General features: G+C 69.6%; 101 protein-coding genes, 1 tRNA gene and 1 pseudogene. 28 read left to right on the top strand and 75 right to left on the bottom strand.

Annotated features, from left to right (window positions below):
- The coding region (locus ACFFGH_RS31800; protein WP_386676464.1) for an HNH endonuclease signature motif containing protein at positions 1 to 283 on the top strand (283 nt) is incomplete at its 5' end.
- Between the two features lie 388 nt (positions 284 to 671).
- On the opposite strand, the gene ACFFGH_RS31795 is transcribed toward ACFFGH_RS31800, so the two are convergent.
- Complete coding sequence (locus ACFFGH_RS31795; protein WP_386676462.1) at positions 672 to 1,718, bottom strand: glycosyltransferase family 4 protein; 1,047 nt, start codon at positions 1,716 to 1,718, stop codon at positions 672 to 674.
- Positions 1,715 to 2,602: an alpha/beta fold hydrolase gene (locus tag ACFFGH_RS31790; protein WP_386676460.1), complete on the bottom strand. Its 888-nt coding sequence runs from the start codon at positions 2,600 to 2,602 to the stop codon at positions 1,715 to 1,717. Before ACFFGH_RS31790 ends, ACFFGH_RS31795 begins: the two co-directional genes overlap by 4 nt.
- Positions 2,603 to 2,697: 95 nt before the next feature.
- Between ACFFGH_RS31790 and treS the strand changes: the two genes are divergently transcribed.
- On the top strand, positions 2,698 to 4,422 hold the full coding sequence (gene treS / locus ACFFGH_RS31785; RefSeq protein ID WP_386676458.1) for a maltose alpha-D-glucosyltransferase: 1,725 nt from the start codon (positions 2,698 to 2,700) through the stop codon (positions 4,420 to 4,422).
- Between the two features lie 67 nt (positions 4,423 to 4,489).
- Positions 4,490 to 5,293, top strand: a complete 804-nt coding sequence (locus tag ACFFGH_RS31780; RefSeq protein WP_386676456.1) for a 3'-5' exonuclease — start codon at positions 4,490 to 4,492, stop codon at positions 5,291 to 5,293.
- A 23-nt stretch (positions 5,294 to 5,316) separates the two neighbouring features.
- On the opposite strand, the gene ACFFGH_RS31775 is transcribed toward ACFFGH_RS31780, so the two are convergent.
- The 3 genes from ACFFGH_RS31775 to glgA all read right to left on the bottom strand — a co-directional run bounded on the left by ACFFGH_RS31775 (position 5,317) and on the right by glgA (position 7,657).
- Positions 5,317 to 5,568, bottom strand: a complete 252-nt coding sequence (locus ACFFGH_RS31775; RefSeq protein ID WP_386676454.1) for a type B 50S ribosomal protein L31 — start codon at positions 5,566 to 5,568, stop codon at positions 5,317 to 5,319.
- A 61-nt stretch (positions 5,569 to 5,629) separates the two neighbouring features.
- Positions 5,630 to 6,454, bottom strand: coding sequence for an ABC transporter ATP-binding protein (locus tag ACFFGH_RS31770; RefSeq protein ID WP_386676451.1), 825 nt, complete (start codon positions 6,452 to 6,454; stop codon positions 5,630 to 5,632).
- 24 nt (positions 6,455 to 6,478) lie between these two features.
- Positions 6,479 to 7,657 (bottom strand): glycogen synthase, encoded by a 1,179-nt coding sequence (gene glgA, locus ACFFGH_RS31765; RefSeq protein WP_446686185.1) that lies wholly within the window; start codon positions 7,655 to 7,657, stop codon positions 6,479 to 6,481.
- A gap of 54 nt (positions 7,658 to 7,711) precedes the next feature.
- Between glgA and glgC the strand changes: the two genes are divergently transcribed.
- Positions 7,712 to 8,950 carry a glucose-1-phosphate adenylyltransferase gene (gene glgC, locus ACFFGH_RS31760; protein WP_386676447.1) on the top strand — a complete coding sequence of 413 codons (1,239 nt, stop codon included), beginning with the start codon at positions 7,712 to 7,714 and terminating at the stop codon, positions 8,948 to 8,950.
- Positions 8,951 to 8,978: 28 nt separating this feature from the next.
- Positions 8,979 to 9,617: a phosphoserine phosphatase SerB gene (gene serB, locus ACFFGH_RS31755; RefSeq protein ID WP_386676445.1), complete on the top strand. Its 639-nt coding sequence runs from the start codon at positions 8,979 to 8,981 to the stop codon at positions 9,615 to 9,617.
- A gap of 86 nt (positions 9,618 to 9,703) precedes the next feature.
- On the opposite strand, the gene fabG is transcribed toward serB, so the two are convergent.
- A complete protein-coding gene (gene fabG, locus ACFFGH_RS31750; protein WP_386676444.1) occupies positions 9,704 to 10,414 on the bottom strand; it encodes a 3-oxoacyl-ACP reductase FabG in 711 nt (236 codons plus the stop codon).
- Positions 10,415 to 10,467: 53 nt separating this feature from the next.
- On the opposite strand from fabG, the gene ACFFGH_RS31745 reads away from it, so the two are divergent.
- Genes ACFFGH_RS31745 through ACFFGH_RS31735 form a run of 3 tightly spaced genes read left to right on the top strand, consistent with a single transcriptional unit; the run spans position 10,468 to position 11,844 of the window.
- Positions 10,468 to 10,740: a DUF3099 domain-containing protein gene (locus ACFFGH_RS31745; protein WP_386676442.1), complete on the top strand. Its 273-nt coding sequence runs from the start codon at positions 10,468 to 10,470 to the stop codon at positions 10,738 to 10,740.
- Between the two features lie 13 nt (positions 10,741 to 10,753).
- Positions 10,754 to 11,005 (top strand): hypothetical protein, encoded by a 252-nt coding sequence (locus ACFFGH_RS31740; protein ID WP_386676440.1) that lies wholly within the window; start codon positions 10,754 to 10,756, stop codon positions 11,003 to 11,005.
- Positions 11,002 to 11,844: an SURF1 family cytochrome oxidase biogenesis protein gene (locus ACFFGH_RS31735; protein ID WP_386676438.1), complete on the top strand. Its 843-nt coding sequence runs from the start codon at positions 11,002 to 11,004 to the stop codon at positions 11,842 to 11,844. The genes ACFFGH_RS31740 and ACFFGH_RS31735 overlap by 4 nt, the downstream gene beginning before the upstream one ends.
- Positions 11,845 to 11,869: 25 nt before the next feature.
- Here ACFFGH_RS31735 and ACFFGH_RS31730 read toward each other — a convergent pair whose 3' ends face one another.
- The gene (locus tag ACFFGH_RS31730; RefSeq protein ID WP_386676436.1) at positions 11,870 to 13,468 is read right to left on the bottom strand and encodes an ABC-F family ATP-binding cassette domain-containing protein; all 1,599 of its coding nucleotides are present in this window, start codon (positions 13,466 to 13,468) and stop codon (positions 11,870 to 11,872) included.
- A 72-nt stretch (positions 13,469 to 13,540) separates the two neighbouring features.
- Between ACFFGH_RS31730 and ACFFGH_RS31725 the strand changes: the two genes are divergently transcribed.
- Both ACFFGH_RS31725 and ACFFGH_RS31720 read left to right on the top strand, forming a co-directional pair.
- Positions 13,541 to 14,143 (top strand): biotin transporter BioY, encoded by a 603-nt coding sequence (locus ACFFGH_RS31725; RefSeq protein WP_386676434.1) that lies wholly within the window; start codon positions 13,541 to 13,543, stop codon positions 14,141 to 14,143.
- Positions 14,144 to 14,185: 42 nt separating this feature from the next.
- A complete protein-coding gene (locus ACFFGH_RS31720; protein ID WP_386676432.1) occupies positions 14,186 to 15,154 on the top strand; it encodes a nucleoside hydrolase in 969 nt (322 codons plus the stop codon).
- A gap of 5 nt (positions 15,155 to 15,159) precedes the next feature.
- On the opposite strand, the gene gdhA is transcribed toward ACFFGH_RS31720, so the two are convergent.
- The 6 genes from gdhA to sufB are packed head-to-tail and all read right to left on the bottom strand — an operon-like array spanning position 15,160 to position 20,729.
- Positions 15,160 to 16,554: an NADP-specific glutamate dehydrogenase gene (gene gdhA / locus ACFFGH_RS31715; protein ID WP_386676430.1), complete on the bottom strand. Its 1,395-nt coding sequence runs from the start codon at positions 16,552 to 16,554 to the stop codon at positions 15,160 to 15,162.
- 56 nt (positions 16,555 to 16,610) lie between these two features.
- Positions 16,611 to 16,940 carry a metal-sulfur cluster assembly factor gene (locus ACFFGH_RS31710; RefSeq protein WP_386676429.1) on the bottom strand — a complete coding sequence of 110 codons (330 nt, stop codon included), beginning with the start codon at positions 16,938 to 16,940 and terminating at the stop codon, positions 16,611 to 16,613.
- A gap of 5 nt (positions 16,941 to 16,945) precedes the next feature.
- The gene (sufC, locus tag ACFFGH_RS31705; RefSeq protein ID WP_386676427.1) at positions 16,946 to 17,710 is read right to left on the bottom strand and encodes a Fe-S cluster assembly ATPase SufC; all 765 of its coding nucleotides are present in this window, start codon (positions 17,708 to 17,710) and stop codon (positions 16,946 to 16,948) included.
- A 21-nt stretch (positions 17,711 to 17,731) separates the two neighbouring features.
- Positions 17,732 to 18,070: a non-heme iron oxygenase ferredoxin subunit gene (locus ACFFGH_RS31700; protein WP_386676425.1), complete on the bottom strand. Its 339-nt coding sequence runs from the start codon at positions 18,068 to 18,070 to the stop codon at positions 17,732 to 17,734.
- Complete coding sequence (sufD, locus tag ACFFGH_RS31695; protein ID WP_386676423.1) at positions 18,070 to 19,260, bottom strand: Fe-S cluster assembly protein SufD; 1,191 nt, start codon at positions 19,258 to 19,260, stop codon at positions 18,070 to 18,072. Before sufD ends, ACFFGH_RS31700 begins: the two co-directional genes overlap by 1 nt.
- Positions 19,261 to 19,310: 50 nt before the next feature.
- Entirely contained in the window at positions 19,311 to 20,729 is a 1,419-nt protein-coding gene (sufB, locus tag ACFFGH_RS31690; RefSeq protein WP_386676421.1) for a Fe-S cluster assembly protein SufB, read from the bottom strand.
- A 231-nt stretch (positions 20,730 to 20,960) separates the two neighbouring features.
- Here sufB and ACFFGH_RS31685 point away from each other — a divergent pair, with 231 nt between their 5' ends.
- Positions 20,961 to 21,878, top strand: coding sequence for a COX15/CtaA family protein (locus ACFFGH_RS31685; protein ID WP_386676419.1), 918 nt, complete (start codon positions 20,961 to 20,963; stop codon positions 21,876 to 21,878).
- A 179-nt stretch (positions 21,879 to 22,057) separates the two neighbouring features.
- Positions 22,058 to 22,954: a putative endonuclease domain-containing protein gene (locus ACFFGH_RS31680; protein ID WP_386676417.1), complete on the top strand. Its 897-nt coding sequence runs from the start codon at positions 22,058 to 22,060 to the stop codon at positions 22,952 to 22,954.
- An 80-nt stretch (positions 22,955 to 23,034) separates the two neighbouring features.
- On the opposite strand, the gene ACFFGH_RS31675 is transcribed toward ACFFGH_RS31680, so the two are convergent.
- Positions 23,035 to 23,955, bottom strand: coding sequence for a heme o synthase (locus ACFFGH_RS31675; RefSeq protein ID WP_386676415.1), 921 nt, complete (start codon positions 23,953 to 23,955; stop codon positions 23,035 to 23,037).
- Positions 23,956 to 23,964: 9 nt separating this feature from the next.
- The gene (locus ACFFGH_RS31670) at positions 23,965 to 24,417 is read right to left on the bottom strand and encodes a hypothetical protein (RefSeq protein ID WP_386676468.1); all 453 of its coding nucleotides are present in this window, start codon (positions 24,415 to 24,417) and stop codon (positions 23,965 to 23,967) included.
- Here ACFFGH_RS31670 and tkt point away from each other — a divergent pair.
- The 6 genes from tkt to pgl are packed head-to-tail and all read left to right on the top strand — an operon-like array spanning position 24,320 to position 32,481.
- On the top strand, positions 24,320 to 26,359 hold the full coding sequence (gene tkt / locus ACFFGH_RS31665) for a transketolase (protein ID WP_386676413.1): 2,040 nt from the start codon (positions 24,320 to 24,322) through the stop codon (positions 26,357 to 26,359). The two genes, ACFFGH_RS31670 and tkt, sit on opposite strands and share 98 nt — an antisense overlap.
- 21 nt (positions 26,360 to 26,380) lie before the next feature.
- Complete coding sequence (tal, locus tag ACFFGH_RS31660; protein WP_386676411.1) at positions 26,381 to 27,535, top strand: transaldolase; 1,155 nt, start codon at positions 26,381 to 26,383, stop codon at positions 27,533 to 27,535.
- Positions 27,536 to 27,537: 2 nt separating this feature from the next.
- Positions 27,538 to 29,130: a phosphoglucose isomerase-related protein gene (locus ACFFGH_RS31655; protein WP_386676466.1), complete on the top strand. Its 1,593-nt coding sequence runs from the start codon at positions 27,538 to 27,540 to the stop codon at positions 29,128 to 29,130.
- 23 nt (positions 29,131 to 29,153) lie between these two features.
- A complete protein-coding gene (gene zwf, locus ACFFGH_RS31650; RefSeq protein ID WP_386676409.1) occupies positions 29,154 to 30,692 on the top strand; it encodes a glucose-6-phosphate dehydrogenase in 1,539 nt (512 codons plus the stop codon).
- Entirely contained in the window at positions 30,689 to 31,681 is a 993-nt protein-coding gene (locus ACFFGH_RS31645; protein ID WP_386676407.1) for a glucose-6-phosphate dehydrogenase assembly protein OpcA, read from the top strand. The genes zwf and ACFFGH_RS31645 overlap by 4 nt, the downstream gene beginning before the upstream one ends.
- Positions 31,678 to 32,481, top strand: coding sequence for a 6-phosphogluconolactonase (gene pgl, locus ACFFGH_RS31640; RefSeq protein WP_386676405.1), 804 nt, complete (start codon positions 31,678 to 31,680; stop codon positions 32,479 to 32,481). Before ACFFGH_RS31645 ends, pgl begins: the two co-directional genes overlap by 4 nt.
- Positions 32,482 to 32,505: 24 nt before the next feature.
- Here pgl and ACFFGH_RS31635 read toward each other — a convergent pair whose 3' ends face one another.
- The 12 genes from ACFFGH_RS31635 to coaE all read right to left on the bottom strand — a co-directional run bounded on the left by ACFFGH_RS31635 (position 32,506) and on the right by coaE (position 46,946).
- Complete coding sequence (locus ACFFGH_RS31635) at positions 32,506 to 32,877, bottom strand: RNA polymerase-binding protein RbpA (protein WP_386676403.1); 372 nt, start codon at positions 32,875 to 32,877, stop codon at positions 32,506 to 32,508.
- A gap of 39 nt (positions 32,878 to 32,916) precedes the next feature.
- Entirely contained in the window at positions 32,917 to 33,168 is a 252-nt protein-coding gene (secG, locus tag ACFFGH_RS31630; RefSeq protein WP_386676401.1) for a preprotein translocase subunit SecG, read from the bottom strand.
- A 130-nt stretch (positions 33,169 to 33,298) separates the two neighbouring features.
- Complete coding sequence (gene tpiA / locus ACFFGH_RS31625) at positions 33,299 to 34,093, bottom strand: triose-phosphate isomerase (protein ID WP_386676399.1); 795 nt, start codon at positions 34,091 to 34,093, stop codon at positions 33,299 to 33,301.
- Positions 34,084 to 35,298 carry a phosphoglycerate kinase gene (locus ACFFGH_RS31620; RefSeq protein WP_386676397.1) on the bottom strand — a complete coding sequence of 405 codons (1,215 nt, stop codon included), beginning with the start codon at positions 35,296 to 35,298 and terminating at the stop codon, positions 34,084 to 34,086. The genes tpiA and ACFFGH_RS31620 overlap by 10 nt, the downstream gene beginning before the upstream one ends.
- Before the next feature lie 13 nt (positions 35,299 to 35,311).
- Complete coding sequence (gene gap, locus ACFFGH_RS31615) at positions 35,312 to 36,316, bottom strand: type I glyceraldehyde-3-phosphate dehydrogenase (protein ID WP_386676395.1); 1,005 nt, start codon at positions 36,314 to 36,316, stop codon at positions 35,312 to 35,314.
- 94 nt (positions 36,317 to 36,410) lie between these two features.
- The gene (locus ACFFGH_RS31610; protein WP_386676393.1) at positions 36,411 to 37,037 is read right to left on the bottom strand and encodes a superoxide dismutase; all 627 of its coding nucleotides are present in this window, start codon (positions 37,035 to 37,037) and stop codon (positions 36,411 to 36,413) included.
- A 136-nt stretch (positions 37,038 to 37,173) separates the two neighbouring features.
- Positions 37,174 to 38,154: a DNA-binding protein WhiA gene (gene whiA / locus ACFFGH_RS31605; RefSeq protein WP_386676391.1), complete on the bottom strand. Its 981-nt coding sequence runs from the start codon at positions 38,152 to 38,154 to the stop codon at positions 37,174 to 37,176.
- A 12-nt stretch (positions 38,155 to 38,166) separates the two neighbouring features.
- Complete coding sequence (gene rapZ / locus ACFFGH_RS31600) at positions 38,167 to 39,042, bottom strand: RNase adapter RapZ (RefSeq protein ID WP_386676389.1); 876 nt, start codon at positions 39,040 to 39,042, stop codon at positions 38,167 to 38,169.
- Positions 39,043 to 39,076: 34 nt separating this feature from the next.
- Positions 39,077 to 41,134: an excinuclease ABC subunit UvrC gene (uvrC, locus tag ACFFGH_RS31595; protein WP_386676387.1), complete on the bottom strand. Its 2,058-nt coding sequence runs from the start codon at positions 41,132 to 41,134 to the stop codon at positions 39,077 to 39,079.
- A gap of 4 nt (positions 41,135 to 41,138) precedes the next feature.
- Complete coding sequence (uvrA, locus tag ACFFGH_RS31590; protein WP_386676385.1) at positions 41,139 to 44,021, bottom strand: excinuclease ABC subunit UvrA; 2,883 nt, start codon at positions 44,019 to 44,021, stop codon at positions 41,139 to 41,141.
- A 163-nt stretch (positions 44,022 to 44,184) separates the two neighbouring features.
- The gene (uvrB, locus tag ACFFGH_RS31585) at positions 44,185 to 46,248 is read right to left on the bottom strand and encodes an excinuclease ABC subunit UvrB (protein WP_386676383.1); all 2,064 of its coding nucleotides are present in this window, start codon (positions 46,246 to 46,248) and stop codon (positions 44,185 to 44,187) included.
- A gap of 98 nt (positions 46,249 to 46,346) precedes the next feature.
- On the bottom strand, positions 46,347 to 46,946 hold the full coding sequence (gene coaE, locus ACFFGH_RS31580; RefSeq protein WP_386676381.1) for a dephospho-CoA kinase: 600 nt from the start codon (positions 46,944 to 46,946) through the stop codon (positions 46,347 to 46,349).
- Positions 46,947 to 47,017: 71 nt separating this feature from the next.
- Between coaE and ACFFGH_RS31575 the strand changes: the two genes are divergently transcribed.
- Positions 47,018 to 47,656, top strand: a complete 639-nt coding sequence (locus ACFFGH_RS31575; RefSeq protein ID WP_386676379.1) for a DUF4126 domain-containing protein — start codon at positions 47,018 to 47,020, stop codon at positions 47,654 to 47,656.
- Here the strand turns inward: ACFFGH_RS31575 and ACFFGH_RS31570 are convergent.
- A complete protein-coding gene (locus ACFFGH_RS31570; RefSeq protein ID WP_386676378.1) occupies positions 47,617 to 49,140 on the bottom strand; it encodes an SDR family NAD(P)-dependent oxidoreductase in 1,524 nt (507 codons plus the stop codon). The genes ACFFGH_RS31575 and ACFFGH_RS31570 overlap by 40 nt on opposite strands.
- Entirely contained in the window at positions 49,140 to 50,405 is a 1,266-nt protein-coding gene (locus tag ACFFGH_RS31565) for a CDP-glycerol glycerophosphotransferase family protein (RefSeq protein WP_386676376.1), read from the bottom strand. Before ACFFGH_RS31565 ends, ACFFGH_RS31570 begins: the two co-directional genes overlap by 1 nt.
- Before the next feature lie 208 nt (positions 50,406 to 50,613).
- Between ACFFGH_RS31565 and ACFFGH_RS31560 the strand changes: the two genes are divergently transcribed.
- The 3 genes from ACFFGH_RS31560 to ACFFGH_RS31550 all read left to right on the top strand — a co-directional run bounded on the left by ACFFGH_RS31560 (position 50,614) and on the right by ACFFGH_RS31550 (position 55,247).
- Entirely contained in the window at positions 50,614 to 51,510 is an 897-nt protein-coding gene (locus ACFFGH_RS31560; RefSeq protein ID WP_386676374.1) for a CatB-related O-acetyltransferase, read from the top strand.
- Positions 51,507 to 53,279 (top strand): CDP-glycerol glycerophosphotransferase family protein, encoded by a 1,773-nt coding sequence (locus ACFFGH_RS31555; protein ID WP_386676372.1) that lies wholly within the window; start codon positions 51,507 to 51,509, stop codon positions 53,277 to 53,279. The genes ACFFGH_RS31560 and ACFFGH_RS31555 overlap by 4 nt, the downstream gene beginning before the upstream one ends.
- A 249-nt stretch (positions 53,280 to 53,528) precedes the next feature.
- Entirely contained in the window at positions 53,529 to 55,247 is a 1,719-nt protein-coding gene (locus ACFFGH_RS31550) for a CDP-glycerol glycerophosphotransferase family protein (protein WP_386676370.1), read from the top strand.
- Positions 55,248 to 55,381: 134 nt separating this feature from the next.
- Here ACFFGH_RS31550 and rpsA read toward each other — a convergent pair whose 3' ends face one another.
- Positions 55,382 to 56,842 carry a 30S ribosomal protein S1 gene (gene rpsA / locus ACFFGH_RS31545; RefSeq protein ID WP_386676368.1) on the bottom strand — a complete coding sequence of 487 codons (1,461 nt, stop codon included), beginning with the start codon at positions 56,840 to 56,842 and terminating at the stop codon, positions 55,382 to 55,384.
- 631 nt (positions 56,843 to 57,473) lie between these two features.
- Between rpsA and acs the strand changes: the two genes are divergently transcribed.
- Positions 57,474 to 59,441 carry an acetate--CoA ligase gene (gene acs, locus ACFFGH_RS31540; protein ID WP_386676367.1) on the top strand — a complete coding sequence of 656 codons (1,968 nt, stop codon included), beginning with the start codon at positions 57,474 to 57,476 and terminating at the stop codon, positions 59,439 to 59,441.
- A gap of 8 nt (positions 59,442 to 59,449) precedes the next feature.
- On the opposite strand, the gene ACFFGH_RS31535 is transcribed toward acs, so the two are convergent.
- The 5 genes from ACFFGH_RS31535 to polA all read right to left on the bottom strand — a co-directional run bounded on the left by ACFFGH_RS31535 (position 59,450) and on the right by polA (position 66,532).
- Entirely contained in the window at positions 59,450 to 61,111 is a 1,662-nt protein-coding gene (locus ACFFGH_RS31535; RefSeq protein ID WP_386676365.1) for a hypothetical protein, read from the bottom strand.
- 149 nt (positions 61,112 to 61,260) lie between these two features.
- The gene (locus ACFFGH_RS31530; RefSeq protein WP_386676363.1) at positions 61,261 to 62,949 is read right to left on the bottom strand and encodes a DUF885 domain-containing protein; all 1,689 of its coding nucleotides are present in this window, start codon (positions 62,947 to 62,949) and stop codon (positions 61,261 to 61,263) included.
- A 50-nt stretch (positions 62,950 to 62,999) separates the two neighbouring features.
- A complete protein-coding gene (locus ACFFGH_RS31525; protein WP_386676361.1) occupies positions 63,000 to 63,269 on the bottom strand; it encodes an HPr family phosphocarrier protein in 270 nt (89 codons plus the stop codon).
- A gap of 112 nt (positions 63,270 to 63,381) precedes the next feature.
- The gene (locus tag ACFFGH_RS31520) at positions 63,382 to 63,837 is read right to left on the bottom strand and encodes a PTS mannitol transporter subunit IIA (RefSeq protein WP_386676359.1); all 456 of its coding nucleotides are present in this window, start codon (positions 63,835 to 63,837) and stop codon (positions 63,382 to 63,384) included.
- A gap of 16 nt (positions 63,838 to 63,853) precedes the next feature.
- Complete coding sequence (gene polA / locus ACFFGH_RS31515) at positions 63,854 to 66,532, bottom strand: DNA polymerase I (RefSeq protein WP_386676357.1); 2,679 nt, start codon at positions 66,530 to 66,532, stop codon at positions 63,854 to 63,856.
- 65 nt (positions 66,533 to 66,597) lie between these two features.
- On the opposite strand from polA, the gene ACFFGH_RS31510 reads away from it, so the two are divergent.
- Positions 66,598 to 67,044 (top strand): PaaI family thioesterase, encoded by a 447-nt coding sequence (locus ACFFGH_RS31510; protein WP_386676355.1) that lies wholly within the window; start codon positions 66,598 to 66,600, stop codon positions 67,042 to 67,044.
- 84 nt (positions 67,045 to 67,128) lie between these two features.
- Here ACFFGH_RS31510 and ACFFGH_RS31505 read toward each other — a convergent pair whose 3' ends face one another.
- Entirely contained in the window at positions 67,129 to 67,734 is a 606-nt protein-coding gene (locus tag ACFFGH_RS31505; protein WP_386676353.1) for an ANTAR domain-containing response regulator, read from the bottom strand.
- A gap of 38 nt (positions 67,735 to 67,772) precedes the next feature.
- On the opposite strand from ACFFGH_RS31505, the gene ACFFGH_RS31500 reads away from it, so the two are divergent.
- Positions 67,773 to 67,858: transfer RNA gene (locus ACFFGH_RS31500), tRNA-Leu, on the top strand.
- A 165-nt stretch (positions 67,859 to 68,023) separates the two neighbouring features.
- On the opposite strand, the gene ACFFGH_RS31495 is transcribed toward ACFFGH_RS31500, so the two are convergent.
- From ACFFGH_RS31495 to ACFFGH_RS31485, 3 genes are all read right to left on the bottom strand, one after another.
- Positions 68,024 to 68,236, bottom strand: a complete 213-nt coding sequence (locus ACFFGH_RS31495; RefSeq protein WP_386676351.1) for a hypothetical protein — start codon at positions 68,234 to 68,236, stop codon at positions 68,024 to 68,026.
- A 270-nt stretch (positions 68,237 to 68,506) separates the two neighbouring features.
- On the bottom strand, positions 68,507 to 69,601 hold the full coding sequence (locus ACFFGH_RS31490) for a hypothetical protein (RefSeq protein WP_386676349.1): 1,095 nt from the start codon (positions 69,599 to 69,601) through the stop codon (positions 68,507 to 68,509).
- 131 nt (positions 69,602 to 69,732) lie between these two features.
- On the bottom strand, positions 69,733 to 71,139 hold the full coding sequence (locus ACFFGH_RS31485) for an MFS transporter (RefSeq protein ID WP_386676347.1): 1,407 nt from the start codon (positions 71,137 to 71,139) through the stop codon (positions 69,733 to 69,735).
- An 89-nt stretch (positions 71,140 to 71,228) separates the two neighbouring features.
- On the opposite strand from ACFFGH_RS31485, the gene ACFFGH_RS31480 reads away from it, so the two are divergent.
- Positions 71,229 to 71,603, top strand: coding sequence for a DUF1304 family protein (locus ACFFGH_RS31480; RefSeq protein ID WP_386676345.1), 375 nt, complete (start codon positions 71,229 to 71,231; stop codon positions 71,601 to 71,603).
- Between the two features lie 4 nt (positions 71,604 to 71,607).
- Here the strand turns inward: ACFFGH_RS31480 and ACFFGH_RS31475 are convergent, their stop codons facing one another.
- Complete coding sequence (locus tag ACFFGH_RS31475) at positions 71,608 to 71,961, bottom strand: hypothetical protein (RefSeq protein ID WP_386676343.1); 354 nt, start codon at positions 71,959 to 71,961, stop codon at positions 71,608 to 71,610.
- 147 nt (positions 71,962 to 72,108) lie between these two features.
- Between ACFFGH_RS31475 and ACFFGH_RS31470 the strand changes: the two genes are divergently transcribed.
- Positions 72,109 to 72,684: an HhH-GPD-type base excision DNA repair protein gene (locus tag ACFFGH_RS31470; RefSeq protein WP_386676341.1), complete on the top strand. Its 576-nt coding sequence runs from the start codon at positions 72,109 to 72,111 to the stop codon at positions 72,682 to 72,684.
- Between the two features lie 16 nt (positions 72,685 to 72,700).
- Here the strand turns inward: ACFFGH_RS31470 and ACFFGH_RS31465 are convergent, their stop codons facing one another.
- Genes ACFFGH_RS31465 through ACFFGH_RS31455 form a run of 3 tightly spaced genes read right to left on the bottom strand, consistent with a single transcriptional unit; the run spans position 72,701 to position 74,354 of the window.
- A complete protein-coding gene (locus ACFFGH_RS31465) occupies positions 72,701 to 73,393 on the bottom strand; it encodes an HAD family hydrolase (RefSeq protein WP_386676339.1) in 693 nt (230 codons plus the stop codon).
- Between the two features lie 34 nt (positions 73,394 to 73,427).
- Positions 73,428 to 73,553, bottom strand: coding sequence for a hypothetical protein (locus ACFFGH_RS31460; protein WP_386676338.1), 126 nt, complete (start codon positions 73,551 to 73,553; stop codon positions 73,428 to 73,430).
- 3 nt (positions 73,554 to 73,556) lie between these two features.
- A complete protein-coding gene (locus ACFFGH_RS31455; RefSeq protein ID WP_386676336.1) occupies positions 73,557 to 74,354 on the bottom strand; it encodes an SDR family oxidoreductase in 798 nt (265 codons plus the stop codon).
- Between the two features lie 89 nt (positions 74,355 to 74,443).
- Between ACFFGH_RS31455 and ACFFGH_RS31450 the strand changes: the two genes are divergently transcribed.
- Positions 74,444 to 76,090, top strand: coding sequence for a RecQ family ATP-dependent DNA helicase (locus ACFFGH_RS31450; protein ID WP_386676334.1), 1,647 nt, complete (start codon positions 74,444 to 74,446; stop codon positions 76,088 to 76,090).
- A gap of 12 nt (positions 76,091 to 76,102) precedes the next feature.
- Here the strand turns inward: ACFFGH_RS31450 and ACFFGH_RS31445 are convergent, their stop codons facing one another.
- The 32 genes and pseudogenes from ACFFGH_RS31445 to ACFFGH_RS31290 all read right to left on the bottom strand — a co-directional run.
- A complete protein-coding gene (locus ACFFGH_RS31445) occupies positions 76,103 to 76,858 on the bottom strand; it encodes a hypothetical protein (protein WP_386676332.1) in 756 nt (251 codons plus the stop codon).
- 111 nt (positions 76,859 to 76,969) lie between these two features.
- Positions 76,970 to 78,424, bottom strand: a complete 1,455-nt coding sequence (gene pyk / locus ACFFGH_RS31440; RefSeq protein ID WP_386676330.1) for a pyruvate kinase — start codon at positions 78,422 to 78,424, stop codon at positions 76,970 to 76,972.
- Positions 78,425 to 78,484: 60 nt separating this feature from the next.
- Positions 78,485 to 79,942 carry a glutamate synthase subunit beta gene (locus ACFFGH_RS31435; RefSeq protein ID WP_386676329.1) on the bottom strand — a complete coding sequence of 486 codons (1,458 nt, stop codon included), beginning with the start codon at positions 79,940 to 79,942 and terminating at the stop codon, positions 78,485 to 78,487.
- Positions 79,935 to 84,515 carry a glutamate synthase large subunit gene (gltB, locus tag ACFFGH_RS31430; RefSeq protein WP_386676327.1) on the bottom strand — a complete coding sequence of 1,527 codons (4,581 nt, stop codon included), beginning with the start codon at positions 84,513 to 84,515 and terminating at the stop codon, positions 79,935 to 79,937. The genes ACFFGH_RS31435 and gltB overlap by 8 nt, the downstream gene beginning before the upstream one ends.
- Positions 84,516 to 84,636: 121 nt before the next feature.
- Positions 84,637 to 85,695: a prolipoprotein diacylglyceryl transferase gene (gene lgt, locus ACFFGH_RS31425; RefSeq protein WP_386676325.1), complete on the bottom strand. Its 1,059-nt coding sequence runs from the start codon at positions 85,693 to 85,695 to the stop codon at positions 84,637 to 84,639.
- A gap of 35 nt (positions 85,696 to 85,730) precedes the next feature.
- Positions 85,731 to 86,516, bottom strand: coding sequence for a tryptophan synthase subunit alpha (gene trpA, locus ACFFGH_RS31420; RefSeq protein ID WP_386676323.1), 786 nt, complete (start codon positions 86,514 to 86,516; stop codon positions 85,731 to 85,733).
- Between the two features lie 95 nt (positions 86,517 to 86,611).
- A pseudogene (trpB, locus tag ACFFGH_RS31415) lies at positions 86,612 to 87,775 on the bottom strand (tryptophan synthase subunit beta); the annotation flags it as partial.
- 2 nt (positions 87,776 to 87,777) lie between these two features.
- Positions 87,778 to 88,551, bottom strand: coding sequence for an indole-3-glycerol phosphate synthase TrpC (gene trpC, locus ACFFGH_RS31410; protein ID WP_386676320.1), 774 nt, complete (start codon positions 88,549 to 88,551; stop codon positions 87,778 to 87,780).
- Between the two features lie 6 nt (positions 88,552 to 88,557).
- Positions 88,558 to 88,785 (bottom strand): DUF6704 family protein, encoded by a 228-nt coding sequence (locus tag ACFFGH_RS31405; RefSeq protein WP_386676318.1) that lies wholly within the window; start codon positions 88,783 to 88,785, stop codon positions 88,558 to 88,560.
- Between the two features lie 113 nt (positions 88,786 to 88,898).
- Positions 88,899 to 89,531 (bottom strand): Trp biosynthesis-associated membrane protein, encoded by a 633-nt coding sequence (locus ACFFGH_RS31400; protein WP_386676316.1) that lies wholly within the window; start codon positions 89,529 to 89,531, stop codon positions 88,899 to 88,901.
- A 45-nt stretch (positions 89,532 to 89,576) separates the two neighbouring features.
- Positions 89,577 to 91,100 carry an anthranilate synthase component I gene (locus ACFFGH_RS31395; RefSeq protein ID WP_386676314.1) on the bottom strand — a complete coding sequence of 508 codons (1,524 nt, stop codon included), beginning with the start codon at positions 91,098 to 91,100 and terminating at the stop codon, positions 89,577 to 89,579.
- Complete coding sequence (gene hisI, locus ACFFGH_RS31390; RefSeq protein WP_386676312.1) at positions 91,097 to 91,489, bottom strand: phosphoribosyl-AMP cyclohydrolase; 393 nt, start codon at positions 91,487 to 91,489, stop codon at positions 91,097 to 91,099. Before hisI ends, ACFFGH_RS31395 begins: the two co-directional genes overlap by 4 nt.
- The gene (gene hisF / locus ACFFGH_RS31385) at positions 91,486 to 92,247 is read right to left on the bottom strand and encodes an imidazole glycerol phosphate synthase subunit HisF (protein ID WP_386676310.1); all 762 of its coding nucleotides are present in this window, start codon (positions 92,245 to 92,247) and stop codon (positions 91,486 to 91,488) included. Before hisF ends, hisI begins: the two co-directional genes overlap by 4 nt.
- On the bottom strand, positions 92,247 to 93,086 hold the full coding sequence (hisG, locus tag ACFFGH_RS31380; RefSeq protein WP_386676308.1) for an ATP phosphoribosyltransferase: 840 nt from the start codon (positions 93,084 to 93,086) through the stop codon (positions 92,247 to 92,249). The genes hisF and hisG overlap by 1 nt, the downstream gene beginning before the upstream one ends.
- A gap of 43 nt (positions 93,087 to 93,129) precedes the next feature.
- Positions 93,130 to 93,393: a phosphoribosyl-ATP diphosphatase gene (locus tag ACFFGH_RS31375; protein ID WP_386676306.1), complete on the bottom strand. Its 264-nt coding sequence runs from the start codon at positions 93,391 to 93,393 to the stop codon at positions 93,130 to 93,132.
- Positions 93,394 to 93,434: 41 nt separating this feature from the next.
- Positions 93,435 to 93,809, bottom strand: coding sequence for an FKBP-type peptidyl-prolyl cis-trans isomerase (locus ACFFGH_RS31370; protein ID WP_386676304.1), 375 nt, complete (start codon positions 93,807 to 93,809; stop codon positions 93,435 to 93,437).
- Positions 93,810 to 93,854: 45 nt separating this feature from the next.
- Positions 93,855 to 94,517 carry a ribulose-phosphate 3-epimerase gene (gene rpe, locus ACFFGH_RS31365; RefSeq protein ID WP_386676302.1) on the bottom strand — a complete coding sequence of 221 codons (663 nt, stop codon included), beginning with the start codon at positions 94,515 to 94,517 and terminating at the stop codon, positions 93,855 to 93,857.
- A complete protein-coding gene (locus ACFFGH_RS31360) occupies positions 94,514 to 95,971 on the bottom strand; it encodes an RsmB/NOP family class I SAM-dependent RNA methyltransferase (protein WP_386676301.1) in 1,458 nt (485 codons plus the stop codon). The genes rpe and ACFFGH_RS31360 overlap by 4 nt, the downstream gene beginning before the upstream one ends.
- On the bottom strand, positions 95,968 to 96,891 hold the full coding sequence (fmt, locus tag ACFFGH_RS31355) for a methionyl-tRNA formyltransferase (RefSeq protein ID WP_386676300.1): 924 nt from the start codon (positions 96,889 to 96,891) through the stop codon (positions 95,968 to 95,970). Before fmt ends, ACFFGH_RS31360 begins: the two co-directional genes overlap by 4 nt.
- Positions 96,892 to 96,909: 18 nt before the next feature.
- The gene (locus ACFFGH_RS31350; protein ID WP_386676298.1) at positions 96,910 to 98,880 is read right to left on the bottom strand and encodes a primosomal protein N' family DNA-binding protein; all 1,971 of its coding nucleotides are present in this window, start codon (positions 98,878 to 98,880) and stop codon (positions 96,910 to 96,912) included.
- Positions 98,881 to 98,882: 2 nt separating this feature from the next.
- Positions 98,883 to 100,094, bottom strand: a complete 1,212-nt coding sequence (gene metK / locus ACFFGH_RS31345) for a methionine adenosyltransferase (RefSeq protein ID WP_386676296.1) — start codon at positions 100,092 to 100,094, stop codon at positions 98,883 to 98,885.
- A 49-nt stretch (positions 100,095 to 100,143) separates the two neighbouring features.
- A complete protein-coding gene (gene coaBC / locus ACFFGH_RS31340) occupies positions 100,144 to 101,346 on the bottom strand; it encodes a bifunctional phosphopantothenoylcysteine decarboxylase/phosphopantothenate--cysteine ligase CoaBC (protein WP_386676293.1) in 1,203 nt (400 codons plus the stop codon).
- A 44-nt stretch (positions 101,347 to 101,390) separates the two neighbouring features.
- Complete coding sequence (gene rpoZ, locus ACFFGH_RS31335) at positions 101,391 to 101,648, bottom strand: DNA-directed RNA polymerase subunit omega (RefSeq protein WP_386676291.1); 258 nt, start codon at positions 101,646 to 101,648, stop codon at positions 101,391 to 101,393.
- A gap of 73 nt (positions 101,649 to 101,721) precedes the next feature.
- Positions 101,722 to 102,624, bottom strand: a complete 903-nt coding sequence (gene gmk / locus ACFFGH_RS31330) for a guanylate kinase (protein WP_386676289.1) — start codon at positions 102,622 to 102,624, stop codon at positions 101,722 to 101,724.
- Positions 102,612 to 103,457: an orotidine-5'-phosphate decarboxylase gene (gene pyrF, locus ACFFGH_RS31325; protein ID WP_386676287.1), complete on the bottom strand. Its 846-nt coding sequence runs from the start codon at positions 103,455 to 103,457 to the stop codon at positions 102,612 to 102,614. Before pyrF ends, gmk begins: the two co-directional genes overlap by 13 nt.
- On the bottom strand, positions 103,454 to 106,753 hold the full coding sequence (gene carB, locus ACFFGH_RS31320; protein WP_386676285.1) for a carbamoyl-phosphate synthase large subunit: 3,300 nt from the start codon (positions 106,751 to 106,753) through the stop codon (positions 103,454 to 103,456). Before carB ends, pyrF begins: the two co-directional genes overlap by 4 nt.
- On the bottom strand, positions 106,753 to 107,994 hold the full coding sequence (carA, locus tag ACFFGH_RS31315) for a glutamine-hydrolyzing carbamoyl-phosphate synthase small subunit (RefSeq protein ID WP_386676283.1): 1,242 nt from the start codon (positions 107,992 to 107,994) through the stop codon (positions 106,753 to 106,755). The genes carB and carA overlap by 1 nt, the downstream gene beginning before the upstream one ends.
- Positions 107,991 to 108,491 (bottom strand): PH-like domain-containing protein, encoded by a 501-nt coding sequence (locus tag ACFFGH_RS31310; protein ID WP_386676281.1) that lies wholly within the window; start codon positions 108,489 to 108,491, stop codon positions 107,991 to 107,993. The genes carA and ACFFGH_RS31310 overlap by 4 nt, the downstream gene beginning before the upstream one ends.
- Positions 108,484 to 109,791: a dihydroorotase gene (locus ACFFGH_RS31305; protein WP_386676279.1), complete on the bottom strand. Its 1,308-nt coding sequence runs from the start codon at positions 109,789 to 109,791 to the stop codon at positions 108,484 to 108,486. The genes ACFFGH_RS31310 and ACFFGH_RS31305 overlap by 8 nt, the downstream gene beginning before the upstream one ends.
- Entirely contained in the window at positions 109,788 to 110,744 is a 957-nt protein-coding gene (locus tag ACFFGH_RS31300) for an aspartate carbamoyltransferase catalytic subunit (protein WP_386676277.1), read from the bottom strand. The genes ACFFGH_RS31305 and ACFFGH_RS31300 overlap by 4 nt, the downstream gene beginning before the upstream one ends.
- Positions 110,741 to 111,295 carry a bifunctional pyr operon transcriptional regulator/uracil phosphoribosyltransferase PyrR gene (gene pyrR, locus ACFFGH_RS31295; RefSeq protein WP_386676275.1) on the bottom strand — a complete coding sequence of 185 codons (555 nt, stop codon included), beginning with the start codon at positions 111,293 to 111,295 and terminating at the stop codon, positions 110,741 to 110,743. The genes ACFFGH_RS31300 and pyrR overlap by 4 nt, the downstream gene beginning before the upstream one ends.
- Positions 111,296 to 111,398: 103 nt before the next feature.
- The coding region (locus ACFFGH_RS31290) for an HNH endonuclease signature motif containing protein (protein WP_386676273.1) at positions 111,399 to 111,681 on the bottom strand (283 nt) is incomplete at its 5' end.

Here is a 111,681-nt window from a genome sequence, read left to right as displayed (position 1 = left end):
CGGCTGCCGGTTCCCCGGCTGTGACCGGCCACCGTCCTGGTGCGAAGCCCACCACCTCAACGAATGGGCCCGCGACGGCGGCCGAACCGATGTCGCCGACGGAATCCTGCTCTGCCGACACCACCACCTGCTCATCCACAACAACGCCTGGCGCATCAAACGCGACCGGGCGAACTACTTCCTTATCCCACCGAGGGAACGCGACCCGCGCCAGACCCCGATCCCGATGCCGTCGAAGAGCTCCGCCCTCGCCGACCTGCAACGACGACGACGAGCCGGCTGAGGTCGTCGGCCCGTTCGAAAGCGCCTCCGAGAAAATCACCCCCCAACTGGTGGTTTGCTCTGTCGGTTGTCCTCCGTAATGTGGACACCAGTCCACCGAAAGGCGGACTTGGGACCCCCACTCCCAGCTTGCCCACCTTGCGGCGGGCCCACCCCCCGGGCCCGCCGTGCAGGCGCCTCCGCATCGGAACATGCCACCCGTAGCGTCCCGATGCGACAGCGCACCAGGTCGATCACCCAGTCGGCCCACCAGTGGGCATCACAGCGACCCCCCAAAGGACCTGCGATGTCGAAAACCCCCACCGACCTGCTCCTCTGGTGCGTGCTCGGAGCCGCCTCCGTACTCACCGTCGCCGGCTCGGTCGCCGGCATCACCGGCTGACCCGGGCTCAGACCCTCAGCAGCAGCTGCAGCAGGATATCGGCCGACTTGCCCCAGTCGAACTTCTCGGCCTGCGCGCGGGCGAGGCGTGAATGCTCCTCCCAGTTCCGCTCCAGCTCCAGCACCGCATCCGCTGCCGCCCGGCTGTCGCCGACTGGGAAGTACGCCGCCCCGGCTCCCCCGATCTCGCGGAAGATCGGGATGTCGCTGACGGCGACGGGCGTGCCGAAGCCCATCGCCTCGACGAGCGGAATGCCGAAGCCCTCATCCCTCGACGCCGACATGAGCGCGGTCGCCTCTGCCAGCACGGCGGCGTACTCCTCGTCGGTGGCGCCATCATGGAACACCAGGGTGTCCGGTGGCGCCAGCCCGAGCAGTCGCTCGCGGTCCTCCGGTCTCGCCTTGCTCATCAGGTGCAGCCGCGCCCCCGGCAGGTGGTGCAGCGCCTTCGCCAGCGTGTCCACGTCCTTGTACGGCATGAACGAGCCCATATAGACGAGCTCCCGCCGCTCGGGCTTCGAGCGTGTCGTGTTCGGCGGCAGGGTGCTGGCATTCGGCACGACCACCACCTGACGCTTCGTGAGCCTGTGCTTCGACACCAGCTGCCGGGTCGTCTCCGACACCGTCACGACGGCATCCGCGCGGTCGAGCGTCATCCGCAGCGGCCACCACCAGAGGTGGTAGGCGCGCCACGCCAGCCGAAGCACGTTCGGGAGGTTCCGTGGCGGCGTTCGATTGCTGTAGTAGATGAGATCGTGCACCGTGGAGACGAAGCGGTAGGTGCGCCCGGCGTCCCCCATGGTCTGCATCGGCGTGTAGACGACATCAGGCTTGAGCTTGTTCACCTGCCGCGCGACCCACGGCTCACGGGCGCTCGTCGGTGCAGAGATCTTGTGCCACGGCAGGTCGGGCAGCAGATTCAGCTGCCGCTCATCCGAGATGAGCATCTCGACCGGGTGCCGCTCCGAAAGTGCGCGCACCAGCTCGGAGCTGAAGCGGCTGATGCCGTCATGCCGGTCGGTGCGCGTGTACCGGCAGTCGAAAAGGATTCTCACGACGCCAGGAACCCGCGAATCGCCTCGGCCGCCTCGGCGGGCTTCTCGTAGTGGATCAGGTGCCCCACATCGGGGAGCACCACCAGCCTCGCGTCCGCGAACCGGGCGGCGAGGCGATGCTGCGCCGCCACATCCGTGATGTCATCCCGATCGGCGGCCACCAGCAGCGTCGGCACGCGGATGTCGGCGGCGAAGTGACTGACATCCGAGCCGACGGATGCGCGGAACGCCTCCAGCACGGTTCGGCGGTCGGCGAAGCCGCTGAAGTACCGGTCGTGCTCTGCGTGGATCCAGCGGCGCAGCGACGCATCCCGGGTCTTCGCCATCGCGACGCTCATCCCGCGCACGATGAGCCGGTTCCGCAGCAGGCCGAACCCCAGCCGCTCGGGCAGCACCGCGCCGAGCCGGTAATAGAGCACCGCCATCCGGGTCAGCACCCCACGAGGACCCGCCAGTGCGGGCGCCGCGATCGGGTTCACGAGCACGAGCTTCGACGCGGGCAGCCCGTCGGCCATCGCCGCCGATGCGACGATGGAGCCGAACGAGTGGCCGAGCAGCACGAAATCGCTGCCGAGCCCCAGCCGGTCGACGAGGGCTGCCAGCCAGGCGCGGTAGCCGGGGATGTCGTGGGCGCCCTCCCCCAGCGGCGTAGACTCGCCGAACCCTGGCAGGTCCGGCGAGATGATCCGGATGTCCGGCAGCTGCGCGACGATCGGCTCCAGACCGTGGTGATCGCCCCGGAATCCGTGCACCGCCAGGATCGTCGTCGTGGCGTCCACCGGGCCGTAGACCCAGTACCGCGTGGTGCCGCCGAGCAGACCCAGTTCGCGCCGCTCGCGGGGCACGCTGTCGAGCAGGCTGGCATACGGAGAGCGATTCGGCATCCCCTCGATTCTAGGCTTCACCGTGTTTTCAGCATTGCTTCCCCAGGCTCACAGTTTTAGCCAAGCTCAAGCTCCCCGACCCTAGACTTCCGAGGGTGACTTTCACCGCGCCCATCACCCTTCCCGGTCTGACGAATGATCCGCAGTGGTATCGACGCAGTGTCTTCTATGAGGTGATGATCCGGTGCTTCGTCGACAGCAACGGCGACGGCACCGGCGACCTCTCGGGACTCATCTCGAAGCTCGATTACCTGCAATGGCTTGGCATCGACGCCATCTGGCTGCCGCCGTTCTACGCGTCTCCGCTGCGTGACGGTGGCTACGACGTCTCCGACTTCACGGCGATCCTGCCCGAGTTCGGAACGCTCGAGGAGTTCCGGGAGCTCGTCACCAAGGCCCATGAGCGCAACATGCGCATCATCATGGACTTCCCGCTGAACCACACCTCGGATCAGCACGAGTGGTTCCAGCAGTCCCGCTCGGATCCCGAGGGTCCGTACGGCGACTACTACGTGTGGAGCGACACGGACGAGAAGTACGAGAACATCCGGATCATCTTCATCGACACCGAGGACTCCAACTGGGCGTTCGACTCCGAGCGGCGGCAGTTCTTCTTCCACCGCTTCTTCGCCCACCAGCCGGATCTCAACTTCGACAACCCGGCGGTGCACGAGGAGATCCACAACATCGTGCGCCACTGGTTCGACATGGGCGTCGACGGGCTCCGGCTGGACGCCATCCCGTACCTGTACGAGTCGGACGAGGGCAACGGCGAGGGTGAGCCCCCGACGCACGACTTCATCAAGCGTCTCCGCGACATGGTGGACCGCGACTACCCCGGCCGCATCCTCGTCGCCGAGGCCAACCAGTGGCCGCGTGAGGTTGCCGCGTTCTTCGGCACCGACGAGGAGCCGGAGTGCCACATGGCGTTCGACTTCCCCGTCATGCCGCGCATCTTCTACTCGCTCCGGTCCCAGCGCGCCGACGAGCTGGTGCGCATCCTGTCCGAGACGACGGATGTGCCGGCGGGTGCCGCGTGGGGTGTGTTCCTGCGCAACCACGACGAGCTGACGCTCGAGATGGTGAGCGAGGAGTACCGGCAGGCGATGTACGGCTGGTACGCGTACGACCCACGGATGCGGTCGAACATCGGTATCCGGCGCCGGCTCGCCCCACTGCTCGACAATTCCCGGGCCGAGCTCGAGCTGGCGCACGCGCTGCTGTTCGCGCTGCCGGGAAGTCCGTTCCTCTATTACGGCGATGAGATCGGGATGGGCGACAACATCTGGTTGCCCGACCGAGACTCCTCCCGCACGCCGATGCAGTGGACGCCGGACCGGAACGCCGGGTTCTCCACCGCCGACCCCGGCAAGCTGTACCTGCCGGTCGTGCAGTCGCTCGTGTACCACTACAACCAGATCAACGTCGAGTCGCAGCTGGCGCAGTCCCGGTCGCTGCTGCACTGGATCCGGAACGTCATCCATGTGCGGAAGGCGCACCCCACCTTCGGGCTCGGGACGCTTCGGGTGCTGCGCACCAACCACGACTCGGTGCTCGCCTTCGTGCGCGAGTACGAGGGCACCGGCGGCCAGATCGGCGACCCGCCCGAGACGATCCTCTGTGTCTTCAGCTTCGCCCATAACCCGGTGTCGGTGAAGATCGAAGCCACCGAGTTCGCCGGATCGCGCCTCTACGACCTGTTCGGGGGCGGCGAGTTCCCATCCATCGACGAGGACGGCACCGTGCACCTCACGCTCGCGACCCAGTCGTTCTACTGGCTGCACGTCGGCGAGCCGCGGTATCCCCTCGGCCGGATGTAGGCGCCCGTTCGGTCGTTCCGGGGCGAGTCGCCGAGGCGGTGTCTCACCCCGACCCTAGGCTCGCCGCATGGCGCGCCGGTGGTACGAGGAACTCGCGGTTTTCGATCTTGAGACGACGGGGGTTGACGTCGAGTCCTGCCGTATCGTTTCGGCTCACGTGGGCATCCTCGACGCGGCCGGCGAGCTGAAGGAGCAGTGGGACTGGCTTGCGGACCCCGGTGTGGAGATCCCCGACGGCGCCGCCGCCGTGCACGGCATCACCACCGAGCGGGCGCGTGCGGAGGGTCGCCCCGCTGCCGAGGTCGTGGGCGAGATCGTCGCCACGCTCGACGCCATCCTGTTCAGCGGGATGCCGCTCGTCGTCTACAACGCGCCCTACGATCTGACGCTGCTCGACCGCGAGGCGCTGCGACACGGCGTGCTGCCCGTGCACGACCCGAGCCCCGTCATCGACCCGCTGGTGATCGACAAGGCGCTCGACAAGTACCGCCGCGGGAAGCGGACACTGACCGTCGCGTCGGAGGTCTACGGCGTCGAGCTGACCGACGCGCACACCGCGGGCGCCGACGCGGTCGCCGCCGGACGGGTGGCGCAGGCCATCGCTCGCGCCTACGAGGGCACCCTCGCCGTGAACGTGCACGAGCTCCACGCGCTGCAGATCGGCTGGAGCTCCGCCCAGGCGGCGAGCTTCGAGGAGTACATGCGGCGCACCGTCGACCCGGCGTTCACCGCCGTCGGCGAGTGGCCGATGCGCGCGCTCCCGGTTCTTCCGAAGACGCGGAAAGGGCGACCCGCCGAAGCGGATCGCCCAGTTCGCGCGAAGGCGGCGAAGCCGGTGCTCGAGGTCGAGGCGGCCGGCGTCGGCGTCTGAACGAATTCAGCGACCGGAGTCGGTTACGCGCCGAAGCCCTTGAAGCGCTGGTTGAACTTCTCGACGCGGCCGGCGCTGTCGAGGATGCGCTGCTTGCCCGTGTAGAACGGGTGCGACTCGGAGGAGATCTCGACATCGATCACCGGGTAGGTGTTGCCGTCCTCCCACTCGATGGTCTTGTCGCTCGACACGGTCGACCGGGTGAGGAACGTCGCGCCCGAGGCGAGGTCACGGAAGACCACCGGTGCGTAGGCGGGGTGGATGTCAGTCTTCATGGTTCTGGTCCTAGAGATTCCGAGGAGAAGTTTTCGGGAGAACGCCCGACTTCCTAGGCTATCACGCTGATCGGCGACCCGGCGTGCGCTCCACCCCACCCGGGTACGCAGCCCGCGCCGTGTAGCGCCCGTCATCGGCCGTGACGATCAGCTCCAGCCCGAAGGCCTCCCCCAGGCTTTCGGCGGTCAGCACCTCGGCGATGGGCCCGGCCGCGGTGACCTTGCCGTTCCGCAGCAGCAGCAGGTGCGTGAACCCCTGCGGGATCTCCTCGACGTGGTGGGTCACCATGATCATCGCCGGCGCCTCGGGTGCGCTGGCATAGCCGCCGAGCAGGTCGAGCAGCTCCTCACGCGCACCGAGGTCGAGGCTTCCGGCCGGCTCGTCCAGCAGCAGCAGCTCCGGGTCGGTCATCACGGCACGCGCGATCTGCACGCGCTTCTGCTCGCCGTCGCTGAGGTTGCCGAACTTGCGCTCCTCCAGGTGGCCGAGCTTCCACTCGTGCAGCACCCGCTGCGCGCGACGCACATCGAGCGTCTCGTACTCCTCGTTCCAGCGTCCGGTCACCGAGTACGCCGCCGTGAGCACCGAGTCGAGCACCGTCTCCTGCGGCGGGATGCGGCGGGCGAGCGCCGTCGACGCGAACCCGATCCGCGGGCGCAGCTCGAACACATCCGTGCGGCCGAGCGTCGAATCGAGCAGCTCGGCGGTGCCCGACGATGGGTGCATGTTGGCGGAGAGGATCTGCAGCAGCGTGGTCTTGCCTGCACCGTTCGGTCCGAGGATCACCCACCGTTCGTCGCTGGCGACCGTCCACGAGATCGAGTCGAGGATGACGTTGCCGCTCCGGACGACGGAGACATCTGTGAGTCTGAGAACCTCGGCCATGATCTCAAAGCCTATTGCAACGCGCTAGGCCATCACGGAGCGGTAAATGGCCACCGTGCGCTCGGCTATCCTCCCCCACCCGAAGTCCGCCTCCGCCCGTTGGCGCCCGGCCTCGCCCATCCGTTTCGCGGCCACCGGGTCGCTGACCACCTCCGTGAGCGCGGCCGCGAGGTCGGCGACGAAGCGCTCCGGGTCGACTGGGGTTCCAGTGCCGTCCTCGAGCTGCTCGATGGGCACCAGGCGGCCGGTCACACCGTCGTCGACCACCTCCGGGATGCCGCCGGTGGCCGTGCCGACGACCGGTGCGGCGCAGGCCATCGCCTCGAGGTTGACGATGCCGAGCGGCTCGTACACGGACGGGCAGACGAACGTGGTGGCGGAGCTGAGCAGCGCGGCGAGCTCCGGCTGGGAGAGCAGCCGGTCGATCCAGACGACGCCGTTGCGCTCCTGCTGCAGCTGCCGGACGCCCGCCTCGACCTCGGCGAGAATCTCGGGCGTGTCGGGGGCGCCGGCGCAGAGCACCAGCTGCACGTCCTGCGGGAGGCGCGCGGCCGCCTGCAGCAGATACGGCAGACCCTTCTGCCGCGTGATCCGGCCGACGAAGACGACGGACGGGCGGTCCGGGTCGACGCCGAGCGCCCGAACCTCGTCCGGCTTGTCCACGGGCCGCCAGCGGTCCAGGTCGATGCCGTTGTGCACGACGTGCACCTTGGATTCGTCGAGCGCCGGGTAGGAGCGGAGGATGTCCCGGCGCATGCCGTCGCTCACCGCGATGACGGCGTTCGCAGAATGGAACGCGGTGCTCTCGATCCAGCTGGAGATGCGGTATCCGCCGCCCAGCTGCTCCGCCTTCCACGGCCGGAGCGGCTCGAGACTGTGTGCGGTGACGACGTGCGGCACGTCGTGCAGCAGCGCGGCGAGATGCCCGGCCATGTTCGCGTACCAGGTGTGGGAATGCACGACGTCCGCCCCGCCAACATCCTGTGAGATCTGCAGGTCGACGCTCATGGTCGCGAGCGAGGGATTCGCCCCGCTCAGCTGCGCCGGCACGAGGTAGCTGGTGACGCCGGGCTCGTCCCGCGGGGTGCCGAAACAGCGCACCCGCACGTCGATGTCGTAGCGCAAAGCCCGCACCAGTTCGGCCACGTGGACGCCGGCGCCCCCGTACACCTCCGGCGGGTATTCACGGCTGAGAATATCCACTCGCATAAATGCTGACGCTAGTACAGCCAGTTGCCAGCCCCCTACTGTTGTGCCATGTCATCGAAGAAGATATTCGGCATTGTTCTGGCTGGTGGCGAAGGAAAACGCCTCATGCCGCTCACCGCCGACCGGGCAAAACCAGCCGTCCCGTTCGGCGGGGGCTACCGGCTCATCGACTTCGCGCTGTCGAATCTCATCAACTCGGGGCTCCGGCAGGTGGTCGTGCTGACCCAGTACAAGTCGCACAGCCTCGACCGCCACGTGTCGCAGACCTGGCGCCTCTCCGGCATCCTCGGCTCCTATGTCGCGTCGGTGCCCGCGCAGCAGCGTCTGGGCAAGCGGTGGTTCTCCGGATCCGCCGACGCCATCATGCAGAGCCTCAACCTGCTGCGTGACGAGCAGCCGGACATCGTCGTGGTGGTCGGCGCCGACCACGTCTACCGCATGGACTTCGGGCAGATGATCGACGCCCACATCGCCTCCGGCGCCGGGGCGACGGTCGCCGCGATCCGCCAGCCGATCTCGACCTCCGACCAGTTCGGCGTCATCGAGGTGTCCGACGACGACCCGACGCGGATCAAGGCGTTCCTCGAGAAGCCGAAGAACCCGCCCGGTCTCGCAGACGCACCCGACGAGATCCTCGCCTCGATGGGCAACTACGTCTTCGACGCCGACAAGCTCATCGAGGGGGTGCTGCGCGACGGTCAGAACCCGGACTCCGACCACGACATGGGCGGCGACCTCATTCCCGACTTCGTCTCCCGCGGCGACGCCGCCGTCTACGACTTCAAGAACAACGAGGTGCCGGGGTCCACCGACCGCGACCGCTATTACTGGCGGGACGTCGGGACGATCGAGTCGTTCTTCGATGCCCACCAGGACCTCATCTCCACGCTGCCCGTGTTCAACCTCTACAACCGCAAGTGGCCGATCTTCAGCCAGCAGCTGAACTCCCCGCCGGCGAAGTTCGTGCGCGACAGCGAGGGCAGGCTCGGGGAAGTCGTCGACTCGATCGTCTCGCTCGGCTGCGTCGTCTCCGGATCGAGCGTCGTCCGCAGTGTCGTCGGCCCGTGGAGCACCATCACCGGTGGTGCGAAGGTGACCGACACGGTGGCGTTCGAGCGGGTGCGGATCGGGGCGGGCGCCGTGGTGGCGAAGGCTATCCTGGACAAGGACATCGTCATCTGCCCCGGCGCAACCGTGGGCGTCGACCCAGAGCTCGACCGGAGCCGCGGGTTCACGGTCACCGATTCCGGCATCACGATCGTCGGAAAAGGCACTACCGTCAACTGAGCCGAGCGCGAAAGGAACGCCCACCCGAATGGCCCGGTTCCTCGTGGTGCTCGACGTGGACTCGACGCTCATCGAGGACGAGGTGATCGAGCTCCTCGCGGCCGAGGCGGGGTCGCACGACGAGGTGGCGGAGATCACCCGGCAGGCGATGAACGGCATGCTGGACTTCAGTGAGAGCCTGCGCGCCCGGGTGGCGACCCTCGAAGGGCTGCCCGTGTCGGTGCTGGAGACGGTGGGCGAGCGGATCCGGATCACGGACGGCGTGCCAGGGCTCGTCGCGGGCGTTCACGAGGCCGACGGCGCGATCGGTGTGGTCTCCGGCGGGTTCCATGAGCTGCTCGACCCGCTCGCGGAGCGGCTCGGGCTCGACTACTGGCGCGCCAACCGGCTCGGGGTCCGCGACGGCACCCTGGACGGAACCTGCTCCGGCACGATCGTGGACGCCGGAACCAAGGCGGACACCCTGCGGGCGTGGGCGGCGGATGCCGGGATCGGCCTGTCCCGCTGCGTCGCGGTCGGCGACGGCGCGAACGACATGCCGATGATGGAGATCGCCGGACTGTCGGTCGCGTTCGACGCCAAGGCGCCGGTGCGGGACCACGCGGACGTGATCATGGACGTGCGCGACCTCACGCAGGTGCTGCCCCTGCTGGGTCTCCCCCGCTGACGGTCCCTCTCCCGCGAGGTCCCGTTTCGGGCGACTGCGCCCGTTGCGCCGGACGCATCAGTCCGGAACGGGAACTGCGCCGGCGGTCAGTGCCCCATCCCGAGGCCGCCGTCGACGGGAAGGACCGCGCCCGAGATGTAGCCGGCGTCGTCCCCCGCGAGCCAGACGATCACCTTCGCGACCTCGGCTGCGGATGCGAAGCGTCCGGCCGGGATGCTCTTCTTGTACTCGGCCTGCTGCGCTTCCGGAAGCTCCGCCGTCATGTCGGTCTCGATGAAGCCAGGCGCGACCACGTTCGCCGTGATGCCGCGGCCGCCGAGCTCGCGGGTCACCGATCGGGCGAGCCCGACGAGTCCGCTCTTCGATGCGGCGTAGTTGACCTGGCCGGCGCCGCCGAACAGACCTACCACGCTCGAGACCAGGATGATCCGGCCGAACTTCGCCTTCAGCATCCCCTTCGACGCGCGCTTCACCACGCGGAATGCGCCACCCAGGTTCGTGTCGACCACCTGTGTGAAGTCCTCGTCGCTCATCCGCATCAGGAGCATGTCGCGGGTGATGCCGGCATTCGCGACCACCACCTCGACGGGGCCGAGCTCCCGCTCCACCTGCGCGAACGCGGCATCGAGGGCGGCCGCGTCGGTGACATCCGCCCGGACGGTGAGGCTGCCCCGCGGGCCGTCACCGGAGCGGGCGGTGACCGCGACCCGGTGTCCGGCGGCGAGGAACTCCTCCGCGATCGCGAAGCCGATGCCCCGGTTGCCGCCAGTGATGAGAACGGTGCGCGAAGTGGTCACGGCTCCCCAGCCTAATGTCACCGCCGCGGCGTAGGCTTGACGCGAGCATCCCAATGAAACCGCAGGCGATCACCTCTCTCGCTCCTTCACCGGAGGAGGACCGCCGCGCCCGGATGGTGAAGTACTCCATCGCGATGGGCATCCGGCTGGTGTGCATCTTCGCCTGCTTCTTCACCCCCGGCTGGTGGCTGCTGATCCCGGCCGCGGGCGCGATCTTCCTCCCGTACGTCGCCGTGGTGTTCGCCAACGTGAGCATGAAGTCGAAGGACGCCGCCGTGCTCCGCCCGGGCGGGCTGCTCCCCGTCCCGCGGAATCGGGAGAAGTGAAGGGAGTGCACGGATGATGGGCTGGGGCGGCGCGCCCGCGAACCCGAAGTGCTCCCGCGCCGGGTGCACCGCCGACGCGAAGTGGCACGTCAATTGGCGGAACCCGCGCATCCACGATGCCGACCGGGTGAAGATCTGGCTGGCGTGCGATGAGCACCGCGACTACCTCTACGACTACCTCGCCGGGCGGAGCTTCCCGGTCACGATCACGCCGCTCGGCATCTCGGTGGAGTCGCTCCCGCTCGAGTCCGAGGACGCGCAGTGACGGGCTGGCGGTTCGCGCTCTCCCGCCGCTGGTTCGGATACCTCGCCCTCACCGTCGTCTTCGCGGTCGCCTGCGTGCTGCTGAGCCAGTGGCAGTGGGCGCGGAACGCGGAGCGGGCGGACGCGATCGAGCGGGTGGAGCAGAACTACGACCGCAGCCCGGAGGCGCTCCCGGATGTACTCGAGTCGCCGGAGGCGTTCGAGCCCGACGACGAATGGACGCCCGTCCGGATGGCCGGCACCTACCTCGTGGACGAGCAGCTGCTGGTGCGGAACCGCCCGCTGAACGGCGCGCCGGGGTTCGAGGTGCTCACCCCGCTGCTGCTGGAGGACGGCTCGGTCTTCGTCGTCGATCGCGGCTGGCTGCCGACCGGGTCGGATTCGGACCTGCCGGACGAGGTCCCGGAGCCGCCCGTCGGCACCGTCACGGTCGTCGCGCACCTGAAGCCGGGTGAGCCGCCAATCCCCGGCCGATCGGCGCCCGAGGGGCAGATCGCCACCGTGCACCTGCAGGACATCGCCGAGCGGCTCGACCGGACGGTGTACACGGGGGCGTACGGGCTGCTGCAGTCGGAGGACCCGGCACCCGCCGTCGCGCCACGGGCGACGGAGCGTCCGGAGGCCGACCCGGGGCCGCACCTCTCGTACGCGCTGCAATGGGTGCTCTTCGGGCTGCTCGCATTCGTCGCGCTCGTCTGGGCGGTGCGCCAGGAGTACCGGGTCCGGAACGCGGACGCGCCAGAAGAGCGCAAGCGCGCGGAGCAGCGTGCGCAGCGGAACGCCGCCCGTCGCTCCGACGACCAGGAAGAGGACGCGATCCTCGACCTCACCTCGAGGTGACGGTCTTCGGCGAAGGTGACGGGAGCTACGCCAGGGCGATGAGGTCGGCGTAGTCCTTGTTCCAGTGGTCCTCGACCCCGTCCGGGAGGATGAGCACCCGCTCCGGGTTGAGAGCCTCGACGGCGCCCTCGTCGTGACTGACCAGCACCACCGCGCCGCTGTATGCGGCGAGGGCGCCGAGGATCTCCTCGCGGCTGGCCGGGTCGAGGTTGTTCGTCGGCTCGTCGAGCAGCAGCACGTTCGCCGCGGAGACGACCAGCATCGCGAGCGCCAGACGGGTCTTCTCGCCGCCGGAGAGCACACCGGCCGGCTTGTACGCGTCGTCTCCGACGAACAGGAACGAGCCGAGCACCCGGCGCGCCTCGGTCTCGGTGATGTTCGGTGAGGCGGACACCATGTTCTCGAGCACCGTGCGCTTCACGTCGAGCGTCTCATGCTCCTGCGCGTAGTAGCCGATGCGGAGGCCGTGGCCCGGCTCGATCCGCCCCGTGTCCGGCTGGTCGACGCCCGCCAGCATCCGCAGCAGCGTCGTCTTGCCGGCGCCGTTCAGCCCGAGCACGACCACTTTGGAGCCGCGGTCGATCGCGAGGTCCACCGCGGTGAAGATCTCCAGCGACCCGTAGCTCTTGCTGAGGTTCGACGCCATGAGCGGCGTCCGGCCGCAGGGCGCCGGCTCCGGGAAGCGCAGCTTCGCCACCCGGTCAGCCTGCCGCACCTCTTCGAGCCCCGACAGCATCCGCTCCGCCCGCGCCACCATCTGGTGCGCGGCGGCCGCCTTCGACGCCTTCGCGCCGAAGCGCGCCGCCTGCAGCTGCAAGGCGCCGGCCTTCTTCTCGACGTTGGCGCGCTCCTTCTTGCGGCGCTCCTCGTCGGCCTCACGCTGGCGGAGGTACAGCTTCCAGCCCATGTTGTAGACGTCGAGCACCTGCCGGTTGGCGTCGAGGTAGAACACCTTGTTCACGGTCTCCCCGACCAGCTCCACGTCGTGGCTGATCACGATGAAGCCGCCGGAGAAGTTCTTCAGGAACTCGCGCAGCCACACCACCGAGTCCGCGTCGAGGTGGTTCGTCGGCTCGTCGAGGATGAGGGTGTCGGCGTCGGAGAACAGGATGCGGGCCAGCTCGATGCGGCGCCGCTGACCGCCGGAGAGGGTCTTCAACGGCTGGTCGAGGATGCGGTCCGGCAGGCTCAGGTTGCTCGCGATCGACGCCGCCTCCGCCTCCGCCGCGTAGCCGCCGAGCGCCAGGAAGCGGTCGTTGAGCTTGCCGTACTGCTTCATCGCGGCCGAGCTGACCGCCTCGTCGGGAGAGGCCATGTCGAGGGAGGCCTGATGCATCCCGAGCACCAGCTTGCCGAGGCCCCGGGCATCGAGGATGCGGGTGCGAGCCAGCTCCTCCGGGTCGCCGCTGCGGGGATCCTGCGGCAGGTAGCCGATCTCACCGGACCGATCGATGCGGCCACCCGACGGCTGCAGCTCGCCCGCCAGGGTCTTCGTCAGCGTCGTCTTTCCGGCGCCGTTCCGGCCGACGAGACCGATCTTGTCGCCCCGGTCGACGCGGAAGTTGACGCCCTCCATCAGGAGCCGGGCACCGACCCGGATCTCGAGATCGTGCACGTTCAGCACAGGCGTCGTCCAATTCTTCCGTCGTCTCTCGACAACGAGGGGGTGGGGGATCAGCCAGATAGTCTACTTGCCATGTCGAACCCCTCCCTCGCGCTCCGCCGCCCAACGCTCGTCGATCGTGTTCTCTCCCGGGGGCTCGCGACCGACATCGCGCTCGTCACGGCGGGAGCCGCGCTGACGGCGGGAGCCGCCCAGCTGGCCGTGCCGCTGTGGCCGGTGCCGATCACGGGGCAGACGCTCGCGGTGCTGGTGGTGGGCGGCGCGCTCGGCGCGGTGCGCGGCGCGCTGTCGATGGTGCTCTACGCGGTGGTCGGGCTCGCCGGCCTGCCGGTCTTCAGCGACGGCGCATCCGGGATCAGCGTGATCGCCGGCCCGACCGGCGGATACATCGTCGGCTTCATCTTCGCGGCGGCGCTCACCGGGTGGCTGGCCGAGCGCAAGTGGGATCGCAAGCTCCTGCGCGGTGCGCTCGCGTTCGCCGCAGGCACGGTCGTGACCTTCGCGTTCGGCCTGCCGTGGCTGTCGTTCGCGCTGCAGGCGAATCTGCAGCAGACGCTGGAGTGGGGCCTTTACCCGTTCATTCTCGGCGGGATCGTGAAGGCGCTGCTCGCCGCCGGCATTCTGCGCGGCGCCTGGGGCGTCGTCTCCTGGGCGGACTCCCGCAAACAGGGCTGACGCTCCCTCCCGTTCCGCCGGACTGCAGGACGAAGGAGAACCATGGGCGACGTCACGCCGACCCGCATCATCCTCGACACCGACCTCGCCATGGGCGTGCCCGGCTCGGACATCGACGATGGGTTCGCGCTGGCGCTGGCTCTCGCCGAGCCGGCGATCCAGCTCGAGCTGGTCACGACGGTGAACGGCAACGCCGACGTCGAGAGCGGGTCGCTGCTGAGCGGTGAGCTGCTCGAACGACTGGGCTTCCCCGACGTGCCGGTCGTGCAGGGCGCCGCCGCCCCACTCGTCTTCCCGGACAAGCGACGCGGCGCACCCGACCACATCCGCGAGCGGTTCGGGCATCGGCTCCCCCGTCCCGGCTACGCTGCCGCCGAGCTCGCCGCCCGTGCCGCCGCGGAGCCCGGCGAGGTCACGATCGTCGCCATCGGGCCGCTCACGAACCTCGCGGCCGCGCTCAGCCTGGACCCCGACTTCGCGACCAACGTCCGCGAGATCGTCGTCATGGGCGGCATCTATCTCGGGCACACCAACCGGGCCGGGATGCCGGGCGAGTTCAACTTCTGGGTCGACCCGGAGGCCGCCGACGCCGTGTTGCGGTCGGGCGCCCGGATCCGGCTCGTCGGTCTCGATGTGACCCTGCAGGTGCAGCTCACCCGGCGGGACGCGGAGGAGCTGCGGGCGGGCGAGAGCACGTTCGGTTCGTTCGCCGGCGAGTACACACTCGGCTGGATCGAGCACCTCGCGCGGACCAACCCCGGCGACCCGCAGGCGGCGGAATCCTGTGCCATGCACGACCCGCTGGCCGTCGCGGCCGTCGTGCGCCCCGAGCTGCTCACCTGGCGAGACGCGCACGTCGCCGTGGTGACAGGTCCCGGCATCGCCCGTGGTGTCGCCGTCGCCGACTTCCTCGTCACCGACACGGCTCCGAGCCCGAACGTGAGCGTCGCGGTGGACGTCGACGTCGATGCCTTCCGCTCCTACTTCCTGGCGCGCATCTCCTCGATCTGACGCTGCTAGATCACGCCGAGGGCGAGCATCGCGTTCGCAACGCGGGTGAAGCCGTCGATGTTGGCGCCCAGCACGTAGTTGCCGGGCGCGCCGTACTCCTCCGCGGTGGTGGCGCAGTCCTCGTGGATGCCGACCATGATCTCCTGCAGCCGCGCCTCGGTGTGCTCGAACGACCAGGAGTCCCGGGACGCGTTCTGCTGCATCTCCAGGGCGCTGGTCGCGACGCCGCCGGCGTTCGCCGCCTTGCCCGGTCCGAAGAGCACGCCGGCTTCGCTGAAGAGCCGCGCCGCCTCCGGCGTGGACGGCATGTTGGCGCCCTCGGCGACGGCCAGGAGGCCGTTCTCGGTCAGCACCTTGGCATCCGCCTCGTTCAGCTCGTTCTGCGTCGCGCACGGGAGCGCCACGTCCACGCGCGTCGTCGAAGTCAGGCTCCAGATGGTTGCGCCGGTGCGGTAGTCGGATGCGTTCCCCCGCGCCTCCGCATACGCCGACAGCCGACCGCGGCGCACCTCCTTGACCTCCTGCAGCAGGTCGAGGTCGATGCCGCCGTCGTCGAACACCACCCCGGACGAGTCGGAGCAGGCGACCACGGTGCCGCCGAGCTGATGCACCTTCTGGATGGCGTAGATCGCGACGTTCCCCGATCCGGACACCAGCACGCGCTTGCCCTCGAACGACTCGCCCCGGGTCTTCAGCATCTCGTCGGCGAAGTAGACCGCGCCATAGCCGGTCGCCTCGGGACGAACGAGCGAGCCACCCCAGCCGACGCCCTTGCCGGTGATGACGCCCGACTCGTAGCGATTGGTGATGCGCTTGTACTGGCCGAAGAGGTAGCCGATCTCACGGCCGCCGACCCCGATGTCGCCGGCCGGCACATCGGTGTGCTCGCCGAGGTGCCGGTACAGCTCCGTCATGAACGACTGACAGAACCGCATGACCTCGCCGGTGGACTTCCCCTTGGGATCGAAGTCGCTGCCGCCCTTCCCGCCGCCGATGGGCATTCCGGTGAGCGCGTTCTTGAACACCTGCTCGAAGCCGAGGAACTTGATCGTGCCGAGGTACACCGAGGGGTGGAACCGCAGGCCGCCCTTGTACGGGCCGAGCGCCGAGTTGAACTCGACCCGGAAGCCGCGGTTGATCTGCACGCGGCCCTGGTCGTCGGTCCACGGGACCCGGAAGATGATCTGCCGCTCGGGCTCGCACATCCGCTCCAGGATCGACGCCTCGGCGTACTCGGGGTGCCGGCTGAGCACCGGCCCGAGCGATTCGAACACCTCCCGGGCGGCCTGGTGGAATTCCGCCTCACCGGGGTTGCGGCGAAGGACCAGGTCGAAGACAGGCTGGATGCGGGCGTCGAGTTGCGACATTGCGGGTGCGGCTTTCTGGGTCAGCGCATGCATGCGAGCGAACCGGACCGCGAGTCGCGGCCGGGTGGATGGATCTGGCCGAGCGCTCGCTAGATCGCGAAGCCGAGGGCGCGCATCATCTCGCGCCCGTCATCCGTGATCCGCTCGGGACCCCATGGCGGCATCCACACCCAGTTGATGCGGAACCGCTCCACGACTCCGTCGAGCGACTGTGCCACCTGCTCCTCGATCACGTCGGTGAGCGGGCAGCCGGCCGAGGTCAGGGTCATGCTGAGGATGAGCGCATCGTTCTCCTCGTCCCAGGTGAGGTCGTAGACGAGGCCCAGATCGACGATGTTGACCCCGAGCTCGGGGTCCATGACGTCTTTCAGCGCTTCCTCGACCTGGTCGAAGAGCTGCGGTTCGAGAGCGACCGGCATGAGAGTCAGCCTACGCTCGTCCCGTTGAGATAGCGATCGTAGCCCTCTTCCTCGAGCCGCTCGGCGAGCTCGGGGCCGCCCTCCTCCGCGATCCGGCCGTCGACGAAGACGTGCACGAAGTCGGGGTGGATGTAGCGGAGGATGCGGGTGTAGTGGGTGATCAGCAGGATGCCGAGGCCGGTGCTGGCCTTCGCGCGGTTCACGCCCTCCGAGACCACCTTCAGCGCGTCGACGTCGAGGCCGGAGTCGGTCTCGTCGAGCACGGCGAACTTCGGCTTCAGCAGCTCGAGCTGCATGATCTCGTGGCGCTTCTTCTCTCCGCCCGAGAAGCCCTCGTTGACGTTGCGCTCCGCGAACGTCGGGTCCATCCGGAGGTCGGTCATGTGGGTGCGGAGGTCCTTGATCCAGCTGCGGATCGGCGGCGCCTCCCCGTCGATGGCGGTCTTCGCGGTCCGCAGGAAGTTCGACACCGTGACGCCGGGGATCTCGACCGGGTACTGCATGGCGAGGAACATCCCGGCGCGGGCGCGCTCGTCGACGCTCATCGCCAGCACGTCCTCACCGTCGAGGGTGATGGTGCCGCCGTCGACCTGGTAGCGCGGGTGACCGGCGATCGTGTAGGCGAGGGTGGACTTGCCGGAGCCGTTCGGGCCCATGACGGCGTGGATCTCGCCCTCGTTGATGGTGAGATCGACGCCCTTCAGGATGGGCTTCGGGCCGGAGTCGGTGGCGATGCTGACCTGCAGATCGCGGATTTCAAGTACGGACATGGGATTCCTCGTGAGGTCGGGTCAGCGTCCCGCGCCGCTGGGCACGGTGACGCTCGGGTCGATGAGCACGTCGTCGCCGTCGAGGGTGACGACGTAGACGGGGACGGGTTCGTACGCGGGCAGGGTGAGCGGCTTGCCGGTGGTGAGTGAGAACTTGGAGCCGTGGGCCCAGCATTCGAGGGTGTCATCCTCGACGAATCCCTCGCTCAGGGAGATGTCGCCGTGGGTGCAGGTGTCGCCGATGGCGTGCACCGTCCCGGCGGAGTCGAGCACGACCGCGATCGGCACACCGTCCACCTCGACGCGCTTCGCGGTGTCCGGCGCGAGCTCGGAGAGGGAGCAGACCTTCGTGGCCGGCACTACTTCGTCCCCACTGCTTCGAGCTCCGCCTCGATGGCCACCTCGAGCCGGGCCTCGAGCTCGGGCTGGCCGATCTTCTGCACGATCTCGGCGAGGAAGCCGAGCACCACCAGCCGACGGGCCTCCGCCTCCGGGATGCCGCGGGAGGCCAGGTAGAACAGCTGCTCGTCGTCGAACCGCCCGGTGGCGCTGGCGTGACCGGCACCGGCGATGTCGCCGGTCTCGATCTCCAGGTTCGGGATGGAGTCGGCTCGGGTGCCGTCGCTGAGCACCAGGTTGCGGTTCTGCTCGTAGCTGTCGGTGCCGGGGGCGGTGCGGCCGATCAGCACGTCGCCGACCCAGACGGTGCGGGCGCCATCACCGTTCAGTGCGCCCTTGTACGCCACGCGGCTGCGGGTGTGCGGCGCATCGTGGTGGACGTACACGCGCTGCTCGAGGTGCTGCTTCGCGTCGGCGAAGTACACGCCGAAGAGCTCCCCGTCCGCGCCCTCTTCCGCGAGGTGCGCGGAGGGGTTCACGCGGACCACCTTGCCGCCGAGGCTGACGACGATGTGCTTGAGGTATGCGCCGTGGCCGACCCGTGCGAAGTGGCTGGCGAGGTGCAGTGCGTCGTCGTCCCACTCCTGCACAGACACCACGGTGAGGCGGGCGCCGTCCTCGACGACGATCTCGACGTTCTCGGTGAGGTGTGCTGTGCCGGTGCTCTGCAGGATGACGAGGCCGTCGGTGTTGGGCTTCGCGGTGATCACGGTGTGCGCGGCACGAGGGCTGTCGCCCAGCGCCGCGCGCGTGATCGTGAGCGGCTGGGTCGATTCGGCTTCGATCGTGACGGCGAGGGCCTTCTCGAAGCTCGACCAGGCGTTCGCGGCGGCGCGCTCCTCACTGGTTCCGGCGCGCCCGATGCGCTCGTCATCCCGGCCGATCCACTCGACGGTGACGCCCGGCTGCTGCACGGTGGAGACCTCGTACGGCGAGCCGTCGAGCAGCCCGTCGATCAGCGCGGTCAGCAGCGGGACCGGGGTGAGCTTCCACTCCGCCTCCCGGCCGGTGACGGGCGGGAAGTCGGCGTGGTTCTTCGACGCGAACCGCTCGGCGCGGGACTGCACCGGAACGGCGCCATGGCTGTGCTTCGTCAACCCGTGCTGCGCCGGGTCGACGGTCGTGGCGGTCGTCGCTGTGTCGGTCGGCATTGCGGCGACTCGTCCTTTCATCGTTCGGGCGGGCGTCGTTTGGCCCCGGCTCAACCGACGCTGCCTTCCATGCTCATCTCGATGAGCTTGTTCAGCTCGAGCGCGTACTCCATCGGCAGCTCTCGGGCGATCGGCTCGATGAAGCCGCGGACGATCATGGCCATCGCCTCGTCCTCGGGGAGCCCGCGGGACTGCAGGTAGAACAGCTGCTCCTCGCTCACCCGCGAGACGGTCGCCTCGTGGCCGAGCTGCACGTCGTCCACCCGGATGTCGATGGCCGGGTAGGTGTCGGAGCGCGAGATGGTGTCGACGAGCAGCGCGTCGCATCGGACCGTGTTGGCGGAGTGATGCGCCTTCTCGTCGACCCGGACCTCACCGCGGTAGCCGGCACGGCCCCCGCCGCGGGCGATCGACTTGGAGACGATCGACGACGTCGTGTACGGCGCCATGTGGATCATCTTCGCGCCGGCGTCCTGGTGCTGGCCTGGGCCGGCGAACGCGACGGAGAGGGTCTCGCCCTTGGCGTGCTCCCCCATCAGGAAGATCGACGGGTACTTCATCGTCACCTTGGAGCCGATGTTGCCGTCGATCCACTCCATCGTCGCGCCCTCGGCGGCCGTGGCACGCTTCGTGACGAGGTTGTAGACGTTGTTCGACCAGTTCTGGATGGTCGTGTAGCGCACGCGCGCGTTCTTCTTCACGATGATCTCGACGACCGCGGAGTGCAGCGAGTCGGACTTGTAGATCGGCGCGGTGCAGCCCTCGATGTAGTGGACGTAGCTGCCCTCGTCCGCGATGATGAGCGTCCGCTCGAACTGGCCCATGTTCTCGGTGTTGATGCGGAAGTAGGCCTGCAGCGGGATCTCGACGTGCACGCCCGGCGGCACGTAGACGAAGGAGCCGCCGGACCAGACGGCCGTGTTCAGCGCGGCGAACTTGTTGTCGCCGGACGGGATGACAGTGCCGAAGTACTCCTTGAAGAACTCGGGGTGCTCCTTCAGGGCCGTGTCGGTGTCCATGAAGATGACGCCCTGGTCCTCCAGCTCCTTCTGGATCTGGTGGTACACGACCTCGGACTCGTACTGCGCGGCGACGCCGGAGACCAGGCGCTGCTTCTCCGCCTCCGGGATTCCGAGACGGTCGTAGGTGTTGCGGATGTCCTCAGGCAGGTCCTCCCAGCTCTGGGCCTGCTGCTCCGTCGAGCGGACGAAATACTTGATGTTGTCGAAGTCGATGCCCGACAGGTCGGCGCCCCACTGCGGCATGGGCTTCATCTCGAAGAGCTTGAGCGCCTTGAGGCGGTTCTTCAGCATCCACTCCGGCTCATTCTTGAGGCGGGAGATGTCGGTGACCACGTCGGGCCCGATGCCACGCCGAGCGGACGCACCAGCGGTGTCGGAATCGGCCCAGCCGAATTCATACTGTCCGAGGTTGGCGAGTTCGGGGCGGTCGATCAGGACGTCTGACATGAATACCTCTTTCCTACCGAGAACAACCGATCTGGCTGGCGCGGCATTCCACGAACAGCCTCGTCAGCCGGGAAATGGTGTCAATGCGTGCTGTCCGGTACGCCTGCCTAGACTGAAACAGGACGCCGTGAAAGAACATCTCGGGCGGCGTCATCGACATCCCGGCTGCGTGTCCGTGAACCGGACGATTCTACAGGGCTTCGCCGGGAACGGAATGAGAGGGCAGCAACCGTGACCGAAGCGGCCACCCGCAGCGCGAGTGGGGTCGAGCGATTCCGCGCCTGGCTTCCCCGCACGGTGGACCGCCGGGTGCGGCTGCTGGCCTGGCTGTCGCTGGCATCCCAAGTGCTCATCGTCGCGACTGGCGGCGCGGTGCGGCTGACCGGATCGGGGCTCGGCTGCCCGACCTGGCCCTTGTGCACCGCTGAGTCGATCGTCGCGACGCCCGAGATGGGCATCCACGGGGTGATCGAGTTCGGGAACCGCCTGCTGACGTTCGTGCTGATCGTGATCGCGGCGGCGATGTTCCTGGCCGTCTCGCAGTTCCGTCGGGAGCGCCCCGAGCTCTTCCGGTTGTCACTGGCGCTCGGCTTCGGCATCATCCTGCAGGCTGTCGTGGGTGGGTTCACGGTGTGGCTGAACCTGCATCCGGGTGCCGTCGGGGTGCACTTCATGATCTCGGTCGTGCTGGTGGCGCTCGCGACGGTGCTGGTCTACCGGGCGACGTACGGACCGCGCGGTGCGCGGAACGCACCGAATGGGCTGGTGATCGCCACGCATCTGCTCACCGGCGTGGCGGCCGTGGCGATCTACATGGGGGTGCTCACCACCGGTGCGGGACCGCATGCGGGCGATGAGCTCAGCGCCCGCAACGGCCTGGATCCGGCGATCATGCAGCACCTGCACGCGTGGCCGGGCTACGCGATGCTGGCGCTCGCGGTGCTCGTCGCGGTGTGGGCGCGGCTCGCCGAGCGTGACCGCACCTTCCGCTTCTCCGGGTGGCTGATCGTCGCGATGCTGGCGCAGATCGCGGTCGGCATCACCCAGTCCCGCACGGGCCTCCCCGAGCTTCTGGTCGGCGTCCACATGGTCCTCGCCTGCGTCCTCGCCTCCCTTACCGCAGCCGTAGTCCTCTCCCTCCGCCGCTAACCGCTCCCCCGACCCCGCCGTTTGCGGACTTCGGTGCGTGTCCGGGCTCCGGCACCCACCGAAGTCCGCAAGTGTGGGCCTGGGGATAACCACGCGGCTTGTGGATTCCGGGCACAAGGTCCCACGGGTGCCGAGAATGCCGGAATGAGGCCAGTTGACTGCCGGCGCTGCGGAGTCGCATGACGCGCCGCGCGCCACTTCCCGAGGGCATCGAGCCCGAACGTTTCCTCGCCCGCGACGCGCGCGCCGCCGGGTCGACGTCCGATCGCCTACGCGCGGCGGATCTCTCGCGCCCGTTCTGGGGTGTCCGCACGGCCCGGCCTGCCGAAAGCACGGCCGACCGATGTCGTGCGCTTGCCCTTCGGCTACCGGCCGAGGGGTGTTTCTCCCACTCCACCGCCGCGATCCTCTTCGGCGCACCTCTTCCGTCCCGGCTGGAGGGGGCACCCGGTCTGCACGTCACCGTTCCGCGGGGCCAGCGCGCGATGGACGCCGCTGGGGTGGTGGGCCACCAATTGACGCTGAGCGACTCGGATGTCGGCACGGTGTTGGGGCTCCCCGTCACGAAGCCCGCGAGGACTTGGTGTGATCTGGCATCGTTGCTGTCCCTCGCCGAGCTCGTTGCCGTTGGGGATCACCTGCTCGGCCGCGGCGCGCCGTTGGTGAGCCGGCACGAACTCGCGGCGGCGTCCGTTCGGTATGCGAGTAGCCGGGGTGCGCGCACGCGGCGTGCGGCACTGCCGCTCTTGAGCGCCCGAGCCGAATCGCCGGCGGAGTCCCGGCTGCGGGTCCTCCTCGTCACGGCCGGGTACGCCGATCTGGTGGTGAACGAACCGGTGTACGACAAGGCTGGGCGGTTCCTGGCCCGACCGGACCTCCGTTTCCGGCACGTCCCGGTGATTCTCGAGTACGAGGGCGACCACCACCGATCCGACAAGGCGCAGTGGCGCAAGGACATCGCGCGTGTCGAGCGCCTTCAGTCTCATGGCTGGCACGTGGTGCGCGTCACAGCAGATGACCTTGCGAATCCTTCAGCGCTGCTCCGACGCCTGCGCTCGTTGCTCAGCCAGCTGTAGCCCTCTCAGTTGCGGGCTTCGGTGGGTGTTCGGTGCTGAGGACCCACCGAAGTGCGCAAGTGGCGACTCCGGGGGTGGGGTTAGAAGGGGAGGAGGGGGTCGATGCCGACGGCGACGAAGAGGAGGGTGAGGTAGGTGATGCTGGCGTGGAAGACGCGCATCGGCTTCGGGTCTCTGGCGCGGATCGCCTCCGAGTACAGGCGGTGGCTCTCGTAGACGAACCACGTGCCGGTGATCACCGCCACCAGCGAGTAGACGACGCCCATGCCGGCCACCGGGATGAGCAGCAGCGAGCATGCGACCGTCGCCCACGCGTACAGGACCACCTGCAGTCCCACCAGTGAGCGCCCGCGCACCACCGCGAGCATCGGCACGCTGGCCGCCTCGTAGTCGTCGCGGTACTTCATCGACAGCGGCCAGTAGTGCGGCGGCGTCCACAGGAAGACCACGGCGAAGAGGATCCAGGCGGGCCAGTCGAGCGAACCGGTGACTGCCGCCCAGCCGATGATCACCGGGAAGCACCCGGCGATCCCGCCCCAGATGATGTTCTGCTCGGTCCGGCGCTTCAGCACGAGGGTGTAGATCAGCACGTAGAACGCGATCGCGCCGGCGGAGAGGGCGGCGGCCAGCCAGTTCACGAACACGGCGAACCACACCGTCGACCCGACCGCGGTGATCCAGGAGAACGCGAGCGCCTCCCCCGGGCTCAGCTCACCGGTGACGAGCGGCCGGCGCTTCGTCCGGTGCATCACCATGTCGATGTCGCGGTCGAGATACATGTTGAACGCCGCCGCGCTGCCCGCGCTCATCGCCCCACCGACCAGCGTCGCCAGCACGAGCCACACGTCCGGGATCCCGTTCGCCGCGAGGACCATGACCGGCAGCGTCGTCACGAGCAGCAGCTCCATGACCCGCGGCTTCGTCAGGGCGACGTAGGCCTTGACCTTCCGCAAGAGCCCTGCCGGCGCGGGGCGTACGCGGGAAGTGGCAAGAACGTCCATTGCTCCTCTTCACGTCCCGATTGCTCCGGCCAGTCTAGCGACCGGCGACACGCCGCTCCGGCCCAGGGCCGCAGAGTCGTCCCGGACGCCGTTCGGCGGGCTCGAAGCGAACTGTAACCTCCCGGTAATCCGGGAGGTGCACTCCCTATACTTGACCCTGGCTTGCCAGCCGATGAGCGATGCCAGACCGCGGATGCCCGTGGCCGCATCGCTGCCGGCCGGACCGACGACGATCGCGGTGAGCCCGTCCATGCGGGCGCCTTCGTGATCGATCGGCATCCGCTTCTCGCGAAGAAGGGTCAGCAACTCAGTGGCAGCTCTGCAATGGGATTCCGTCGACAGCAAGGCGGTCGACACGGCGAGAATGCTCGCCGCCGACGCCGTCGAGAAGGTCGGGAACGGGCATCCCGGAACCGCGATGAGCCTCGCGCCCGCCGCGTACCTGCTCTTCCAGAAGGTCATGAAGCGCGATCCCAAGGACCAGGACTGGCTCGGCCGCGACCGCTTCATCCTCTCCGCGGGCCACAGCTCGCTGACGCAGTACGTGCAGCTCTACCTCGGCGGCTACGGCCTTGAGCTCGACGACCTGAAGGCGCTGCGCACCTGGGGCTCGAAGACCCCGGGTCACCCCGAGTATCACCACACCGACGGGGTCGAGATCACCACCGGCCCGCTCGGCCAGGGCCTCGCCTCCGCGGTCGGCTTCGCCTACGCGGCCCGCTACGAGCGTGGCCTGCTCGACCCCGAGGCTCCGGAGGGCACCAGCCCCTTCGATCACCACATCTTCGTGATCGCCAGCGACGGCGACATCCAGGAGGGTGTCACCAGCGAGGCCGGCTCCCTTGCCGGTCATCAGCAGCTCGGCAACCTGGTCGTGATCTACGACGCCAACCAGATCTCCATCGAGGACGACACGGACATCGCCTTCACCGAGGATGTCGCGAAGCGCTACGAGGCGTACGGCTGGCACGTGCAGACGGTCGACTGGAAGAAGACCGGAGAGTACGTCGAGGACGTCCAGGAGCTGCACGCCGCGATCGAGGCTGCGAAGGCGGAGACCGGCAAGCCGTCGATCATCGTGCTGAAGACGATCATCGGCTGGCCCGCGCCGAACAAGCAGAACACCGGCAAGGCCCACGGATCCGCCCTCGGCGCCGAGGAGATCGCCGCCACCAAGGAGATCCTCGGGATGGACCCCGAGAAGACCTTCGAGGTCAGCGACGAGGTGCTCGAACGCACCCGCGGCGCCGTCGAGCGCGGCGCCGAGCAGCGGGCTCAGTGGCAGAAGGAATTCGACGCCTGGGCGGCCGCCAACCCGGAGCGCAAGGCGTTCCTCGACCGGCTCCTGACCGGCGAGCTTCCGGATGGCGTCGACGAGGCACTGCCGGTCTTCGAGCCGGGCAAGGACATAGCCACCCGTGCGGCGTCCGGCAAGGTGCTCAACGCGCTGGCCGGGGTCATCCCGGAGCTGTGGGGCGGATCCGCCGACCTCGCCGAGTCGAACAACACCACCATCGAGTCGGCGGCCTCGTTCGTGCCGAGTGAGCACTCCACCGCGCATTGGACCGGCAACCCGAACGGCCGCGTGCTGCACTTCGGCATCCGCGAGCACGCGATGGCGGCGATCCTCAACGGCATCGTGCTGCACGGCCGCACCCGGGCGTTCGGCGGCACGTTCCTCATCTTCAGCGACTACATGCGCCCGGCGGTGCGTCTGGCCGCGCTGATGAAGGCGCCGTCGATCTTCGTCTGGACCCACGACTCGGTCGCTCTCGGCGAGGACGGCCCGACGCACCAGCCGGTCGAGCACCTCACCGCGCTCCGCGCGATCCCGGGCCTCGACGTGGTTCGCCCCGGCGACGCCAACGAGGTCGCCTGGGCGTGGAAGACGATGCTCGAGCGCCGGGTGGGGCCCGCCGGAATCGCGCTCACCCGTCAGCCCATCCCGGTGTTCCAGCGCGGGGACGGCGACGCGGAGGGCGACACGTTCGCTTCGGCGAAGAACGTCGCGAAGGGCGCCTACGTCCTCGCAGAGGCGCCCGGCGGCACCCCCGACGTGATCCTTCTCGCGGCGGGATCGGAGCTGCAGATGGCGGTGGAGGCCCGTGAGGTGCTGCGCGGCGAGGGCATTTCCGCCCGCGTCGTCTCGGTGCCGTGCCAGGAGTGGTTCGAGGAGCAGACGCCTGAGTACCGAGAGTCGGTGCTCCCGGCGGCGGTGAAGGCGCGCGTATCCGTCGAGGCCGGCCTCGCGCTCACCTGGAAGCCCTACGTCGGCGACGCGGGCCGCAGCGTCTCGATCGAGCACTTCGGCGCGTCCGCCGACTACAAGACCCTGTTCCGTGAATTCGGAATGACCACCGATGCGGTCGTCTCGGCCGCGAAGGAGACGCTGTCCTCCAAGTAGGCGGCGGAAGGAAGCACGATTATGACTGACATCAAGCAGACCACCTCCCCCACGGCGAAGCTCTCCGAGCTCGGCGTCTCGATCTGGCTCGACGACCTGTCCCGCGAGCTGCTCCGCTCCGGCGGCCTGCAGCGCCTCGTCGAGGAGCGGAACGTCGTCGGCGTGACCACCAACCCGACGATCTTCGCGTCCGCGCTCGCCAAGGGCGAGTCGTACGACGCCCAGGTCGCGGAGCTCGCGAAGTCCGGCAAGAGCGTCACGGAGGCCGTGTTCGAGATCACCACCGCCGACGTCGCCGAGGCCGCGGACATCCTCCGCCCGATCTACGACCGCACGAACGGCTTCGACGGCCGCGTGTCGATCGAGGTCGAGCCGAACCTCGCCAACGACGCCTCGGGCACCGTGGCCGAGGCCAAGCAGCTGTGGGAGAAGATCAGCCGCCCGAACGTGATGATCAAGATCCCGGCCACCGTCGAGGGCCTCGAGGCCATCACGGAGGCGATCGCCGCCGGCATCAGTGTGAACGTGACGCTGATCTTCAGCCTCGAGCGGCACCGCGAGGTCATCAACGCCTACCTGGCCGGTCTCGAACGGGCGCGGGAGGCAGGCATCGACCTGTCGACGATCCACTCCGTCGCGTCGTTCTTCGTGTCGCGTGTCGACACCGAGATCGACAAACGCCTCACCGCGATCGGCACCGACGAGGCGCTGGCGCTGAAGAGCAAGGCGGGCGTCGCCAACGCCCAGCTGGCGTACCAGGTGTTCCGGGAGGCGTTCGCCACCGAGCGAGCGCTCGATCTTCTGGAGAGCGGCGCCAACGTGCAGCGCCCGCTCTGGGCGTCCACCGGTGTCAAGGACCCGAGCCTGCCTGACACCTTGTACGTCACCGAGCTGACCGTCGCGCAGGTCGTCAACACGATGCCCGGCAAGACGCTCGAGGCCACCTTCGACCATGGCGTCATCGAGGGAGACCAGGTCACCGGTTCCTACGACGAGGCCAATCGCATCCTGGATGCGATCGGCGCGCTCGGGATCTCCTACGAGGAGGTGACGGCACAGCTGGAGCGCGAAGGCGTCGAGAAGTTCGTCGTCTCCTGGAACGAGCTGCTCGACACCGTCACCGCCGCGCTCGAGGCCGCTGAGCCCGGGACCGCACAGGACCAGGCGCAGCAGTGAACATGCGGATCAACGTCTCCGGTGCCGCGGCGGATGCCGTGGCCCGGGTCGTCCCGCAACTCGTCAACGACCTCGTCGCGAGCCGCATCACCGCCCAGGACCCCACCCTGTGGGGCCCCGAGGCGGAGGAGGAGGCGTCGAAGCGGCTCGGCTGGGTCGAGGCCGCTGTCGTCTCCCAGCCGCTCGTCCGCGAGATCCTCGCGCTTCGGGACGAGCTGTCGCGCAAGGGCGTCGACCACATCCTGCTCGGCGGGATGGGCGGCTCGTCCCTCGCCCCGGAGGTCATCACGCGCACCTTCGGCGTGGAGCTGACCGTGCTCGACTCCACGGAGCCCGGCCAGGTGCTCAGCGCACTGAACGACCGGCTGGAGTCCTCGGCGCTCGTCATCTCCTCGAAGTCCGGTTCGACGGTGGAGACCGACAGCCAGAAGCGCGCCTTCGAGCAGGCGTACCGGGATGCCGGCATCGACCCGCTGGAGCGGATCATCGTCGTCACCGACCCGGGCAGCCCGCTGGACTCGGCGGCCCGGGCGGACGGCTACCGCGTCTTCAACGCCGACCCGAATGTCGGCGGCCGCTACTCGGCGCTCACCGCCTTCGGTCTTGTGCCCTCCGGGCTCGCCGGCGTCGACATCCAGGAGCTGCTGCACGAGGCAGAGGCGATCGCCCTCGAGCTCGCACAGGACTCCCCCGACAACCCTGGTCTGATCCTCGGCGCGGCGATGGCCGGCACCGAGCCGCTCAAGGACAAGCTCGGCATCGTCGCCGACGGCACCCACATCGTCGGCTTCGCCGACTGGGCCGAGCAGCTCATCGCCGAGTCGACCGGCAAGAACGGCAAGGGCATCCTGCCCGTCGTGCTCGAACCCGACTCCCCCGAGCTGTCGATCGGCGTGCCGGACCTGCAGATCGTCCGGCTCGTCGGCACCTGGGACGACACCCGCGACGTCGCCGATGGCGAGCTGGAGGTCACCGGCTCCCTCGGCGCACAGCTGATGGTGTGGGAGTACGCCACGGCAGTCGCCGGGGTCCTCCTCGGCGTGAACCCGTTCGACCAGCCCGATGTCGAGGCGGCGAAGATCGCCGCAAGAGGGCTGCTCGACGCCCGCCCGGAGCCGACCGCCCCCGCCTTCACCGAGCAGGGCATCGAGGTGCGCGGCACCATCGACGTCGTCTCCGGCGCGACCACGCTGAAGGATGCGCTGAACGCGCTCCTGGCCGAGGTGGGCACCGACGGCTACGTGTCGGTCCAGGCCTACCTCGACCGCATCGCGAACCCAGGCCTCCTCGAGCTGCGTGACCTGATCGCCGAGAAGACGGGACGTCCGGTGACGTTCGGCTGGGGACCGCGCTTCCTGCATTCCACGGGCCAGTACCACAAGGGCGGTCCCGCCACCGGTGTGTTCCTGCAGCTCCTCGGCTCGCCGCAGCGGGATCTCGAGATCCCCGGAAGGCCTTTCACCTTCGGGCAGCTCATCACGGCGCAGGCCGCCGGCGACGCGAGCGTGCTCGCCGAGCACGGCCGTCCGGTGCTGGCGCTGACCCTGACCGACCCGCGGTCGGCGCTGGACGCGCTCCGCGGGGTCCTGAGATAGCCGGAAGACGCCAGTAGAGATTCATGCCTGTAGAGATTTCCGCGGACTTCAACCCACTCCGGCTGCCGAGCGATCGGCGGCTGAATCGCATCGCCGGTCCCAGCGGCCTCATCATCTTCGGCGTGACGGGCGACCTGTCGCGCAAGAAGCTGATGCCCGCCGTCTACGACCTCGCGAACCGCGGGCTCCTGCCGCCCGGGTTCGCCCTGGTCGGCTTCGCCCGTCGTGAATGGGAGAACCAGGACTTCGAGAAGGTCGTCTACGACGCGGTGAAGCAGTACGCCCGCACTCCGTTCGTCGAGGATGTCTGGACCCAGCTGGCACAGGGCATCCGGTTCGTCCAGGGCGAGTTCGACGACGATGCGTCGTTCGACCGGCTCGGCGCGACGATCGCCGAGCTCGACGACCACCGCGGCACGATGGGCAACCACGCGTTCTACCTGTCGATCCCGCCGAAGGCGTTCCCGCTGGTCACCGAGCAGCTGAAGCGCTCAGGCCTCGCCGACCCCAAGCCCGGACAGTGGCGCCGCGTCGTCATCGAGAAGCCGTTCGGGAGCGACCTGAAGACGGCTCGCGAGCTGAACGAGGTCGTCGAGTCGGTGTTCCCGGCTGACTCCGTGTTCCGGATCGACCACTACCTCGGCAAGGAGACGGTTCAGAACATCCTGGCCCTCCGCTTCGCGAACATGCTGTTCGAGCCGATCTGGAACGCCAACTACGTCGACCACGTGCAGATCACGATGGCCGAGGACATCGGCGTCGGCGGGCGGGCCGGCTACTACGATGGCATCGGCGCGGCGCGCGACGTCATCCAGAACCACCTGCTGCAGCTCCTGGCGCTCACCGCGATGGAGGAGCCGGTCTCCTTCGACGCCGCCGACCTCCGCGCCGAGAAGGAGAAGGTGCTCTCCGCTGTCCGGCTCCCGAAGGACCTCTCCACCGCCACGGCCCGCGGGCAGTACTCCGGCGGCTGGCAGGGCGGCGAGCACGTCCCGGGCTTCCTGGAGGAAGAGGGGATGAACCCGAACTCCACCACGGAGACGTATGCCGCGATGCGGCTCGACATCGGCACCCGGCGCTGGGCGGGCGTGCCGTTCTACCTGCGGGCCGGCAAACGCCTCGGCCGCCGTGTCACCGAAATCGCGGTCGTGTTCAAACGCGCCCCGCAGTACCTCTTCGCCGAGAGCCAGACGTCTGCGCTCGGGCAGAACGCGCTCGTCATCCGCGTGCAGCCGGATGAGGGGGTCACCATCCGGTTCGGCTCGAAGGTGCCCGGCGTCGGCATGCAGGTGCGGGACGTCACGATGGATTTCGGCTACGGCCACGCCTTCACCGAGGCGAGCCCGGAAGCGTACGAGCGGCTCATCCTCGACGTGCTGCTCGGCGACCCGCCGCTCTTCCCCCGCCACCAGGAGGTGGAGCTGAGCTGGAAGATCCTCGACCCGATCGAGGAGTTCTGGACGACGCAGGGGCAGCCAGATCAGTACCGTCCCGGAACATGGGGACCGAAGTCCGCGGACGATCTGCTCGCCCGCGACGGCAGGATGTGGAGGCGGCCATGATCGTCGATCTTCCGGACACGACGACAGCGAAGATCTCCAAGGCGCTGGTCAAGATCCGCGAGGAGGGCGGCGCGGTCGCGCTCGGCCGCGTGCTGACCCTCGTCATCGCCACCCGCCTCGGTGAGGAGGAGGAGGCCATCGACGCTGCCAACGCCGCCTCCCGCGAGCACCCCATGCGCATCATCGTGGTCTCAACCGAGGCGCCGGAGCAGCGCGAGCAGGACGAGGCGCGCCTCGACGCGGAGATCCGCGTCGGGGGCGACGCCGGGGCCAGCGAGGTCATCGTGCTCCGCGCCTACGGCGCGACGGCCACCGAGGAGGAGGGGCTCGTCACCGGGCTGCTGCTGCCTGATGCGCCGGTCGTCGTGTGGTGGCCGCACGAGGCGCCCGAGGTGGTGTCGGAGAGCCCGCTCGGCCGGCTCGCGCAGCGCCGCATCACGGACGCGGCCGCCTGCTCCGACCCCATGCGGGAGCTCCGCCGCCGGCACGAGAGCCACCGCCCCGGGGACACCGACTTCGCCTGGACACGGCTGACCCTGTGGCGGGCGCAGCTCGCCGCGGTGCTCGATCAGCCGCCGTACGAGCCGGTGACCGACGTGCTGGTGCACGGTGCCGCCGACTCCCCATCCACTGCCCTGCTCGCCGCGTGGCTGCAGCTGCAGCTCCAGGTCCCGGTGTCCCTGCTGGTCAGCTCGCCCAGCCGTGGCGCGACCGGCATCCACGGTGTGACGCTCACCCGTCCGAGCGGCGACATCGAGCTGAAGCGCGAGCTGCCGAGCATCGCTACGCTGGTGCAGCCGAACCAGCCAGTGCATGACATCGCACTCCCCCGGCGTGGCCTCTCCGAGTGTCTCACCGAGGAGCTGCGGCGCCTGGACCCGGACGACCTGTTCGCACAGGTCATCGGGGAGGGCTTCGGCCAGCTGGCCGAGGCAGTCCGCGAGGGTCCTGTGATCCGCGAGAAGAAGAGCGAGGCGGCAGCCAAGTGACGAGTGAACGCCGGGTGCTGGTGCACCCAGACGGCGAATCCCTGGCCGGCACGGTCGCCGCCCGGGTGATCACCAAGCTGATCGATGTCATCGAGCAGGAGGGCGACGCCAGCCTGCAGCTCACCGGCGGCACCATGGCGATGACGGTGCTGGACGCCATCCGGCGCTCGCCCGCGCGCGACAGCGTCGACTGGTCCGCGGTGAGCTTCTGGTGGACCGACGAGCGCTGGGTGCCCTCCGACTCCGAGGAACGGAACGAGCGTCAGGCGCGCGAGGCGCTGCTCGACCACATCAGAATCGACGAGGAGAAGGTGCACCCCTTCCCCGCGTCGGATCAGGCGAAGGACATCGAGGCGGCCGCCGAGGCCTACGCGGCTGAGCTCGCCGCACACACGCCTGGCAACGCGATCGCACCACGGTTCGACATCACGTTCCTCGGCGTCGGCTCCGACGGGCATGTTGCGGGGCTGTTCCCGAACACCACGGGCATCCGGGAGAAGTCGCGCCGGGTGATCGCGGTGCAGAACGCCCCGAAGCCCCCGCCCGACCGGCTGAGTGTCACCCTTCCGGTGCTCAACTCGTCGCAGCGTATCTTCATCGTGCTGGGAGGGCCGGACAAGGCTTCCGTGCTCGGTCTGGCCCTTGCCGGCGCGAGCGTCGAGGAGGTGCCCCTCTCCGGAGTGCTCGGCGTGCGACGTACGGTGCTCTTCGTGGATGCGGCAGCCGCGGCGGAGGTTCCGGAGAACCTCATCGCGCCGCAGAGCTACTGGACCTCGGCCGACTCGGTCGACGCCCACTGAGCGGAAACCGGGACCGAGCCGTCCTCAGTTGTTGGCGGATGCCGCCGTGCCGCGGCGGGTGCGCAGCGCCTGGAGGGCCTCCTCGAGGAGCTGTGCCGCTTCCTCTTCGCTGCGGCGCTCCTTCACGTACGCGAGGTGCGTCTTGTACGGCTCGAGCTTCGGCACCGCGGGCGGGTTCTCGCGGTCGCGTCCGGCAGGCAGGCCGCTCGACGGAGAGTCGATGATGTCGGGGATCTCCTCCGCCGGCAGGTTGGCGGCGAAGTAGCGCACGGTCTCGTTGCCCAGCTCGTCCCAGTAGGAGACGGCGATCCGCTCGGCATGGTAGCCGCGGTCCTGCTCCCCCATCGGGCCGGAGCCCACTCGCGAACCTCGGATCGCGCTTCCGCCTGACGCCATGGTCGTTCCCGTCTTCCTTGTCGGTGCCGGAGCGTGAGCTCAGACGCCGCCGTCGAACTTCGTGATCAGTCCAAGAACCACGATGCAGCTCACCCAGACCAGTCCGAGGATCACCGTGATGCGGTTCAGGTTGCGCTCCGCGACACCGGACGCACCGAGGTTGGAGGTGACGCCGCCGCCGAACATGTCGGACAGGCCGCCGCCCCGGCCGCGATGCAGCAGGATCAGCAGGGTGAGCAACAGGCTCGTGACGCCGAGGAGAACCTGCAGCACGACCTCGAGAATGTCCACGGAACAACCTTTCGAAACGGTCTTGGACCGAATTCACAGTATACGGGAGGGTCCGTCGTTCAGGGACCCCCGGGTGCTGGCGTGGCGCCGAGCACGCGGACGCCGCGCCGGAGGCGCCGCGTGAACGAGCTCAGACGCCCACGTGCTTCTGGTACCGGACGATGGCGGAAAACTCCTGGATGTCGAGACTCGCTCCTCCGACGAGCGCGCCGTCCACGTTCGGCTGCCGCATGAACCCCGCGATGTTGCCGGACTTCACCGACCCGCCGTAGAGGATGCGGGTGGCCGCGGCAGTCTCGTCGCCGAGCAGCTCGGCGAGCACGCCACGCAGCGCGGCGGCGACCTGCTCCGCCTGGTCCGGGGTGGCCGCCTGGCCGGAGCCGATCGCCCACACCGGCTCGTAGGCGACGACCAGCTCGGTGCCCTTCGGCACGGAGGCGAGGGCTGCGCGGAGCTGCGCCACCGGCACGGCGCTCGGTCCGTGCTGCTCGAGGTCCTCCGCCGTCTCGCCGACGCAGAGGATCGGGACGACGCCGTGCCGGACCGCCGCGGCGACCTTCCCGGCGAGCTGCTCATCCGTCTCGCCGTGCAGTGTGCGCCGCTCCGAGTGGCCGACGATCACGTACCGGCAGTCGAGCGCCTTCAGGAAGGCGCCGGAGATCTCGCCGGTGTACGCGCCGGAGTCGTGCTCGGACACGTCCTGCCCGCCGTAGGCGAGCGGCAGCTTGTCCGCCGCGACCAGCGTCTGCACGCTGCGCAGGTCGGTGAAGGGCGGGAAGACCGCGACCTCAACGGCGCCGAAGTCGTGGTTCGCGTCGGACAGCGTCCACGCGAGCTTCTGCACGAACGCGATCGACTGCAGGTGGTCGAGGTTCATCTTCCAGTTGCCCGCCAGGAGCGGCGTGCGGACGGTGTTCACTGCCATCCGAGGACTTCCAATCCGGGGAGCCGTTTGCCTTCCAGGAACTCCAGGCTGGCCCCGCCGCCGGTGGAGATATGGCCGAACTGGTCGTCCGAGAAGCCGACCTGCCGCACAGCCGCCGCGGAGTCTCCCCCGCCGACCACCGCGAGGCCGTCGACCCGGGTGAGCGCCTCCGCCACCGCGCGCGTGCCGGCCGCGAAGGCGTCGAACTCGAACACGCCCATGGGGCCGTTCCAGAACACCGTTCTGGCGCCGCGGATCACCTCGGCGAAGCGTGCCGCGGTCTCCGGCCCGATGTCGAGCCCGATGCCGTCGGCACCGAAGGAGCTGCTCTCGATCGCGTCTGCCGGCACGGTCTCGTGCGCCGCGTCGGCGGCGAACCGCTCCGCGACCACGACGTCGGTCGGCAGCACGATCTCGACGCCCAGCTCCTCGGCACGCGCGAGGTAGCCGCGCACGGTGTCGAGCTGGTCCTCCTCGAGCAGGCTCTTGCCCACCTTGCCGCCCCGTGCGGCCAGGAAGGTGAAGAGCATCCCGCCGCCGATGAGCAGCGAGTCGACGCGCGGGAGGAGGTGGTCGATCACGCCGAGCTTGTCGCTGACCTTCGACCCGCCGAGGACCACCGTGTACGGCTTCTCGGGCGACTCGGTGAGCCGGTCGAGCACGTCGAGCTCCTTGGCGATGAGGGAGCCCGCTGCGCTCGGCAGGACCTCGGCGAGCTCGTAGACGCTCGCGTGCTTTCGGTGCACGACCCCGAACCCGTCCGAGACGAAGGCGTCGCCGAACCGGGCGAGCCGTTCCGCGAACCCGCGCCGCTGCCCCGCCTCCTTGCTCGTCTCCTCGGGAGCGAACCGGAGGTTCTCGAGCAGCGCCACGCCGCCGTCCGGCAGCGACGAGACGACGCGCTCGGCGTCGTCCCCGACGGTGTCAGAAGCGAACGCCACCGGCCGGCCGAGCAGCTCACCGAGCCGTTCGGCGACCGGCGCGAGGCTGTACTTCGCCTCCGGTGCGCCGTCGGGCCGGCCGAGGTGGGAGATCGCGACGACCTTCGCCCCGGCGTCCAGCAGCTCGGTGAGCGTTGGCACCGATGCGCGGATGCGTCCGTCATCGGTGATGCGGCCCTCGTTCAGCGGCACGTTGAGGTCGCACCGCACGAGGACCGTCTTCGCAGACAGGTCCCCGAGCGCCGCGACGGTGCGCAGAGTCACGCTCGGCCGCCGATCAGAGACGTTCGGCGACGTACTCGGTGAGGTCGACGAGGCGGTTCGAGTAGCCCCACTCGTTGTCGTACCAAGCGTAGAGCTTCACCTGGTCGCCGATCACCTTGGTCAGCGGCGCGTCGTAGATCGCCGAGGCCGGGTCGGTGACGATGTCGCTCGACACGATCGGGTCGTCGGAGTACCGCAGGATTCCCTTGAGCGGACCGTCCGCCGCGGCGCGGTAGGCCTCGTTGATCTCATCGATCGAGACCTCGCGCGACGCGGTCACCGTGAGGTCGGTGATCGAACCGGTCGGCACCGGCACGCGCAGCGAGTAGCCGTCCAGCTTGCCCTTCAGCTCCGGCAGCACCAGGCCGATCGCCTTCGCGGCGCCGGTGGAGGTGGGCACGATGTTGATGGCAGCCGCGCGGGCACGGCGCAGGTCCTTGTGCGGGCCGTCCTGAAGGTTCTGGTCGGCGGTGTAGGCGTGGATGGTCGTCATCAGACCACGCTCGATGCCGAATGCGTCGTGGAAGACCTTGGCGAGCGGCGCGAGGCTGTTCGTCGTGCAGGAGGCGTTCGAGATGATGTGGTGGCTGGCCGGGTCATACGTCTCGTGGTTGACGCCCATGACGAACGTCGCGTCGTCACCCTTGGCGGGAGCGGAGATGATGACCTTCTTGGCGCCGGCCTCGATGTGCTTGCGAGCGTCCGCGGCGTCGGTGAACCGACCCGTCGACTCGATGACGATGTCGACCCCGAGGTCTCCCCAGCCGAGCTGCGCGGGATCGCGCTGTTCCAGCACGGTGATCGGCTTGCCGTCCACGATGATCTGGTCGCCCTGCAGCTCCACGGTCGCGTCGAGGCGGCCGGTGATCGAGTCGTACTTCAGCAGGTTCGCGAGAGCCGCGTTGTCGGTGAGGTCGTTGACCGCCACGATGTCGAGGTCGCTGCCCTTGGCGAGGGCGGCGCGGAAGTAGTTGCGACCGATACGGCCGAAGCCGTTGATGCCGATCTTGACGCTCAAGAAATCTCCTGATGTGTTCATGCGCCGGAAGGCGCGTTGTTGGGGTTGAGGGCTCGGGGGCCGAGAGAAGGGCCGCGCGCCGGTGCCGGTCCGGCTACGACAGTAGCAGGAGGCCCGAGGTGCTCTGCCGGGCGGCCTCGAAGCGCTGGGCGGCGTTCTCCCAGTTCACGATGTTCCACCACGCCTTCACGTAGTCGGCCTTCACGTTGAAGTAGTCGAGGTAGAAAGCGTGCTCCCACATGTCGAGCTGCAGCACCGGGATGGTGCCCAGCACCGTGTTGCCCTGCTGGTCGAAGAGCTGATGGATGAGGAGCTTCGAGCCGAGCGGGTCCCAGCCGAGCACAGCCCATCCGGAGCCCTGCAGCCCGGTCGCGGCGGCGGTGAACTGCGCCCGGAACCCGTCGAACGAGCCGAAGAACTCGTCCACGGCCGCTGCCAGCTCGCCGGTCGGCTTGTCGCCGCCATCCGGGGACATGTTGGTCCAGAACACGGAGTGGTTCACGTGACCGCCGAGGTTGAACGCGAGGTTCTTCTCGAGCTGGTTGATGTAGGTCAGGTCGCCGCTGGTGCGCGCCTCGGCCAGCTTCTCCAGGGCGGTGTTCGCGCCGGACACATACGTGGCGTGGTGCTTGTCGTGGTGCAGTTCCATGATGCGGGCGCTGATGTGCGGCTCGAGCGCCGCGTAGTCGTAGGGAAGCTCCGGGAGCGTGTACTCAGCCATGAAACAACCTCTCGTCGGTGGGTCTGGATGGATCGGCTCGGATGGATCGGCTCCGGGGCGTGCCGGAGCTGTCCGGTGCGGCGCTTCCCAGTCTAGTGAGCGTTCGCGGAGCCCACAGGGGTCGCTCCCGCCTCGCTCAGACCTCTTCCAGGTCTGCCGGGAGGTTGGCATCGGTGCCGGGAAGGCCGAGGTCCTGCGCCTTCTTGTCGGCCATCGCGAGCAGCCGGCGGATGCGCCCCGCAACGGCGTCCTTCGTCATCGGAGGGTCGGCGCGGTGACCGAGCTCGTCGAGGCTCGCGTCTCGGTGCGCGAGGCGGAGGGCGCCGGCATACTGCAGGTGGTCTGGCACGTCCGGCCCGAGGATCTCCAAGGCTCGCTCCACCCGCGCGCACGCGGCCACGGCGGCCTGCGCCGAGCGGCGGAGGTTGGCGTCGTCGAAGTTGACCAGACGATTCGCGGTGGCACGCACCTCGCGGCGCTGGCGCAGCTCCTCCCAGGCGAGCCGGCTCTTCGCGGCGCCCATGCGTCCGAGCATCTCGCCGATCGCCTCGCCGTCGCGGATGACGACGCGATGCACGCCGCGCACCTCGCGGGCTTTCGCGGCGATCCCGAGCCGGCCGGCGGCGCCGACGAGCGCCATCGCCGTCTCGTTGCCGGGGCAGCTCACCTCGAGCGCGGCCGAGCGGCCGGGATCGGTGAGCGAGCCCTGTGCGAGGAAGGCGCCGCGCCAGATGCCGGCGACCTCCTCGCGGGACCCCGTCGTCAGCCGGTTCGGCAGCCCGCGGATGGGTCGCCGGCGCGCGTCGAGCAGGCCGGTCTGCCGGGCGAGGGTCTCTCCCCCGTCGACTACGCGCACCAGGTACTGGCTGCTGCGTCGGACGCCGGAGGCGGGGATGACGGCGACGTCGCTGCGGACGCCGTAGAGCTCCGCGAGGTCTTTTCGGACCCGGCGCGCGAGATCCGGGGTATCGACCTCGGCCTCCACGGCGATCCGGTTCGAGATCAGGTGCAGGCCGCCCGCGAACCGCAGGATCGTCGCCAGCTCGGCTGCCCGGACGGTGGTCTTGCTGACCTCGACCCTGGTCAGCTCGTCTTTCACGTCAGCGGTGAGAGCCACGAATAGTCCTTATCATTCTCGGCCGAGATCCCGGTGGCGAACGTTCACGGCCACGCCGGGCAGACCCTTGAGAAGGGTGGCGAACTCCTCGGCGATGGCCACGGACCGGTGCTTGCCCCCGGTGCACCCTATTGCGATCGTAGCGTGTCTCTTGTTCTCACGCTGATAGCCGGCGAGCACCGGGGCCAACGCAGCGGCGTACCGCTCGAGGAATTCGCGGGCGCCGTCCTGCTCGAAGACGTAGTCCCGCACCTGCGCGTCCTGCCCGGTGTGGGGCCGGAGCTCCGGCACCCAGAACGGGTTCGGAAGGAAGCGGGCGTCCGCCACCAGGTCGGCGTCCGCGGGGATCCCGTACTTGTAGCCGAAGCTGAGCACCGTGACCTTGACACCCGGCTCGTCGGACTCCGCGAAGCGCTCACCGATGCTCGTGGCGAGCTGGTGAATGTTCAGCTCAGAGGTGTCGATGATGATGTCGCTGCGCTCCCGCAGCGCGCTCATCCGGGTCCGCTCCGCCGCGATCCCGTCGAGCAGGGTGCCGTTGCCCTGCAGCGGGTGCGGCCGGCGCACCTGCTCGAAGCGACGTACGAGCACCGCGTCGGTCGCATCGAGGAACAGCACCCGCACCGACGTGTTCGTGGTGTGCCGCAGCGCCTCGATGGCATCTTGCGCGTCGGCGAACAGCCGGCCGCCGCGCACATCCACCACCGCCGCAACGCGGGGCAGCGATTCGCCGGCGTGGGATGCCAGATCGACGAGCGGACGCAGCATCTGCGGGGGCAGGTTGTCGACGACGTACCAGCCGAGATCCTCGAGCGCATTGCCGACGGTGGACCTTCCGGCTCCGGACATCCCGGTGACGATCACCAGCTCCTGCTGAGCGTCACTCATGTCTGTTCGGTCTCCCCTGTTCGACCGGTCCAGCCTAATCGTTGCTCGCGGCGGTGCGGAGCCGCTCCGCGATGGTGGAGGCGAGCGTTGGCCCGATGCCACGGACCTCGGCGATAGCGGCGGGTTCCGCCTCACGGAGCCGGGCGACCGAGCCGAAGTGCTTGAGCAGCTCCTTCACCCGCGACGGCCCGAGACCCGGGATGTCGCTGAGCACCGTCGAGATGTCGCGCTTGCGCTTCTGCCGTTGGAAGGTGATGGCGAAGCGGTGCGCCTCGTCGCGGAGCCGCTGGATCAGGAACAGCGCGTCGCTGTTGCGGGGCAGGATGACCGGGAAGGATGCCCCTGGCAGCCAGATCTCCTCGAGACGCTTCGCGATGCCGGCGATCGAGATGCCGGTCACGCCGCTCTCGGCGAGAGCGCGGGCGGCCGCCTCCACCTGCGGCTGGCCCCCGTCGACGAGGAGCAGGTTCGGCGGGTAGGAGAACTTGCCGGGGCGGCGGGTCTCGACGAGGTCTTCTTCGGTCCCTGAGCGTGTCGAAGGGCCCGAAGAAGACTCCGGGATGGTCCCTTCGACAGGCTCAGGGACCGAGGTGGTCCCTTCGACGAGCTCAGGGACCGAGGCGGTCCCCTCGACGAGCTCAGGGACCGATGCGCCACCCTTCAGGTACGCGAGGCGGCGCGTGAGCACCTGGTGGAGCGACTCGGTGTCATCCGTGGACTCCGGGATCGCGAACCGGCGGTACTGGTCCTTGCGCGGCAGGCCGTCTTCGAAGACCACCATCGACGCCACGATGTTCGTGCCGGAGAGGTGGGACACGTCGAAGCACTCGATCCGCAGCGGGGCCTCCGGCAGGTCCAGTGCCTCCTGGATGTCGGCGAGGGCCTGGGACCTCGCCACGAAGTCGCCGCTGCGCCGGGTCTTGTAGAGGATGAGCTCCTTCTGGGCGTTGGTCTCCACCGTGCGCGCCAGCGCGGCCTTCTCACCCCGCAGCGGCACCTTCAGAGAGACGCGCACGCCGCTGCGCTGCTCGCTCAGCCAGCGCTCCAGCTCCGCCGCGTCGTCGGGCAGCGCCGGCACCAGGATCTCCCGGGGCGGGGTGTCCTCGTCGTAGGCGTTCTGCACCACCGTCTCGACGAGCTCCCCGAGCTCCACGTCGAGCTCCTTGTCGACCACCCAGGCGCGCACACCGCGGATCCGGCCGCCGCGCACGATGAACTGCTGCACCGCGGCGGCCAGCTCGTCGTGCGCGATCCCGAAGACGTCGGCGTCGACCTTGTCGCGCAGCACGACGGCGCTCTTCTCGAGCACGTTCTCGAGCGCCGCGATCTGGTCCCGGTATCGGGCCGCCGACTCGTAGTCGAAGACGGCGGCGGAATCCCGCATCTCCCGCTCCAGGCGGCGCAGGTAGCGGGAGTCGTTGCCCGCCATGAACGAGACGAAGTCGTCGGCGATCGCGCGGTGGCCCTCCGGATCGATCCGCTTCACGCATGGGGCAGCGCACTTGCCGATGTCGCCCAGCAGGCAGGGGCGTCCCGTCTGCTCTGCGCGCCTGTAGGTCGCTTCGCTGCAGCTGCGCATCGGGAAGACCTTGAGCATCTGGTCGACGGTCTCCCGGATGGCCCAGACCTTCGTGTACGGACCGAAGTACTTCGCGCCCTTCAGGTGCCGGTTCCGCGTGACCAGCACCCGCGGGATCTCCTCCCCCAGGGTCACCGCGAGGTACGGGTACGACTTGTCGTCCCGGAACTTCACGTTGAACGGCGGGTTGAACTCCTTGATCCAGGTGTACTCCAGCTGGAGCGCCTCGAACTCGCTGCCGACGACCGTCCACTCGACGCCCGCGGCGCTCAGGACCATCCGTCTGGTCCGCTCGTGCAGGGTGTGCAGCGGAGCGAAGTAGTTGCTGAGCCGGGCGCGCAGGTTGTTGGCCTTGCCGACGTACAGCACCCGCTTGTTCTCGTCGCGGAAGCGGTACACCCCCGGCTCGGTCGGGATCTCCCCGGCCTTCGGCCGATAGTCCACGGTCTGCCCGTGTCGCCTCGGCCCGGAGGAGCGCTGCGGCAGCTGCGGTCCCGACGGATCTCGTGCCATCGGACTATCTTCCGCGAGCGGCGGGCGCTGCCAGGATCTCGCGAAGGAACTGCCCGGTGTGGCTGTCCTCGTTCTTGGCGACCTTCTCCGGCGTGCCGGTCGCGATGACCTGCCCACCGCCGGCGCCGCCCTCCGGGCCCATGTCGATGATCCAGTCCGCGGACTTGATCACGTCGAGGTTGTGCTCGATCACGATCGCCGTGTTGCCCTTGTCGACGAGCCCCTGCAGCACCATGAGGAGCTTCCGGACGTCTTCGAAGTGCAGCCCAGTCGTGGGCTCGTCGAGCACGTAGACACTGCGGCCGTTCGAGCGGCGCTGCAGCTCGGTGGCGAGCTTCACCCGCTGCGCCTCACCGCCGGACAGGGTGGTGGCGCTCTGCCCGAGCCGCACGTAGCCGAGGCCGACGTCGACAAGGGTCTTCAGGTATCGGTGGATCGCGGTGATCGGCTCGAAGAAGTCCGCCGCCTCGCTGATCGGCATGTCGAGGACCTCGGCGATGTTCTTGCCCTTGTAGTGCACGGCGAGGGTGTCGCGGTTGTAGCGGGCACCCTGGCAGACCTCGCACGTGACATAGACGTCGGGCAGGAAGTTCATCTCGATCTTGATGGTGCCGTCGCCCGAGCAGTTCTCGCAGCGGCCGCCCTTCACGTTGAAGCTGAAGCGGCCCGGCAGGTAGCCGCGGGACTTCGCCTCCATCGTCTCCGAGAAGAGGGTGCGGATCCGGTCGAAGACGCCGGTGTAGGTCGCCGGGTTCGACCTCGGGGTGCGGCCGATCGGTGCCTGGTCGACGTGCACCACCTTGTCGAGGCCCTCGAGGCCGGTGACGCGCCGGTGCTTGCCCGGCACCTGGCGTGCGCCGTTCAACCGGTTGGCGAGCACCTTGTACAGGATGTCGTTGACGAGCGACGACTTGCCCGAGCCGCTGACACCGGTGACTGCGACGAGTGCGCCGAGCGGGAAGCTCACCGTGACGTCCTGCAGGTTGTTGGCCCGCGCACCCTCGACGGTGATGTTCCGCTTCGTGTCGATTTTCCGGCGCTTCTTCGGCGTGGTGATGGCCTTTCGGCCGGCGAGGTAATCCCCGGTCATCGAGTGCGCGTTGACGAGCAGGCTCTCGTAGTCGCCGGAGTGGATGACCTCTCCCCCGTGCTCGCCGGCACCCGGTCCGATGTCGACGATCCAGTCGGCGGTGCGGATCGTGTCCTCGTCGTGCTCGACGACGATCAGCGTGTTGCCGAGGTTTTTCAGCTTGACCAGCGTCTCGATGAGGCGGCGGTTGTCGCGCTGGTGCAGGCCGATGCTCGGCTCATCGAGCACGTAGAGCACCCCGGTGAGGCCGGATCCGATCTGCGTCGCGAGGCGGATTCGCTGCGCCTCGCCACCGGACAGCGTCGCCGCGGCGCGGGCCATGCTGAGGTAGCCGAGCCCGACCTCGATGAGGAACTCGAGCCGCAGCCGGATCTCGCGCAGCACCTGCGCGGCGATCCGCGCCTCCCGCTCGTTCAGCTGCAGCAGGTCCATGAACTCGTAGGCGTCCAGCAGGCTCAGCTCGGCGACATCCGAGATGGAGTGGTCGTGCACCAGCACGGCCAGCACCTCGGGCTTCAGACGCTTGCCCTGGCAGACGGGGCATGGGATCTCACGCAGGTACTCGCCGTACCGCTGCTGCGACCAGTCGCTCTCGGCCTCGTGGTACTTCCGCTCGATGTAGGGCATGACACCCTCGAAGCCGGTGGTGTACTTCATCTCACGACCGAAGCGGTTCTTCCACTTCACCTGCACCTCGAAGTCGTTGCCCTCGAGGATGGCGGTGCGCACCTCGTCGGAGAGCTTCTTCCACGGCGTGTCGAGCGAGAACTTCAGGTCGCGGGCGAGGCCCTCGAGCATCCGCTGGAAGTAGTTGTACAGGCCCTTGCCCTGCTGGTTCCAGGGCAGGATGACGCCCTCGTTGAGCGTGAGCTCAGGGTCCCCGACCAGCAGCTCGGCATCGACCGCCATCTTGGTGCCGAGGCCGGAGCACTCCGGGCACGCCCCGAAGGGGGCGTTGAACGAGAAGGTGCGCGGCTCCACCTCGGTGAGCTGTACTGGGTGCCCGTTCGGGCAGGACAGCTTCTCGCTGAAGTTGCGGTAGGCGGCCGGTCCCGTCTCGTCGACGAAGTTGATCGTGACGAGACCGTCGGTCAGGCGCAGCGCCGTCTCGAGCGAGTCGGTGAGCCGGGTGAGGATGTCATCGTTCGCCACGAGGCGGTCGACGACGACGGAGATGTCGTGCTTGATCTGCTTCTTCAGCTTCGGCGGCTCGCTCAGCTGGATCTGGTCGCCGTCGACGATCGCGCGGGAGTAGCCTCCGGCGGCGAGCTCGGCGAAGAGGTCGACGAACTCCCCCTTCTTCTGGCTGACCACGGGGCTGAGGATCTGGTACCGCGTGCCGGATTCCAGCGTCATCAGCTGGTCGGCGATCTGCTGCACCGTCTGCTTCGAGATCCGCTCACCGCAGACCGGGCAGTGCGGCACACCGATGCGGGCCCAGAGCAGGCGCATGTAGTCGTAGATCTCGGTGATCGTGCCGACCGTCGACCGCGGGTTGCGGTTGGTGGATTTCTGGTCGATGGAGACCGCGGGGCTCAAGCCCTCGATGAAGTCGACGTCGGGGCGGTCGACCTGGCCGAGGAACTGGCGGGCGTATGCGGAGAGTGATTCGACGTAGCGGCGCTGCCCCTCCGCGAAGATGGTGTCGAAGGCAAGGGACGACTTTCCGGACCCCGACAGTCCGGTGAAGACGACGAGCGAATCACGGGGAATCTCGAGGTCGACGTCCTTGAGGTTGTGGACCCGGGCCCCTCGGACGCTGAGCTTCTGGGATCCCTCTACAGACAAAATCGACACTCCATCCATTCTATGGATGCCACTGACACCGCCTCCTGCGTGTTCGCCCTCAGCGCCACCGGCGCGGGCGGGAGAACTGTTCCCGATCCGGCTCGATGTTGCCGCCGCGGCAGACACATCGAGCCGGAACGGGAACAATCACCGGCGCCGTCGGACGACTCCGTCAGCGGACGTGGCCGACGGACTCCATCTGCCGCAGCTCCTTCTTGAGCTCCGAGAGCTCGTCGCGCAGGCGTGCGGCCAGCTCGAACTTCAGCTCGGCGGCGGCCTGCAGCATCTGGTCGTTCAGGTCGGCGATCATCGACTCGAGCTCGGTGGCGCCGGCCGCTGCGATGCCCTTCCGGCCGCCCGGCGTCGGCGACTTCTTCCTGCCGTCCCGGTTCTTCAGCAGCGCCGCGGTGTCGGCCTCCTCGCGGGCGAGCACGTCGGTGATGTCGGCGATCTTCTTGCGCAGCGGCTGCGGGTCGATTCCGCGCTCGAGGTTGTAGGCGACCTGCTTCTCGCGCCGGCGCGTCGTCTCCTCGATCGCCTGCTTCATCGAGTCGGTGAGCACGTCGGCGTACATGTGCACCTCACCGGAGACGTTCCGGGCGGCGCGGCCGATCGTCTGGATGAGCGAGGTGGACGACCGGAGGAACCCTTCCTTGTCGGCGTCCAGGATGGCGACAAGCGAAACCTCCGGCAGGTCGAGGCCCTCACGCAGCAGGTTGATGCCGACGAGCACGTCGAAGACCCCGGCCCGCAGCTCGGTGAGGAGCTCCACCCGGCGCAGGGTGTCGACGTCGGAATGGAGGTATCGCACCCGGACGCCGGCCTCACCGAGGAAGTCGGTGAGCTCCTCCGCCATCTTCTTGGTCAGCGTGGTGACCAGCACCCGCTCGTCGCGCTCCACCCGCTTGCGGATCTCCTCGAGCAGGTCGTCGATCTGCCCCTTGGTCTGCTTCACGACGATCTGCGGGTCGACGAGGCCGGTGGGGCGGATGATCTGCTCCACCACGCTGTCCGTGATGCCGAGCTCGTACTTGCCAGGGGTGGCGGAGAGGTACACCTTCTGGCCGACGCGGTCGAGGAACTCGTCCCACTTCAGCGGACGGTTGTCGAGGGCGCTCGGAAGTCTGAACCCATGCTCCACCAGGGTGCGCTTGCGCGACGCGTCGCCCTCGTACATGGCGCCGATCTGCGGCACGGTGACGTGCGACTCGTCGATGACGACCAGGAAGTCGTCCGGGAAGTAGTCGAGCAGGCAGTTCGGCGGCGCACCCGGCGCGCGGCCGTCGATGTGCCGGGAGTAATTCTCGATGCCGTTGCAGAAGCCGATCTGCTCCATCATCTCGAGATCGAACGTGGTGCGCATGCGGAGCCGCTGCGCTTCGAGCAGCTTGCCCTGCCGCTCGAGCTCCTCCAGCCGCTCCTTCAGCTCGATCTTGATGGTCGCGATCGCGCGCTTCATCGTCTCCGGGCCCGCCGCATAGTGGGTGGCCGGGAAGACCGAGACGGCGTCCATCTTCGACAGGACGTTGCCGGTCAGCGGGTGCAGGGTGTAGAGCGCTTCGATCTCGTCACCGAACATCTCGATGCGGATGGCGTGCTCTTCGTACACCGGGATGATCTCGATGGTGTCGCCGCGGACACGGAACTTTCCGCGGGAGAAGTCGAGGTCGTTGCGCTGGTACTGCATGCCGACGAATCGGCGGATGAGCTGGTCGCGCGGGATGCGGTCGCCGACCTGCAGGGCGACCATCGCCTCCAGGTACTCCTCCGCCGCGCCCAGGCCGTAGATGCAGGACACCGTGGAGACCACGACGACGTCGCGGCGGCTGAGCAGCGAGTTGGTGGTGGAGTGCCGCAGCCGCTCCACCTCGGCGTTGATGGAGCTGTCCTTCTCGATGAACGTGTCCGTCTGCGGCACGTACGCCTCGGGCTGGTAGTAGTCGTAATACGAGACGAAGTACTCGACCGCGTTATGGGGCAGCAGGTCGCGGAACTCGGTTGCGAGCTGCGCGGCGAGGGTTTTGTTGTGCGCCAGCACGAGGGTCGGTCGCTGGACCTGCTCGATCAGCCATGCCGTGGTCGCGGACTTTCCGGTGCCGGTCGCTCCGAGGAGCACCACGTCGGTCTCACCGGCGTTGATACGGCCGGCGAGCTCCGCGATCGCGGTGGGCTGGTCGCCGCTCGGCATGTACTCGCTCACGACCTCGAAGGGGCGCACAGAGCGTGTCGGCTGCATGCTTCAAGCTTAGGCAGGACCCCTGACACCGGGCCGGGCTGTTTGCTGCGGGCGGAACCCCGCCCTTCGACGGGCTCAGGGACCACCTATCGACGGGCTCAGGATTCCCGGAGCCGATCCCAGAGCTCGTCGACCTGTCGGAGGGTCTCGCCGAGGGTCCCGTTCGCGTCGATCACATCGTCGGCGATCGCGAGCCGTTCCGCGTCGCTCGCCTGCGCGTCGATCCGTCGACGCGCCTCCTCGGGGCTCATGCCCCGCAGCTCGATGAGCCGCCGGATCCGCACCTCACGATCGGCGTGCACGACGATGATGCGGGAGAACTCGTCTCGTCGCGTCCCCTCGGCGAGCAGCGGGACGTCGTACACGACGATCGCCTCAGGGTCGGCGGCGCCCACTTCGGCGAAGAGCTCCCGGGATCGCCGCCAGACGGCCGGGTGGGTGATGCGGTTGAGGTCGCCGCGCGCGTCGGCGTCGGAGAAGACGATGGCGCCGAGCGCGGCGCGGTCGAGCGACCCGTCGGGTGCGATCACGCCGTCGCCGAACCGGCTCCGGATGGCGTCGAGCCCCGGTGTGCCGGGCTCCACCACCTCGCGGGCGATCGCGTCGGCGTCGACGTGCACCGCGCCGAGCTCGGCGAGCCTGCGGCCCACGACGGACTTGCCGGCAGCGATTCCGCCGGTGAGTCCGAGTATCCGCACTCCCCCACCCTATGGCCGCCGCCCGGACGCGCCCGAGCCCGGAGCGATACCATGCGAAGAGGAGGTGTCGGATGCTGGAGTTCCTCGCCGGGACCGGTCTCGCCGCCGCGGCCGGCCTGAACGCGTATGTGCCGCTGCTCGCCCTCGGCCTCGGCGGCCGGTTCCTCGACTTCGTGCAGCTGCCCGGTGGCTGGACATGGCTCGAGAACGAGTGGGTGCTCGGCATCCTGGGAGTGCTGCTCGTGATCGAGTTCGTGGCGGACAAGATCCCGGCGGTCGACACCGTGAACGACTGGATCCAGACTCTCGTCCGGCCGGCATCCGGCGGCATCGTCTTCGGTGGCGGAGCGCTCACCGAGACGGCGGCGGTGTCCGACCCGGCCGCCTTCTTCGAATCGAACGCCTGGGTGCCGGTGGTCACCGGCATCCTCATCGCGCTCGGCGTGCACGTGGTCAAGGCGATGCTGCGTCCGGTGCTGAACGCCGCCACCTTCGGCATGGCGGCGCCGGTGATGAGCTTCGCTGAGGACTTCAGCGCCGTGGGGCTCAGCCTGCTGGCTCTGCTGGTGCCGATCCTGGTCGTGCTGGCACTCGCCGGTCTCGTCGTCGGCGTGGTGCTGCTGTTCCGCCGCGCCCGCCGGCGCAAGCGCGCCGGCGCCGGCGTCGAGTCCTACGCCTCGGCGGGCTCCAGCCGCACGTCGAACACCTGACCGGTCGCATCCGACGCGATCACGTCGAGCGACGCCTCGGCGACCGCCTCCGCGGAGAGCAGGGTCGTCGCCTCCTCGTCGCCGAACGCCTGGGTGCGCATCGGCGTCGCGGTCCGCTCCGGGTTGATCACGTTGACCTTGATGCGTTCGTCGGTCCACTCCTCCGCGAGCGCCTGGGTGAGGTTCACCACCGCGGCCTTCGCGGACGAGTACACCGCGTAGCTCTTGCGGCCACGGGTGTACGACGACGACGTGAAGTACAGCAGGTGACCGCCGGTGGCGGCGAGGTGCGGGTACGACGCCTTCGCGATGTGGATCGGGCCGACGTAGTTGACGTCGATCGACTCGCGGATCTCGTCGTCATCGGTCTCGCTGAGCGGGCCCATCTTGAGCACCCCGGCCGTGACGATCACCGCGTCGATTCGGCCGTGCGCGCTGGCGGCCGCCTCGATCGCGGCGCGAACCTTCTCGGCGTCGCGGATGTCGAGGCCGGTGCTCGACCGCGAGTGCTCGACCACGTGGGCGCCGTGCTCGGCGGCGAGGCGGCAGATCTCGCCACCGATGCCGTACGAGCCTCCGAAGACGACGAACACCTTGCCGCGCAGGGCGTCCTCGCGGGACGCCGCGGTGCCGTATGTCGGGGTGCCGGCTGACCGGAGCTGGAACAGCCGGTCGGCGATGTAGAGATCGACCGGGTACGTCACCTTGATGTTGTGCTCGGCTCCGGTGACCGTCTTGATCGGCACCTCGGGCATGTAGTGCAGCACGACACCGCAGTCGTCGGTCGCCCTGAAGCTGTAGTCACGCGCGGCGCGCCCGTAGGCCTCACGGAGCACGCCGAGCCGGAATGCCTGCGGGGTCTGTCCGCGGCGGAAGCGGCTCCGGTCCGGGATGGCGGTGATGATGTCGTGGTCATCGACCTCGACCAGCGTGTCCGCGGAGGGGATGACGACGTCGACGGCCGCGTAGCTGTCGAGTGCCGTGACGCAGTCCGCGATGATCTGCGGGTCGAGCAGGGGACGGACGGCGTCGTGCATGATCAGCTTCGCATCGTCCGAGCCGATCGCCTCAATCGCGAGCCGGGTGGTCTCGTTGCGGGTCTCCCCGCCGGCGAGCACGGCTCCCACCTTCGGGTAGCGGTCGCCGAGCAGGTCGCGGATGCGCGATTCCCACCCCGGCGTGATCATGACGATGATCTCGTCGATCTCCGGTGCCTGCTCGAACACGGTGACCGTGTGCTCGAGGATCGTCTTGCCGGCGACCTTCACCAGCTGCTTCGGCACCTTCAGCCCCACCCGGGTGCCGACGCCGCCGGCGAGAATGACGCCGAAGGTGCGGGCGACCCGCGGTCCCTGCTGCCGAAGGCTGCGGCGGCTGGGGTCGGTCCGCCGCGCGATGATCGGGATGGACCCGGTGACCGGGTCCGGATCCCCGAACGTGTGCGACGGTCCGAAGCCGTCCATGGTTGCGTCGTCAGATGCCATCAGACCGCTCCACCTCCCATTTCAAGCAGCCTCATCCGGGCCGTGTCCCGGATGCCGATCAGTTCGGTGCACGCCGTGATGAACTTCCCCGCCGGATCCTCTGAGCCGGTCTCGGCGAAGTAGTAGTCGGCGAGCCGGCCGCGCGATTCCGCCGCGGTGTCGTGCTCGTGCTCCCGCCAGAGCAGGTCGGCGGCATCCTGTGACTGTTCGGCGGTGAGCCGCGGGACCGCGGCGAGCAGCCCGGAGTCTGCGGGTGCCGCATGCGGCGACGCCGGAATCGTGACGACGATCGGGCGCCCGGTGGTGAGCCATGCAGTGGCGACCGCAGACACGTCGCAGACGAGCAGATCCGCCGCGGCGAAACTGGTCTCGAGCGGCTCGTCATCCGCACGGACGGTCCGGTGACCGGCCGACGGGCTCGTGCGCAGCGCCTCCCGGATGGCGGCGGCGATCTCTTTGTCGGCGCGGGAGTAGAGCCCGCTGGTCACACCGGACAGCGGGTGCGGGCGGAACACCACGCGGAAGCGAGGGTCGGCGAGGAGGCTGCGCACCATCGCGGGCCCATGCGACACGAGAGAGCTGTACGCGACGGACGGCTGCGCGCCCTCCCACGTCGGGGCGTAGAGCACGGTGCAGCGCTCGTCTGCGGCGTCCCGCCGGTCGTCGTAGGCCGCTCGCTGCGGGTGCCCGATGACGATGCAGCGCTCCGCGACGTCGTAGTGGATGAGCCGCGCAGCGATCCGGTCGACCGCCGCCTGCCCGGGCACCATCGCGTAGTCGTACGCCTTGAGCTGGTTCGACGCCGACACGCCCTTGTCGCTGTCGCCGTGCCCGAGGTACACGTGGATGAGCGAGGTGAACCGCAGACACTCGAAGTTCCGCGGTGTGTGGCTGACGTAGAGGGCCAGCTTCACGTCGCTTCGCTGCAGCAGGTCGTCGAGTCGGCCGTACCGCGCGATGGTGACCACGCGGATCTCGGTCCGCCGGCGCAACTCCGCGGCGACGCGGGAGTCCTGACAGACGATGACCACCGGGTGTCGATGATGAAGCAACCGGAGGGGGCCGAGCCAGGGAAGCACCTGGTAGAGCGAATCGGGCGCCCCCGGGAAGTAGACCATCACGGACTCGTCGAAGGACTTCCCCGCCAGCGCATCATCGTCCCCGTGCCGGTTGACGACCGTGCGCGGGAAGATCGGCGACCGGCGCACCACGGAAAGCACCCACCGAAGGATGTGCCGCCGCGCGACCACGAGTGAGAGAGACACTGGGGTCGTTCCTTTCGTGATCCTGGCTGCGTGGGGGCGGTGAACCGTTCGATCCTAGCCGTCGCCGAACCCGCGATCAGGCGAGACACAGCGACGCCCTCGATGCCGCCGGTCGATGCTCAGCAGGCCCGCCGGACAACTGTCCTAGTCTTGTCCGGTGGCAATCGGAGACTCGTTGGAACGGCTGCGCGCTCGGGCGCGGCGACTGGTGGAAACGAGACCGGAACGCTCCGGGGCACCCCCATCGGCCGCCCCTCAGCCGGCGCCCCCGGCGTGGTCGCAGCTGAAGAGATCGGGTCTGCGAATCGAGTCCGGCATCCGCTTCTTCGTCAAGAAGGCGGTCCTCGAATTCGAGCCCCCGGCGCAGCTGAGCAACGCTGATCTGCACCTGTACCGGGGTTTCCAGCTCGGTCGCTATTCGTTCATCCGGTCGGGAACCATCCGGCATCTGGCACGGATCGGCCGCTACACCAGCGTCGGCCCGCGGGTGATGATCGGCGAGGGTGAACACCCGATCCACTGGCTCTCGACCTCGCCGGCGCAATATCTGGCCAAACAGTTCGAGTTCTATCCTCCCGAGGCCGCGGACGCGGCACAGCGAGTGATCCCACGCGACGAGACCAACACGGACGACTCCTCCCGCGGGCTCGTGGAGATCGGGAACGACGTCTGGATCGGCGCGAACGTGATGATCCGCCGCGGGATCAGAATCGGCGACGGTGCGGTCGTCGCATCCGGCGCCTTCGTGAATCGCGACGTCGCGCCGTACTCCATCGTGGGCGGCCTGCCGGCACGCCCGATCAAGAACCGCTTCGACGATGCGACGATCGAGCGCCTGCTCCGCGTGAGGTGGTGGGAGTTCGACATCGCCGACCTCGCCGGCGTCGACTTCCCCAACATCGGTGCCGCCCTCGACGAGATCGAGCGACGGGAGGCCGCGGGTGAAGCGGTCCGCGTGCCGATCGCCTTCAGCCAGGTGACGCTGAGCAAGTCGGGGTTCACCAATCTCCGCGTGCATCAGGCGCACCGTGACGCCGCTGAGCGCAGACTCGCCAAGAGCACCAGCCCGAAGAACACCAAGCAGTCAGGAACCACGACCGGATGAGCACCGGAGACACCGAGTCCCTCCTGGAGAAGGCCGACGAGGCGCCGAGCACGGATGCTGAGACGGACTCCGAGCAGGAAACCGGTGCTCCCTCACCGGTCGACCGGAGCACCTTCCGCAACCGCTTCCGGCTGGCCGATGGTCGTGGGCTGCTCACGAACGTGCTCGCGATCGGGACTGTGGCGCTCGCACTGTCGGGCGCGCCGTTCGCGCTGGTGGCGCTGACGGGAGCCGTCGTGCTGGGGCTCTCGGTCCGGCCGCGTGGCCGTGTCGTTGCCAGATCGATTCCGACCGGCGGCGATGTGACGGCACGGACGCTTCTCGCGCTGATGCTGCCGCTGCTCGGTGGGCTGAACGGTGCAGCCGAGGCGCCCCTCATTCTCGCCAGCGCACTGCTGGCCGTCGCGACCGTCGGCGAGCTGACGGTCGCGAGGGTGCTTCGCGCGGCCATCCCGTACGCCGTGAACGTCCCCGGCCTGATGGTGCGGAATGCGCCACGGATTCAGCGAGGCTGGCTCTTCGTGGCGAATGCCGTCAGCCTCGTCGCGCTCGCGGCGCTCAGCCTCATCGCGGACAACTGGCTGCTGGTTGCGGTGCCGCTTCCGTCGCTCCTGCTGATGGTGCTCATGCTGGCCGACGGCGTGCTGCGGATCCGGGGTCGACGGGTGGCGGAACGCCGGCTCACGCCGCTGCTCGAGGCCTACGGCCCCGTCTTCGCCTTCCATTGGGATGCACCGCGTGAGGAGTCCTTCCAGCTGTCCATGTGGCTTCCCTACCTGGAACGACTCGGGGTGCCGTTCATGGTGATCGTCCGGAACCCGAAGACGTTCGACTTCGCCAGTCAGGAGACGACAAGGCCGGTGCTGCTCCGCCGCGAGCTCGCCGATCTCGATGCGGTCGTGGTGCCGTCGCTCAAGACGGCGTTCTATGTGAACAACAACACCCGGAATCAGCATTTCGTGCGGTACACGCAGCTCAAGCACATCCACCTCAACCATGGCGAGAGCGACAAGGCGCCGAGCTACAGTCCGCTGTTCCGGCTCTTCGACAAGAACTTCGTCGCCGGTCAGGCAGCCATCGACCGGTTCGCCGCGAACGGCGTCTGGCTGCACCCCGACGCGTTCTCCATCGTCGGCCGTCCGCAGGTGGAGACCATCGAGGTCGAGACGCAGCCGATCTCGGAGGCTGCTGTGAAGACGGTGATCTACGCGCCGACGTGGTCCGGCTTCTTCGCCGACTCCAGGTATTCCTCGCTGCTGGTCGGGTACGGCATCGTCCAGGCGCTTCTGGAACGTGGATGCGTGGTCATGTTCCGCCCCCACCCGTACACCGAGAAGAGCGCCGCGATGGCACGGGAGGCTCACCGGATCCGCACGCTGTTGCAGCAGGACCGGACGCGGACCGGACGGCCGCACATCACCGGCACGGCGGACCTGCCCGGCGCGACCATCGCGGACTGGTTCAATGCGGCCTCAGCGCTGATCTCCGACGTCTCCAGCGTGGTGCCCGACTTCCTGTACTCCGAGAAGCCGTACGCGATGACAGCCATGGCAGGCCCCGTGGACACGTTCGCCGAGCGGTTCCCGATCAGCCGCGGCGCGTACGTGATCCGGCCAGACCTGCGGAACCTCGAAGAGACGCTGGACCGGTTGCTCGACTCGGATCCGATCCGGGAGCAGCGCCGGGCACTGAAGAAGTATTACCTCGGCGACTTCCCGCATGAGGGATACGCGGACGCCTTCCTCGACGAGGCGCGCAAGTACCTCTGAGGTCGAGCGGGCGGCCGCCCACCGCGTGGGGGCGCCGCGAGGCGGGCATCCTTCCCTTCCGTCGGCGTATATCCTGAGAACGGCTCCCTGGCCGGCCGAGCGGGATGGACACCCTCCTGCCCTTCGGTCCGCCGGGGAGGGGGTTCGCGCGACACGGTCGCCATGGTGATGGAATGGGCATTTGGGGATGGTGGCTCTCGTCGACGACCGTTGGTCCGGCACCGTGTTGGCGTCGAAGCGATCCACCCGATGACCCAGGTGCTGGAGGCAGTGCGTCGGCCCGATACGGCGTCCCGCGGCGCCGTGCGGGACTCATTCCGCAAGAGCTTCAGGTCGGCGGGCGGGCGCGGACTGATCGTCAACGCGCTCGGGGTGCTGACACTCTTCCTCGCCATCGCCCGGTCACCGTTCCCCGTCGTTCTCGCGGTCGGTGTGCTGACCCTGTGCCTGAGTGTGCGGACCTTCGCCCGCCTGCGGCCTCGATCCGCTGTGCTGGGCACCTATGTGCTGGCGCGCACCCTGCTCGTGTTCGCCGTCGCCGCGCTACCGACGCCGGAGGAGCCGTATCCGTGGTGGCTCGGGGTCGCGTGTGCCGTGCTCGCGCTGACCACCATCGGTGAGATCACGGTCATCCGTGTCCTTCGGGCCGCGACGCCGCGTGCGAACAACATCCCCGGGGTCGAGATGCCGCGCCCGACCGCGCTTCGCCGCGGCTGGCTCTCCGTGTGCAACGTGCTCACACTCGCGGCGCTGCCTCTTGTCGGGTTCGCCGTGCCGAGCTGGGGTGTGGTCTGGGTCGCGGCCCCGTCCGTGGTCGTCGCGACGGTGCTGCTCCTTGACGCGACGAAGCGCATCCGTGCCCGCCGTTCCGGGGAGCAACGGCTGGTGGCGAGCCTCGCCGCGTATGCGCCGGTCTTCGCCGTGCACTGGGACGCCCCCCGTGAGGAGTCGTTCCAGCTCTCGATGTGGCTGCCGTATCTCGAGCGGCTCGGTGTCCCGTTTCTGATCATCGTCCGGAACCCTGCAACGTTCGCGTTCGCCAGCAGGCATACCGACAAGCCCGTGGTGCTGTGCCGGCAGCTGTCGGAGCTGGACCCCCTGGTGGTTCCGTCGCTCAAGACGGCGTTCTACGTCAACAACAACTCGCGCAATCAGCATTTCGTGCGGTACACGCATCTGACGCATATCCACCTCAACCATGGGGAGAGCGACAAGGCGCCGAGCTACAGCCCGCTGTTCCGGCTCTTCGACAAGAACTTCGTTGCGGGGCAGGCGGCCATCGACCGGTTCTCGGCCAACGGGGTCTGGATGCGTCCGGAGGCGTTCGCGATCGTCGGGCGCCCACAGGTTGAGTCGATCGAGGTGGAGTCGGCCTTCATCGGAAGCAAGCGTGCGAAGACGGTCATGTACGCCCCCACATGGTCGGGCCTGTACGCAGATTCGCGGTACTCATCCCTGCTCATCGGCGTGCCCATCGTGCAGGCGCTCGTCGAGCGCGGCTGCACGGTGCTGTTCCGGCCGCATCCCTACACGCGCCGCAATCACGAGCTCGCGCGCGAGGCGGCTCGGATCAAGGCTCTGCTGGAGCAGGACCGGGCACGGTCGGGGCGCAGACACGTCACCGGCCGGCACGAGAAGCCGGAGCCGATCGCCGATTGGTTCAACGAGTCGGACGCGCTGATCGCCGACGTGTCCAGCGTCGTTCCCGACTTCCTCTACTCGGAGAAGCCGTTCGCGCTCACCGCGATGCTGGGTCCGCTGGAGTCGTTCGCGAGCAGCTTCCCGATCAGCAGGGGCTCATACCTGATCCATCCCGACCTCGGCAACCTGCAGGATGCGCTGGAGGCACTGCTCGAGACGGACCCGGGTCGCGAGGGGCGCAAGGCCCTCAAGAAGTATTACCTCGGCGACTTCCCGCACGAAGGCTACGCGGACGTGTTCCTGGCCGAGGCTCGCAAGTACCTCTGAGCCGATCGGCTTGGTGCGGGGGCACTGCGGGATTCCGGGATCGGCGGGGCATGGCGCGATCGCCTCCCCGTCAGTCGCCGGAACGACGAACGGCCGGCCACCCCGGAGGGTGACCGGCCGTTCGGCTTGCGATGTTAGGAGTTGCTCGAGAGACGCTCACGCAGCGCGGCGAGTGACTCGTCGTCCGCAAGCGTTCCGGTGCTCGACGACTCGGTGGAGAACGTCGAGCCGGTGTCGGCACCTCCGGTCGCGGCGGCCTCGTCGTTCGCGGCGAGGATCTGCTTCTTGTGCGACTCCCAGCGAGTCTGGGCAGCGGCGTACTCCTGCTCCCACTTCTCGCGCTGGGCCTCGAAGCCTTCCTTCCACTCGTTCGTCTCGGGGTCGAAGCCCTCCGGGAACTTGTAGTTGCCCTGCTCGTCGTACTCCGTGACCATGCCGTACAGCGCGGCGAGGCCGGAGTCGAACTCCTCGTTGTGCGGGTCGATGCCCTCGTTGGCCTGCTTCAGGCTCAGCGAGATGCGGCGACGCTCGAGGTCGATGTCGATGACCTTGACGAACACCTCGTCACCGACCGACACGACCTGCTCGGCGAGCTCGACGTGCTTGCTCGACAGCTCCGAGATGTGCACGAGGCCCTCGATACCGTCCGCGACGCGCACGAACGCACCGAACGGAACGAGCTTGGTGACCTTCCCCGGTGCGATCTGGCCGATCGCGTGGGTGCGGGCGAACAGCTGCCACGGGTCCTCCTGCGTCGCCTTCAGCGACAGGGAGACACGCTCGCGGTCGAGGTCCACCTCGAGGATCTCGACGGTGACCTCCTGGCCGACCTCGACGACCTCGCTGGCGTGCTCGATGTGCTTCCAACTGAGCTCCGAGACGTGGACGAGGCCGTCGACGCCGCCGAGGTCCACGAACGCACCGAAGTTGACGATCGAGGAGACGACGCCCTTGCGGACCTGCCCCTTCTGGAGGTTGTTGAGGAACGTGGTGCGGCTCTCGCTCTGCGTCTGCTCGAGCAGGGCGCGGCGGGAAAGCACGACGTTGTTGCGGTTCTTGTCGAGCTCGAGGATCTTCGCCTCGATCTCCTGACCCAGGTACGGCGTGAGGTCACGGACGCGGCGCAGCTCGATGAGCGACGCCGGCAGGAAGCCGCGGAGCCCGATGTCGACGATGAGGCCGCCCTTGACGACCTCGATCACGGTGCCGGTGACAACACCATCCGACTCCTTGATCTTCTCGACGTCGCCCCACGCGCGCTCGTACTGCGCACGCTTCTTCGACAGGATGAGGCGGCCCTCTTTGTCCTCCTTCTGGAGAACGAGCGCCTCGACGCTGTCACCGACGTTGACGACCTCACTCGGGTCCACGTCGTGCTTGATGGAAAGCTCACGGGAGGGGATCACACCCTCGGTCTTGTAACCGACGTCGAGGAGGACCTCGTCCCGGTCGATCTTGACGACGGTTCCTTCGATCAGGTCACCGTCGTTGAAGAACTTCAGCGTCTTCTCGACCGCGGCAAGAAAGTCGTCAGCAGATCCGATGTCGTTGATGGCGACCTGCTTGGCTGCCTTTTCGGTCGTTGCGATTGTCATGTAGTTAGTGCTCCGTAATGGACATGGGTCAGGCCACGATTCGACATGGTGCTTGGTGTGGTCGCCGTGGCAGGCGGATAGAGATCGCAGAAATAGCGACCATTCAGTCTAGCCCCTCCCCCAAAGACGCGCCAAGCCGGGCGGATCAGCGGGAGCCGTTCGAATCGCACTGCGGGCGATCGTGCTCTCCTCAGCTTCCGCGCCGACTCGTCAAGCTGGGCATCGATGCTTGCCGACAGCCGTCCGGCATCGCGGATGGAAGCTCCCGAATCCTCCTGGCCTCTTCTTTGCTGAAGTCCCCAGCGCGTAGCGCGTCCATCGTGGCGCTCAACTCTGTCGTCAGCGCTTCGGCCAGGGCAAGTTCCGCCTCCGCCTCGCGCTCCTCGCTGCGGAGGAGCGCCGCAACCATCGGAAGCAACGATCGGCGAGCCGGTTCATTCTTCCCATACCCGGATTCGATCACCAGCCGTCGACATTCCAGCGACACGAAGCGCACTTTTGGCGCGGTCATCCATAGTCAGCGACAGAAATGCTCAGCAACCTCCCAGGACGAGACGCAACGGATGCCGCCCGTGACACACGCCGCAACACGATTGTGCCGTTCGCTGCGTCCACGACTGGGATGGATGCGATGACGATCGAGAACCTGCAGCGCGAGACCCGTGTGTTTCCTCCGGCGCCGGCCTTTGCGGCGGCCGCCAACGTCGACGCAGCCGAGGAGGCACGGCTGCGCAGCCTCTCCCCCGACGAGTTCTGGGCCGAGCAGTCGCGGCGTCTGGACTGGACGACCGACTGGCACACCGTATCGAGCTGGACTCCCCCGTCCCCCGACCGGGACGTGATCCCTGCCGCCGAGTGGTTCCGCGGCGGCGAGCTCAACGTGGCGGTGAACTGCGTCGACCGGCACGTGGCGGCCGGACGCGGGGACAAGGTGGCGCTGCACTTCGAAGGCGAGCCGGGCGACCGCCGCTCTCTCACGTACGCGCAGCTGCAGGCGGAGGTCAGCCGCGCTGCGAACGCGCTCACGGACCTCGGCATCGGCCCCGGCGACACCGTCGTCGTCTACCTGCCGGTGCTGTTGGAGACGGTGATCGCGACGCTCGCCATCGCCCGGATCGGTGCGGTGCACTCCCTGGTGTTCGGCGGGTTCTCGAGCGAGGCGCTGCGCTTCCGGCTCGCCGACACCCGCGCCAGGGCGGTGGTGACCTCGGACGGTCAGTTCCGCCGTGGGGCGGCGGTTGCGGTGAAGGCGAACGTCGACGCGGCGGTGGAGGGCCTCGACCACGTGGAGACGGTGCTCGTCGTCCGCCGCACCGGTGAGCGCACGCCGGACATCCCGTGGACCGCGGGCCGGGATGTGTGGTGGCACGAGACGGTCGATGTGGCGTCGCCGGTGCATGAGCCGGAGTCCTTCCCGTCCGAGCATCCGCTGTTCGTCATCTACACGTCCGGCACCACCGGCAGACCGAAGGGGCTCCTGCACACCTCCGGCGGCTACCTGACGCACGCCTCCTGGTCGCACTGGGCGGCGTTCGATGCGAAGGACGACGACGTCTACTGGTGCACCGCGGACCTCGCCTGGGTGACCGCGCACACCTATGTGATCTACGGACCGCTCTCGAACGGCGCCACCCAGGTGCTGTACGAGGGGACGCCGAACTCGCCGCACGCGGCGCGGCACTTCGAGGTGCTCGAGCGGTACGGGGTCACCGTCTATTACACGGCGCCGACGCTCATCCGGACGTTCATGACGTGGTTCCCGGAGGGCGTTCCCGACCGGTACGACCTGTCGGCGATCCGGCTGCTGGGCACCGTCGGCGAGGCGATCAACCCGGAGGCCTGGGTGTGGTTCCACAGGCGGATCGGCGGATCCCGGGCACCGATCGTGGACACCTGGTGGCAGTCGGAGACCGGCGCCGCCGTGGTTGCACCGCTGCCCGGGTCCACGCCGTTGAAGCCGGGATCCGCGACCCGGCCGCTCCCGGGATTCGACGTCCGGATCGTCGACGACGAGGGCGCCGAGGCGGGACGGGGGCAGGGCGGGTATCTGGTGCTGGCGGCGCCGTGGCCCGGCATGGCGCGGACCGTGTGGAAGGACCCGGAGCGATACCGCACGTCCTATTGGGACCGCTTCGCGTCGCGCGGGTTCTACTTCGCGGGCGACGGCGCCGCGTACGACGAGGACGGGTACATCTGGCTGCTCGGCCGCGTCGACGACGTCGTGAACGTCTCCGGCCACCGGCTCTCCACCATCGAGATCGAGTCCGCCCTGGTCGCGCACCGCGGCGTCGGGGAGGCCGCAGTCGTCGGTGTGAGCGACCCGACCACCGGGTCCGCGGTGTGCGCCTTCGTCGTGCCCAGCGCCCCGGCCGAGCACGGGCTCGGTGACGAGCTGCGCCGGCACGTCGCCGCGCGGATCGGCCCGATCGCCAAGCCGCGTGACGTGCATGTCGTGCCGGACCTGCCGAAGACGCGGTCGGGAAAGATCCTCCGCCGGCTGCTGGTCGACCTCAGCGAGGGCCGGCCCGCCGGCGACACCACCTCGCTGCAAGACGAGAGCGTGCTGCCGGCCATCGAGACGATCGTCCGGTCGGGCTAGCCCCAGCCTTACGAGCCACCCGGAATACCGATGTCAGCCCACTGCAGGTTGTGATCGGATCCCTGGAAGGCCGTGTCGAAGTTCCCCGCCGATGTCAGAACCAGTTGGTTCGCGTACCGGGCTGCGCCGGGTGCGTTCTTCGTCATGATGTAGTCGACACGTCCAGCGACATGGAGCGCCCGGTACGGGGTGTACGGGAAGCCCGGTTTCGAGAGGTTGTCGACCTGATTCGTCGTGTTGACCGTGCTGTACTGCGTACCGGACCGCTTGACCGCGGACGCCGCGTCGTACCAGCCGGCGAGCCGAAGAGCGTTGTCCGGCCCGGTCGCCGACTTCAGGACGCTGTTGTTCAGGTCAGCGAGGATGACAATGGGTCGGCCGCCGGCGAGGTTCGTCAAATGGCTGCTGATCGCCTTGATCTCCCGCACCCTGAGCTCGGAGAGATCTCGCCCGTCGTCCGTCGGCAGGTGCACGGATGCCGCGTAGAACACGGCTCCGGTGGCCTTGACCCGGAACTTCGCCCACGACCAGAGGCGGTCGAGCAGTCCGGACGGCCAGCTGATGCCCATGCTGCGGGGTGAGACGAAGCCGCCAGAGAGACGCTCCAACTCCGCCGTCTTGTAATACAGCTGAGCGCCGGCGGTCGTGTTCATCTCCCGCGGCGTCTGGACCGGCTCGTTGGCGATGGCGAATCCGCTCGGCGCAAGAAGGTCACGGAGGTCCTCCCACTGCAGCTTCCCGTTGCCGAGTCCGGCGTCGGACGCCGGAATCTCCTGCGCGCCGACGAGGGCAGCGCCCGAGGCCAGGATGCCGTTGCGCACCTTGTAGCGACGCTCTTTCCAGGTATAGCCGCCCAGCGAGGCGGACGATGTGACGCTCTTGACGTTCCACGTCGCGACACGCAGCGCGTCGCTCACCGGTGCGATGGCGCTCGCCCAGGTGTACGAGCCGGCACGTGTGAGCCGGTACGCCTTCGCGGGGTCGCTTGCGGTCGGCATCGATGTGCTCGCGCTGAGGGAGTTGTACGTGGCGACCTTGACGTGGATGGGGTTGCCCGATCCGGTTCCCATCTCGTCCCGGTACTGCGCCGGCACGGTGAGCACGATGCTCGTCACCGTCGCGGGGTACCACGCCGAGCGGAACAGGTGCTTCGTCACGATGCTGTTGGACCCGGCCAGCACACCAACCTTGGTCGCGCGTCCCTGCCCAGCCCAGCTGACCTTCACCTTGTCCTTGCCCGCCGGCGCCACCGTGACCGTGAGCTCACGCGGGTAACCGGTGTCCGGGATCGCCTTCTTCACCACGCTCACCGAGCTGGTCGATCCGGCGCCCGCTACGGCCCTCACTCTGACGAAGTAGGCGACGTCGTTCTGCACGCCGGTGAGCACCTTGACGCCCTTCGTCGCGCTGACGCTGACCTTCTTGGCGCTCCGGAACGTGGAGCTGGTGCTGTACTCGACGGTGTAGCTCACAGCGCCGGGAATCTTCGACCACGCGACCGTGATGGACCCGGCGCCACCGGCGGCACGGATCGCTGGTGCAGGGAGCGCGGCCGCCGGTGCGAGTGCGATCACGCCCGACGATGCCTGCGCCGGCACGGCAGAGGCCGGCACCAGACCCACGGACAGCATCGCGCTGAGTCCGAATGCGACGAGCGCCTTGCGCTTCATGCGTTCCCCCCGAAACCACGTTCGGGGCCGAGCGTATCGGCGTGTCGTCGCGACTGACAAAGGTTCGGCTCACCCCAGTTCGGGTGAGCCGCCCGGTTTCGCACCGGAGGCCATCACGCGATCGGGGTCCCTGCGCACCCCGAGCCGCTCTACCGGCGGAGCGCCTCGCGGAGCGTGTCGAGGCCGACCCCGCCCAGGTCGAGGGCCTTCCTGTGGAACTCCTTCGCGGAGTACGCGTCGCCCTGACGCTCTCGGTACTCGTCGCGGAGCTGCTCCCAGATCCGCTGACCGACCTTGTACGACGGCGCCTGTCCCGGCCAGCCGAAGTAGCGGTTGACCTCGAATCGCACGAACGGCTCGTTCATGTTGACGTTCTTCTTCATGAACTCGAACGCGTAGTCGAAGTCCCACTTGCCGTTCCCGTCGAGGCGCGGCTTGCCGAGGTGGACTCCGATGTCGAGCACCACGCGGGCGGCGCGCATCCGCTGACCGTCGAGCATGCCGAGTCGGTCGCCCGGGTCGTCGAGGTAGCCCAGCTCCTCCATCAGCCGCTCGGCGTACAGCGCCCAGCCCTCGGCGTGACCGCTGGTGCCGGCGAGCTGGCGGCGCCAGGTGTTCAGGGTCGCGCGGTTGTAGACGGCCTGGCCGAGCTGCAGGTGGTGACCCGGTACTCCCTCGTGGTAGACCGTGGTGGTCTCCCGCCACGTGCCGAACTCGGTCACTCCCTCGGGCACGGACCACCACATCCGGCCGGCCCGCGAGAAGTCGTCGCTGGGGCTGGTGTAGTAGATGCCGCCCTCCTGGGTCGGAGCGATGCGGCACTCGAGCTTCTTCACCGGGTCGGGGATGTCGAAGTGCGAGCGGGAGAGCTCCTCGACCGCGCGGTCGCTGAGCTGCTGCATCCACTGCTGCAGGGCGTCGGTGCCCTTCAGGATGCGCTTCGGATCGGCGTCGAGCACGGCGATCGCTTCCTCGACCGTTGCGCCCGGCTTGATCTCGTTGGCGATGCGGTTCTGCTCCTCGACCATGCGGCTGAGCTCTTCGATGCCCCACTCGTAGGTCTCGTCGAGGTCGATCTTCGCGCCGAGGAACCGGCGCGACTGCAGCTCGTACAGCTCCCGGCCGAACGCGTCCTCCTGGCGGGCGGCCGGCTCCAGCTCGTCGCGGAAGAATCCCGCCAGTCTGCCGTACGCGGCAGCGGCCGTCTCCGCGCCGGAGGCGAGGTCCGCCTTCAGCGACTCCGGCAGGTCTCCCCCGCCCTCTGGGGCGGCGTCGCCCGTGAAGGTGAAGAAGAAACCGTCGTCGGCGGCGTGCCGGCCGAGCTGCTCGAGCACCTCCCGCACCTGCCGTTTCGCGGGCACGTCGCCGTCGCGAATCCCGAGCCGCAGCGTCTCGATGTACCCCTCGACGGCCCCGGGGAGGTTGCCGAGCTTCTCCGCGATCGTCGACCAGTCGGCTTCGGTGGCGGTCGGCATCAGGTCGTAGACGTTCCGCAGTTCCTGCGCGGGCGATGCGATCACGTTGACGTCGCGCTTCCACAGCCCGGCGTCGGATGCTTCGAGCCAGAGCGTCAGGTCGCTGGTCAGGTCGGTCTTGGTGACCCAGTCCACGTCGTCGACCGGAGTCGCCGCCTGGAGCGCGTCGACCACCTTGCGTGCCTCCGTGACGTAGCGCTCATGGCCGGCGGGCGACGTGTCCGCGTACTCGCCGTGCCGGCCGGGCAGCCCGATCCAGATGGCGACGTCCGGGTCGAGCTCCGCGAGCGTGGTCACCCACTCCTCGGCGATGCGGTCGATCTCGGTGGGCTGACGAACGGCTTCGTTTGAGGTATCGCTCACCCTCCGACGCTATCGCACCTCCCCCGGAAGCCTTCCTGGGAGGCACGGGGTCACTCCTTGTCGAGATCGCGGCTGAGGACCTCGGCGAGGGTGTCAAGAGCCTCGTCGGCACCGTCCCCGTCCGCCTCCAGTGTCACCTCTTCGCCCGAGCCGATCCCCAGTGAGAGCACCCCGAGGATGCTCGCCGCGTTCACGGTCTTGCCGGCGGCGGAAGTCAGCTTCACCGGCACACCGACCTTCGACGCGGCTTGGGCGAACAGGGATGCCGGCCGGGCATGCAGACCGACGCGCGATCCGACGGTGACGGTTCGTTCTGGCAACTCGGCTCCTCGGTCGGAGGGAACGGTGCGGGCGGATGGTGGAGCGGCGCCCGCGTTTCGTCCAACCTAGGGCGTCCGGGCCGGTCTGCGCTCGCCGGGACCCGCACCGCGGTCACGAGTCGGGGTCGGATCCCAGCGCCTCGTACACCGCAGCGGGCGTGACGGCCGACCGGATGACCTCCGCCTTGCCCGGTTCGAGCAGCACGGCGGCGAGCCGCGACAGCAGCCCGATGTGACCGCGACCGAGCGCCGCGAGTCCGATCACCACGACCACCCGGTTCCCGTCCCAGTCCACTCCGTCGGGGAAGCGGAGGACCACGATGGCGTCGCGCTGAACGGCATCCGCCTCCGCGAGGGTCGCGTGCGGGAACGCGACCGACTCGCCGACGTAGGTCGAGACGGACCGCTCACGCTCGAGCATGGCGTCGACGTAGGTGGGGTCGACCGCGCCCGCCTCGACGAGCGCCTCTCCGGCCTGCCGGATGGCGTCGTCGCGATCCGACGCCCTGCAGTCGAGCCGGATCGAGCCTTCGGCGAGCAGCTCCGGCAACGGCTTCCTTCTCGGCACGTCGTCCTCCTCGTGATCAGTGCGCGGCGGCGTCCCAGTTCGGGCCCGTGCCGACCTGCACATCGAGCGGCACGCGCAGGTCCGCGGCGCCGCGCATCCGGGTCGTCACCACCTCCGTCATGGCATCCAGTTCGCCCGGCGCCACCTCGAACACCAGCTCATCGTGCACCTGCAGCAGCATCCGGGACCGAAGGTCGCGCGCCTCGAGCTCCCGCGCGATCCCGAGCATCGCGAGCTTCATGATGTCGGCGGCCGAACCCTGGATCGGCGCGTTGAGGGCGGCACGCTCGGCGTTCTCGCGCAGCACCCGGTTGTTCGAGTTGAGGTCACCGAACGGGCGCCGCCTGCCGAAGATCGTCTCGGTGTAGCCGTCGATGCGCGCCTGCTCCACGACGTTCCTCAGGTAGTCGCGCACCGCGCCGAATCGGGCGAAGTAGTCCGCCATCAGTTGCTTCGCCTCGCTCGTCTCGATCCGCAGCTGCTTCGAGAGACCGAACGCGCTGAGGCCGTACGCCAGGCCGTACGACATGGCCTTGACCTTGGTGCGCATGAACGGGGTGACCTCCGCAGGCTCCACCTGGAAGACCCGGGAGCCGACGAACCGGTGCAGATCCTCCCCCGCGTTGAACGCGGAGATGAGCCCCTCGTCACCCGAGAGGTGCGCCATGATGCGCATCTCGATCTGCGAGTAGTCGGCGGTGAGCAGCGTCTCGAAGCCTGCACCGTGCTCGAACGCGGCGCGGATCTCCCGCCCGGACTCCGTCTTGATGGGGATGTTCTGCAGGTTCGGGTCGTTCGACGAGATGCGGCCGGTGCTCGTCCCGGTCTGGTCGTAGGTCGTGTGGATCCGGCCGTCGGCGCCGAGCTCCCGCTCGAGCGTCTCCACCATCTGCTTCAGCTTCGTGGCGTCACGGTGCTGGAGCAGCAGGGTGAGGAACGGGTGCGGCTCCGGGAGCTGGTCCTGCAGGTCGGCGAGCGACGCGGCGTCGGTGGAGAAACCGGTCTTGGTGGAGCGGGTCTTCGGCATGCCGAGCTCCTCGAACAGCACCTGCTGCAGCTGCTTCGGGGAACCGAGGTTGACCTCGTGGCCGATCTCGGCGAACGCCCGCCGCGCCAGCTCTGCCGCGGTGTCGGTCAGCTCGGCGTTGAGCCGCGCGAGCAGCTCGCGGTTCACCGTCACGCCGTCGAGCTCCATCCGCGCCAGCACCGGCACCAGGGGGAGCTCCAGCTCGGTGTGCACCCGCCGCGTGCTGTCGCTCATCCGCTCCTCGAGCGCCCGGGCGAGGCGCACGACGAACCAGGCCTCCGTGGCCGGGCTGATCGCCTCCGTCGCGGGGACGAGCTGGTTCGGGTCCGCTTCAGGCAGCGTCTCACCGAGCGCGTCGTACACCTGCGAGGCGAGGTCGCCGGGCTTCGACCCCGGCCGCAGCAGCCAGCTCGCGATGGAGGAGTCGAACGCGATGCCGCCGATGCGCAGGCCCGCCTGGGCGAGCAGCTTGAACTCGCGCTTCGACGCGTGCAGCAGTTTCGGGGCATCGCTCGCGAGCCACGCCTCGAACGTCGCGTAGTCCTGCCGGCCGGAAGCCCACGGCACGTAGGCCGAATCCGTCTCGGTGGCGAGCCCGAATCCGGTGATGTCGCCGTATGCGGTCTCCAGGCGGAGGCCGAGCGGCGTGGTGCCGCCGGCCGTTGCCGTCTCGATCCACTGCGCCAGCTCCTCATCGACGAGGCGGTGGACCGGTGGTTCCGTTCTCGCGCGGCTGGGCGCCGGGACAGACTCCTGCGGCGCGGACTCCCCGGACTCCTCTGCGGCGATCTTCGTCAGGCGCTCGAGCAGCGTGCGGAACTGCAGCCGGTCGAAGATCTCCCGCACCGCCGCCATGTCGATCGGGCGGCGCTCGAGATCCGCCGGCCCCACTGGCAGCTCCACGTCGCGGACCAGCCGATTCAGCTTCCGGTTGCGGATCGCATTGTCCTTCTGCTCGCGCAGCTTCTGCCCCACGACGCCCTTGATCTCTTCGGCGTGCTCGAGGATGCCGTCGAGGCTCCCGTATTGGAGCACCCACTTCACCGCGGTCTTTTCCCCCACCTTGTCGATGCCGGTGAGATTGTCGCTCGTCTCGCCGACCAGGGCAGCGATGTCCGGGTACTGGTGCGGCTCGATCCCGTACCGTTCGAGCACCGCCTGGCGGTCGTAGCGCTTCAGCTCCGAGACGCCTCGTGCGTTCGGGTAGAGCAGGGTGACCCGATCGTCGACGAGCTGGATCGTGTCGCGGTCGCCTGAGACCAGCAGCACGTCGAAGCCGTCGGCCTTGCCGCGCTCGGCGAGGGTGGCGAGCACGTCGTCCGCCTCGTAGTCCTCCTTGCTGATGGTGATGATGTTCATCGCCTTCAGCGCCTCCTGCAGCAGCGGAACCTGCCCCTTGAACTCCTGCGGCGTCTCGTCGCGGGTGCCCTTGTACTCCTCGTACTCCCGGTTGCGGAACGAGAAGCGGGAGATGTCGAATGCGACCGCGAGGTGGGTCGGCTTCTCCTTCTGCAGCAGCAGGATCAGCATCGCGAGGAAGCCATGGATGGCGTTGGTGTGCTGGCCGTCACGGGTTGTGAAGCTGTCGACGGGAAGGGCGTAGAACGCCCGGAATGCGAGGGAATGACCGTCGATGACCATGAGGGTAGGCTTTGCGGAATCCGGCACGGAGCAAGCCTAGCCGCGGCTCCCGACACCATTTTCCGGCCCAGGCGGGGCACCGAAGGAGAGGCATGACTGCGTTCCCCAAGCTTCCCGAGAGTCTCGATCCGGAGCTTTACGGGCGCATCGTCGAGACGCGCGGCGGGGCGCTCGCACAGAAGATGGGCATCGAGTTCCTCGAGCTCTCAGCGGAGCGGTCCGTGGCCCGGATGCCGGTGGAGGGCAACACCCAGGTGATCGGGCTGCTGCACGGCGGCGCCCACGTCGTGCTGGCCGAATCGCTCGGCTCCGTGTCGTCCGCGATCCATGCCGGCCCGGGGCGGTACGCGGTGGGCATCGAGATCAACGCGACCCACAGCCGGTCGATCACCGAAGGCTGGGTCACCGCCACCTGCACCGCCCTCGTGTTGGGGCGAACACTCGCGACGCACGAGATCGTCATGCGGGACGAGCAGGGCCGGCGGCTGTCCACCGTGCGCATGACGAACATGCTGCGGGACGCCGACACCCGCGCCTGACCGATCCCGCTCCGGACTACTCGCCGTTGTTCCGGACGCACTCGGCCGGAACGGCGACTCCCGGGGTCGGGTGCCGGGCGCGAGCTACTTCTTGCTGCCGAGCTGCTCGATGATCGCCTGGGCGACGTCGTGCATGGTGAGGCGGCGGTCCATGGATGCCTTCTGAATCCAGCGGAACGCCTCCGGCTCGGTGAGGCCCATCTTCTCGTTGAGCAGGCCCTTGGCCCGGTCAACGAGCTTGCGGGTCTCGAAGCGCTCCACCATGTCAGCGACCTCGGACTCGAGGGCGATGATCTGCTGGTAGCGGCTGAGCGCGATCTCAATGGCGGGCAGCAGGTCGTTCGGCGTGAACGGCTTCACGACGTACGCAAGCGCGCCCGCCTCGCTGGCCCGCTCCACGAGCTCCTTCTGGCTGAATGCGGTGAGCAGCACCACCGGGGCGATCCGGTTCTTCGAAAGCCGCTCGGCCGCGGAGATGCCGTCGAGCTGCGGCATCTTGACGTCCATGATCACCAGATCCGGACGAAGCTCGGTCGCGAGCTGGACGGCCGTCTCGCCGTCACCCGCTTCGCCGACGACCTCGAATCCGTTGTCTCGCAGCGTCTCCACGATGTCGAGGCGGATGAGCGACTCGTCCTCCGCGACGACGACGCGACGCAGGGGGGCAGCAGTGGCGTCCGAATCAGTCACGGACTGAGCCTACGGTATTGTTTCCAGCGCGACGGTGCGCCGGATTGGCGGAATGGCAGACGCGGGGCACTCAAAATGCTTTGCCCGAAAGGGCGTGTGGGTTCAAGTCCCACATCCGGCACCAACCCGTCGCGCTTGCGCGGCGGGATGGTGCCGGCGTGGGCGCGAAACGCACCGGGTCCTCGGCGCCGGTTCCGACGCGTCGCGCAGCGACGTGGCGGCCGTGCGAGGGGGCGGGTTCAAGTCCCACATCCGGCACCAGCGCACTGCGAGGCGGCGAATCCTGGCGTCAGAGCCTGCCCGCGGCGTTCTCGTCACTGAGCAGGGACACCACATAACCCGGTGCGCCGTAATGCTTGTCCCGCCCCTGGTTCGGCTTGTACTGCTTGATGCAGACCCACTCGTCACCGTTGCGGTCCGCGGGCGTGATGTAGTCCTCGGCGTCGGCGGGCCGGCACGTCCGCGCCCCCGAGGAAGCGTCAGTCGACCAGATGCACCGCATCGGTGATCTCGACGAGCGTGTGCCCGGCACCACAGCCGGTCGTGGGCTCGGCTGCCGCGGCGGACTGGGCGCCCGCCAGCGTGAGACCGAGGAGTGCAACCGATGTTCCGATGGAACCAGCTCGGCGACGCCGTCGTCGAGAGCAGGCTCCCGACCGGTGCCCGCATGATCCGGACGGGCGAGCCATCACCCGGCGTGCGATGCGGGCTCCGCCTCGGCGTCCGAAGTCTCGACCGGTGCTGAGCCGCGGTAAGCATACGGATCCTCGGCTCAATTCGCCGGCATGTGCGGACCGCACGGCAAGGCGAATCGCAGGCACGCGCCGTACGCACTCGGCGCTGTGGTCTCCCGCCGCGGAAGTCGTGGATCGCACGGCCCTCGGATCGGACGGGTCACATCGCACGTGATGGTGTGGCACCGGCCGGTGACCGCATGGCACGCGGCGAGCGTCAACTCCGCCGCGCCGCTCCAGCCGAAGTCGCGGCCGTGCGCCGGTGCGATGGCGACCGCATCCCCGGTTGTGGTCTCGATCACCACCGAGCGCTCGCCCCCATACCAATACCGGCCGTCCGGGCTCAGTGCGCTTCCGAAGTCCGGCACGATCTCGTAGTAGATGCGTGCGTACGAGAGCTGCCGCCCGTCGGCGTCTTCGAATGCGATGCCGCCGGATGTGTACACGGCCCAGACGCCCGCGCTCACGTCGTTCAGGAAGGCGGGTCGGCGCGGGTCCTGCTGAGGTTCTTCGCCGGCTGCCCACCGCCACACCCAGATGTCCTCACTGGGCACGCCGATGACGCCGTCGGCGGTGTCGGATGTCGCGTAGTAGAGCGCCTCATCGTCCAAAGAAGCGAGGACGACGGGCCGTTCAAGCGGTATCCCGAGCGGTGCGCGAGCGAGCAGGTTCCCACTGTGCGCCTCGACCACGACGAGATCGCCGCGTCGCCCCTCCGCGGTCTCCACCCACGCCACCACATCGTGGTCCGGATTCCCGATGATGTCGCGGTGCGGGCGCCACGGCAGGTGCTCCGCGTCCACGCCTCCCGGGTGGGCGTCGCGCCACGGGCGCTCGCTCAGCGTCCTGGTCTTCCGTTCCCGGCTCCGCCAGACGATTTCGGAGGTCTCCGGATCCACGTACACGATGCCGGTCTTCACGATGGTGAACACCTCGATCGGTGTACGGTCCGGCTCGGACACCGGCGCCAGGACCGGTGCATTCGCCACCATCGCGCCGGCGATCAGCACGGCCGTGGCGATTGCGGCGACCAGGGCGGACGGCGCCGGTGCCTTTCCCGCACGTCGGCTCGCCGCCCGTCCTGTCCGATCACCGGATCGCCCCTCGAGCCTCCGCGCGCGCGTGCTCAGCACTTCGTCTCGTCGGCGCTCGCGCCCGCCGGTGGGCCGTTTCGTCCAGTCGCAGGAACCGTACTCGGATGCACGCGGCGGTGCCAGGGTCGATGGTCCCCGGAGCGAAGCTCGATCGCTTCGGTGAGTGCGGCTCACCGCGCCCGTGACGCCGCCCCCACCTCGTCCCCCGGCTCGTCGACCGCCACCGACTCCGCCTGCCCCCGGAACCGCTCCGACAGCATCCGGTACGACCGGGTCGCGAACGCCAGGATGGCGAGCAGCACCAGCGTGAGCCCCGCGAAGAAGAACACCAGGGCGATGCCGCGGGCCTCACCCTCGCCGAGCAGCCAGCCCCACGTCGCCTGCCCGTTCCGGGACTCCATGAACGGGATGATGAGGAACTCCGCGATCGGCGCGACGAGGAAGGCCGTGATCGGTGCCGCAGCCGACTCGAACGCCTGGGCGAAGCCGAACACCCGACCCTGCCGCCGGAACGGCACGACCCTCTGGATGATGGTCTGCTCCGACGCCTCGACGGCGGGGAAGATCGCCATGTAGAGCCAGATGCCGCCGGCGTAGAGCCACCACCAGTCGCGGATGGTGAAGAACGCCCCCAGGAGGCCCATCACCGCGACGGCGAGCAGCATCGTGCGGATGGGATTCCGGCCGAGGCCGAACTTCGCGATCGCGAGTCCACCGAGGATGTAGCCCGTCGAGGCGACCCCGAACACGACGCCCCACAGCTCAACGGGGAACAGCTCCAGTCCGTACGGATCCATGAGCGCGATGTAGACGCCGCCGATGAGGTTGTTGAGGGTCGTGAAGAGGATCAGGGCGAAGAGCCCCTGCGCCGCCCGGATGGCCGTGATGCTGCCCCGCAGGTCGATCGCCGGCGGCTTCCCGCCGTCGCCCTGCGGCTTCTCCTCCGGGATGCGCAAGAACATCAGGTGCGCCAGTGCGACCGCGGTGAGGACGATCGCGATCAGCAGCGTCCAGCCCATCCCGAGCAGCCCGATCGCGAGGCCGGAGAAAACGCTCGTGACGATGAAGGCAAGCCCCTGCACGGTGCCCACCATCCCGTTCGCGTTGGCGTGCCGTTCCTGGGGCACCAGCAGGGTGACGGTGGTCGAGAGCGCGATGTTCCGCATGTTCTCGATGACCGAGCCGAACAGGATGATGCCTGCGAACAGCCAGAACCAGGGCCCGCCGAGGTCGACGAGGGTGGATTCCGGGTGGAGCAGGTACAGCACGCCGGCCACTACGAACGCGGCGAGCGTCACGACGCTCGCGAACATCATCACGTGATGTTTCCGGTGCCGGTCGACGATCGTTCCGAACAGGATCGAGAAGAACGCGATGAACAGCATGTACGCGCCGCCGATGATGCCGGTGGCGAGCACGGAGCGGGTCTCCAGGTAGACCCAGAACGTCAGACCGAACCAGAGGAAGCTCGTCGTGACATTGGCGATCATGGTGTTGACGAGCACCTGCGCGAAGGTCCGCATTCCACCGACCGGAGGCACGCGCTGCGGTGAAACCGACGAGGACGGCTCTGACATGGCACCGAGCGTAGGGGGCACGGACGACGCTGTCACCGCCTCAACGCGACCCGTGCATCCGGAGCCCGGACGGGGATAGGCTCCCGCGCATGAACGCGCTGGCGCAGGTGCTCACGATCGTCGAGGCCGTGCTCCTGATCGGTGTCGGCTCCGTCGAGGCATTCGGCGCCCACACGCGTTTGTTCCAGCGGCTGTTCGGGGTGCGTGCGGAGCACCTGTCCGCGCTGCGCGTCTGGCTCGTCAACCAGGGGTTCTACAACATCGTGTTCGGACTGGGATTCGTCGCCGGCCTGGTGATCGCCGGCACCGGCGATCCCGCCGCCGGCCGGGCCGTCATCGTCGTGCTGGCGCTCGGGCAGGCCGTGCTGGGCGTCGTCCTCTGGGTCACTGAGCCCCAACTCTGGCGGGGCGCCGCGGTGCAGACGGTGCTGCCGCTGGCCGTGGCCGGGGCGGCGATGCTCTAGGCGCTCAGATGCGGCCTCTCGCGGTGTTGTCGCTGATGAGCGTGATCACGTAATCCTCCGCGCCGGCCTTCTTGTCCTGGCCCTGATTCGGCTTGTACTGCTTGATGCACACCCACCCGTCGGCGTTCCGGTCGACCACAGCGGCGATGTCCTCCGCTGCTCCGGCAGGTGGCACGTCCACCCCGTCCACGAATCGCCAGTCGACGGCCTGCACGGCGCCGCCGATCGTGGTGAGACTGAACGACGCCCCGCAGCCGGCCACCGGGTGGGACGTCGCCGAGGCCGGCTGCGCGACGGCGAGACCGAGGACGACGACCGCAGCGGAGGTGCCGACGGCACCGATCACGCTTCTTCGCATGATGTACTTCCTTTCGATTTGCGGACGGTGTGCACGGTCCGCGGGAACAATGTGCCCGGAGCGTAGTCCTCGTGCGCGGGGCACGGACAGTGCCGGAGTACCCGAGGGGGGCATGTTGCCAGGCGCGTGGCCTGGCACGATGGAGCCATGGCACCGGAACTGCACATCACCGACGACCCGACCGCCGACGAGCTGCTCTCGAACGACCCGCTCGCGCTCCTGATCGGCATGCTCCTCGACCAGCAGGTGGCGATGGAGACCGCGTTCGCCGGTCCGTCGAAGATCCGAGAGCGGCTCGGGGCGTTCGACGCGGCGACGATCGCCGAGCAGGACACCGAGACCTTCGCCGCGCTCTGCCGCATGGCCCCGGCCGTCCACCGCTTCCCGGACTCCATGGCCGCGCGCGTGCAGGCGCTCTGCGCGACGGTGCGCGACGAGTGGGACAACGACGCGTCGGCGATCTGGCGCCGCGGCACCCCGGATGGCCCCGAGGTCCTGAAGCGCCTCAAGAGACTGCCGGGCTTCGGCGACCAGAAAGCACGCATCTTCCTCGCACTGCTGGGCAAGCAGTACGGCTTCGACGGCGCTGGCTGGCGGGAGGCGGCCGGTGACTACGGCGCGGAGGGCAGCTACAAGTCGGTCGCCGACATCGTGAACCCGGAGTCGCTCACCAAGGTGCGCGAGTACAAGCGGGCCGCGAAGGCGGCGGCCAAGAAGAGCTGATCCTCAGGCGCCGGTTTCAACGCCGCGTGGGGAGCGCCAGCAGGCGGCCGAGGACGGTGTCCGGACCCCCGTCGAGGAGCGCGCGGGGATCGTCGTGCACCTCGATCGCGCCGGCGCCGGTGAGCTCCTCCTCGGCGACGCCGCCGCTGCGGACGCCGATGGTCGCGACGCCTGCACGCTTCGCCGCGATCACGTCCCACACCGTGTCTCCGATCATCACAGCACGATCCGGTGCGGCACCGGCCTTCGCGAGGGCGGCCTCGATGATGCCCGGCTCGGGCTTCGCGGTGTCCACGTCGCCGGACGAGGTGGTGGCCACCTCTTCCTTCGACAGGCCGAGCACCTCGAGCAGGATCTCCAGCTCGTCCTCGGGTGCGGAGGTCGCGAGCACCACCGCGACATCTCGCGCGAGGAGCGACCGCACCAGGTCCGCGGCGCCGGCGAAGGGCCGGAGGCGTCGGGCATCCGCCTTGTAGTACTCGCCGTGCAGCTCCTTCGCGGACTCCGCGACGCCGTCCGGGTCCTCACCGAGCAGCGTCTCCAGCAGCTTCTTCGAGTCCATGCCGATGGACCGGTGGATGCGCCAGATGTCCACCGGGTGCCCGGCCCCGGCGAATGCGCGGTCCCAGGTGTCGACGTGGAGGTAATTGGAGTCCACCAGCGTGCCGTCGATGTCGAACAGCACCGCCTCGGTCGTCCGCTCTCCCATGCTCACTGCTCCCCTGAGTATCCGTGGGCCTCGGCTATTCGCCCTCGGCCTGCGATGGGTGCCCCTCCAGGGGCTTCGTGGCGGGACCACGATCCTGGTCGTCCGCGTCCAGGTCCTGCTCCTGACCCTCCGGCTTCGAGGTGTTCTGTGAATCCGACATGCTTCAGCCCTTCCTCCACTCGTTGTTCTCCAGGTTGGAGCCGCCCTGCGGTCCCATCTGCAGCATTCCGCCGTCGACCACCCAGGAGGCGCCGGTGACGTAGCTGGCGGCCGGTGAGGCCAGGAACGCGATGACCGATGCGATCTCCCACGCGCTCCCGGGCCGGCCGAGCGGGATGCCCGGGCGGTCCTCCGTGCGAGGGTCGACGTCCTCCTGCCCGGTCATCGGCGTGGAGATCTCGCCGGGTGCCACGGTGTTCGCGGTGATCCCGTGCTCGCCGAGCTCCAGCGCGAAGGTCTTCATCAGTCCGCCGAGGCCGTGCTTCGCCGCGTCGTACGGCCCCGACCCGACTCGCGGCTGGTGCTCGTGGACGCTGCTCACGGCGATGAGCCTGCCGCCGTTCCCGGCGGCGACCATCCGGCGGGCTGCGCGCTGCATGCACACGAACGCCCCATCGAGGTCCGTCGCCATGGTGTGCCGCCACTCATCGAGGGAGACATCCACCAGGGGCGTGCTGCCGCCGGTCCCGGCGTTGTTGACGAACACGTCGATGCCGCCGAGCTCCTCGCACATGCGGTCGATGACGTCGCCGCATTCCGCGAGGTCCGAGACGTCGAGCCGCGACACGACGGCGTTGCGGCCCTCCGCCCGGACCTCCTCGGCCGTGGCCTGCGCCCCCTGCTCGTCTTCGTGCCAGGTGACGCCGACGTCCATCCCCGCCCGCGCGAGCGCGACGGCGGTGGCCTTGCCGATCCCGGAGTCGGAGCCGGTGACGATCGCGTAACGGGGGAAGAAGTCCATGACACGATGCTCCCCGCCGGCTGCCCGATCGCCCACACCTGGGCGCCGTTTCTCAGAAACCGTGCAGAGAGGTCCAATTGACTGCTCACGTGACATCCAGCGGGGAACGCGTTCGTGACCGGATCGAGCGCATGGCGCTGGAGCGCTTCGGCTACGAGCGGCTGCGGCCGGTGCAGCTGGCCGCGATCGAGGCGCTGCTCTCCGGCCGGGACGTGCTCGCGGTGCTGCCGACGGGCAGCGGCAAGTCCGCGATCTATCAGATCGCCGCGGCGCTGCTCGATGGCGTGACCGTGGTGATCTCTCCGCTCATCGCACTGCAGCGTGACCAGCTGGAGGGGCTGGCGGATGCCCCCGACGCCCCCACCGCGGTGGCGGTGAACTCGTCGCAGACCGACACCGAGAACGAGGCGGCCTGGCAGGCGCTGGAGGGAGGCGAGGCGACGTACGTGCTGCTCGCGCCGGAGCAGCTCGGCAAGGAGGACGTCGTCGGGCGGCTCCGCCGCGTCTCAGTCGCGCTGGTCGCCGTCGACGAAGCGCACTGCGTGAGTGCCTGGGGCCACGACTTCCGGCCCGACTACCTCCAGATCGGCGCCGCGATCACCCGCCTCGGCGAGCCGACCACCGTCGCCCTGACGGCGACGGGTTCACCACCGGTGCGGGAGGAGATCACCGAGCGGCTCCGCATGAGCGACCCGTATCTCGCTTCCGGCGGCTTCGACCGCCCGAACATCGCCCTCGCGGTGACCCGGCACACGGAGGAGCACGCGAAACGGCAGGCCGTCGTCGACGAGGTGGCTGGGCTCCCCCGCCCCGGACTCGTCTACACGGCCACCCGCGCCGGGACCGAGCGGTACGCGGAGGCGCTGGCGGAGCTCGGGATGCGCGCCGCGGCGTACCACGCTGGCATGAGGAACGGGGACCGTGAGCTGGTGCACGACCGGTTCCGGGACGATGAGCTCGACGTGGTCGTCGCCACCACCGCCTTCGGGATGGGCATCGACAAGCCGAACGTCCGGTTCGTCGTGCACGCCGACATCCCAGACTCCGTCGACAGCTACTCCCAGGAGATCGGGCGCGCAGGGCGTGACGGCGCGGCGGCCCAGGCGGTGCTGCATTATCGCGAGCAGGACCTCGGCCTCCGCCGGTTCTTCGCGGCACGCAGACCCGATTCGGCGGCCCTCGAGCGCGTGTTCGGGGCGCTGCTCGACGCCGACGGCGCGCTCCCCGTCTCCAGGCTGGCGGAGCGGCTCGACACCACCGCCAGACGGCTCGGCGGACTGCTCAACGCACTGGAGGCCGCCGGCGCGCTGACTCGGAAGGCCGGCAAGATCCGCGCTGACCGCAAGCTCGATCCGCGGGAGGCGGCCGCGCGCGCGGTCGAGCACGCCGAGGACCGGGAGCGGATCGACGAGTCGCGGATCGCGATGATGCGTGCCTACGCCGAGGCGGACACCTGCCGACGTCAGGTGCTGCTCGCGTACTTCGGCGAGGAGTACGAGGGCCGGTGCGAGAACTGCGACTGGTGTGCGGACCATCCCGGCGAGGCGGCCGAGCCGTCGGTCGCCGACGCCGATGCGCCGTTCCCGCCCGCATCCTCCGTCACGCATGCCGAGTGGGGCGCCGGCACCGTGATGAGCGCCGAGGACGACCGCATCACCGTGTTCTTCGAGGAGCAAGGGTACAAAGTGCTGTCGCTCGCGGCCATCGAGGAGCACGACCTGCTCAGCAGGGCGTGAGCACCCTGCTGGTCACGGGCCGAAGTTCAACGCCGGCGCGGTGAATGAGACACCCCAGTCCGGCCCGGTCGCCGTGACGAACACGGCGAACGAGGTCTCCTTCGGGCCGTCGTACCCCTCGACCCACTCGCCGATGCGCGGGATCCCGGAGGCATCCCATTCCTTCTCGGTGAGCTCGATCGGCACGCTCCCGAGGCGCAGGTCGATGCGCTCCGGAAAACCGGTCGGCGTGCTCCGCCATGACAGCTCCGGGTAGGACTCCTCGAGCTCGAGGGCGCTGTCCCCGGCCTTGATCCCGTCGATCGTGGTGATCTCCAGCCGGTGGACGACCGCCTGATCGACGTGCACCGCCCAGTCCGGTGAGAAGGTGCCGACCTCCCCGTCCCAGTCCAGGATCCGGGCGCCGTCCCACGCGTACTCGGTGAGCGGCGGAGTGTGGCCGACGGCCTCGCGATCCGCGATGGCGGGTGGCGCCCCGAACGCCTCGGTGAGCTCCTCGACGACCGCCTGAGCCGGCTCCCAGTACGAGAACCCGTCGCCCGTCGTCCCGTCGGACATCACCGTGCTCAGCGCGGACGCGGTGACGTCGGCACCCGTGACGGTCGGCTCCTCGGGAGCCGGAGCGGGAGGCGTCGGCGTCTCCGGCGCGGCAGACGGACTCGCCGCCCGGGTGGGCTCCGACGGAGCCGAGGACGGCCCGGCGGCGCAGCCCGCGCAGAGGAGCAGGGTAACGAGCGCCGCAGGCGCGCCGGGCAGGAGTCGGTTCACGCTGCCGAGGGTATCGCCCGCCGACCCGCGGACTCCTTCCGCGACTGGACGGCGTGTCGGGTGAGAAGTCCGCGAGCCCTTCGACGTGCTCCGGGCGAGTCGGGGAAGGGGTCAGATGTTGCCGGCGTCCGCCCATGCCGGGGCGGCGGCGTTCAGCGCATCGCCGACCACGTGGACGCGAAGGTCGTTGGTGGAGCCCGGGATGCCGGGAGGGGATCCGGAGATCACCACGACCTTGTCGCCGACCTCGGCGAGGTTCCTGCCGAGCAGGACCTCGTCCACCTGGTGGTACATCGCGTCGGTGTGCGTCACCCGGTCGACGAGATAGGCCTCGATGCCCCAGGTGAGCGCCATGCGGCGCCGGGTGGCCTCGTTGGGCGTGAACGCGCGCATCGGGATGCGGAAGCGGAGCCGGGACATCCGGCGCGCCGAGTCGCCCGACTCGGTGAACACGCACACGTACTTCGCCTGCACGAAGTCGGCGACCTCCGCGGCGGCGAGCGTGATAGCGCCGCCCTGGGTGCGCGGCTTCGTGCCGAGGGGCGGAACCCGCTCGAGGCCGTGCTCCTCGGTGGAGTCGATGATGCGCGCCATGGTCTGCACGGTGATGACCGGGAACTCGCCGACGCTCGTCTCGCCGGAGAGCATCACCGCGTCGGTGCCGTCGAGCACCGCGTTGGCGCAGTCGGAGGCCTCTGCTCGGGTGGGGCGGGGGCTCGTGATCATGGACTCGAGCACCTGCGTCGCGACGATGACGGGCTTCGCCATGCGGCGCGCGAGCTCGACGGCGCGCTTCTGCACGATCGGGACGGCCTCGAGCGGCAGCTCCACGCCCAGGTCGCCGCGCGCGACCATGATGCCGTCGAAGGCCTCGATGATCGCCTCCAGGTTGTCCACGGCCTGCGGCTTCTCGATCTTGGCGATGACGGGGATCTTCCGCCCCTCCTCCTCCATGATCTCGTGCACGCGGACGATGTCGTCGGGGCTGCGGACGAACGAGAGGGCGATGTAGTCCGCCCCGAGCTGCAGGCCCCAGCGGAGGTCCGCTTCGTCCTTGTCCGACAGCGCCGGCACGTTCACGGCGACTCCCGGCAGGTTGATGCCCTTGTTGTTGGAGACGGGCCCTGGAACGACGACCTCGGTGGTCACCACGGTGCCGTCGGTCTCGAGCACCCGAAGCGTGACCTTGCCGTCGTCGATGAGAAGCGGATCGCCGGGGGCGACGTCCTGCGGCAGTCCCTTGAAGGTCGTCGAGGAGAGCTCCTTCGTGCCGACGACATCCTCGATGGTGATCTTGAAGATGTCGCCCTGCGCGAGGTCGTACGGTCCGTCCTCGAACTTGCCGAGACGGATCTTCGGCCCCTGCAGGTCCACCAGCACGGCGACCGCGCGTCCGGAGTCGGCCTCGGCCTGCCGCACGTTCGCGTAGACCGCCTCGTGCACGTCATAGCTGCCGTGGCTGAGGTTCATTCTCGCGACGTCGACTCCGGAGTCGATGATGGCGCGGATGTTCTCGTAGCTCGCGGTTGCCGGCCCGAGGGTCGCGACGATTTTCGCTCGTCTCATGACTTCCTTACACAGGTGGTGGACATACGGATGGGGAGAGAGAAGTCGGGGCCGGGAACGTCAGACCGTGAGGGCATGGTCCGTCGGCCGGACGGGGAACGGCAGCTGGGTGTCGCCCTCGAGGTAGCGGTCGACCGCCGAGGCCGCGGCGCGCCCCTCCGCGATCGCCCAGACGATGAGCGACTGCCCGCGGCCGGCGTCGCCGGCGACGAAGACGCCCGCCTCGCTGGTCTCGTACGTCCCGCCGCGCTGGAAGTTGCCCCGGCCGTCGAACGGCAGACGCAGCTGGTCCTCGACCGTCGTGCGCTCAGGTCCCGTGAATCCGAGGGCGAGCAGCACCAGGTCGGCCGGGATCTCGCGCTCCGTGCCGGCCTTCGGCACGCGCCGTCCGTCTCGGTATTCGGTCTCGGCGACCCGCAGGGCGCGCACTTCGCCCGCGCCGTTCGCGAGGAACTCCACGGTGGAGGCGAGGTACATCCGCTCGCCGCCCTCTTCGTGGGCGGTCTGCACCTCGAACAGATTCGGCATGGTCGGCCACGGCTGGTCCGGAGTCCGCTCGGACGGCGGCTGCTTGCCGATCGCGAGGTTCGTCACGGACAGCGCCTTCTGGCGGTGGGCGGTGCCGATGCAGTCCGCGCCGGTGTCGCCGCCGCCGAGGACGACGACGTGCTTGCCCTCCGCCGTGATCTGGTCGGTCACGCTGTCGCCGGCGCCCACCTTGTTCTGCTGCACCAGGTAGTCCATCGCGAAGTGGATGCCGAGCAGGTCGCGCCCGGGGATCGCGAGGTCGCGGGGCACGGTCGCGCCGGTGGCGATGATCACGGCGTCGTAGCGAGCCTTCAGGTCACTCCAGCTGATGTCGACGCCGATCTCGACGCCGGCACGGAACCGGGTGCCCTCGGCCTGCATCTGCGACAGGCGCAGGTCGACGTGCCGCTTCTCCATCTTGAAGTCCGGGATGCCGTAGCGCAGCAGACCGCCGATGCGGTCCTCGCGCTCGTACACGGCCACCGTGTGGCCGGCGCGGGTCAGCTGCTGCGCGGCGGCGAGACCGGCGGGTCCGGAGCCGACGACGGCGACCGTCTTGCCCGTCAGCCGCTCCGGCGGGTGCGGGGTGACGTAGCCGTTGGCGAACGCCTGCTCGGCGATGGCGGCCTCGACCTGCTTGATGGTCACCGGCGGCTGGTTGATCCCCAGCACGCAGGATGCCTCGCACGGGGCCGGGCACAGCTTGCCGGTGAACTCCGGGAAGTTGTTGGTGGCGTGCAGCCGGTCGCTGGCGGCGCGGCCCTCGCCGCGCCAGGTGAGGTCATTCCACTCGGGGATGAGGTTGCCGAGCGGGCAGCCCTGGTGGCAGAACGGGATGCCGCAGTCCATGCAGCGCCCGGCCTGACGGCGGAGCTGTTCGCCGTCCTGCTGCTCGTAGACCTCTTTCCAGTCCATGAGGCGCAGGGCGACGGGGCGCCGCTTCGGCAGCTCGCGCTGCTTCACCTTCAGGAAGCCCTTGGGGTCAGCCACCGGTCACCTCCAGGATCCGGGTCCACACCACGTCGCTGTCGGGGTCGAGCCCCTCCTCGACGGCGTTCTGCCGCGTCGCGAGCACGGCCGCGTAGTCGCGCGGCAGCACCTTGACGAAGCGCTCGGCCGCCTCCTCCAGGTTCTCCAGCATCGCGGCGGCGACCGGGGAGCCGGTCTCGTCGCGGTGCTCGCGCAGCAGGTCGGCGAGGATCTCGAGATCCGCGCTGCCGAGGGGCAGCAGCTCGAGCTCGCCGCTGTCGAGCGACTCCTGGTTCACCCGCTCGTGCTTCAGGTCGTACACGTATGCGGTGCCGCCCGACATCCCGGCGCCGAGGTTCCGTCCGGTGGAGCCCAGGATGACGGCGAGGCCACCAGTCATGTACTCCAGGGCGTGGTCGCCGACACCCTCCACAACGGCCGTGGCGCCGGAGTTCCGCACCAGGAACCGCTCCCCCACGATGCCGCGCAGGAACAGGCTGCCCTGGGTCGCGCCGTAGCCGATCACGTTGCCCGCGATGACGTTCTCCTCCGCGGCGAACGCGCTGCCGGCCGGTGGACGCACGATGATGCGGCCGCCGGAGAGGCCCTTGCCGACGTAGTCGTTGGCGTCGCCGAACAGGCGCAGCGTGATGCCGCCGGGCACGAACGCCCCGAAGGACTGCCCGGCTGTGCCGTTCAGCGTGATGTCGATCGTGCCGTCGGGCAGTCCGTGCTCGCCGTAGCGGAGGGTGACCTCGTGGCCGAGCATCGTGCCGACCGCGCGCTCGGTGTTCCGGATGCCGGCCTCGATGCGCACCGGGGTGCCGTGGGTCAACGCGTCGGCGCTCTGCCGGATCAGCAGCCGCCGGTCCAGGTGCTCGTCGAGCTCGTGGTCCTGCTCGCGCCCGTTGATGCGCGGCTCGTCCTCACGGAACTCCGGTCCGATGAGGATCGGGGCGAGGTCGAGCCCGTCGGCCTTCCAGTGCTCGATGGCACGGTCCACGTCGAGGAGCTCGCTGTGGCCGATCAGTTCGTCGAGGCTCCGGAAGCCGAGCTGCGAGAGGTACTCTCGAACCTCCTGCGCCAGGAACTCGAAGAAGTTGACCACGAACTCCGGCTTGCCGGTGAAGCGCTTCCGCAGCTCCGGGTTCTGGGTGGCGACGCCGACGGGGCAGGTGTCGAGGTGGCAGACCCGCATCATGATGCAGCCCTCCACCACGAGCGGTGCGGTGGCGAAGCCGTACTCCTCGGCGCCGAGCAGCGCCGCGATGATGACGTCGCGGCCCGTCTTCATCTGGCCGTCGACCTGCACGACCACGCGGTCGCGCATCCCGTTGATCCTCAGCGTCTGCTGCGTCTCGGCGAGCCCCAGCTCCCACGGGGTGCCCGCGTGCTTGAGCGAGTTCAGCGGGCTGGCGCCCGTGCCGCCGTCGTGCCCGGAGACGAGGATCACATCGGCCTTGGCCTTCGCGACGCCCGCGGCGACCGCACCGATGCCCGACTGGCTGACGAGCTTCACGTGCACCCGAGCGTCGGCGTTCGCCCGCTTCAGGTCGAAGATGAGCTGCTTCAGATCCTCGATCGAGTAGATGTCGTGGTGCGGCGGCGGCGAGATGAGTCCGACGCCGGCGGTCGCGTGCCGGGTGCGGGCCACCCACGGGTACACCTTCGTCGGGGGCAGCTGGCCGCCCTCGCCGGGCTTCGCGCCCTGCGCCATCTTGATCTGGATGTCGGTCGCGTGCGTCAGGTACATGCTGGTGACGCCGAAGCGGCCCGAGGCGACCTGCTTGATGGCGCTGCGCCGCTCCGGATCGAGCAGGCGGTCCACGTCCTCGCCGCCTTCCCCGGTGTTGGAGCGTCCGCCGAGGCGGTTCATGGCGATCGCGAGCGTCTCGTGCGCCTCCTGGCTGATGGAGCCGTAGCTCATCGCACCGGTGTTGAAGCGCTGAACGATGGATTCGATCGGCTCCACCTCGTCGAGCGGCACCTCCGGGCGGACACCGGTGCGCAGCTTGAACAGCCCGCGGAGGGTGCGCAGCGTCTCCGTCTGCTCGTCGACGAGCCGCGTGTAGTCGCGGTAGATGTCGTACCGGCGCGCCCGTGTGGAGTGCTGCAGCCGGAACACGGTGTCGGGGTTGAACATGTGCGGCGGCCCGTCGCGCCGCCACTGGTACTCGCCACCGACGGCGAGCCGCTCGTGGGCGACGATGGCGCCGTCCTCGGGATAGGCGCCCGCGTGCCGGGCGGCGTTCTCCGCCGCGATGACCTCGAGGCCCACGCCGCCGAGCAGGCTCGCGGTTCCGGTGAAGTACTGGTCGACGAACTCCTGGGCGAGGCCGACCGCCTCGAAGCACTGCGCGCCGGCGTAGGAGCTCACGACCGAGATCCCCATCTTGGACATGATCTTGAGCACGCCCTTGCCGAGCGCCTTGATCAGGTTCTTGACGGCCTGCTCCGGGGTGAGCCCGGTGATCATTCCGCTGCGCACCAGGTCCTCGGCCGTCTCCATGGCGAGGTAGGGGTTGATCGCGGATGCGCCGTAGCCGACGAGGAGCGCGACGTGGTGCACCTCGCGCACGTCGCCGGCCTCGACGATCAGGCCCACCTTCATCCGGTTCTCGCGGCGGATGAGGTGGTGATGCACGGTGGCGAGCATCAGCAGCGATGGGACCGGCGCGAGGTCCCGGTTCGAGTCGCGGTCCGAGAGCACGATGAACTGTGCGCCGTGCTCGATGGCCTCGTCGACCTCGTCGCACATGGCGTCGAGCCGGCGGTGCATCGCCTCCGGACCGTCGTCGACCCGGTAGAGGCCCTTGATGGTGGTGGTGAGGCGGCTGCCGGGGCGCGGGTCCATGTGTTGGATCTTCGCGAGCTCGTCGTTGTCGATCACCGGGAAGTCGAGCACCACCTGCTTCGCGTGCTCCGGCGTCGCGTCGAGCAGATTCCGCTCCGGGCCGAGCCCGAGCTTCATGCTGGTGACGACGGCCTCGCGGATGGAGTCCAGCGGCGGGTTGGTGACCTGCGCGAAGGCCTGCGTGAAGTAGTCGAAGAGCAGACGGGGACGGTCGGAGAGCACCGCGATGGGGGTGTCGGATCCCATGGCGCCGAGCGGCTCGGCACCGGTCTGAGCCATCGGGGTGATGAGGATCTTCAGCTCCTCCTCCGTGTAGCCGAAGGTGCGCTGGCGCCTGGTCACGGACGCCGGGGTGTGCACGATGTGCTCCCGGTCGGGAAGCTGCTTCAGGTTGATGCGGCCCTCGTCGAGCCATTCCCCCCACGGCTTCGCCGCGGCGACGGTGGCCTTGACTTCTTCGTCCTCGATGATCCGGCCGGCTTCGGTGTCGACGAGGAACATCCGCCCCGGCTGAAGCCGGCCCTTCCGGACCACCTTCGCCGGGTCGACATCCAGCACGCCGATCTCGCTGGCCAGCACGACCAGGCCGTCGTCGGTGACGACGAAACGACCGGGGCGGAGGCCATTGCGGTCGAGGGTCGCGCCGACGAGGGCGCCGTCCGTGAATACGAGCGCGGCGGGCCCGTCCCACGGCTCGAGCAGCATCGAGTGGAACTCGTAGAACGCGCGTCGCTGCGGGTCCATGTCGAGCTGGTTCTCCCAGGCCTCCGGAACCATCATCAGGATGGCGTGCGGCAGGCTCCGGCCGGAGAGGGTGAGGAGCTCGACCACCTCGTCGAACGACGCGGAGTCGCTCGCCCCCGGGGTGACGATCGGGAACAGCGGCCGCAGGTCGCCGAGCAGCTCCGACTCGAGCTGGCTCTGCCGGGCGCGCATCCAGTTGCGGTTGCCCTGCACCGTGTTGATCTCGCCGTTGTGCGCCATCATCCGGAACGGCTGCGCCAGCGGCCAGGACGGGAACGTGTTGGTGGAGTAGCGCGAGTGCACCAGGGCGAGCCGGGTGGTGAACCGCTCGTCGGAGAGGTCGGGGTAGAAGGGCTCCAGCTGCAGTGTGGTGACCATGCCCTTGTAGACGAGGGTCCGCGACGACAGCGACGGGAAGTAGGCGTTCAGCTCGCGCTCGGTGCGCTTCCGCACGCGGAAGGTGATGCGGTCGAGCGCGATGCCGGCGAGGGGTGCGCCGTCGGCGCCGGTGCGGGTCGTGTCGAGGAAGAGCTGCTCGAAGACCGGCATCGCACCGCGCGACAGGCTGCCCAGGTGCTCGGGGTCCACCGGCACATCGCGCCAGCCCAGCACCCGGAGGCCCTCCTCCTCGGCGATGCGGGCGATGCCGCGCTTCAGCTCCTCGCGCGTGTCGTCGTCCACCGGCAGGAACGCCATGCCGACCGCGTAGCGGCCCGCCTCAGGCAGCTCGAACGGCACGACCGCTCGCAGGAAGTCGTCCGGGATCTGGGTGATGATCCCCGCGCCGTCGCCGGTGCCGGCGTCGCTGCCCACCGCGCCGCGGTGCTCGAGGTTCCGGAGGGCGCTCAGGGCGACGTCGATGATGTCGTGGCCGGCAGTGCCGCGCAGGGTGGCCACCATCGCGAGACCGCACGCGTCGCGCTCGTTGCGCGGGTCGTACAGACCGGTCGCCTCGGGGACCGAGCTGAAGTTCGAAAAGGGTGACGTGAGAGCCATGAATACCGTCCTCACCAGAACGCTAGTACGGCAGAGGACGTCACTGGCCCGCCGGGGGTTGAGCAGCTGTTCCGCGGGCAGGGGTGGCAGGAAACCGCGGGGGGTGCTGGGGGTGTGGAATCTAGGATTTCGCCTTCGCGCCGCTTGTGGCGGGCGCTGTGCTGGCCGGCACCGAGGGCGCCTCGACTTCGGAGTCGTCCACGTCCGGATAGGTGTCCTCGGATTCTACTGCACGGGGATCGACCCACTCGCGGCCCGGCACGTAGACGCTCGGCTCCCGGCCGGGGTGACGCCGTCCCTGGACCACGACGATGGCGATGCCCACCAGCACGGCCAGCACGGCACCCCAGACGTTGCTGCGGATGCCGAGGAACAGCTCACTCGGATCGACGCGGATCGACTCGAAGAAGATGCGGCCGATGCCGTACCAGATGAGGTACAGGCCGAACACGCGTCCCCACTGGAAGGGCTTCCGGCCGGCGACCGCGAACGGCACCGTGACGCGGTCGAAGAACGTGCGGCGGCCGAGGGTCAGCTCCCGGGCCACCACGAGGATGACGGCGACCCCGATCAGGTTCCAGATCATCTCGTAGAGGAACGTCGGGTGGAACAGGGTCCCCTCCGGCAGCCCCGCGGGGAACGCCGGGTTGTCCGATTCGATCTCGAGACCCCACGGCAGATCCGTCGGCAGCCCGTACAGCTCGTGGTTGAACCAGTTCCCGAGGCGGCCGATCGCCTGGGCGACGAGCATGCCGGGCGCCAGCGCATCGGCGAAGCTCCAGAAGCGGATCCCGGTCAGCCTGCAGCCGATCCAGGCGCCGAGCGCGCCGCCGAGCAGCGAGCCGAAGATGGCGATGCCGCCCTCCCAGATGAACAGCACACTCCACGGGTTCTGCCCGTTGAAGTAGTCGTCCGGGTGCGTGAGCACGTGCCAGGCGCGTGCGCCGAGGATGCCGAAGATGATGGCGAAGAATGCGATGTCGATCACGACACCCGGCTGCGCGCCGCGGCGGGTGAGGCGGCGGTGGGTGATGTACGCGGCGGCGAGCATCCCGAGGCCCAGGCAGACGGCATAGGCGCGGATGCCGAGGTCAAGGCCGATGTCCCAGCCGAACACGTCGAGCAGCCACTGGCGCACGCTGAAGACCTGCCACTCCGGCGGAGGGCTGGGGATACTCAAGGGCGAAACAACGCTCAAGGCCGAAAACACGCTTGCTACCCTACTGCCGTTCCGCGGGTGAGTTCCGCCGCGACCCGGGCGGCCCCGGGCACCCCGTCCTCCTCGAGCGCCCGCACCAGGGCCGAGCCGATGATCGCGCCGTCGGCGTACTCCAGCACCTCGCGGACCTGGTCCGCGGTGGAGATGCCGAGCCCGACGCAGGCGCTGGTGGCACCGACGGCACGCAGCCGCTCGACGAGCCCGCGGGCAGCCGAGTCGACGTCGCTGCGGGCGCCGGTGATCCCCATGGTGGAGACGGCGTAGACGAATCCCCGGCTGACCTCGACCGCCTGCCTCAGGCGCGCCTCGGTCGAGGATGGCGCCGCGAGGAACACCCGGTCGAGTCCGATTCGCTCGGATGCGGCGATCCAGGCGCCCCCCTCGTCGGGGATGAGGTCGGGCGTGATCAGCCCCGCTCCCCCGGCCGCCGAGAGCTCGTCGGCGAACCGGTCGACGCCGAACTGGAGCACCGGATTCCAGTAGGTCATCAGCAGCACCGGCGCGTCCACCCGGTCGGTGATCGCGGCCACCGCGTCGAACACCTGGCGCAGCTTGAACCCGTTCGCCAGCGCCGTCTGCGTGGCGCGCTGGATGACCGCGCCGTCCATGACCGGGTCGGAGTACGGCACGCCGAGCTCGAGCACGTCGATGCCGTTCTCCACCAGCGCCACGGCCGCGTCGATGCTGGTGCCGAGGTCCGGGAAGCCGACCGGGAGGTATCCGACGACCGCGCCGGCGGCGTCCCTGTTGCGCTCGGCGATGCGCTCCGCGACCCGGCTCACAGGTCCGGTCCCGGTGCGTTGTCGCCCCGAGCGCCCTCCGGCGACCCGTCGGCGTGCAGCGCCTCGGTGTCGAGCACGTCGAAGTAGCGGCCCGCGGTCTCCATGTCCTTGTCGCCCCGGCCGCTCAGGTTCACCAGCAGGATCGAGTCGGGGCCGAGCTCCCGGCCGAGTTTCAGCGTGCCCGCGAGGGCGTGGGCCGACTCGATCGCCGGGATGATGCCCTCGGTGCGCGCCAGGAGCCGCAGCGCCTGCATGGCCTCGTCGTCGGTGATCGGGAGGTAGTGCGCGCGGCCCAGATCGGCGAGCCAGGCGTGCTCGGGGCCGACACCGGGGTAGTCGAGGCCGGCGGAGATGGAGTGCGAGTCGATGGTCTGGCCGTCGTCGTCCTGCAGCATGTAGCTGCGGGCGCCGTGCAGCACCCCGGGCCGGCCACGGGTGATCGTCGCCGCGTGCCGTTCGGTGAGGTGCCCCTCGCCCGCCGCCTCGTAGCCGTAGAGCGCGACGCCGGGGTCGTCGAGGAACGCGTGGAAGATGCCCATGGCGTTGCTGCCGCCGCCGACGCAGGCGGTCACCGCGTCCGGCAGCCGGCCGGTGAGCTCGAGCACCTGAGCGCGGGCCTCCTCGCCGATGACCTTGTGGAAGTCGCGGACCATCACCGGGAACGGATGCGGGCCCGCGACGGTGCCGAGCAGGTAATGGGTGGTGCCGACGTTCGCCACCCAGTCGCGGAGGGCCTCGTTGATCGCGTCCTTGAGGGTGCGCGATCCCGCCGTGACCGGCCGGACCTCGGCGCCGAGGAGGCGCATCCGGGCGACGTTCAGCGCCTGACGCTCCGTGTCGACCTCGCCCATGTAGATGACGCAGTCCATGCCGAAGAGCGCCGCGGCGGTCGCGGTGGCGACGCCGTGCTGGCCGGCACCGGTCTCCGCGATGAGCCTCGACTTCCCGAGGCGCTTCGCGACGAGCGCCTGCCCGAGCACGTTGTTGATCTTGTGCGACCCGGTGTGGTTGAGGTCCTCCCGCTTGAGGATCACCCGGGCGCCACCGGCGTGCTCGGCGAAGCGCGGCACCTCGGTGAGGATGCTGGGGCGGCCGGTGTAGGTGGCGCCCAGCGAGGCGAGCTCGGCCTGGAAGGCCGGGTCGTCCCTGGCGTCGCGGTAGGCGACGTCGAGCTCGTCGAGCGCCGCGATGAGGGACTCGGGGACGAAGCGTCCGCCGTATTCGCCGAAGTAGGGTCCGGCTGCCTCACGAAGGGACACGGTCACACCGCCTTGAAGCTCTGCAGGGTGGACACCGGGTCGTCGCCGGTGACGAGCGCCTCGCCGATGAGCACGACGTCGGCGCCAGCCGCGCGGTAGTGGGCGACGTCCGCGGGCGACGTGACGGCGGACTCCGCGATCTTGATCACGCGGGCGGGGATGCGTTCCGCCAGCCGGCCGAACAGGTCCTTGTCCAGCTCGAAGGTGCTGAGGTCCCGGGCGTTGACGCCGATCACATCGGCGCCGAGGTCGACCGCGCGCGACACCTCGTCGGCGTCGTGGGTCTCCACGAGCGGCGTCATGCCGAGCTCAGTGATGAGACGGTGCAGCGACCCGAGTGTCGGCTGGTCCAGGGCGGCGACGATGAGCAGAACCAGGTCAGCGCCGGCAGCCCGCGCCTCGAACACCTGATACGGCTCGGCGATGAAGTCCTTCCGCAGCACCGGCAGCGACACGGCAGCGCGCACCGCCTCCAGATCGTCGAGGCTCCCCCCGAAGCGGCGGCGCTCGGTGAGCACCGAGATGGCGCTCGCGCCGCCCTCCTCGTAAGCGGCGGCGAGGGACGCGGGATCCGGGATCTCCGCGAGTGCGCCACGGGACGGGCTTGCGCGCTTCACCTCGGCGATGATCTTCACGCCGTCCGCCGGGGCGAGCGCGGCGCGGGCGTCGAGCGCCGGGGCGCGGGACAGCGCGGCCGTCTCCACGGCCGCCAGGTTCCGTCGTGAGCGCCGCTCAGCCGCGTCGGCGAGAGCGCCCGCGACCAGGTCGCTCAGCACGTTGGATCAGTGACCCTTCGATACGTACTTGTCGCCGTAGGCGCCATAGCCCATCTTGGCCAGCACGATGCCGACGACGAGGCCGACCACCACGATGGCTGCCGAGACCCAGACGAGGATCGGCATGTCGAGCCAGAAGAAGAGCGTGCCGAGGGTGAAGCCCACCAGCATGATGATGACCGCGGTCCACGCCGCGGGCGAGTGGCCGTGGCCGGGTTCCGTCTCGTCGGACACGAGGCTCCTTGTCGTCGGGAATGATGGGTTCTGGGTTTGCGGCACGCGAGGCCTCGTCAGGCTCAGGTCGGCGCCGCGCAACGGTGCCCAGTCTATCCGGCGGTGCCGGGGTCTCACTCGAAGCCGCCGGCGTCGCGGTCGGAGCGTCGCGGGACTTCCGGCTCGGCCGTGGGATCCGCGCCACCGCTCAACGCGTCCCACTCCTCGATCGGGTCCGTCCCGCCGGCGGTGTCCGCCGCGTCTGTGGAGAACCGGCGGGAGCGGGTGGGCCAGTGCCGGCTGGTCGCGGGCAGCAGCACACCGAGCGCCGCCGATGCCGCCCCGATCGCCACGGCCAGGACGGGGAGCGCGGTGGCGGTCGCGCCGTCGAGGAGCTCGGCCACGCCCGCGCTGCCGCCGACTCCGGTCCGGGCGGTCACCGCCGGCGCGGCCGCCGCGGCAGGGTTCCCGAGCACCAGGATGCCGCTCAGCGCGATGCTGATGCCGAGCAGCACCTGCAGCACGGCGAGCACGGCGCGGAAGAACGGCCCGGATATGGTGAGCGCCGCAGCGAGTGCGAGCCCGCAGAGCGAGAGGGCGGGAAGCGCCGGGGCGGCGACGTCGCCGCCGACCGCGAGCGGTGTGTCCTGCACGCGTCCGGTGAGCCAGGTGCCGGTCCAGGCGGCGAGGGCAAGGGCGTGCAGCAGCAGCATCCCGGTGATGGTCGCGATGCGCAGGCGGCGGCCGCCGGATGCGTGCTCGGTCATCTGATGTCGGTCCGTCGTGGTCTCGGCTCGTCGTGCGGTCCGGACTCAGGCCAGCCGGCGCATCGCGTTGGCGATGGCGACTGCACGCAGCGGCGCAGCCGCCTTGTTCTTCGATTCCTCGTGCTCCGACGCGGGATCCGAGTCGGCGACCAGCCCCGCGCCCGCCTGCACCCGGGCGACCCCGCCGGAGATGAGAGTGGTGCGGATCGCGATGGCGAGGTCGGCGTCGCCGGCGAAGCCGAAGTAGCCGACCACTCCCCCGTAGACGCCGCGCTGCGCGGGTTCCAGCTCGTCGATGATCTCGAGCGCCCGCGGCTTCGGCGCTCCGGAGAGGGTGCCGGCCGGGAAGGTCGCGCGGAACACATCGATCGAGGTGGCGTCGGGGCTGAGGTCACCCTCGACGCTCGAGACGAGATGCATGATGTGGCTGAAGCGCTCGACCTGCATGAACTCGGTGACTTCGACGGTGCCCGGCAGGCAGACCTTCTGCAGGTCGTTGCGGGCAAGGTCGACCAGCATGAGGTGCTCGGCCTGCTCCTTCTCATCGGCGCGGAGCTCCTTGGCGAGGTCGGCGTCCCGCTCCGGGGTCGCCCCTCGCGGCCGGGAGCCGGCGATGGGGTGCGAGTACACGCGGCCCTGCTCCACCTTGACGAGCGCCTCCGGCGACGACCCGACGATCACGTATTCCTCGCCGTCCGGGTCGGCGAGCGACAGCAGGTACATGTAGGGGCTGGGGTTGAGCGTGCGCAGCACCCGGTAGACGTCGAGCGGCTCGGCGGTGACGTCGAGGTCGAAGCGCTGCGAGATGACCACCTGGAAGACGTCGCCGTCGTGGATGTACCGCTTGCTGCGCTCCACCGCCGCGGCGAACTCCTCGGGCGTCGACCGGGCCGACGGCTCCGGCACGACCTCGAGGTCGACGTCGTCGAGCCGCGCCTCGGTTGCGTGCGACAGAGCATCCTGCATGCGGTCGAGACGCTGCTGCGTGTCGGCCCACAGGGCATCCGCGGAATCCGTGCCGTCGTTGGGTGCCGTGGCGATGAGCAGGAGGGTCGCGGTGCGGTGGTCGAGCACCACGAGCTCCGAGACGAAGCTGAGTGCCTGGCCCGGCACGGCGAAGTCCGCCGGCGGCTGGGCCGGCAACCGCTCCAGCTGCCGCACCGTCTCCCACCCGAGGAAGCCGACGAGACCGCCGGTGAGCGGCGGGTGACCCGGCACGGCGGGCGTCTGCCACCGCTCGTAGAGCGCGGCGACCGCGTCGAGCGGCGACGCCGGGCGCGCATCGCCGAGCGCCCGCTCCGCGGTCATGCCGTGTGCCATCCAGTGCGCGTCGCCGTTGCGCTCCGTCAGCACCCCGAACGACGACACCCCGACGAACGAGTAGCGCGACCAGATGCCGCCCTGCTCCGCCGACTCCAGCAGGAACGTGCCGGGCGCGCCGGCGGCGAGCTTGCGGTACACGCCGACTGGTGTCTCACCGTCGGCGAAGACGGCGCGGACCACCGGCACGACGCGGTGGCCGGCCGAGAGCGAGGCCTCGAACTCGTCGCGAGTCGTGGTGCCCTTCACGCCGCACCTCCCGGGTCCCCGAGGACCGGCCGGAGCGGGCCGACGTCGAAGCAGCTGTGCGCGCCGGTGTGGCAGGCGGGGCCCACCTGGTGCACGGTCACCAGCAGGGCGTCCGCGTCGCAGTCGAGCGCCGCACCGCGCACTTGCTGCACGTTGCCGGAGGTGTCGCCCTTCCGCCAGTACTCCCGGCGCGACCGGCTCCAGAACGTGACGCGTCCCTCGGTCAGGGTGCGCCGGAGCGCCTCGGCGTCCATGTAGCCGAGCATGAGCACCGTGCCGGTGGACTCCTCCTGGATGATCGCCGGCAGCAGGCCGTTCTCGCCGAAGCGCACCCGCGCCAACGTCTCCTCGACCGTCCGGGTCGCGGCGAATCCGGTCGTGTCGCTCATCGGATGCGCACCCCGGCGTCGCGCAGTCCCGCCTTCACCTCGCCGATCGTCATCAGCTCATTGTGGAACACCGACGCGGCGAGCACCGCATCGGCGCCAGCCTGCACGGCCGGCGGGAAGTGCTCGAGGGCGCCCGCGCCCCCGGACGCGATGACCGGCACACCGCTGATGGCCCGCATGGCGGTGATGAGCTCGAGGTCGAAGCCGGACTTCGTGCCGTCGGCGTCGATCGAGTTGACGAGCAGCTCCCCCGCGCCTCGGTCGATGGCCTCCGCCGCCCAGCCGAGGGCGTCGATCCCGGTGCGGGTGCGGCCGCCGTGGGTGGTGACTTCGAACCCGGACACCGTGGTGGACGAGCGGGTGACGTCCAGGGAGAGCACGAGCACCTGGGCGCCGAAGCGGTCGGCGATCTCGCCGACGAGCGGCGGGCGGGCGATGGCGGCGCTGTTGACGCCGATCTTGTCGGCGCCGTGCGCGAGCAGCCGGGCGACGTCATCGGTGCTCCGCACTCCGCCGCCGACCGTGAGGGGGATGAACACCTGCTCGGCCGTGGCCCGCACGACGTCGTACGTGGTCTCGCGGGCGTCCACCGTGGCGGTGACGTCGAGGAAGGTGATCTCGTCGGCGCCCTCCGCGAAGTACCGGGCGGCGAGCTCCACCGGGTCGCCGGCGTCCCGCAGGTTCTGGAAGTTGACGCCCTTCACCACACGCCCGGCGGCGACGTCGAGGCATGGGATCACCCGAACGGCGAGCGACATCAGATTCTCGCGGCGTGGATGGGGCTGACGAGGATCGCCCGTGCGCCCAAGTCGTAGAGGGCGTCCATGATGGCGTTCGTCTCGAGGCGAGGGACCATGACGCGGACGGCGACCCAGTCGCGGTCGCGGAGCGGTGAGACCGTCGGCGACTCGAACCCGGGCGCGATCGCCTCCGCCTGCTCGAGCAGGCCGGTGGGCAGGTCGTAGTCCATCAGCACGTACTGCCGGGCGACCATGACGCCCTGCAGCCGACGCTCGAAGGTGGGAAGACCGGGCACCTCGTCGCGCGCGGCGATGAGCACGGCCGTGGAGTCGAGGATGACGGGGCCGAAGATCTCGAGCCCCTGCTTCCGCAGCGTGGAGCCGGTGGACACCACATCCGCGACCGCGTCGGCGACGCCGAGCCGGACCGCCGACTCCACCGCACCGTCGAGCTTCACGATGGGGGCTGCGACGCCGGCGCGCTCGAGGAACGAGCCCACGAGGCCCGGGTAACTCGTCGCGACGCGGACGCCGGCGAGGTCCTCGAGGGCCGAGAAGCGGCCGGAGGGTCCCGCGAAGCGGAAGGTGGACTCCCCGAAGTCGAGAGCGGCGACCTCGAGGGCCGGCGATCCGGAGTCCAGCAGCAGGTCGCGTCCGGTGATGCCGACATCCAGGGCGCCGGAGCCGACGTAGGTGGCGATGTCCCGCGGACGGAGGTAGAAGAACTCCACGTCGTTGCGCGGGTCGGGGACGATCAGCTCCCGGGTGTCGCGGCGGGTGGCGTAGCCCGCCTCGGTCAGGGTCTGGATGGCGATGTCGGAGAGGGAGCCCTTGTTGGGCACGGCTATGCGAAGCATTCTCGGCTCTTCTGGTGGAGGTCGGTCGGATCTGGGCGGCGGATCACAGATGTCGGTAGACGTCTGCCGTGCTCAGCCCCTTCGCCAGCATCAGCACCTGCAGGTGGTACAGCAGCTGGCTGATCTCCTCGGCGAGCTCCTCGTCCGACTGGTGCTCGGCCGCCATCCACACCTCGGCGGCCTCCTCGATCACCTTCTTGCCGATGGCGTGCACACCGGCATCGAGCTGCGCGACCGTGCCGCTCCCCGCCGGTCGCGACCTGGCCTTCTCGGTCAGCTCCTCGAAGAGGGCGTCGAAGGTCTTCACCGCTCCAGGCTAGTGGAAGGGCGGCGTGCGGGCCGTTCCGGCTACTTGACGCCGAGCAGGTCGATCACGAAGACGAGCGTGCGGCCCGACAGGCGATGGCCGCCGCCGGCGGGACCGTAGGCGAGGTGCGGCGGGCAGACCAGCTGGCGGCGGCCGCCGACCTTCATGCCGGGGATCCCGTCCTGCCAGCCCTTGATGAGGCCGGCGAGCGGGAAGCTGATGGACTGGTTGCGGCTCCAGCTGGAGTCGAACTCCTCGCCCGACTCGAAGTCGACGCCGAGGTAGTGCACCTCGACGGTCGCGCCGGGCTTCGCCTCATCGCCGGTGCCCTCGATGAGGTCGGTGATCACGAGGTCCTCGGGCGCCGGGCCCTCGAGGAAGTCGATCTCGGGCTTCGTCCTGGGGGAATCGCTCATGCCGCCATCCAACCATGGCCTCGTGGGGGTTCGCTGACCCGGTCCTCAGTGGACGTGGGGCAGCGCCGCGTCGCGGAGCGCCTCGATCGCGGCGATCGGGTCCTCCCTGCCGAAGACGCTGGAGCCGGCGACGAACGTGTTCGCCCCAGCCTCCGCCGCCCGGACGATCGTCTCCTCCGTGATCCCGCCGTCGACCTGCAGCCACACGTCGAGGCCGGTCTGCTTCACGCGCTCCGCGAGTCGCTCGAGCTTCGGCATCGTCGAGTCCAGGAAGCTCTGCCCGCCGAAGCCCGGCTCCACGGTCATCACCAGGATCTGATCGAAGTCGGCCAGCAGGTCGAGGTACGGCTCGACGGCGGTTCCGGGCTTCAGCGCGAGGCCTGCCCTGGCCCCGATCTCGCGAAGCCGTCTGGCCGTCGCGACGACGTCGAGCGCCGCCTCGGCGTGGAACGTCACGGAGAACGCGCCGGTCTCGGCGAACTCCGGCGCCCACCGGTCGGGGTCGTCGATCATCAGGTGCAGGTCCAGCGGCACCCGGGACACGTCCTGCAGCCGGCCCACCATCTGCTGGCCGAAGGTCAGGTTGGGCACGAAGTGGTTGTCCATCACGTCGACATGGAGCAGGTCGGCGTTCGGGATGCGGGCGACTTCGTCCTCGAGGTTGACGAAGTCCGCGGAGAGGATGCTCGGATTGATCCGGACGGTCACTCGACCACCTTAGTGACGAGCGAGATGAACATGGCGTCCGTGCCGTGGCGGTGGGGCCAGAGCTGCACGGTGTCGGAGTCGCCCGCCGGCAGCGGCGTGCGCGTTCCGTGCAGCGCAGCCCGTGCGTCGAGGCGGCGGACGCGCCCGCCGCCCCTGCGCACCGCGGTCTCGAGCACCGCGCGGGTCTCCGCGAGGTGGGGTGAGCAGGTGACGTAGGCGAGCACCCCGCCGGGGCGGAGCGCCCGGAGCGCGGAGTCGAGCAGCTCCGACTGGAGGTTCGTGAGCTCCGGGACGTCCTTCGGCTGTTTCCGCCAGCGCGCCTCGGGCCGGCGCCGCAGCGCACCGAGTCCGGTGCACGGAGCGTCGAGCAGAATCCGGTCGTAGGCCTCCGGCTCCGCCTCTCCCACCGCGCGGCCGTCCAGCTCGGTGACCTGGATCGACGGGTCGACGGCGGCGAGCGCCGTGCGGACCAGCTGGGCGCGGGCCGGCACGAGCTCGTTGGCGACGAACTCGGCGCCTCCGGCCCTCGCCTCGGCGGCGAGCAGCGCCGCCTTTCCGCCGGGACCGGCGCAGAGGTCGAGCCAGCGCTCCCCGGCCTCGATCGGCCGGGCGCCGACGAGGGCGAGTGCGGCGAGCTGCGAGCCCTCGTCCTGCACCCGCGACGAGCCGGCCGCGACGGAGTGGACGCGCGTCGGGTCGCCCCCGCTCAGGCGGTAGCCATACGGGGAGTACTCGGTCGGCTCCCCGTCGGGCCCGGCGTCGTCGCCAACGCCTGGCAGGGCGACCAGGGTCACCTTCGGGGCCGCGTTGTCGGCGGCGAGGAGCTCCTCGAGGTCGCCCTCGCGGCCGTCCGCGGCGAGCGACTGCCGGAACGCGCGGACGACCCATTCCGGATGCGAGTGCTCGACCGCGAGGCGCTCGTCGGCGCTCCGCGCCTCCGCCAGCACGCGTTCGCGCCACACCGCAGGCTCCGTCCGGCCGATCGTCCGCAGCACGCCGTTGACGAAGCCGGCACCGGAGCGCGAGCCGACGGATGCCGCCTGTGCCACTGCCTCGTCGACCGCGGCGTGCGGGGCGACGCGCATCGAGAGCAGCTGATGGCTTCCGAGCCGGAGCACGTCGAGCAGCGGCGCGTCGATGCGTTCGACGCTCCGGCCGGCGGCCAGCGCGATCACCCGGTCGTAGTAGCCCTGCATCCGGAGGGTGCCGTAGGTCAGCTCGGTGGCGAGTGCCGCGTCGGCGGGCGGAAGCTTCGCCCGCTCCAGCTTCACCGGGAGCAGCAGGTTGGCGTAGGCGTCCGACTCGCGGACTGCGGCGATCACCTCGTACGCGATCCTGCGGGCCGGCTGCGGCGATCGGGAGCGGCCGGCCTGGGGTGTGCCGCGGCCCTGGCCAGGCCGTGCGGCAGGACCCGGGCGCCCACCCGGCCGGCCGGTGCCGGAGCGATCGGTCACCGCGCCACCACTTCCTGCGTGTGGGTCCCGCGCCACCAGTCGGACGCCGGCATGGGCGTCTTCCCGGCAGGCTGCACGGTCACCAGCTCCACCGGCGCGCTGCCGGTCCCGGCGAGCACCCGCCCGTCCGCGGCGGCGATCCTGCCGGGTGCGAGCGGTGCCGCGGAGTCCGCGGGCGCCACGGCGTGGATCTTGAACCGGGCGCCGTCGACCTCGGTGTGGGCGCCGGGCTCCGGAGTCATGGCCCGGACGCGGTTCCGCACGCGCGGCGCGGGCTCGGTCCAGTCGATCCGCCCGTCGGCGAGGGCGAGCTTGGGTGCCAGCGTCACGTCACCGGCCTGCGGCTCCGGCCGAGCCTCGCCGGTTGCGAGGTTGTCGATCACGCGGACCAGCAGCTCCGCCCCGCTCGTCGCGAGCTTCCCGAGGAGTTCGCCGGCGGTCTCCCGCGGCCCGATCGGCGCGGTCAGGCGACCGTAGACATCGCCGGCGTCGAGCTCCTCGACGAGCTGGAACACCGTCGCGCCGGTGAGCTCGTCGCCGGCGAGGATGGCGTGCTGCACCGGGGCAGCACCGCGCCAGCGCGGCAGCAGCGAGAAGTGCAGGTTGATCCAGCCCAGGCGCGGGGCGCTGAGCAGCGGCTCCCGGACGAGGCCGCCGTAGGCGACGATCACCCCGAGGTCCGGCCGGGCATCCGTGATCGCCTCGGCCACCGGCGCGAGGCGGTTGGACTTCCAAACCGGCACGCCCGTCGCGGCGGCGGCCGCAGCGACGGGCGTCGGGGTGAGCGCCCGCTTCCGCCCCTGCGGCGAGTCCTGCCGGGTGAGCACACCGGCCACCTCGTGGTCGCTCGCCAGCACCGCCCGAAGGCTGGGCACCGCCGCCTCGGGGCTGCCGGCGAACACGAGGCGCAGTGCGGTCATCCCTCGATTCTTCCAGGGTCAGCGTGCCGCGTCGTCGACGAAGGGCTCCGGGTCGTCGAGACGGACCCGAAGGGTCGGCACGGCGCGACCGGCCGGGCGACGGCCGGCAACCGGGCGGCGGCCCGCGGTGGCGGCGCGGATCACCTCGGCGCGGAGGTTGCCGGCGACCGCGGCGCCGTGCCCGTACTCGAAGCGGACGATGGCGCGGACGCGTCCCTCCTCCACCGTCACGGGTCCGAGGACGTCGAGCAGCTCGCCGCGCACAGCCTCGATCGCCCTGCCGACGGCGTCCGCGGTGCCGGTGACGGTCGCGACCCGCACGGCGGGCGGGAAGTGGAGCCGCCTGCGGTCGGCGAGCTCGCCCCGCGCGTGGTCCGCCTGCCGCCAGGTGGCGAGCGCGGAGGCGAGCGCGCCTGCAACGCCGACCAGGATCACCGGCGCGCCTGGCGCCGCCAGCGCCGCGGCGTTCGACCACCAGCGGAGGCAGTCCTCGGCCACACGCAGGCTCTCCCGCGCGATCATCCGCTCCCCGTCGAGCAGCAGCACGGCCGCGTATCCGCCGTCGGCGACGGGCTCCGCACCGCGCGTGGCGACGACCAGCGCCGGCTTCGACGGCAGGTGCAGGTGCTGGTGATCGGCGTCGGCGACGATCACCCTGGTGCCGGGGAACGCGCGGCCGAGATCCTCCGCGGTCCGCACCGATCCGGAGCCGACCTGACGGTACCTGGTGCCGGTGCAGGTGGGGCACGTCCAGCCGCCCGCGACCGCGCCGCACCAGGAGCAGGACGGGAAGGCGGATGCGCGGGACGTGCGCAGCGGTCCGTCGCACCGGTCGCAGCGGGCCTGCTCGCCGCAGTCGGCGCAGACCAGGTGCAGGGCGTAACCGGGTCGCCCGACCTGCAGCAGCACCGGGCCGGTGGCGAGCGCCTCCTTCGCCTCCCGCCACGCGAGCGGTGGGATGCGCGCCTGGGCCGCGAGGCGGTCGTCGGTCACCTGCTGACCCGCCAGGATCACGCGCGGCGACTGGACCCGCGACGGGGCGACGGACTCCAGCCAGCCGAGTGCGCACAGCCGCTCGGTCTCGGTGGTGCGGGTGTGGCCGAGGAAGAGCAGGGCGCCGCCCTGCTGCTCATGCCGAACGAGCGCTGCGTCCCTGGCGTGCACGTACGGGGCGAGCGGCTCGGCGTAGAGCGGGTCGCCGTCGTCCCACATCGCGATCAGCCCGAGCTTCGCCGCGGGCGCGTAGAGCACGGACCGGTTGCCGACCACGGCGAGCGGCGCGCCTTCGAGGCACCGCAGGAACGCCCGGTAGCGGTCGGGATTGGACTGCCGCGCGTCGACCTGCGCGATCCGCTCCGGGGGCAGCACCGCCGACAGCGCGATGACCAGCTGTTCCTGATCGCGGTAGTCCGGCACGGCCAGGAGCGCGCTGCCGCCCGCGGCGATCGCCCGCGACGCCGCGGCGGCCAGAGTGACGGCCCAGGCGCCCACCCACGTGTCGCCCACCCGCACGAGCCGCGGGATCGCGTCGACGGCCGCTTTCCCGGCCTCGGCGATCACCCGTTCCAGGTCGGTGCCGTAGCCGTCCAGCGGCGCGGGCGGCACCGGCGGCGGCGCGCTGTGGTTGGCGGCGAGCCAGGTCTTCTCCACACGGGCCTGCCTGCCCGGGATCGCGAGGCGGAGCACGTCGCCGGCGGACCCGGCGGCGCGGTCGGCGACGCGGCGGGCGAGCGCCCACACCTCGGGGGTCAGCACAGGCACCGGCGAGATCACCGCCTCCACCGGGTTCACGTCGCCGGTGAAGCTCACGGAGTCGGCGAGCTCGACCACGAAGCCCTCGGTCATCCGGCCGGCGGAGCGCAGCGGCACCTTCACCCGGATGCCCGGACGGACCGCGTCGCGGAGCTCGTCCGGGATGCGGTAGTCGAACAGCCGGTCCAGCTGCGGCAGCGGTGAATCGAGCAGCACCCGGGCGAAGGCGCTTGACATCGTCAGAGTCCGGCGGCGCTGCGCAGGTCGTCGACGCGGTCCAGGCGCTCCCAGGTGAACTCGGGAAGCTCCCGGCCGAAGTGGCCGTATGTCGAGGTGCGGGCGTAGATCGGGCGCAGCAGGTCGAGCTCGCGGATGATGACGGCCGGGCGCAGGTCGAACACCTCGCGGATCGCCTCGGTGATGACCGCGTCGTCGATGTGGCCGGTCCCGAACGTCTCGACGTAGAGGCCAACGGGGGCCGCCTTGCCGATCGCGTAGGCGACCTGCACCTCGAGCCGGTCGGCGAGCCCGGCTGCGACGGCGTTCTTCGCCACCCAGCGCATCGCGTACGCGGCGGAGCGGTCGACCTTCGACGGGTCCTTGCCGCTGAACGCTCCCCCGCCGTGCCGGGCGGCGCCGCCGTAGGTGTCGACGATGATCTTGCGGCCGGTGAGCCCTGCATCGCCCTGCGGGCCGCCGATCTCGAAGCGTCCGGTGGGGTTGATGAGCAGCTGCGGGTTCGCGGCCTCGAGCTCGAGACCGGCCCGGTCGAGGTCCGCGAGCACCGGCCGGATGACGAGCTCCTCCACCTCGCGGCGGAGCGTCTCGGTCGCCACCGCGGGCGAGTGCTGCGTGGAGAGCACCACCGTCTCCACCGTCCGCGGCGTGACGCCGTCGTAGCCGATGGTCACCTGGGTCTTGCCGTCGGGTCGCAGGTAGTTGACGTCGCCGTTCTTGCGGACGGCTGAGAGGCGCTCGGCCATCCGGTGCGCGAGCCAGATCGGCAGCGGCATCAGCTGCGGCGTCTCCTTGGTGGCGAAGCCGAACATGATGCCCTGGTCGCCGGCGCCCTGCTGGTCCTCGAGGTCGGCGCTCGCCTGCTCGCGCGCCTCGTAGGCCGAGTCGACGCCCTGCGCGATGTCCGGGGACTGCCCGCCGATCGAGACGGAGACGCCGCAGGAGCGCCCGTCGAACCAGACGTCGGACGAGGTGTAGCCGATCTCGGTGATCCGGCGCCGCACGATGCTCGGGATCTCGACGTAGCCGGAGGTGGTGACCTCCCCGGCGACGTGCACCAGGCCGGTCGTGACGAGGGTCTCCACGGCAACGCGGCTCCGCGGGTCCACCGCGAGCAGCGCGTCCAGGATGCTGTCCGAGATCTGGTCGCAGATCTTGTCCGGGTGCCCCTCCGTCACGGACTCGGAGGTGAACAGACGCAGGGAGGAGCTCATGGAAATACCCGTTCGGAGGCCGGTTCTTCGATACCGGTGGACGATGCCGTCAGGACAGCAGGTCGAGGATTCGGTGCGCCACTTGGTCCTTCGACCCGGCGGCCTCGCTCACTATATCCCCGGCCCGCGACACCACGATCACCGTGTTACGGTCCTGCGCGAAGCCGTCCGTCCAGCCCACCGTGTTGAGGACGAGGTAGTCGGCGCCCTTCCGTGCGACCTTCTCCCGGCCAAGCTGCAGGAGCCGGTCGCGGTCGGGCTCGGTCTCCGCCGCGAAGCCAACCACGACCTGCCCGGGCTCCCGCCCGGCGGCGAGCCCGGTGAGGATGTCGGGGTTCCGCACCAGCTCCAGGGTGAGCGTGTCGCCGGTCACGTCCTTCTTGATCTTGCGCTCCGCGACCGCGGCCGGCCGGTAGTCGGCGACGGCGGCGGCCATGATCACGGCGTCGGAGCCGGCGCTCTCCTCCCGCATGGCGTCGGCGAGCTCGAGGGCCGTGCCGACCTCCCGCACCTGCATACCGGGCGGGACGGGTACCTCGAGGTGGGCGGCGACCAGCAGCACCTCAGCGCCGCGGGCCGCCGCCGCGCGGGCGAGCGCGACGCCCTGTTTGCCGCTCGAGCGATTGCCGAGGAACCGCACCGGGTCGAGCGGCTCCCGGGTCCCACCGGCCGAGATCACGATCCGCTTGCCCGCCAGGTCCCGGACGCCCGACGCAGCGAGCGCTGCAGCGGTGATCTCCTCCGGCTCAGCCATCCGGCCTGGACCGGCGTCGGCGCCGGTGAGCTGCCCGGAGGCCGGCCCCACGATCGTGACGCCCCGCTCCCGCAGCAGCGCGATGTTCGCCTGCGTGGCCGGGTTCAGCCACATCTCGGTGTGCATCGCCGGCGCGAGCACGAGCGGCGCCGTGGAGGCGAGGATCGTGTTGCCGAGCAGGTCGTCGGCGAGCCCGGCGGCGATCTTCGCGATCGTGTTCGCCGTCGCGGGGGCGACGACGATCAGATCGGCGCGCTGCCCGATCGCGACATGCCGCACCTCGGCGACGCCCTCGTAGAGGTCGGAGTGAACCGGGTTGCGGCTGATCGCCTCGAGGGTCGGGCGTCCGACGAACCGCAGCGCGGCGTCGGTCGCGACCACGTGGACGTCGTGCCCGGCGAGCACGAGCGCACGCACGACCCCGACCGCCTTGTATGCGGCGATCCCGCCCGCGATGCCGACGACGACGGTTCTGCGGCCGTCCTCAGCGGTGCTCATCGCGGCGGTGGGACTGTTTCGCGGCTCGTGTACGCGGCTCGGTGTCAGCTGCTGAGCGGCTTCATGACGAGCTTGTTCTCGTTCACCTCGTGGAGGGCGACGGAGAGCGGCTTGTCGTCGATCGTCGAGTCGACCAGGGGGCCGACGTTGTCGAAGAGCGACCCCTCGTGGAGGTCGGCGTAGTAGTCGTTGATCTGGCGGGCACGCTTGGCCGCGAAGATGACCAGCGCGTACTTCGACTCCACCTTGGCCAGGAGCTCGTCGATGGGCGGGTCGATGATGCCGGACTGCTTGTCGGCCATGGGAACTCCTCAGATGTCGCGGACGCTTGGATTTCGAAACCGCGCGGTGGCGCGGAAAACGGCGTGCAGCTTGCTACCGCGAAGCAGGCACTGCCAGCAATTCTACGACCTCCGCCGCTGCGGTGCTGACATCGGTGTTCACGACCTTCACGTCGAACTCGTCCTGGGCGGCCAGCTCCGCCTTCGCGGTCTCCAGTCTGCGGGCCTGTTCGATCGAGTCCTCGGTGCCACGGCCGATCAGCCGGCGCACCAGCTCCTCCCACGTCGGCGGCAGCAGGAAGACCAGCAGCGCCTCCGGCATCTGCCGGCTCACGTTCCGGGCGCCCTGCAGGTCGATCTCGAGCAGCACGCTCTTGCCCGACGACAGCGCCTCCTGGATCGGCGGTCTCGGCGTGCCGTAGCGGAACGCGTTGTGCACCACCGCCCACTCCAGGAACTCGCCGCCCTCGATCATGCGGTCGAACTCCTCGTCGCTGACGAAGAAGTAGTGCTCCCCGTGCACTTCGCCCGGCCGGGGCGGCCGGGTGGTGGCGGAGACGCTGAGCAGCACCTCGGGATAGTTCTGGCGGATGTACTGCGACACCGTGCCCTTGCCCACCGCCGTGGGGCCGGCGAGCACGACAAGGCGGCTCTGCACCTTGCCGCGCGCCTCACGGGCGACGACGTACTCGCGGAGCTTGACCCGCTGCCGCGGCCCGAGACCGCCCACGCGCTTCGACTGCGCGATGCCCAGCTGCTCCATGACGCGTGCCGCGCGGGTCGGTCCGAGGGTCGGGATGCTGGTGAGCAGCTCCCGCACCCGCAGGCTCGCCTCCGCGAGAGCGGGCTCCGCCGTCCAAGCCGCGTCGAGCACGTCGACGGCGCTGCGCTGCCGGGTGGCGACGGCCCGCTTGACCTCGGCCCGGGCGCGGCGGGCCGCGATCGCGGCGCGGGATGCGGCGGCCCGGTCGACCGGGGGCGGATCTACGCGAGGCATTCGGCGACCTCCTTGCGCGTCGCGTCCAGGGCGGCGGCGAGCCCATCAGGGCCTGCGGAGAGCACGCTGCGGGAGACGTTCACCAGGGTGGAGGCGGCGGCCGGTCCGTAGCGGGCGGGCAGGTCGGCGAACTTCGCGCCCTGGTGGCCGAAGCCGGGCGCGAGCACCGGCATCCCGACCAGCTCTTCCTGGGTCAGTCCGTAGTCCACGAGCCGGATGGTGGCGCCCACCACGACCCCGATCGAGCCGAGCCCCTCGCCCGTATTCCGAGATCTCACCTCGCCGACGATACCGGCAGCGACGCTCCGCCCGGCACGCGGACCCTCGATGGTGCGTGCGGTCTGCACATCGCGCGCCTCCGGATTGGAGGTGGCGGCCAGCACGAACACGCCCTTCCCGCCCGTGAGGGCCCGCGTGATCGCGGGGTCGAGCGAGCCGACGCCCTGATACGCGACCGCCGTCATGGCGTCGGCCTCGAGCGGGCCGCCCTCGGTGAGCCAGGCCTCGGCGTACGCGTCGAGGGTCGAGCCGATGTCGCCGCGTTTGCAGTCGGCGACCACCAGAAGCCCCGCCGACCGGGCGGCGGCGAGCACTTCCTCGAGCGCCGCGAACCCCCGGCTGCCGTGCCGCTCGAAGAAGCTCACCTGCGGCTTGACCACGCCGATCCGGCCGGTCGCGGCTTCGACGACCCGCAGGCCGAACTCGCGCACCCCGGCCGCGGTGTCGGGCAGGCCCCAGTCGGACAGCAGGCTCCGGTGCGGGTCGATGCCGGCGCAGACCGGTCCGCGAGCGTCGAGCACGGACTGGAGGCGCGCGCCGAAGCCCGGAGTCACCGGGCGAGCCTCGCGGCGCGGTCGAGCGCGTAGTCCTGCAGGCTGCGCACCCCGATCCCCTCCTTCTGCGCATCGAACGAGGCGACGGCGGCTCCGAGCTGCGCGATGCTGGTGAACAGCGGCTTGTCGGCGGCGACGGTTGCGGTGCGGATCTCGATCCCGTCCGCGCGCGCTGTCCGTCCGCTCGGCGTGTTCACCACGATGTCGACCTCGCCGTCGCGGAGTAGCTCGACGATCGACGGGTCGCCCGGCGTGGACTCCTGCCCCATCCCGTATTTGCGCACCAGCCGGGTCTCGATCCCGTACCGGCCGAGCACCTCGGCGGTGCCGACGGTGGCCAGGATGCTGAAGCCGAGCTGCTGGAGGCGGAGCACCGGCAGCACGATCGCGCGCTTGTCCCGGTCGGCGACCGACACGAAGACGGAACCGGTGCGCGGCAGCCCGCCGTACGCGGCCTCCTGGCTCTTCGCGAACGCCTTCGGGAAGTTCGAGTCGATGCCCATCACCTCGCCGGTGGAGCGCATCTCGGGTCCGAGCACCGAGTCGACGATCACGCCCTCCCGGGTGCGGAAGCGTTTGAACGGGAGCACCGCCTCCTTCACGGCGACCGGCGAGTCCATCGGCACGTCGAATCCGTCGCGCTCGGGCAGCAGCCCGTCCTCCACCAGCGAGCGGATGGTCCGGCCGGTCATGAGCAGCGACGCCGCCTTCGCGAGGGGGATGCCGAGGGCCTTGGACACGAATGGCACGGTGCGTGACGCCCGCGGGTTCGCCTCCAGCACGTAGAGCACTCCGGCACCGATCGCGAACTGCACGTTCAGCAGTCCCTGCACCCCGATCCCTGCGGCGATCGCCGCGGTGGCCGAGCGAACCCGGTCGAGCACGTCCCGGCCGAGCGTCACCGGCGGCAGGGTGCACGCGGAGTCGCCGGAGTGGACGCCGGCCTCCTCGATGTGCTCCATCACGCCACCGATGTAGAGCTCCGTGCCGTCGTAGAGCGCGTCGACGTCGATCTCCACGGCGTCGTCGAGGAAGCGGTCAACGAGCAGCGGCGAGCCGGGCCCGATGATGGCCTGGTCCTTGACCCGGTCGAAGTAGTCGATCAGAGCCGGACTGTCGTAGACGATCTCCATTCCGCGGCCGCCCAGCACGAAGCTCGGCCGCACCAGCACCGGGTAGCCGATCTGCTCCGCCACCGTCACGGCGGTCCGGGCGTCGATCGCCGTGCCGTTCCGCGGGGCGACGAGGCCGGCCTGATCCAGGATGCGGGCGAACAGGCCCCGCTCCTCCGCCAGGTCGATGGCGGCGGGCGACGTGCCGAGGATCGGGATGCCTGCCGCCTCGAGCCCCTTCGCGAGCCCCAGCGCGGTCTGCCCGCCGAGCTGCACGATCACGCCGACGAGCTCCCCCGATTGCGACTCGGCGTGGACGACTTCCAGCACGTCCTCCAGGGTGAGCGGCTCGAAGTACAGCCGGTCGCTGGTGTCGTAGTCGGTTGACACCGTCTCCGGGTTGCAGTTGATCATGATCGTCTCGAACCCGGCGTCCCGCAGCGCAAATGACGCGTGCACGCAGCTGTAGTCGAACTCGATGCCCTGCCCGATCCGGTTCGGGCCGGAGCCGAGGATGACGACCTTCCTCCGGTCGCTGGGCGCGACCTCCGTCTCGGCGTCGTAGCTGGAGTAGTGGTAGGGCGTGAACGCGGGGAACTCGCCGGCGCAGGTGTCGACGGTCTTGAACACCGGCCGCACGCCGAGATCGTGCCGCCGGGAGCGCACCTCCTCCTCGCCCACGCGGCGGAGCTCTGCGATCTGCGCGTCGCTGAAGCCGTGGTCCTTCGCGAGCCGCAGCACGTCCTCGTCGAGCCGTGCGGCATCCCGGATCTCGTCCGCCACCTCGTTGATGAGGACGATCTGGTCGAGGAACCACGGGTCGATGCCGGTGGCGTCGAACACCTCCGCCACGGTCGCGCCGGCTCGGAGCGCCTGCTGCACCGTGACGATGCGGCCGTCGGTCGGCACCTCGGCGATCCGCAGCAGCGCCGCCTTGTCGCCCGGCTCCCCCGCCCAGGTGAACGAGGATCCGCGGCGCTCGAGCGAGCGCAGCGCCTTCTGCAGCGCGGTGGAGTAGTTCCGGCCGATGGCCATCGCCTCGCCGACCGACTTCATGGTGGTGGTGAGCCGGGGGTCCGCCTGCGGGAACTTCTCGAACGCGAACCGCGGCACCTTCACAACCACGTAGTCGAGGGTCGGCTCGAACGACGCCGGGGTGACCCGGGTGATGTCGTTCGGGATCTCGTCGAGCCGGTAGCCGAGGGCGAGCTTCGCCGCGATCTTCGCGATCGGGAAGCCGGTCGCCTTCGACGCGAGGGCGCTCGACCGGGAGACGCGGGGGTTCATCTCGATCACGATGATCCGCCCGTTCGCCGGGTTCACCGCGAACTGGATGTTGCAGCCGCCGGTGTCGACGCCGACGTCCCGGATGATCTGGATGCCGATGTCGCGCAGCCGCTGGTACTCGCGGTCGGTGAGCGTCAGGGCCGGTGCGACCGTGATGGAGTCGCCGGTGTGCACGCCCACCGGGTCGACGTTCTCGATCGAGCAGACGACCACGGTGTTGTCCGCGGTGTCGCGCATCAGCTCGAGCTCGTACTCCTTCCAGCCGAGGATCGACTCCTCGAGCAGCACCTCGGAGGTCGGGCTCTGCTGGATGCCGTCGCCGACGATGCGGCGCAGCTCCTCCTCGGTGTACGCGAAGCCGGAGCCGAGGCCGCCCATGGTGAAGCTCGGGCGCACGACGAGGGGGTAGCCGAGGTCCTCGGCGAAACGCACGGCATCCTCGACCGTGGTGGCGATGTAGCTCTTCGCCACATCCGCGCCGGCCGCGATCACGAGGTCCTTGAACTGCTGGCGGTCCTCACCGCGCTGGATCGCCTCGAACTTGGCGCCGATCAGCTCGATGCCGTGCTTCTCGAGGATGCCGAGCTCGTGCAGCTGGATGGCGGCGTTGAGGGCCGTCTGCCCGCCCAGGGTCGGCAGGATGGCGTCGGGCTTTTCCTTGACGATGATCGCCTCGATCACCTCCGGGGTGATCGGCTCGACGTAGGTGGCGTCGGCGAAGTCCGGATCGGTCATGATCGTCGCCGGGTTGGAGTTCACCAGGATCACCCGCACGCCCTCCGCCCGCAGCACCCGGCAGGCCTGGGTGCCGGAGTAGTCGAACTCGGCGGCCTGTCCGATCACGATCGGGCCGGAGCCGATGACCAGCACCGAGTTGATGTCGTCGCGCTTGGGCATCAGGCGTTCTCCCCAGTCCCGGTCCCTGAGCTTGTGGAAGGGGTCCCTGAGCCCGTCGAAGGGACAGCTCCGCTTCCTCCGGCCGCGTCGACAGGCTCAGCGACCGGCTCGCCCTTCCGGCTCAGCACCAGATCGCGGAAGCGGTCGAACAGGTAGTTGCTGTCGTGCGGTCCGCTCGCCGCCTCCGGGTGGTACTGCACGCTGAACGCGGGGATGTCGAGCGCCTGCAGGCCCTGCACCACCTGGTCGTTCAGGCTGAAGTGGCTGACCTCGACCCGGCCGAAGCCGGCGGGCGACTCCACCACCTCGTCGATCGGTGCGTCGACCGCGAAGCCGTGGTTCTGGCTGGTGATCTCCACCCGGCCGGTGGCCTTGTCGAGCACCGGCTGGTTGATGCCGCGGTGCCCGAAGGGCAGCTTGTAGGTGCCGAACCCGAGCGCGCGGCCGAGCAGCTGGTTGCCGAAGCAGATGCCGAAGAACGGCAGGTCCTCCCGCAGGATGCCCTGCAGCAGCTCCACGTGCGCGTCGGAGGCGCCCGGGTCGCCTGGACCGTTGGAGTAGAACGCGGCGACGGGCTCGATCGCCAGCACGTCCTCGATGGTCGAGGTCTGCGGCAGCACGTGCACCTCGAAGCCGCGCTCGGCCAGATAGTGCAGCGTCGAGAGCTTCACGCCGAGGTCGAGCACGGCGAGGTTGCCGATCTTCTCCCCTTCCGCCGGCACGACGTACGCTTCCGCGGTGGAGACCTGGCCGGAGAGGTTCTGGCCCTGCATCCGGGCGGCGGAGCGCACGATGTCGAGCTGCTCGGTCTCGTCCAGCGCCGCCTCCTCCCCCGAGAAGATGCCGGCCCGCATAGCCCCGGCATCGCGGATGCGGCGGGTGAGCGCGCGCGTGTCGATGCCGCTGATGCCCACGATGCCGTTCTCGACCAGGTCGTCGTCAAGGCTCCGCTGCGCGCGGAAGTTCGACACCACACGCGACGGGTCGCGCACCACGAAGCCGGAGACCCAGAGGCGCTTCGATTCGAGGTCCTCGTCGTTCATGCCGGTGTTGCCGATGTGCGGCGCCGTCATCACGACGATCTGGCCGGCGTAACTGGGGTCGGAGAGGGTCTCCTGGTAGCCGCTCATGCCGGTGGCGAAGACCGCTTCGCCGAGGGTGCGGCCGCGTGCGCCGTAGGCGCGCCCTCGATAGCGGGTTCCGTCCTCGAGTACGAGGACAGCGGGGCCGGGAGCGCTCACGCGGGCTTCCTTCCTTCGGGGACTTCGAGAAGCGTCGAGAGCGACGCCGCTAGGGCTGCGGGGTCTTCGACGCGGAGGTTGGTGTCGACGGGTGTCTCCCCGAGTGTCCAGCGCAGCACCACGAGGCCGTCCCGCTCGACCGCGCGGTCGATCGTCCAGCTGGAGCGCTCGACGCCCTGCACGGAGGCCGCGGGAACGAAGCACTCGGCGCCGCCCGCGAGCCGGAGCTCGACCCCGCCCGAGGTGACGCGGATGTCGGCGTTGGCGCGGAATGCGAGCCCACGAACGGCTACGCGGTCGAGGGGTCGACCGGCGTGCGTCGTCGCGACGTGCAGCCCGGCGGTCCGGTACCGTTCGGCCCCGGACTCGGCTGGGAGCGCGAGCGGGGCCGGGATGCCGGCGCTTCGCCTGCGGAGATTGCGCCAGCCGAGCCACATCAGCCCGAGCAGCACGACCAGGATGACGAGCACGAGCGCCGCGGCGGCCGTCCTATCCACGGGCCACCTCCGCGGGCTCCAGCAGCTCGCCGTCGAGCACGGTCGGGCGGCCCTCGAGCACGGTCGCGATCACGCGGCCGGGGAGTGTGCGGCCAAGGTACGGGGTGTTCACGCCCTTGCCGCGCAGCAGCGCCGGAGTCACCTCTCGCGAATCGCGCGGGTCGTAGAGGGTGACGTTCGCGGGCGAGCCCACCTGGAGCGGAGCGTCGTAGCCGGCGAGGCGGCCGATCTCGGCGGGACGGCTGGACATCACGCGCGCGACGTCTGCCCAGCCGAGCTGTCCGCTCTCCACCACGGCGGCGTGCACCACGCTGAGCGCCGTCTCGAGGCCCACCATGCCGTTGGCGGCCTCCGCCCAGGCGCATTCCTTGGCCTCGACGGGATGGGGCGCATGATCGGTCGCCACGATGTCGATCGTGCCGTCGGCGAGTGCCTCACGCAGCGCCAGCACATCCTCGTTCCGGCGCAGCGGCGGGTTCACCTTGAAGCGCGAGTCGTAGTCGCGGGCGAGCTCCTCGGTGAGCAGCAGGTGGTGCGGCGTGACCTCCGCGGTCACCTGGATGCCGCGGGCCTTCGCCCAGCGGAGCACCTCGACGCTGCCGGCCGTGGACACGTGGCAGATGTGCAGCCGCGCGCCGACGTGCTCCGCGAGCAGCACGTCACGCGCGATGATCGCCTCCTCGGCGACCGCGGGCCAGCCGGTGAGCCCCAGCTCGGTGGAGAGCGGACCCTCGTTCATCTGGGCGCCCTCGGTGAGCCGGGGCTCCTGCGCGTGCTGCGCCACCACGCCGTCGAAGGTCTTCACGTACTCGAGGGCCCGGCGCATCAGCAGCGCGTCGTGCACGCACATCCCGTCGTCCGAGAACACGCGCACGCGCGCCCGGGAGCGCGCCATCGCGCCGATCTCGGAGAGCCGCTCCCCCGCCAGCCCCACCGTCACGGCTCCGATCGGACGGACGGTCACGTAGCCGTGCCGGTCGCCGAGCGCCTGCACCTGCTCGACGACGCCCGCGGTGTCGGCCACCGGCGAGGTGTTCGCCATCGGGAAGATCGCGGTGAACCCGCCGATCGCCGCGGCACGGGATCCGGTGAGCACGGTCTCGCTGTGCTCGAAGCCGGGCTCCCTGAGGTGCGTGTGAAGGTCGACGAGGCCGGGCAGCGCGAGCAGGCCGTCGGCGGAGATCGTCTGCGCCCCTGCGGCGGAGAGGCCGGTGCCGCGCTCGGCGATCCGCCCATCGCGGATCAGCAGATCGGCGGTCGACCCGTCCGGCAGTGTTGCCCCGGTCACCAGAATCGTCATGCCACGCCTTCCGCGATCGCGCCCGACAGCACGAGGTACAGAACCGCCATTCGCACCGAGACCCCGTTCGCCACCTGCTCGAGCACGGTGGACTGCGCGGAGTCCGCGGCAGCGGCGCTGATCTCCAGCCCGCGGTTCATCGGCCCGGGGTGCATCACCATCGTATCCGGCCCCAGCCTGCGGAAACGCTCGTCGTCGAGGCCCCACTCCCTGGCGTATTCGCGGGCCGTCGGGAAGTAGGCGGCGTTCATCCGCTCAGCCTGGATGCGCAGCATCATCACCACGTCCGGGCGTTCCGCGAGTGCGTCGTCGAGGTCGAAGCCGTGCTCGACGGGCCAGGCGTCGGCGCCGAGCGGAAGGAGGGTCGCCGGTGCGCAGAGCCGGACGCGGGCACCCAGCGCGCTGAGCAGCCAGACGTTCGAGCGGGCCACCCGGGAGTGCAGGATGTCGCCGACGATGGTGACGCTCACGCCGTCGAGATCCCGGCCGCGCGAGCCGTCGCCGTGGAGGCGCTTGCGGATGGTGAAGGCGTCGAGGAGCGCCTGGGTCGGGTGCTCGTGGGTGCCGTCGCCGGCGTTCACGATGGCGGCCGGGATCCACCCGCTGTCGGCAAGCACCTGCGCGGCGCCGGAGGCGCTGTGCCGCAGCACGACGGCGTCGGCGGCCATCGCAGAGAGGGTCTGCGCGGTGTCCTTGAGGCTCTCGCCCTTCGAGACGCTCGATCCCTTCGCGCTGAAGCTGATCACATCGGCGGAGAGGCGCTTGGCCGCGGCCTCGAAGGAGATGCGCGTGCGGGTCGAGTCCTCGAAGAAGAGGTTCACGACCGTCTTGCCGCGGAGGGTCGGCAGCTTCTTGATCTCCCGCGATGCCACCTCGGCCATGTCCTCGGCGACGTCGAGGACCTCGACGGCGGCGTCCCTGCCGAGTGTCCGGGTGGAGAGCAGGTGCCTCATTCCGCTCCCCGCTCGATGCTCAGGTCTTCGATGGACACGGCTTCGGCACCGTCCGTCTCCATCAGCCGCACATTGATCCGCTCGCTCAGGGCCGACGGTAGGTTCTTGCCGACGAAGTCGGGGCGGATGGGCAGCTCCCGATGCCCCCGGTCGACGAGTGTGGCGAGGCGGACTGCCCTCGGCCGGCCCTGGTCGCTGAGGGCGTCGAGCGCCGCGCGGATGGTGCGGCCGGAGAACAGCACGTCGTCGACCAGCACGACGGTGCGGCCGTCGATCCCTCCGGCCGGGATGCGGGTCGGTGAGGGGACGCGAGTCGGGTTCGACGCGAGGTCGTCGCGGTACATCGTCACGTCGATCGAGCCGATCGGCACCGGTCGGCCGCTGAACTCCGAGACCAAACGGCCGATCCGGTCGGCCAGCACGACGCCGCGCGTCGGGATGCCGAGGATCACGAGCCCTTCGGGACCGCGATTCGCCTCGAGGATCTCGTGCGAGATACGGGTCAACGCCCGGGTGATGTCAGGCTGCTGCAGCACGGTGCGTGCGGGCAATCCAACCTCCTTCCCCGCCTCTCTGGACGGACTTCAAGGATGTCTGCTGCTCATCCTACCGGCGCCGGTGCGGGCGCCGATCCACCGTCGCGCGTTTCGCCGTTCAGCCGGCGCGTTTGCGTCGTTGCAGGTCGGCGAGGGCGGAGCTCTTCGACGGCATCAGAATCGGGGTCTGGTGCGGGTCGCGTTCCCTCGGTGCGATGAGGAAGTAGTTCGCCCGGTCGCGTTTGATGCGCCAGGCGTTGTTGTGGATCAGCATGTGGTGGTGCCGGCAGAGCAGGATCCCGTCGGCGACATCGGTTCGGCCGCCGTCGCGGGCCCATTCGTCGAGGTGGTGGGCTTCGCACCAGGACGGTGGCCGGTCACAGCCGGGGAACCGGCAGCCA

This window comes from Lysobacter korlensis, assembly GCF_042434515.1.
The sequence above is the reverse complement of the archived record's forward strand: the minus strand, read 5'-3'. Positions and strand labels throughout refer to the sequence as shown.

Bases quoted from the DNA above. Each gene is read 5' to 3' on its own strand.
- ACFFGH_RS31790 (WP_386676460.1), bottom strand. From the start codon at position 2,602: ATGCCGAATCGCTCTCCGTATGCCAGCCTGCTCGACAGCGTGCCCCGC.
- ACFFGH_RS31780 (WP_386676456.1), top strand. From the start codon at position 4,490: ATGGCGCGCCGGTGGTACGAGGAACTCGCGGTTTTCGATCTTGAGACG.
- ACFFGH_RS31775 (WP_386676454.1), bottom strand. From the start codon at position 5,568: ATGAAGACTGACATCCACCCCGCCTACGCACCGGTGGTCTTCCGTGAC.
- ACFFGH_RS31770 (WP_386676451.1), bottom strand. From the start codon at position 6,454: ATGGCCGAGGTTCTCAGACTCACAGATGTCTCCGTCGTCCGGAGCGGC.
- glgC (WP_386676447.1), top strand. From the start codon at position 7,712: ATGTCATCGAAGAAGATATTCGGCATTGTTCTGGCTGGTGGCGAAGGA.
- serB (WP_386676445.1), top strand. From the start codon at position 8,979: ATGGCCCGGTTCCTCGTGGTGCTCGACGTGGACTCGACGCTCATCGAG.
- ACFFGH_RS31745 (WP_386676442.1), top strand. From the start codon at position 10,468: ATGAAACCGCAGGCGATCACCTCTCTCGCTCCTTCACCGGAGGAGGAC.
- ACFFGH_RS31740 (WP_386676440.1), top strand. From the start codon at position 10,754: ATGATGGGCTGGGGCGGCGCGCCCGCGAACCCGAAGTGCTCCCGCGCC.
- ACFFGH_RS31725 (WP_386676434.1), top strand. From the start codon at position 13,541: ATGTCGAACCCCTCCCTCGCGCTCCGCCGCCCAACGCTCGTCGATCGT.
- ACFFGH_RS31720 (WP_386676432.1), top strand. From the start codon at position 14,186: ATGGGCGACGTCACGCCGACCCGCATCATCCTCGACACCGACCTCGCC.
- gdhA (WP_386676430.1), bottom strand. From the start codon at position 16,554: ATGCATGCGCTGACCCAGAAAGCCGCACCCGCAATGTCGCAACTCGAC.
- ACFFGH_RS31710 (WP_386676429.1), bottom strand. From the start codon at position 16,940: ATGCCGGTCGCTCTCGAACCGCAGCTCTTCGACCAGGTCGAGGAAGCG.
- sufC (WP_386676427.1), bottom strand. From the start codon at position 17,710: ATGTCCGTACTTGAAATCCGCGATCTGCAGGTCAGCATCGCCACCGAC.
- sufD (WP_386676423.1), bottom strand. From the start codon at position 19,260: ATGCCGACCGACACAGCGACGACCGCCACGACCGTCGACCCGGCGCAG.
- sufB (WP_386676421.1), bottom strand. From the start codon at position 20,729: ATGTCAGACGTCCTGATCGACCGCCCCGAACTCGCCAACCTCGGACAG.
- ACFFGH_RS31680 (WP_386676417.1), top strand. From the start codon at position 22,058: ATGACGCGCCGCGCGCCACTTCCCGAGGGCATCGAGCCCGAACGTTTC.
- ACFFGH_RS31675 (WP_386676415.1), bottom strand. From the start codon at position 23,955: ATGGACGTTCTTGCCACTTCCCGCGTACGCCCCGCGCCGGCAGGGCTC.
- tkt (WP_386676413.1), top strand. From the start codon at position 24,320: ATGCTCGCCGCCGACGCCGTCGAGAAGGTCGGGAACGGGCATCCCGGA.
- ACFFGH_RS31670 (WP_386676468.1), bottom strand. From the start codon at position 24,417: ATGACCTTCTGGAAGAGCAGGTACGCGGCGGGCGCGAGGCTCATCGCG.
- tal (WP_386676411.1), top strand. From the start codon at position 26,381: ATGACTGACATCAAGCAGACCACCTCCCCCACGGCGAAGCTCTCCGAG.
- ACFFGH_RS31655 (WP_386676466.1), top strand. From the start codon at position 27,538: ATGCGGATCAACGTCTCCGGTGCCGCGGCGGATGCCGTGGCCCGGGTC.
- zwf (WP_386676409.1), top strand. From the start codon at position 29,154: ATGCCTGTAGAGATTTCCGCGGACTTCAACCCACTCCGGCTGCCGAGC.
- ACFFGH_RS31645 (WP_386676407.1), top strand. From the start codon at position 30,689: ATGATCGTCGATCTTCCGGACACGACGACAGCGAAGATCTCCAAGGCG.
- ACFFGH_RS31635 (WP_386676403.1), bottom strand. From the start codon at position 32,877: ATGGCGTCAGGCGGAAGCGCGATCCGAGGTTCGCGAGTGGGCTCCGGC.
- tpiA (WP_386676399.1), bottom strand. From the start codon at position 34,093: ATGGCAGTGAACACCGTCCGCACGCCGCTCCTGGCGGGCAACTGGAAG.
- ACFFGH_RS31610 (WP_386676393.1), bottom strand. From the start codon at position 37,037: ATGGCTGAGTACACGCTCCCGGAGCTTCCCTACGACTACGCGGCGCTC.
- rapZ (WP_386676389.1), bottom strand. From the start codon at position 39,042: ATGAGTGACGCTCAGCAGGAGCTGGTGATCGTCACCGGGATGTCCGGA.
- uvrC (WP_386676387.1), bottom strand. From the start codon at position 41,134: ATGGCACGAGATCCGTCGGGACCGCAGCTGCCGCAGCGCTCCTCCGGG.
- uvrB (WP_386676383.1), bottom strand. From the start codon at position 46,248: ATGCAGCCGACACGCTCTGTGCGCCCCTTCGAGGTCGTGAGCGAGTAC.
- ACFFGH_RS31575 (WP_386676379.1), top strand. From the start codon at position 47,018: ATGCTGGAGTTCCTCGCCGGGACCGGTCTCGCCGCCGCGGCCGGCCTG.
- ACFFGH_RS31570 (WP_386676378.1), bottom strand. From the start codon at position 49,140: ATGGCATCTGACGACGCAACCATGGACGGCTTCGGACCGTCGCACACG.
- ACFFGH_RS31555 (WP_386676372.1), top strand. From the start codon at position 51,507: ATGAGCACCGGAGACACCGAGTCCCTCCTGGAGAAGGCCGACGAGGCG.
- ACFFGH_RS31550 (WP_386676370.1), top strand. From the start codon at position 53,529: ATGACCCAGGTGCTGGAGGCAGTGCGTCGGCCCGATACGGCGTCCCGC.
- rpsA (WP_386676368.1), bottom strand. From the start codon at position 56,842: ATGACAATCGCAACGACCGAAAAGGCAGCCAAGCAGGTCGCCATCAAC.
- acs (WP_386676367.1), top strand. From the start codon at position 57,474: ATGACGATCGAGAACCTGCAGCGCGAGACCCGTGTGTTTCCTCCGGCG.
- ACFFGH_RS31535 (WP_386676365.1), bottom strand. From the start codon at position 61,111: ATGAAGCGCAAGGCGCTCGTCGCATTCGGACTCAGCGCGATGCTGTCC.
- ACFFGH_RS31510 (WP_386676355.1), top strand. From the start codon at position 66,598: ATGACTGCGTTCCCCAAGCTTCCCGAGAGTCTCGATCCGGAGCTTTAC.
- ACFFGH_RS31495 (WP_386676351.1), bottom strand. From the start codon at position 68,236: ATGCGGTGCATCTGGTCGACTGACGCTTCCTCGGGGGCGCGGACGTGC.
- ACFFGH_RS31485 (WP_386676347.1), bottom strand. From the start codon at position 71,139: ATGTCAGAGCCGTCCTCGTCGGTTTCACCGCAGCGCGTGCCTCCGGTC.
- ACFFGH_RS31480 (WP_386676345.1), top strand. From the start codon at position 71,229: ATGAACGCGCTGGCGCAGGTGCTCACGATCGTCGAGGCCGTGCTCCTG.
- ACFFGH_RS31475 (WP_386676343.1), bottom strand. From the start codon at position 71,961: ATGCGAAGAAGCGTGATCGGTGCCGTCGGCACCTCCGCTGCGGTCGTC.
- ACFFGH_RS31470 (WP_386676341.1), top strand. From the start codon at position 72,109: ATGGCACCGGAACTGCACATCACCGACGACCCGACCGCCGACGAGCTG.
- ACFFGH_RS31465 (WP_386676339.1), bottom strand. From the start codon at position 73,393: ATGGGAGAGCGGACGACCGAGGCGGTGCTGTTCGACATCGACGGCACG.
- ACFFGH_RS31460 (WP_386676338.1), bottom strand. From the start codon at position 73,553: ATGTCGGATTCACAGAACACCTCGAAGCCGGAGGGTCAGGAGCAGGAC.
- ACFFGH_RS31455 (WP_386676336.1), bottom strand. From the start codon at position 74,354: ATGGACTTCTTCCCCCGTTACGCGATCGTCACCGGCTCCGACTCCGGG.
- pyk (WP_386676330.1), bottom strand. From the start codon at position 78,424: ATGAGACGAGCGAAAATCGTCGCGACCCTCGGGCCGGCAACCGCGAGC.
- gltB (WP_386676327.1), bottom strand. From the start codon at position 84,515: ATGGCTCTCACGTCACCCTTTTCGAACTTCAGCTCGGTCCCCGAGGCG.
- ACFFGH_RS31400 (WP_386676316.1), bottom strand. From the start codon at position 89,531: ATGACCGAGCACGCATCCGGCGGCCGCCGCCTGCGCATCGCGACCATC.
- hisI (WP_386676312.1), bottom strand. From the start codon at position 91,489: ATGAGCGACACGACCGGATTCGCCGCGACCCGGACGGTCGAGGAGACG.
- hisF (WP_386676310.1), bottom strand. From the start codon at position 92,247: ATGTCGCTCGCCGTTCGGGTGATCCCATGCCTCGACGTCGCCGCCGGG.
- hisG (WP_386676308.1), bottom strand. From the start codon at position 93,086: ATGCTTCGCATAGCCGTGCCCAACAAGGGCTCCCTCTCCGACATCGCC.
- ACFFGH_RS31370 (WP_386676304.1), bottom strand. From the start codon at position 93,809: ATGAGCGATTCCCCCAGGACGAAGCCCGAGATCGACTTCCTCGAGGGC.
- fmt (WP_386676300.1), bottom strand. From the start codon at position 96,891: ATGACCGCACTGCGCCTCGTGTTCGCCGGCAGCCCCGAGGCGGCGGTG.
- ACFFGH_RS31350 (WP_386676298.1), bottom strand. From the start codon at position 98,880: ATGTCAAGCGCCTTCGCCCGGGTGCTGCTCGATTCACCGCTGCCGCAG.
- metK (WP_386676296.1), bottom strand. From the start codon at position 100,094: ATGAGCTCCTCCCTGCGTCTGTTCACCTCCGAGTCCGTGACGGAGGGG.
- coaBC (WP_386676293.1), bottom strand. From the start codon at position 101,346: ATGAGCACCGCTGAGGACGGCCGCAGAACCGTCGTCGTCGGCATCGCG.
- rpoZ (WP_386676291.1), bottom strand. From the start codon at position 101,648: ATGGCCGACAAGCAGTCCGGCATCATCGACCCGCCCATCGACGAGCTC.
- gmk (WP_386676289.1), bottom strand. From the start codon at position 102,624: ATGCCTCGCGTAGATCCGCCCCCGGTCGACCGGGCCGCCGCATCCCGC.
- carB (WP_386676285.1), bottom strand. From the start codon at position 106,753: ATGCCCAAGCGCGACGACATCAACTCGGTGCTGGTCATCGGCTCCGGC.
- ACFFGH_RS31305 (WP_386676279.1), bottom strand. From the start codon at position 109,791: ATGACGATTCTGGTGACCGGGGCAACACTGCCGGACGGGTCGACCGCC.
- ACFFGH_RS31300 (WP_386676277.1), bottom strand. From the start codon at position 110,744: ATGAGGCACCTGCTCTCCACCCGGACACTCGGCAGGGACGCCGCCGTC.